General features: G+C 71.3%; 96 protein-coding genes and 2 pseudogenes (2 of these 98 cut by a window edge). 53 read left to right on the forward strand and 45 right to left on the reverse strand.

The features are described from left to right. On the forward strand, nucleotides 1-380 hold the final stretch of the coding sequence (locus O7605_RS25975) for a hypothetical protein (RefSeq protein ID WP_269741596.1). The gene continues 472 nt to the left of window position 1, outside the view; the window shows 380 of its 852 coding nt (coding positions 473-852); its start codon lies off the left edge, out of view; the stop codon is at nucleotides 378-380. Nucleotides 381-484: 104 nt separating this feature from the next. Here the strand turns inward: O7605_RS25975 and O7605_RS25980 are convergent, their stop codons facing one another. The 3 genes from O7605_RS25980 to O7605_RS25990 all read right to left on the reverse strand — a co-directional run bounded on the left by O7605_RS25980 (nucleotide 485) and on the right by O7605_RS25990 (nucleotide 3157). Continuing rightward, nucleotides 485-625, reverse strand: a complete 141-nt coding sequence (locus O7605_RS25980) for a hypothetical protein (RefSeq protein WP_269741597.1) — start codon at nucleotides 623-625, stop codon at nucleotides 485-487. A gap of 525 nt (nucleotides 626-1150) precedes the next feature. Further along, nucleotides 1151-2470: an IS701 family transposase gene (locus O7605_RS25985; protein WP_443083905.1), complete on the reverse strand. Its 1320-nt coding sequence runs from the start codon at nucleotides 2468-2470 to the stop codon at nucleotides 1151-1153. A 165-nt stretch (nucleotides 2471-2635) separates the two neighbouring features. Next, nucleotides 2636-3157 (reverse strand): NUDIX domain-containing protein, encoded by a 522-nt coding sequence (locus tag O7605_RS25990; RefSeq protein ID WP_269741598.1) that lies wholly within the window; start codon nucleotides 3155-3157, stop codon nucleotides 2636-2638. Nucleotides 3158-3468: 311 nt separating this feature from the next. Between O7605_RS25990 and O7605_RS25995 the strand changes: the two genes are divergently transcribed. After that, the gene (locus O7605_RS25995) at nucleotides 3469-4122 is read left to right on the forward strand and encodes a GTP cyclohydrolase I (RefSeq protein ID WP_269741599.1); all 654 of its coding nucleotides are present in this window, start codon (nucleotides 3469-3471) and stop codon (nucleotides 4120-4122) included. Between the two features lie 12 nt (nucleotides 4123-4134). Here O7605_RS25995 and O7605_RS26000 read toward each other — a convergent pair whose 3' ends face one another. Both O7605_RS26000 and O7605_RS26005 read right to left on the reverse strand, forming a co-directional pair. Next, a complete protein-coding gene (locus O7605_RS26000) occupies nucleotides 4135-7617 on the reverse strand; it encodes an NB-ARC domain-containing protein (RefSeq protein WP_269741600.1) in 3483 nt (1160 codons plus the stop codon). A gap of 58 nt (nucleotides 7618-7675) precedes the next feature. Beyond that, nucleotides 7676-8686 carry a PfkB family carbohydrate kinase gene (locus O7605_RS26005; protein WP_269741601.1) on the reverse strand — a complete coding sequence of 337 codons (1011 nt, stop codon included), beginning with the start codon at nucleotides 8684-8686 and terminating at the stop codon, nucleotides 7676-7678. A gap of 94 nt (nucleotides 8687-8780) precedes the next feature. On the opposite strand from O7605_RS26005, the gene O7605_RS26010 reads away from it, so the two are divergent. Both O7605_RS26010 and O7605_RS26015 read left to right on the forward strand, forming a co-directional pair. Then, a complete protein-coding gene (locus tag O7605_RS26010) occupies nucleotides 8781-8987 on the forward strand; it encodes a hypothetical protein (RefSeq protein WP_269741602.1) in 207 nt (68 codons plus the stop codon). After that, nucleotides 8984-9358, forward strand: a complete 375-nt coding sequence (locus O7605_RS26015; protein WP_269741603.1) for a hypothetical protein — start codon at nucleotides 8984-8986, stop codon at nucleotides 9356-9358. Before O7605_RS26010 ends, O7605_RS26015 begins: the two co-directional genes overlap by 4 nt. Nucleotides 9359-9380: 22 nt before the next feature. Here the strand turns inward: O7605_RS26015 and O7605_RS26020 are convergent, their stop codons facing one another. From O7605_RS26020 to O7605_RS26040, 5 genes are all read right to left on the reverse strand, one after another. Then, nucleotides 9381-9989 carry a G5 domain-containing protein gene (locus tag O7605_RS26020; protein WP_269741604.1) on the reverse strand — a complete coding sequence of 203 codons (609 nt, stop codon included), beginning with the start codon at nucleotides 9987-9989 and terminating at the stop codon, nucleotides 9381-9383. A 276-nt stretch (nucleotides 9990-10265) separates the two neighbouring features. Next, a complete protein-coding gene (locus tag O7605_RS26025) occupies nucleotides 10266-11678 on the reverse strand; it encodes a hypothetical protein (protein WP_269741605.1) in 1413 nt (470 codons plus the stop codon). 100 nt (nucleotides 11679-11778) lie between these two features. Then, on the reverse strand, nucleotides 11779-14202 hold the full coding sequence (locus tag O7605_RS26030; RefSeq protein ID WP_269741606.1) for an ATP-binding protein: 2424 nt from the start codon (nucleotides 14200-14202) through the stop codon (nucleotides 11779-11781). Between the two features lie 3 nt (nucleotides 14203-14205). Continuing rightward, entirely contained in the window at nucleotides 14206-14817 is a 612-nt protein-coding gene (locus O7605_RS26035) for a DUF6879 family protein (protein WP_269741607.1), read from the reverse strand. Continuing rightward, nucleotides 14810-15082 (reverse strand): hypothetical protein, encoded by a 273-nt coding sequence (locus tag O7605_RS26040; protein WP_269741608.1) that lies wholly within the window; start codon nucleotides 15080-15082, stop codon nucleotides 14810-14812. The genes O7605_RS26035 and O7605_RS26040 overlap by 8 nt, the downstream gene beginning before the upstream one ends. A gap of 113 nt (nucleotides 15083-15195) precedes the next feature. On the opposite strand from O7605_RS26040, the gene O7605_RS26045 reads away from it, so the two are divergent. Further along, entirely contained in the window at nucleotides 15196-15588 is a 393-nt protein-coding gene (locus O7605_RS26045) for a hypothetical protein (RefSeq protein ID WP_269741609.1), read from the forward strand. 24 nt (nucleotides 15589-15612) lie between these two features. Here the strand turns inward: O7605_RS26045 and O7605_RS26050 are convergent, their stop codons facing one another. Continuing rightward, nucleotides 15613-18144, reverse strand: a complete 2532-nt coding sequence (locus tag O7605_RS26050; protein ID WP_269741610.1) for a GmrSD restriction endonuclease domain-containing protein — start codon at nucleotides 18142-18144, stop codon at nucleotides 15613-15615. A 267-nt stretch (nucleotides 18145-18411) separates the two neighbouring features. Here O7605_RS26050 and O7605_RS26055 point away from each other — a divergent pair, with 267 nt between their 5' ends. Genes O7605_RS26055 through O7605_RS26065 form a run of 3 tightly spaced genes read left to right on the forward strand, consistent with a single transcriptional unit; the run spans nucleotide 18412 to nucleotide 27904 of the window. After that, complete coding sequence (locus O7605_RS26055) at nucleotides 18412-24837, forward strand: DEAD/DEAH box helicase (RefSeq protein WP_269741611.1); 6426 nt, start codon at nucleotides 18412-18414, stop codon at nucleotides 24835-24837. Beyond that, nucleotides 24837-27005, forward strand: coding sequence for a UvrD-helicase domain-containing protein (locus O7605_RS26060; RefSeq protein ID WP_269741612.1), 2169 nt, complete (start codon nucleotides 24837-24839; stop codon nucleotides 27003-27005). The genes O7605_RS26055 and O7605_RS26060 overlap by 1 nt, the downstream gene beginning before the upstream one ends. A gap of 50 nt (nucleotides 27006-27055) precedes the next feature. Further along, the gene (locus O7605_RS26065; RefSeq protein WP_269741613.1) at nucleotides 27056-27904 is read left to right on the forward strand and encodes a serine/threonine-protein kinase; all 849 of its coding nucleotides are present in this window, start codon (nucleotides 27056-27058) and stop codon (nucleotides 27902-27904) included. Between the two features lie 418 nt (nucleotides 27905-28322). Here the strand turns inward: O7605_RS26065 and O7605_RS26070 are convergent, their stop codons facing one another. Continuing rightward, a complete protein-coding gene (locus O7605_RS26070; RefSeq protein ID WP_443083905.1) occupies nucleotides 28323-29642 on the reverse strand; it encodes an IS701 family transposase in 1320 nt (439 codons plus the stop codon). A 192-nt stretch (nucleotides 29643-29834) separates the two neighbouring features. Between O7605_RS26070 and O7605_RS26075 the strand changes: the two genes are divergently transcribed. The 3 genes from O7605_RS26075 to O7605_RS26085 all read left to right on the forward strand — a co-directional run bounded on the left by O7605_RS26075 (nucleotide 29835) and on the right by O7605_RS26085 (nucleotide 33146). Then, complete coding sequence (locus O7605_RS26075) at nucleotides 29835-30953, forward strand: IS630 family transposase (RefSeq protein ID WP_269741614.1); 1119 nt, start codon at nucleotides 29835-29837, stop codon at nucleotides 30951-30953. A gap of 76 nt (nucleotides 30954-31029) precedes the next feature. Then, entirely contained in the window at nucleotides 31030-31686 is a 657-nt protein-coding gene (locus O7605_RS26080; RefSeq protein ID WP_269741615.1) for a hypothetical protein, read from the forward strand. 170 nt (nucleotides 31687-31856) lie between these two features. After that, nucleotides 31857-33146, forward strand: coding sequence for a serpin family protein (locus tag O7605_RS26085; protein WP_269741616.1), 1290 nt, complete (start codon nucleotides 31857-31859; stop codon nucleotides 33144-33146). Here the strand turns inward: O7605_RS26085 and O7605_RS26090 are convergent. After that, nucleotides 33136-33981 carry an EamA family transporter gene (locus O7605_RS26090; protein ID WP_269741617.1) on the reverse strand — a complete coding sequence of 282 codons (846 nt, stop codon included), beginning with the start codon at nucleotides 33979-33981 and terminating at the stop codon, nucleotides 33136-33138. The genes O7605_RS26085 and O7605_RS26090 overlap by 11 nt on opposite strands. Nucleotides 33982-34134: 153 nt before the next feature. On the opposite strand from O7605_RS26090, the gene O7605_RS26095 reads away from it, so the two are divergent. Continuing rightward, nucleotides 34135-35037 (forward strand): LysR family transcriptional regulator, encoded by a 903-nt coding sequence (locus O7605_RS26095; protein WP_269741618.1) that lies wholly within the window; start codon nucleotides 34135-34137, stop codon nucleotides 35035-35037. A gap of 39 nt (nucleotides 35038-35076) precedes the next feature. On the opposite strand, the gene O7605_RS26100 is transcribed toward O7605_RS26095, so the two are convergent. Then, nucleotides 35077-35691 (reverse strand): NADPH-dependent FMN reductase, encoded by a 615-nt coding sequence (locus O7605_RS26100; protein ID WP_269741619.1) that lies wholly within the window; start codon nucleotides 35689-35691, stop codon nucleotides 35077-35079. Between the two features lie 63 nt (nucleotides 35692-35754). On the opposite strand from O7605_RS26100, the gene O7605_RS26105 reads away from it, so the two are divergent. Together O7605_RS26105 and O7605_RS26110 are read left to right on the forward strand one after the other, a co-directional pair. Then, a complete protein-coding gene (locus tag O7605_RS26105) occupies nucleotides 35755-36144 on the forward strand; it encodes a MerR family DNA-binding transcriptional regulator (RefSeq protein WP_269741620.1) in 390 nt (129 codons plus the stop codon). 57 nt (nucleotides 36145-36201) lie between these two features. Then, nucleotides 36202-37317, forward strand: coding sequence for an erythromycin esterase family protein (locus tag O7605_RS26110; RefSeq protein WP_269741621.1), 1116 nt, complete (start codon nucleotides 36202-36204; stop codon nucleotides 37315-37317). Between the two features lie 61 nt (nucleotides 37318-37378). On the opposite strand, the gene O7605_RS26115 is transcribed toward O7605_RS26110, so the two are convergent. From O7605_RS26115 to O7605_RS26125, 3 genes are read right to left on the reverse strand one after another with little or no spacing between them, the layout of a single operon-like run. Beyond that, the gene (locus tag O7605_RS26115) at nucleotides 37379-38167 is read right to left on the reverse strand and encodes a hypothetical protein (protein ID WP_269741622.1); all 789 of its coding nucleotides are present in this window, start codon (nucleotides 38165-38167) and stop codon (nucleotides 37379-37381) included. A gap of 35 nt (nucleotides 38168-38202) precedes the next feature. Continuing rightward, nucleotides 38203-39498, reverse strand: a complete 1296-nt coding sequence (locus O7605_RS26120; RefSeq protein ID WP_269741623.1) for an HEXXH motif domain-containing protein — start codon at nucleotides 39496-39498, stop codon at nucleotides 38203-38205. Nucleotides 39499-39515: 17 nt separating this feature from the next. Then, nucleotides 39516-40715, reverse strand: a complete 1200-nt coding sequence (locus O7605_RS26125) for an FxsB family cyclophane-forming radical SAM/SPASM peptide maturase (RefSeq protein WP_269741624.1) — start codon at nucleotides 40713-40715, stop codon at nucleotides 39516-39518. 277 nt (nucleotides 40716-40992) lie between these two features. On the opposite strand from O7605_RS26125, the gene fxsA reads away from it, so the two are divergent. The 3 genes from fxsA to O7605_RS26140 are packed head-to-tail and all read left to right on the forward strand — an operon-like array spanning nucleotide 40993 to nucleotide 46080. Next, nucleotides 40993-41175 carry an FxSxx-COOH cyclophane-containing RiPP peptide gene (gene fxsA / locus O7605_RS26130; protein ID WP_269741625.1) on the forward strand — a complete coding sequence of 61 codons (183 nt, stop codon included), beginning with the start codon at nucleotides 40993-40995 and terminating at the stop codon, nucleotides 41173-41175. Beyond that, nucleotides 41162-45055, forward strand: a complete 3894-nt coding sequence (gene fxsT, locus O7605_RS26135; protein ID WP_269741626.1) for an FxSxx-COOH system tetratricopeptide repeat protein — start codon at nucleotides 41162-41164, stop codon at nucleotides 45053-45055. The genes fxsA and fxsT overlap by 14 nt, the downstream gene beginning before the upstream one ends. A gap of 11 nt (nucleotides 45056-45066) precedes the next feature. Beyond that, nucleotides 45067-46080: a hypothetical protein gene (locus O7605_RS26140; protein WP_269741627.1), complete on the forward strand. Its 1014-nt coding sequence runs from the start codon at nucleotides 45067-45069 to the stop codon at nucleotides 46078-46080. 31 nt (nucleotides 46081-46111) lie between these two features. On the opposite strand, the gene O7605_RS26145 is transcribed toward O7605_RS26140, so the two are convergent. Further along, nucleotides 46112-48286 (reverse strand): AAA family ATPase, encoded by a 2175-nt coding sequence (locus tag O7605_RS26145; protein ID WP_269741628.1) that lies wholly within the window; start codon nucleotides 48284-48286, stop codon nucleotides 46112-46114. 255 nt (nucleotides 48287-48541) lie between these two features. Between O7605_RS26145 and O7605_RS26150 the strand changes: the two genes are divergently transcribed. From O7605_RS26150 to O7605_RS26175, 6 genes are all read left to right on the forward strand, one after another. Continuing rightward, nucleotides 48542-49522 (forward strand): NAD(P)-dependent alcohol dehydrogenase, encoded by a 981-nt coding sequence (locus tag O7605_RS26150; protein WP_269741629.1) that lies wholly within the window; start codon nucleotides 48542-48544, stop codon nucleotides 49520-49522. A gap of 96 nt (nucleotides 49523-49618) precedes the next feature. Beyond that, on the forward strand, nucleotides 49619-51232 hold the full coding sequence (locus O7605_RS26155; protein ID WP_269741630.1) for a flavin monoamine oxidase family protein: 1614 nt from the start codon (nucleotides 49619-49621) through the stop codon (nucleotides 51230-51232). A gap of 133 nt (nucleotides 51233-51365) precedes the next feature. Further along, nucleotides 51366-53168, forward strand: a complete 1803-nt coding sequence (locus O7605_RS26160; protein WP_269741631.1) for a RyR domain-containing protein — start codon at nucleotides 51366-51368, stop codon at nucleotides 53166-53168. After that, nucleotides 53158-53664 carry a hypothetical protein gene (locus tag O7605_RS26165; protein WP_269741632.1) on the forward strand — a complete coding sequence of 169 codons (507 nt, stop codon included), beginning with the start codon at nucleotides 53158-53160 and terminating at the stop codon, nucleotides 53662-53664. Before O7605_RS26160 ends, O7605_RS26165 begins: the two co-directional genes overlap by 11 nt. Nucleotides 53665-53794: 130 nt before the next feature. Further along, nucleotides 53795-54910, forward strand: a complete 1116-nt coding sequence (locus O7605_RS26170; RefSeq protein ID WP_269741633.1) for a WD40/YVTN/BNR-like repeat-containing protein — start codon at nucleotides 53795-53797, stop codon at nucleotides 54908-54910. Further along, complete coding sequence (locus tag O7605_RS26175) at nucleotides 54907-55209, forward strand: MoaD/ThiS family protein (RefSeq protein WP_269741634.1); 303 nt, start codon at nucleotides 54907-54909, stop codon at nucleotides 55207-55209. The genes O7605_RS26170 and O7605_RS26175 overlap by 4 nt, the downstream gene beginning before the upstream one ends. A 6-nt stretch (nucleotides 55210-55215) precedes the next feature. Here the strand turns inward: O7605_RS26175 and O7605_RS26180 are convergent, their stop codons facing one another. The 4 genes from O7605_RS26180 to O7605_RS26195 are packed head-to-tail and all read right to left on the reverse strand — an operon-like array spanning nucleotide 55216 to nucleotide 58472. Further along, entirely contained in the window at nucleotides 55216-55842 is a 627-nt protein-coding gene (locus O7605_RS26180) for a response regulator transcription factor (RefSeq protein ID WP_269741635.1), read from the reverse strand. Further along, the gene (locus tag O7605_RS26185; RefSeq protein WP_269741636.1) at nucleotides 55839-57020 is read right to left on the reverse strand and encodes a sensor histidine kinase; all 1182 of its coding nucleotides are present in this window, start codon (nucleotides 57018-57020) and stop codon (nucleotides 55839-55841) included. The genes O7605_RS26180 and O7605_RS26185 overlap by 4 nt, the downstream gene beginning before the upstream one ends. Nucleotides 57021-57024: 4 nt before the next feature. Continuing rightward, nucleotides 57025-57480: an ABA4-like family protein gene (locus O7605_RS26190; RefSeq protein ID WP_269741637.1), complete on the reverse strand. Its 456-nt coding sequence runs from the start codon at nucleotides 57478-57480 to the stop codon at nucleotides 57025-57027. Continuing rightward, nucleotides 57477-58472 carry a hypothetical protein gene (locus O7605_RS26195; protein ID WP_269741638.1) on the reverse strand — a complete coding sequence of 332 codons (996 nt, stop codon included), beginning with the start codon at nucleotides 58470-58472 and terminating at the stop codon, nucleotides 57477-57479. Before O7605_RS26195 ends, O7605_RS26190 begins: the two co-directional genes overlap by 4 nt. Nucleotides 58473-58655: 183 nt before the next feature. Between O7605_RS26195 and O7605_RS26200 the strand changes: the two genes are divergently transcribed. Together O7605_RS26200 and O7605_RS26205 are read left to right on the forward strand one after the other, a co-directional pair. Beyond that, nucleotides 58656-59390 (forward strand): CBS domain-containing protein, encoded by a 735-nt coding sequence (locus tag O7605_RS26200; protein ID WP_269741639.1) that lies wholly within the window; start codon nucleotides 58656-58658, stop codon nucleotides 59388-59390. Continuing rightward, nucleotides 59383-60393, forward strand: coding sequence for a CehA/McbA family metallohydrolase (locus O7605_RS26205; RefSeq protein ID WP_269741640.1), 1011 nt, complete (start codon nucleotides 59383-59385; stop codon nucleotides 60391-60393). Before O7605_RS26200 ends, O7605_RS26205 begins: the two co-directional genes overlap by 8 nt. Nucleotides 60394-60477: 84 nt before the next feature. On the opposite strand, the gene O7605_RS26210 is transcribed toward O7605_RS26205, so the two are convergent. Beyond that, on the reverse strand, nucleotides 60478-61095 hold the full coding sequence (locus O7605_RS26210; RefSeq protein WP_269741641.1) for a CG0192-related protein: 618 nt from the start codon (nucleotides 61093-61095) through the stop codon (nucleotides 60478-60480). 88 nt (nucleotides 61096-61183) lie between these two features. Here O7605_RS26210 and O7605_RS26215 point away from each other — a divergent pair, with 88 nt between their 5' ends. The 3 genes from O7605_RS26215 to O7605_RS26225 all read left to right on the forward strand — a co-directional run bounded on the left by O7605_RS26215 (nucleotide 61184) and on the right by O7605_RS26225 (nucleotide 65363). Continuing rightward, nucleotides 61184-62062, forward strand: coding sequence for an aminoglycoside adenylyltransferase family protein (locus O7605_RS26215; protein WP_269741642.1), 879 nt, complete (start codon nucleotides 61184-61186; stop codon nucleotides 62060-62062). Nucleotides 62063-62086: 24 nt separating this feature from the next. Then, complete coding sequence (gene manD, locus O7605_RS26220) at nucleotides 62087-63316, forward strand: D-mannonate dehydratase ManD (RefSeq protein ID WP_269741643.1); 1230 nt, start codon at nucleotides 62087-62089, stop codon at nucleotides 63314-63316. Nucleotides 63317-63533: 217 nt separating this feature from the next. Further along, entirely contained in the window at nucleotides 63534-65363 is a 1830-nt protein-coding gene (locus tag O7605_RS26225) for an AMP-dependent synthetase/ligase (RefSeq protein WP_269741644.1), read from the forward strand. Here O7605_RS26225 and O7605_RS26230 read toward each other — a convergent pair. From O7605_RS26230 to O7605_RS26240, 3 genes are read right to left on the reverse strand one after another with little or no spacing between them, the layout of a single operon-like run. Then, the gene (locus O7605_RS26230; RefSeq protein WP_269741645.1) at nucleotides 65357-66028 is read right to left on the reverse strand and encodes a lysoplasmalogenase; all 672 of its coding nucleotides are present in this window, start codon (nucleotides 66026-66028) and stop codon (nucleotides 65357-65359) included. The genes O7605_RS26225 and O7605_RS26230 overlap by 7 nt on opposite strands. Further along, nucleotides 66025-66852 carry a sterol desaturase family protein gene (locus tag O7605_RS26235; protein ID WP_269741646.1) on the reverse strand — a complete coding sequence of 276 codons (828 nt, stop codon included), beginning with the start codon at nucleotides 66850-66852 and terminating at the stop codon, nucleotides 66025-66027. Before O7605_RS26235 ends, O7605_RS26230 begins: the two co-directional genes overlap by 4 nt. After that, nucleotides 66849-67565 carry a FadR/GntR family transcriptional regulator gene (locus tag O7605_RS26240; protein WP_269741647.1) on the reverse strand — a complete coding sequence of 239 codons (717 nt, stop codon included), beginning with the start codon at nucleotides 67563-67565 and terminating at the stop codon, nucleotides 66849-66851. Before O7605_RS26240 ends, O7605_RS26235 begins: the two co-directional genes overlap by 4 nt. Nucleotides 67566-67715: 150 nt before the next feature. Between O7605_RS26240 and O7605_RS26245 the strand changes: the two genes are divergently transcribed. After that, nucleotides 67716-69011 carry a hypothetical protein gene (locus O7605_RS26245; protein ID WP_269741648.1) on the forward strand — a complete coding sequence of 432 codons (1296 nt, stop codon included), beginning with the start codon at nucleotides 67716-67718 and terminating at the stop codon, nucleotides 69009-69011. 164 nt (nucleotides 69012-69175) lie between these two features. Continuing rightward, nucleotides 69176-69883, forward strand: coding sequence for a hypothetical protein (locus O7605_RS26250; protein ID WP_269741649.1), 708 nt, complete (start codon nucleotides 69176-69178; stop codon nucleotides 69881-69883). A gap of 119 nt (nucleotides 69884-70002) precedes the next feature. Here O7605_RS26250 and O7605_RS26255 read toward each other — a convergent pair whose 3' ends face one another. Then, nucleotides 70003-71577, reverse strand: coding sequence for an FMN-binding glutamate synthase family protein (locus tag O7605_RS26255; protein ID WP_269741650.1), 1575 nt, complete (start codon nucleotides 71575-71577; stop codon nucleotides 70003-70005). A 244-nt stretch (nucleotides 71578-71821) separates the two neighbouring features. Here O7605_RS26255 and O7605_RS26260 point away from each other — a divergent pair, with 244 nt between their 5' ends. From O7605_RS26260 to O7605_RS26275, 4 genes and pseudogenes are all read left to right on the forward strand, one after another. Next, nucleotides 71822-72181, forward strand: a complete 360-nt coding sequence (locus O7605_RS26260) for a YciI family protein (RefSeq protein WP_269741651.1) — start codon at nucleotides 71822-71824, stop codon at nucleotides 72179-72181. Between the two features lie 317 nt (nucleotides 72182-72498). Then, a complete protein-coding gene (locus O7605_RS26265; RefSeq protein WP_269741652.1) occupies nucleotides 72499-73176 on the forward strand; it encodes a lytic polysaccharide monooxygenase auxiliary activity family 9 protein in 678 nt (225 codons plus the stop codon). Nucleotides 73177-73439: 263 nt separating this feature from the next. After that, nucleotides 73440-74234: pseudogene (locus tag O7605_RS26270) on the forward strand (mechanosensitive ion channel family protein); the annotation flags it as partial. Nucleotides 74235-74770: 536 nt separating this feature from the next. Then, nucleotides 74771-76156: pseudogene (locus tag O7605_RS26275) on the forward strand (MFS transporter); the annotation flags it as partial. 7 nt (nucleotides 76157-76163) lie between these two features. Here O7605_RS26275 and O7605_RS26280 read toward each other — a convergent pair. The 4 genes from O7605_RS26280 to O7605_RS26295 all read right to left on the reverse strand — a co-directional run bounded on the left by O7605_RS26280 (nucleotide 76164) and on the right by O7605_RS26295 (nucleotide 78510). Continuing rightward, a complete protein-coding gene (locus O7605_RS26280; protein ID WP_269741654.1) occupies nucleotides 76164-76583 on the reverse strand; it encodes a YchJ family protein in 420 nt (139 codons plus the stop codon). Nucleotides 76584-76740: 157 nt separating this feature from the next. After that, nucleotides 76741-77211, reverse strand: coding sequence for a hypothetical protein (locus tag O7605_RS26285; RefSeq protein WP_269741655.1), 471 nt, complete (start codon nucleotides 77209-77211; stop codon nucleotides 76741-76743). 66 nt (nucleotides 77212-77277) lie between these two features. After that, entirely contained in the window at nucleotides 77278-77892 is a 615-nt protein-coding gene (locus tag O7605_RS26290; RefSeq protein WP_269741656.1) for a class F sortase, read from the reverse strand. Nucleotides 77893-78018: 126 nt separating this feature from the next. Further along, complete coding sequence (locus O7605_RS26295; protein ID WP_269741657.1) at nucleotides 78019-78510, reverse strand: hypothetical protein; 492 nt, start codon at nucleotides 78508-78510, stop codon at nucleotides 78019-78021. 632 nt (nucleotides 78511-79142) lie between these two features. Between O7605_RS26295 and O7605_RS26300 the strand changes: the two genes are divergently transcribed. Then, nucleotides 79143-79730 carry a hypothetical protein gene (locus O7605_RS26300; RefSeq protein WP_269741658.1) on the forward strand — a complete coding sequence of 196 codons (588 nt, stop codon included), beginning with the start codon at nucleotides 79143-79145 and terminating at the stop codon, nucleotides 79728-79730. 143 nt (nucleotides 79731-79873) lie between these two features. Next, nucleotides 79874-81154 carry a lycopene cyclase family protein gene (locus O7605_RS26305; RefSeq protein ID WP_269741659.1) on the forward strand — a complete coding sequence of 427 codons (1281 nt, stop codon included), beginning with the start codon at nucleotides 79874-79876 and terminating at the stop codon, nucleotides 81152-81154. Here the strand turns inward: O7605_RS26305 and O7605_RS26310 are convergent. Continuing rightward, nucleotides 81137-81694 (reverse strand): GNAT family N-acetyltransferase, encoded by a 558-nt coding sequence (locus O7605_RS26310; RefSeq protein WP_269741660.1) that lies wholly within the window; start codon nucleotides 81692-81694, stop codon nucleotides 81137-81139. The two genes, O7605_RS26305 and O7605_RS26310, sit on opposite strands and share 18 nt — an antisense overlap. 74 nt (nucleotides 81695-81768) lie before the next feature. Here O7605_RS26310 and rnhA point away from each other — a divergent pair, with 74 nt between their 5' ends. After that, nucleotides 81769-82248 (forward strand): ribonuclease HI, encoded by a 480-nt coding sequence (gene rnhA / locus O7605_RS26315; protein WP_269741661.1) that lies wholly within the window; start codon nucleotides 81769-81771, stop codon nucleotides 82246-82248. A 112-nt stretch (nucleotides 82249-82360) separates the two neighbouring features. Here the strand turns inward: rnhA and O7605_RS26320 are convergent, their stop codons facing one another. Continuing rightward, nucleotides 82361-83227 (reverse strand): pentapeptide repeat-containing protein, encoded by an 867-nt coding sequence (locus O7605_RS26320; protein WP_269741662.1) that lies wholly within the window; start codon nucleotides 83225-83227, stop codon nucleotides 82361-82363. Between the two features lie 154 nt (nucleotides 83228-83381). On the opposite strand from O7605_RS26320, the gene O7605_RS26325 reads away from it, so the two are divergent. The 5 genes from O7605_RS26325 to O7605_RS26345 all read left to right on the forward strand — a co-directional run bounded on the left by O7605_RS26325 (nucleotide 83382) and on the right by O7605_RS26345 (nucleotide 90348). Beyond that, the gene (locus O7605_RS26325) at nucleotides 83382-86171 is read left to right on the forward strand and encodes a WD40/YVTN/BNR-like repeat-containing protein (protein WP_269741663.1); all 2790 of its coding nucleotides are present in this window, start codon (nucleotides 83382-83384) and stop codon (nucleotides 86169-86171) included. Between the two features lie 25 nt (nucleotides 86172-86196). Beyond that, on the forward strand, nucleotides 86197-87048 hold the full coding sequence (locus tag O7605_RS26330; RefSeq protein ID WP_443083967.1) for a carbohydrate ABC transporter permease: 852 nt from the start codon (nucleotides 86197-86199) through the stop codon (nucleotides 87046-87048). Continuing rightward, on the forward strand, nucleotides 87045-88376 hold the full coding sequence (locus O7605_RS26335) for an ABC transporter substrate-binding protein (protein WP_443083968.1): 1332 nt from the start codon (nucleotides 87045-87047) through the stop codon (nucleotides 88374-88376). Before O7605_RS26330 ends, O7605_RS26335 begins: the two co-directional genes overlap by 4 nt. After that, nucleotides 88373-89407: an ABC transporter ATP-binding protein gene (locus O7605_RS26340; protein ID WP_269741664.1), complete on the forward strand. Its 1035-nt coding sequence runs from the start codon at nucleotides 88373-88375 to the stop codon at nucleotides 89405-89407. Before O7605_RS26335 ends, O7605_RS26340 begins: the two co-directional genes overlap by 4 nt. A gap of 71 nt (nucleotides 89408-89478) precedes the next feature. After that, nucleotides 89479-90348: a carbohydrate ABC transporter permease gene (locus tag O7605_RS26345; RefSeq protein ID WP_269742753.1), complete on the forward strand. Its 870-nt coding sequence runs from the start codon at nucleotides 89479-89481 to the stop codon at nucleotides 90346-90348. Here the strand turns inward: O7605_RS26345 and O7605_RS26350 are convergent. Next, nucleotides 90314-90865, reverse strand: coding sequence for a DUF1772 domain-containing protein (locus O7605_RS26350; RefSeq protein ID WP_269741665.1), 552 nt, complete (start codon nucleotides 90863-90865; stop codon nucleotides 90314-90316). The genes O7605_RS26345 and O7605_RS26350 overlap by 35 nt on opposite strands. A 349-nt stretch (nucleotides 90866-91214) precedes the next feature. Then, nucleotides 91215-92867: an LLM class flavin-dependent oxidoreductase gene (locus O7605_RS26355; protein ID WP_269741666.1), complete on the reverse strand. Its 1653-nt coding sequence runs from the start codon at nucleotides 92865-92867 to the stop codon at nucleotides 91215-91217. Between the two features lie 107 nt (nucleotides 92868-92974). On the opposite strand from O7605_RS26355, the gene O7605_RS26360 reads away from it, so the two are divergent. Both O7605_RS26360 and O7605_RS26365 read left to right on the forward strand, forming a co-directional pair. Beyond that, nucleotides 92975-93511: a MarR family winged helix-turn-helix transcriptional regulator gene (locus O7605_RS26360; protein WP_269741667.1), complete on the forward strand. Its 537-nt coding sequence runs from the start codon at nucleotides 92975-92977 to the stop codon at nucleotides 93509-93511. 94 nt (nucleotides 93512-93605) lie between these two features. Further along, entirely contained in the window at nucleotides 93606-94208 is a 603-nt protein-coding gene (locus O7605_RS26365) for an MBL fold metallo-hydrolase (protein ID WP_269741668.1), read from the forward strand. 112 nt (nucleotides 94209-94320) lie between these two features. On the opposite strand, the gene O7605_RS26370 is transcribed toward O7605_RS26365, so the two are convergent. After that, nucleotides 94321-95013 (reverse strand): B3/B4 domain-containing protein, encoded by a 693-nt coding sequence (locus tag O7605_RS26370; protein ID WP_269741669.1) that lies wholly within the window; start codon nucleotides 95011-95013, stop codon nucleotides 94321-94323. A gap of 18 nt (nucleotides 95014-95031) precedes the next feature. Beyond that, nucleotides 95032-95643 carry a LysE family translocator gene (locus O7605_RS26375; RefSeq protein WP_269741670.1) on the reverse strand — a complete coding sequence of 204 codons (612 nt, stop codon included), beginning with the start codon at nucleotides 95641-95643 and terminating at the stop codon, nucleotides 95032-95034. A 58-nt stretch (nucleotides 95644-95701) separates the two neighbouring features. Here O7605_RS26375 and pdxR point away from each other — a divergent pair, with 58 nt between their 5' ends. Continuing rightward, nucleotides 95702-97249: a MocR-like pyridoxine biosynthesis transcription factor PdxR gene (gene pdxR, locus O7605_RS26380; protein WP_269741671.1), complete on the forward strand. Its 1548-nt coding sequence runs from the start codon at nucleotides 95702-95704 to the stop codon at nucleotides 97247-97249. Between the two features lie 9 nt (nucleotides 97250-97258). Here the strand turns inward: pdxR and O7605_RS26385 are convergent, their stop codons facing one another. From O7605_RS26385 to O7605_RS26400, 4 genes are read right to left on the reverse strand one after another with little or no spacing between them, the layout of a single operon-like run. Beyond that, on the reverse strand, nucleotides 97259-99643 hold the full coding sequence (locus O7605_RS26385) for a tetratricopeptide repeat protein (protein ID WP_269741672.1): 2385 nt from the start codon (nucleotides 99641-99643) through the stop codon (nucleotides 97259-97261). Beyond that, nucleotides 99640-101403, reverse strand: a complete 1764-nt coding sequence (locus O7605_RS26390; protein WP_269741673.1) for an ABC transporter permease — start codon at nucleotides 101401-101403, stop codon at nucleotides 99640-99642. The genes O7605_RS26385 and O7605_RS26390 overlap by 4 nt, the downstream gene beginning before the upstream one ends. Then, a complete protein-coding gene (locus O7605_RS26395; protein WP_269741674.1) occupies nucleotides 101400-102677 on the reverse strand; it encodes an extracellular solute-binding protein in 1278 nt (425 codons plus the stop codon). The genes O7605_RS26390 and O7605_RS26395 overlap by 4 nt, the downstream gene beginning before the upstream one ends. Continuing rightward, nucleotides 102674-103336 (reverse strand): ATP-binding cassette domain-containing protein, encoded by a 663-nt coding sequence (locus O7605_RS26400; protein WP_269741675.1) that lies wholly within the window; start codon nucleotides 103334-103336, stop codon nucleotides 102674-102676. The genes O7605_RS26395 and O7605_RS26400 overlap by 4 nt, the downstream gene beginning before the upstream one ends. A gap of 90 nt (nucleotides 103337-103426) precedes the next feature. Between O7605_RS26400 and O7605_RS26405 the strand changes: the two genes are divergently transcribed. After that, entirely contained in the window at nucleotides 103427-104077 is a 651-nt protein-coding gene (locus tag O7605_RS26405; RefSeq protein WP_269741676.1) for a phosphotransferase, read from the forward strand. A 63-nt stretch (nucleotides 104078-104140) separates the two neighbouring features. Beyond that, nucleotides 104141-105622 carry a flavin-containing monooxygenase gene (locus O7605_RS26410; protein WP_269741677.1) on the forward strand — a complete coding sequence of 494 codons (1482 nt, stop codon included), beginning with the start codon at nucleotides 104141-104143 and terminating at the stop codon, nucleotides 105620-105622. 30 nt (nucleotides 105623-105652) lie between these two features. On the opposite strand, the gene O7605_RS26415 is transcribed toward O7605_RS26410, so the two are convergent. Next, complete coding sequence (locus tag O7605_RS26415) at nucleotides 105653-106813, reverse strand: low temperature requirement protein A (protein ID WP_269741678.1); 1161 nt, start codon at nucleotides 106811-106813, stop codon at nucleotides 105653-105655. A gap of 216 nt (nucleotides 106814-107029) precedes the next feature. Here O7605_RS26415 and O7605_RS26420 point away from each other — a divergent pair, with 216 nt between their 5' ends. The 4 genes from O7605_RS26420 (at nucleotide 107030) to O7605_RS26435 (ending at nucleotide 110847) form a co-directional block, all read left to right on the forward strand. After that, nucleotides 107030-108115 carry an S-(hydroxymethyl)mycothiol dehydrogenase gene (locus O7605_RS26420; RefSeq protein WP_269741679.1) on the forward strand — a complete coding sequence of 362 codons (1086 nt, stop codon included), beginning with the start codon at nucleotides 107030-107032 and terminating at the stop codon, nucleotides 108113-108115. Next, nucleotides 108115-108744 carry an MBL fold metallo-hydrolase gene (locus tag O7605_RS26425; protein WP_269741680.1) on the forward strand — a complete coding sequence of 210 codons (630 nt, stop codon included), beginning with the start codon at nucleotides 108115-108117 and terminating at the stop codon, nucleotides 108742-108744. The genes O7605_RS26420 and O7605_RS26425 overlap by 1 nt, the downstream gene beginning before the upstream one ends. Nucleotides 108745-108836: 92 nt before the next feature. Continuing rightward, a complete protein-coding gene (locus O7605_RS26430; protein ID WP_269741681.1) occupies nucleotides 108837-109940 on the forward strand; it encodes a DUF3626 domain-containing protein in 1104 nt (367 codons plus the stop codon). Nucleotides 109941-110148: 208 nt separating this feature from the next. Further along, nucleotides 110149-110847 carry a hypothetical protein gene (locus tag O7605_RS26435; RefSeq protein ID WP_269741682.1) on the forward strand — a complete coding sequence of 233 codons (699 nt, stop codon included), beginning with the start codon at nucleotides 110149-110151 and terminating at the stop codon, nucleotides 110845-110847. Nucleotides 110848-110856: 9 nt separating this feature from the next. On the opposite strand, the gene O7605_RS26440 is transcribed toward O7605_RS26435, so the two are convergent. Continuing rightward, nucleotides 110857-112332, reverse strand: coding sequence for an MFS transporter (locus O7605_RS26440; protein ID WP_269741683.1), 1476 nt, complete (start codon nucleotides 112330-112332; stop codon nucleotides 110857-110859). Between the two features lie 46 nt (nucleotides 112333-112378). Next, entirely contained in the window at nucleotides 112379-112615 is a 237-nt protein-coding gene (locus tag O7605_RS26445; protein ID WP_164446813.1) for a hypothetical protein, read from the reverse strand. Between the two features lie 105 nt (nucleotides 112616-112720). On the opposite strand from O7605_RS26445, the gene O7605_RS26450 reads away from it, so the two are divergent. Both O7605_RS26450 and O7605_RS26455 read left to right on the forward strand, forming a co-directional pair. Next, on the forward strand, nucleotides 112721-113881 hold the full coding sequence (locus tag O7605_RS26450; RefSeq protein ID WP_269741684.1) for a geranylgeranyl reductase family protein: 1161 nt from the start codon (nucleotides 112721-112723) through the stop codon (nucleotides 113879-113881). A gap of 182 nt (nucleotides 113882-114063) precedes the next feature. Further along, entirely contained in the window at nucleotides 114064-114966 is a 903-nt protein-coding gene (locus O7605_RS26455; RefSeq protein ID WP_269741685.1) for an SDR family oxidoreductase, read from the forward strand. A gap of 54 nt (nucleotides 114967-115020) precedes the next feature. Here the strand turns inward: O7605_RS26455 and O7605_RS26460 are convergent, their stop codons facing one another. Continuing rightward, nucleotides 115021-115343, reverse strand: partial view of a nucleotidyl transferase AbiEii/AbiGii toxin family protein gene (locus tag O7605_RS26460; RefSeq protein ID WP_269741686.1) — the final stretch only. 349 nt of this gene lie beyond the right edge of the window; only the last 323 of its 672 coding nucleotides appear in the window; the start codon falls outside the window, past its right edge; its stop codon occupies nucleotides 115021-115023.

Raw genomic sequence — 115343 nt, forward strand, 5'->3', positions numbered from 1 at the left:
TCGCTGCGGGCGAGATGACGCTCGAGGAGATGGCGGCGGTGACGACAGCCGTCGTGGCGGCACGAGATTGCGGCGATGTCGCCAGCGCCCTCAAGATCAAGGTTACGGACCTCAAGGTCGCACCGCCCCGTCCCCGCGACCTGTTGCTGCTCGCGATCGCGTTCATACTCATGGTCGTGGCGACCAGTTCCGCCAACGGCGCACGTTCCGTGCAGATAATGTTGCCCGGACTGCTGCTCATGGCTACGGCGGTATACCGCCTCAACCCGAGCTTGGGCCGTGGGCCGAGGATCCTCTTCGCCGTGACGACAGCCCTGGTGGCGATCTGTCCCGCTGGGGTCATCGGCGGCGCGATCCAGGTCGAACTCCTCAATCACTGACTGGGCAGGGGGCAGGGTCGGTCTCCGAGTGCACGGGTCTCTGGATCGCCTTGGTGGCAGTCGCATTTCACGCTGGGGGCGTCGGCGGCACCTGACACCCGTAGTCAGCTGTCGATGAGCCGGAGGTAGACCGTGCCGCTGGTGGTGTCGGGGTAGACAAGGCCGTTGTAGTGGGTGCTCCGTACGTCCTCGGCGTACTGCCCGCTGACCTGCCAGGTGCCGTCGGCGCGCAGGAACGGTGGCAACTCGGCGTCAGCGGTTCGTCCCAGCAGGCTGGTGCGGGCTCCAGTTGTACTGTTTGACGGTCGCTACCAGGGCGTCGGGCCGCAGCACGACAAGGGCCTCGATGCGGGTGTCGTCGGACCGGGCACCCGCGGTTGTCCATGCCGGCCGTTGACGCCTGCCAATGCGCCTCTGCGAAGTCGCCGAGGTGCGAGAACCGTTTGGCGGTCGGTTCCCGGTCGGTCCAAACCGGTGCTGGGCTCACGCTAGCGGCGCCTCCGGTCGGCTGCCTGTCGGCGGGAGTGTCGCTCACACAGCCGGCGGGGACCAGGACGATCGCTACCGCCAAGGAACCCGCCGCGACGGTCAGCCGAGCGGGTGCCTCACCATGGCATCCACCTTGATGGCAGTCCAATGGCGAGCGAGTTATCGGGGCGGCGGCGGAGATCGCCTGGGCGTGCGCTTCGGCGAGGCTCTGCACCCCGGCGAGCTTTGGTCTGAATGCGTGCGCCGCCTGCATTTGCTAGTACGGCAGCCGCCGTTCGGGATCATGGCTGGAGTTCGAGGTTGAGGCGTCGGGTGTAGTGGGCTTGGCGGGCTCGGGCTTGATGGCGGCGGCGCCAGTCTGACCAGCGCAGACGGTGGGCGAGGTCGCGGATCGGGCGGAGTACGAGGGTGTTGATCAGCCGGCGGGTCTCGTTGACGGTCAGCTTGATCAGACCGGTGTCGGTGGAATCATCGTCGGCTTCGGCGGCGCAGATCGCCAAGACGGCGAGGGCGGCCAGGGCGAGGGTGGTGAAGCGGTGCCAGGAGTCCCAGCGGCGGACTTGGTGTTGGTCGAGGCCGACCTGGCCCTTGGCGGCTTGGAAGCTTTCCTCGACCGTCCAGCGGATGCCGGCGACCCTCACGAGCTGGGCGAGGGTGGCCGGTCTGGGTGTCCAGCAGCGGTAGAAGGCCAGTTCACCGGTGGTGGTGTTGCGGCGGATCAGGAGGCTGTGGTGGCCGCCGTCGTCGGGGTCGGCGTCGGTGCAGACGTCGTCGAGCCAGGCCCAGTCGTAGAAACGCGGGCCCTTGGATCCGGCGCCAGCGCTGCGGCGCTGCCACGCCGAGGCCGGCAGGCCGGCGGCGACCCGGTCAGCCCGCACCCGAGTCTTCCCGCCGTCGAGAGGGACCAGGTGGCTGCGGGACACGGCCAGGACGTAGCCCAGGTGGTGTTCACGCAGGCGAGCACGGAAGACACTGCTGTTGCCGTAGGCCTCGTCCGCAGCCGCCCACCCAGCGGGGACGCCGGCGTCGAGGGCAGCGGTGATCATGTCGGCGGCCAGCTCGGACTTCGTGGCGAAGACGACCTCGTCGGGAACTCCGGCGGCCTGGCATCTGTCCCGGTCATCGGTCCACGACACCGGCAGGTAGACCCGGCGGTCGATCAGTGTGTGCCCATGCCGGCTGGCGTAGCCACAGAACACCCCTACCTGCGCGTTCTCGATCCGGCCGGCGGTGCCGGTGTACTGGCGTTGCACCCCAACCGTATGCGTGCCCTTCTTCAGATCCCCGGTCTCGTCAACGACCAGCACCGCGTCCGAGTCACCGAACCGGGCCACGACCACGTCACGCAGATCGTCGCGGACGGCGTCGGCATCCCACACCGCCCGATACAACAACCTCTGCATCGCGTCCGGCCGGGCATGCCCGGCCTGCTCCGCCAACTGCCAGCACGTCTTGACCTCGATATCCGCCAGCAGCCCGGTCACGAACGCCGCCGCAGCCCGCCGCGGCTCGACCCGCCCGAACCGACCCGCGAACGCATCACACACCCCGGCCAGAACCCGCCGCCACCGGGCAGGGTTTACGCTGTGGCACGCGGCCACCGCCAGATCTGAAGTTATGTCCACAGCAGACAGACGATCACGCGGTGGCCGCACCTCGTCTACCCGGCCCCACCAGCGACATCTCAAACGGCGGCTGCCGTACTAGCCCCTCCGGCTCGACGCGCACTTCCTCTCCGCTGCGGGCCCTTGCGCTGAAGAGGGGTATCAGTCTCCGTCGAGGGCAACCGGCCGTCCGTCGATTCGCATCTCCAGCAGGTTGAACCCGTCGAACCTGGCGGTGCCCGTGAAGATCGACTCACTCGCAAGGGAGTGTCGGAGAAGTGGTTTCAGGTCGGAGAAGGTGTGAAGTTTGTCCAAGTGGTCGATGTTCACCCAATCTAGTGCCCCCTCGTCGCATTCTGAAATGGGCTCATCGTGCGTCGAGGCGACCACCACGAAGTTCAGAATCTGTTTTCCAGCGAACCCGTCGATGTGCATGACGCCGGCAATCCGGGGTGCTTCCAGTTTGACGCCGGCCTCCTCCATCGCCTCTCGGGTCGCGCTCGCCAGGATGTCTTCGCCCGCTTCCACGTGGCCGCCGATTCCGTTGTGGATACCGACGCGCTCGCTCTTCTCGCCAGCCGTGTCGCCGTCGCCGCTCTGGTAGCGAATGAGTAACACCTCGTCGCCGCGCAGGACGAAGATGAGCGTCCGCAGGATCACCGTGTGTCTCGCCGTGTTCGCCATGCCCGACCTCTCCTCGCTGTCGCAATTCGGCATCACTATAGCGGGCAGAGGGATGGTGGTCGAGCTATGAATTAATCTCATTAACGGGTGCGGCGACAGGTTCATCGTGCTAACAAGATCGGCCGCCGGATGCGGCCCTCTTGTGTTGGCCGCCGGGCCGGATCAAGCCGCCCAGACAGCGTGGTTTTGATGGAATCGGTCGAAAGTTCCGGCTTCGCTGGTGGTTGAAAATGATGACTTATCGCAAACCGGCGGGCACACCACCCTGCTAAGGTCATCGACAGTTCTCGTCGGAGATCCAACATGTGGAATTGCTTGAGTCGAGCGACTTCTGTTCGGAGTACACAACCCAACTTGTCTTGGAGTTACTCATGGAACACTCGCGGACGGGCGTGGACAGGTCGAAACTCCTAGCGGCGCAGAAGCTGATCGCAGAAGCGTTTGGCGAGGATTCTCCGGAGGCCCTGGAGAGGTCGGCTGACCGATTCGCCCGCTGGCAGGAGGCGGCGCTTTCGACGCCACGCGAAGCGTATGACCCCGACGATGTCCGGCTGTATGAGAGGGCCCCCGGCAGCCACGTCGGTCTCATCACGATCAAGGTCACGGCGTACAGTTCCTGCGAGCATCACTATGCCCCGTCATGGCTGAAGGCCACTATCGGCTACGTGCCGGACCGCTCGATCATCGGATATTCAAAAATGGTCAAGATGTTCCGACACTTCGCATGCAGATACACGATGGACGAGCGACTGTGCGATGAGTTCGTCGAGGAGTTCCGCACCAAGGTGGCACCCAAAGGGGTGGGCGTCCTCCTGCGCGGCAAGCATTTCTGCGTTCTTTCACGCGGTGGATCGGAAACCGACTTCCCGACGGTCACGGCGTTGTGGGGCGTCCTCCGGAACGACGAATCCGTACGCCGCGAGTTCTATCAGCACGGGTTTGCGTCGTGGTCCGACGGAGCCTGACCTGGACGGGGCTCAGGGCCTCGACGGCTGACGCACATAGTCGAACAGGTAGGTGCCAGCACCGCCCACCGTACAGAGCTGGTCACCCTCTGGATGCCAGGAGACCCAGGCGAGTGGACCACCAACCCGTATCGCGCACTCACACGCACCGGAACTCACGTCCCAGATCCGCAGCGTCTGGTCGTTGCTGACCGTCGCGAGGAGCCTCCCGTTCGGCGCAAAGGCACACCGGTCGGCCCAACTGGTGTGCCCACTCAAAGACCGCATCTCGTTGCGGTCCGCCACCCGCCAAATCCGCACCGTTCGGTCTCCGCTCACCGTCACCAGCAGGTTTCCATCCGGCGAGAAGGCGCAGCTGTGCACACCTTCGGTATGCCTGCTCAAGGTCTCCGGCGCGAACCCCTCCCACACCCGCCAGAGCCTGACGGCGCCGCGCGCGGTACCGGCGACGAGCAACGAACCGTCAGGGGAGTATGCACAGCTGCGAAAGCCGCTGGCGTCACTGAAGGAGGCGTGCTCACTCCCGTCCGCGACGGCCCAGATCCGCACTGTTCGGTCTGCGCTGGCCGTGGCGAGCCAGATCCCGTCGGGGGAGAAGGCGCAACTGCGTACCCAGTCGGTATGCCCGCGGAGGACGGCGCGACGCCGGCCATCCTTCGCGTCCCATAGGATGGTTTCGGCCTTGCTGGTCGTCGCGAGGACCATGCCATCGGGCGAGAATGCGCAGCTGATGACCCGACTGGCATGGCCCATCAGGGCTCGGCCGGGCTCCCCGGTGACGGCGTCTCGGAGGACCACCGTGCCCCGGTAGTCGGTCGTCATGATGTGGCTACCGTCCGGGGAGAAGGCGCAACTGTTGACCTTGCTGGCGCCAGCGGCGATGACCTGTTTTGTGGCGGCTTCGCCCACGTGCCAGATGCGCGCGGTCTGGTCGTTGCTCGCTGTCGCCAGCAAGGTGCCGTCCGGAGAGAACGCACAGCCCCAGACGGCACCGGTGTGCTCCGCGAAGATTGTCGGCAGTCGGCCTTCGTCCAGTCGCCACAGTTGGACGATGCCATAGCTGGTCCCGGCGACATGCCGGCCGTCGGGAGAGAACGCACAGCTGTCAATTTCGTCGCCTTGGCCCTGAAGCGTGCCTGCCGGCGACCAGTCGGCGGTCCGCCAGAGTTTCACCAGTCCGGATGTGGCGGTAATCAAGAGATCGCCACCAGGCGAGAAAGCGCAGTCCCAGACGCTGCCCTCCTGGTGCGGTAGGACCACAATCGTTGTTCCGGACGACACCTGCCACACGCGGACCGTGCCGTCGTTGCTGGCGGTGGCGAGCAGTGTGCCGTCCACCGAAAAGGCGCAACTGCGCACCTCGGCGGTGTGCCCAGTGAACGTGGTGATCAGGCGGCGGTCGTCCTTGCGCCACAACCTGGCAGTCCCGTCCGCGCCCGCCGTGGCGAGCAACCTGCCGTCCGGCGAAAACGTGCAACTGCGTACCCAGTCAGTGTGGCCGTAGAGGATGTCGAGCAGCTCACCGGTCGTCGGATCCCAGAGCCGTACCGTCCGGTCGGTGCTTGAGGTTGCCAGAAGGGTCCCGTCGGGATGGAAGGAGCAGGCCCAAACTCCGCCGACGTGCCCCGACAGGACATGCGTCCCGCTTCCGTCGGAAACCCGCCATATCCGCACCGTCGAGTCATCGCTGCCGGTGGCGAGCAGGCCACCGTCCGGGGAGAAGGCGCATGAGGTCACACCGCCTGTGTGACCCGGCTGGCCAGCTAGCCACTCGGGTCGGTCGGGCAGGGGCCACGCCGGCACCAGCCGAGGGAGGTCCAACGTCGAGACGTACCGATCGAGCAGCGGCTGTAGTTCGGCGATCCCGTGCAACCGGCTGGCCAGGGTTGCTCCGAGAGCGGCCGGCGGATCGATCGGCCCGAGAAGGGCAGCGGCGTTGGCGAGCTGCTTTCGAAGCACGACGCTCACGTCGGTGTCCGCAAGGCCCAGGTCGGCTTCGGCCGGGATGACGGAAGAGAATCTCCGCGTCTTGTTCTCCACCCACCTGAGGTCGCACACCAGGGCCGCGAGCGCAGACGCTCGTCCTGCGTAATGCAGATGGTAGGGGAGGTACTGCCACAGATAGATGTCTGCATCCGGCAGCTTCCACCACTCGGGACCATGGTCGCCGGCCGGCAGCCTCGCCGCGACGGCGTCGACCAGCCGACCGTGCACACGCGACCAATCGTCCGTGCTCCGCTGGCTGCGAAGATAGGCCCGCATTACGTCGTGAAGCAGCACCCGTGGCCCGGGGGCGTCCAGCCGATAGTCGGCCAGCAGCCCCAGGCGGACCAGGCTCTCGCAGAGCCGCGCCACTCGTGTGCCCTGCCACAACTTCTCCAAAACCGATTGGGGAATGTCGACGTCCTCCGGGAAGACGCCCAGTTCGAGATATCGCTGCCGGTCGTTGGCGGCGAGCACCTTGAGGCTCGCACCCACCGTCGCCGCCACCGCCTGGTTCCGTTCCGACGGCTCGGTGGGATCGAAGGCGCCGGGTCCCTCCGCGACGAGTTCGGCGATGACCGTTCGCCCGGCATCCTCCGGCCGCTGGCCGTAGTTGACGCGTTGACGAAGCACGCCGTTGATGAGGTTGAGGAGAACCGGCCAGTATCCGGCGAGCCGCGCCAGTCGCTCGACCTGCGCCTTGGGTAGCTGCGGCAAGCCGTCCGCGACAAGTGCCTGCGCCTGCGCAGCGGACATCATGTCGACGATGAGACGCGGCGAATCGTCGGCGAGAAGGCTTGCCACTCGCGTGGTAACCAGGCGTGTCGCCGCCTGACCGCCGATGCGGAACGGGCGTAGCTGCGATTCTGTCCAGACGTCGTCGATGATCAGCAGTACCGGGGGAAGTCCATCGAGCACACGCCCCATCTCGGCTCCGGCGGCATCGGGGTCGCCGACGGCGGGTCGTTGTCCGGAAAGAACGAAGACTAGGTCGTTGATCCGAGCCGCCAGGTCTGCGCCGTGCACCTCCTGGCCGAGGGTCACCCAGAGCAGCCCTCCCGGGTAGCGGCCGGCGACTTCCGGCTGGTGGCTCGCCCAGGTGGCCATCTGCGTCTTGCCGAAACCTCCGGCACCCTGCATCTGGGTCGTCAGGCCGACCTCCGATGAAACCGGCGCCGTGAGCAAATCGAGCAGCACCCTACCGAGGTCCGGCCGATCGACCATCCGATCGAGCGGCGGCGCCATCCAGGGCCGGCGAACCGACGGGTCGACGCCCTTCTTGGATTTAGCCTTGGCGGCTCGGCGTTGATCTAGCATGACAAGAACCATGCCGAGGAAGGTGGCGGGGAAAGCCAGGATGTTCGCCCATCCGGCTACCGCGTTGAGGTCGCCGTCTTTCGTGAGAGCCCAGACGGGTAAGAAAAGGCAAATCGCGGTCAACGCGACTGTTGCCAATGTCGTCCCCAGGCGGGACATCCATGACGCTGCCCGACGCTTCTCGGCCCGCCTCATGTGACCATCCTGGCCCAACCTTGCGAGGGGCTCCCGGAAGCGCGCAGCGAATCGCGTGTCACAGGCGAAGAAGGGCCTGCGCTGCCGCCGAAGCGGCCCCTTTCAGAACCTCGGTCGGCTCCTGCCGTCGCAGGATCCCGGCGGCGAAAACTCCCGCAGCGGCGTCTCCGGCACCGGCCGTGCTGCGAATCGCGGCTCGATGCATCCAGGTGGCTGGCATCGCGATCCGCTGACCCTGCCACGACGCCATCATGCCGTCTCGTCCCTGGGTAAGCAACACGTACGGGACCGCTGTGCCGGCGCGCTCCACCAGGGCACTGACCGACTCCGACCCGCCTCCGAAACCGCCAAAAAGGCTCCGAAACTCGGACAGGTTCCCACACACAGCGGTCAAACAGCCGGCGTCCAAAAAGGAAAGAATGCGGCGGGCGAGGTGCCCGGTCAGAATGTTGTAGTTGCCGAGCGACAGCAAAATTTGGAAAGTCCTGGATGTGATGACCCTGTCGAGCCACCTGCCCAGTGGATGATCACCAAGGTTGTACGCGTCAACCATGACCAGATCGGGAGACAAGCTCGACAGATCGAATCCCTTTAGTTCGTCGGCGACGCCGGGGAACATCGCCAAGGTTCGCTCGGTGCGTTGTTGGCTACTTAGAACGAAGGCGACCGGATTGCGGCCAGCCACCGGAACGCCGTGGTGGGTGATGCCCGCCGCCTGGATGTCATCCGAGAAACGTCTGGCCATGGGGTCGATTCCTCCCGAGTCGAGAGCGATCGAAGTGATGAGCGCTCGCCTCAGAGAGTCGTCACCAGGCATGGCTAGCAATGCGTTGGCGATGGTCGAACCTGGCCGGATCACGACGTTCGCCGGCAACCCGGCCGCCGAAGCCAGCAGCGCGTCGGCTCCCAGGATGATCTCCAGAAGTGACTGGACTGCGTCGTAGTCGATTCGCCGCCACTGCCCCGGTTTCAGGGAGAGGGTTTCCAGACACTTTGACAGGTCAAGCTCGGGTAGTTGAGCCGCCACGTCGATGATGCTGGGGCCGATGCCGACAACCTGTTTCGTCAATTGCGCACCCTCCGAGCACGTTGATTACGGATGTCGATGTTAACTTGCCATCCACGTCCTGGGTGCCCGGGGCATCAGCAGCCATGCCGCCAGCGTGAACCGCACCAACACGTCTGGCCAACTCCTCGCCACCGCCGCCCAGCTCGAACAGGCGAACCGTTTGGCAGACCTGCACTGGCGCAGTCCCACCGAGGATCCGCGTACCCGCAGATGCCCGGAGTGCCGCGCGGACGGCAGCTGCCCTCGGGCGGCCTGGGCCGACGAGATCCTAATGCGCTGCCTGCGGTCGTACCTGCGATGAACGCCTTCGACCTGTCGCCCGCGCAGATCCGCAACCGGCTGATCCTGCAGGCCCAGCAGGCGGCACTTGCCGCCGGCCTCCGACCGCAGCCCGCGCGGTGCCCGCCCGGTCACGGTGAGGCGGCGGCCTGCGTGCCGGTCGTCCCGTGCGTGTCCGTCGCTGCGGGGGACGCGGTCCGGCTCGCTGAGTCCGACCATCGATACGCCACCGGACCGCTCCGGCTGCGGATCGTCCGGATCCGGGCGGACATCAACGAATGGTACGAGGGCGAGTGGGTGTGGCTCGAAGGTGTCGAGATCGGGCCGGACGACCAGGACGGCCCGCTCCGGCCGGTGTTGGCCAGGGTTGCCGCACTGCGCCCTGACAGATGACAGGTAGCCCGCCGCGACGGCATCAACGGTCGCAGCCGATGCCGTCTCCATCCCGATCAAGGTCGTAGATATCGGACCCGATCACCCTTACCGGCCCTTCGACGTAGGCGGGGCCGTTGCCGCTGCCACCGGCGCAGTCGACGTCACTTGAGATAGGTACGCAGGCACCGGCGTAGTTCGGGTCGCATCGAGGCTTCTCCTTCGTGCCGACCCGGACGACCTGGGTGACCGGCTGCGTCGTGATCTCCGACTTGATCAGCTTCTTGGCCGTCTGGATGCCGTCGACCACGGTGACCTGGTACGTCAGGGTCCGGACGCCCGGCACGCCGCGGGTGCGCACCTTCTTCGTGTCCTTGGCCAAGGACGAGTCGTTGACCGTCCTCGTCTTGTACGGGACCTTCTCCGTCGCGGTGATGGTGCGTGTCTGCGTCACCGGTGTCGGAGACTGCGTTGGTGTCGCCTGCTGTGTGGGCGCTGCCGTTGCGGCCGTGGTCGGGGATGAAGCGTCATCGGCCTGGGCGGACGGAACCGGCTCGGCGGCGAGATCCTGTTGTGCCGGAGATTCAGTCGGCGGCGCGACGATCGCGAAGATGGTTGCCACTCCGCAGCACAAGTACGAGAGCAACGGCACCGATCAGCACGGCCCGCACTGGCTTGTTGGTCACACTCCGAGTCTGTTGAGCAGGGCCGAATTCCTCACCGGCCGGTCGGGCACGTTGTCTATCTGTTTTTCGACGAGGCCACCGTACATTCGTCGATTCCTGTCCTCTGCTCTACATCGGACGTTGGACGGACGTCCGCCTTTGCCCGTCGAACGCCGGAGACATGAACCGGGTGGAGGAAAGGCCATCGGTCCGAGGGTGCCCGGCTCGGCCGCCGGTAGCTGGGTCGGACAGTGGGCACGGGGTCAAAGTCTCTGCCGGTCATCATCGAGGCGTATCACGAGGACGGTGCCATCGCGGCCGACGGACACCACCTCGTCGTTACTGCGCAGGCTCGACCACCGCTGAATGGTGCGTGGCGCTGCCCGCAGGTATGGCCCGACGCGGCCCTGCGCGAGAAGCCGGTACAGGTTGCTGTCCAGGCCCCGAAAGACCTCAAGGATCCTGCCGCTCGGCAGCGGTGCCCGGTACCGGGTGCCCTCGGCGCGCAGACCGTTGCGCATCCGCAGGGTTTGGGTGGTGCTCGACGTCCAGACTGACTCTGGATCGAATTGCTCCGGATCGAGCAGCTCCGGTGACGAGCGGGTCTGCTCCCCGCGTTGTCGACGAGTGGTGTATGCACCCGCCGTAGCGTTGTCGCCCGCGAAGAGCAGGGCGGTCGCCGCCGCCGCGCGGGTCAGGATCTGGGTGAACCAACCCCGCTGATCCGCCGGGACGTCGAAGACAACCGGCGCATCGGGCTCGTCCTCGGTAGGAGACAGGATTCTCTCGGTGGGGACAGCGGCGTCGGAGGGCTCGTCCGGGGGCCTGGCGGGGCCAGGCTGCCACTCGTGTTCCTCCGGGCTGGCGCGTAGCAGCTCGTCCAGGTCCTCGTCCGCGCCCGTCCACAGGTCGTCCTCACCCGGCGGGTCGAGCACGTACGACGTGATCCGGGACCGGGACAGGCATGAAGCCACCATGAGCGATGGCTGACCGCACCCACCCACGCGTAGGGCGTCCACCTGCTCCGTGGCGCGGGCGAGCTGCTCGTAGGCGAAGGTCGCCGACCCGTGGGTTCCCTTGCACTCCAAAACGAAGATCTTCATCCCACTGCGGCGCCCGGAGCTGTGGTGCCCCAGCAGGATGTAGTCCGGGCGCTTCTTGGTCGCGGACCTGGTTTTCACGGTGCCCGCACCGTCGAGGAAGCCGGCCTTCAATGCGACCTCCGCGTCGACGGCGTGGAACTCCCAGCCCGGGTGCTGCCGGCGCAGCAGTGTCTTGGCCACCACGAGTGCCAGCCCGATGCCGAGCTGCTCGGACTGGGTCACCTTGTGGTGGTACACGGTGTTGCCGGCGTATCGGGAGAGCGCGAGATGGCCTCGGCGCTCGGTCAGCGTCGCGCAGTAACGGACGTGCGCCCAGTGCCGGGCAACCTGCGCCAGCGGAGCCGCATCCAGGAACGTGGTGGCCACGCCCAGCTCGTGCAGCACCTCGGCTGCGCTGGTCCGGAACGGCTGGCCGAGCAGCACCGGGGTCAGAGACTTGCCGGGCAGGTACGTCCCGCGCCTTCGCCTTTCTTGTTCGACGCACTTGCGCACGTGGGCGACGAGCTGGTCAGAGGACTCGACCGTGAGTGTCGTTTCACGGCCGAGCGAACGTACGAGGGTCTCGACGTGCACGGCGACTCCCGGTGCTTACACAGCGCCTGGACGCGAACACCCAGCGTTATCGACGAACGTGGAGGTGTCAATGCGGCGAGGGGATGCGTACGCCTTGTCGTCAGTCTGCGGTGCTCTGAAGGTTCGATTCGATGCGCTGGCGGAGGCCCACCGCCCGGGGGTCAGGAAAACCGGCCAGTCGCTCGATCGCCTCGCCCCACCAACGGTGTGCCTCCTCGGAACGTCCGGCGTCGGTCAACGCCGTTGCGAGGTGATCCAGCGTCAGGGCGAGCTGCCAGTCGTCGCCGAGATTGCGGTGGACCGTCGCCGCCCGCAGGTGGAAGGCGATCGCCTGATCCGGCTGCCCCAGCTCCCGGTACGCCTCACCGGCACCGTCCAGCGCCATCGCCTCCCGGCTGCGGTCACCCAATTGACGCTGGATCGTCGCCGCGCGATGCACCGCCTCCAACGCCTCGGCTGGCCGGCCCAGGGCGCGCTGCACCCTTGCGTACTCGACCAGCCAGTGCGCCAGCCACAGCGGGCTGCCGCCTTCGGCGATGGCGATCGCCGCCTCGATCGCCGCACGGGCACCGTCGATGCGCCCCAGTTCCCGTAGGGCCATGCTGAGGAAGAAGAGCGAGTTGCCCTCCTGCCCTCGGTCGTCGATGTCCCGCTGCACCGCCAGTGCCCGCTCCAGCAGTGTCACGGCGTCGGTGAGGTCGCCCAGCTCGTACCGGGTCTCGGCGAGGTTGCTCAGGAGCAGGGCCTGCCATCGCCGGTCGCCGCGCTCGGTGAAGATGTCGAGGCTTTCAGTGAACCGGGCCAGGGCGTCGTCGAGCCGGCGGTGTCGCAACGCCAGTAGTCCGAGTGCGTTGATCGACACCGCTGTGCCGTGCTCGTCGCCGACCTCCTGCCGGATCGCCAGGGCGGCCCGGTGGTGCTCCTCAGCCTCGGCCAGCTGGCGGGCCTGGAAGTGGGCCTTGCCGAGGCTCTCCAGCGCCTCCGCCTCAGCACGACGGTCCTGCAACGACCGGGCGGCGGCGAGGCCGGTGCGCGCGGTGGCGAACCATGCGTCGAAGGCGTTGCGGTGCATGAAGACGCTGCGCAGCAGGACCGCCAGCTGCCAGGCGACCCTCGGCAGTTCGGCGTCCACAGCCGCGCGCGTGGCGGCGACGAGGTTGTCCTGCTCGGTGGTGAACCAGGCGTCAGCCTCCACCGCCGTGCCGAAGGTAAGCGGTGTGACGTCGGCCGGCGGGTCCAGCGGCACCACCCGATAGAACGGGAGGGTACGGTTCAGCGCCGCGTCCGTCGTGTGTAGGTACCAGGTGAGCACGCGTACCAGCGCGGCCCTGCGGCTCTGGTCGCTCTCCAACTGCTTGACCTGGTCCATCGCGTACGCGCGCAGCAGGTCGTGCAACTGGTAACGGCCGGGTGCGCTCTGCTCCAGCAGGTGTGCGCCCACCAGGGCGTCGAGCGGCTGCCGGACGCCCGACATCGGCAGACCGGCCAGCGCGGCTGCGGCCGGCGCGCTGATGTCCGGGCCAGGATGTAGACCGAGCAGCCGGAACAGCCGGGCGGCCGAGGCGTTCAAAGCCCGGTACGACCACGCGAAGACGGTGCGTACGGCGTCGGCCTCCTCGCCGTCGTCGGTGGTGAGGGCGTCCCACAGCGCCGACTCGTCGCGTAGGTCCTGGATCAACTCGGCCAGCGGCATGAAGGGTCGGCCTGCCGCCCGTTCCGCGGCGATCCGCAGTGCCAGCGGTAGCCTCGCGCACAGGCGGGCCAACTCGGCCAGCTCGCCCGGATCGTCGTCGGCGCGGTACCCGGTGGTCACCTCGTGCAGTAACGTCACCGCGTCGTCCTCCGACAGCATCCGCAACGTCAGGCGGCGGCCGCCGTCGCGGCTGACCAGACCGGACAGCATGGTCCGGCTGGTAACGATCACCAGGCAGCTACTCGTACCCGGCAACAGCGGGCGTACCTGGCGAACGGTGGCGGCGTTGTCGAGGACCACCAGGACGCGCCGGTCGGCGAGCCGGGAGCGGTACAGCGCCTCACGGTCCTCAAGGTCGGCCGGGATGGCGGACGGCGGGATGCCGAGTGCCCGCAGGAATCGGTCGAGTACCTGCTCCGGCCGGCTGGGTTGGCCCGGGTCGTAGCCATGGAGGTTCGCGTAGAGCTGGCCGTCCGGAAAGTGGTGGCGCACGGCGTGCGCCCAACGCAGCGCCAGCGCCGTCTTGCCCACGCCGGCGGTGCCACAGATGACGACGAGGGCGGCCCGGACGAGTTCGTCGGTGAGAAGGCGGTCCAGCGAACGCATTTCCTCGACCCGGTTGACGAAGCCGCGGACGTCACCGGGTAACTGGCGGGGCGGCGGGTGTGACGGCGAGGAGTCTGCGGAGTGGAAGTGCACCCCGCCGTACACGTCGCGGGCCTGCACGAGGTCGGCGGGGCCGGACAGCGCAGACCGGTTGACGTGCTCCGGTCTTCGGCCGTCCGGTCGCCGCTCGTCGGGTTGTTGTGCGTCCGCGCCCCGGTCGACCATCGCTCAGTCCAGGCGCGGCGGCTCCAGCGGCGCCACCGCTCGCGCGAAATACTCGTCCAGCGGCTCGCCGTCGTGGTAGAGGGACTCCATGAACTCCTGGCACCGCGTGACCACACGCGGGTTCCGCCACCGTCGCGCCGCTTCGAGCACCCCATCGGCGTCGTAGACCGCCTCGTACATCACGTCGGTGCCGAGGGTGTATATCTCCGGCAGCGGGTCTTCGGCCTCCACGTCGGCGACACGATCGGGCCCCACCACGCGGGTCAGGCCGCCGTACTCGTGGCGGAGCCGCAGCACATGCAGCTCCCATTGCAGGTACGGAGTCAGCGGCTCCCGCACCACCCGCACCCGCCGGGTGGCGAATCCGCTGTCGGCGATGCGTCGGTAGTAGCCCTCGAACTCGGGACGCCGCGCGTCGAGAATCCGCAGCGACTCATCCCACCGGCCTGCGGCGAACGCCTGCCAGCCCTCTTCATTGGGCTCCTTGAATGTTTGTTGCCGTTCGAGCTTCCAGAAGCCGGGCGGGCCGGTCTTCCAGAATCGCTTTTCGAAGTCGGCCCAGTAGTCGTCGAGGGTGAGCAGCTCGCCGGGGTCTCCGTCGAGGAGTTCATGCATCAGGGATGTCCACCTTCGCGGCGAGCATGGTCGATCGGGGGATGATGACAAGCCGCTCGCCCGGATCGACGGAGACCCCTTCCGGCAGCCGATCGCGGTAGCTGTCGGTGAGGTCCTGCCCGATCACCGCGACGTCGCCGTTGCTCAACTCCCAAATGTCGGGACAACTGCCGTCGCCGGACGTGTTGCCCAGCTCGTGCGACGACTTGCCCCAACGACGGCTGAGCTGGGCAGACGGATCCGCCTCCCACCGGCGCTCGTTCACGCTGCCCTCCTAGGTCATCGTAGCGATAAGAGCACTTAGAGTAACATTCAAGGTATTGAATTACATTCGGTCTTGTCCCACTTCGAGCATCGTGACGAACCTGGGAGTGCGGTATGGACGATCCGCTCATGCTCACGGCAGCGACCACACTGGTCGCCTGGACGACCACCAACCTTGCCGAGGGCGCCCGGTCCGCCGTGGCCGAGTTGACCGAGTTCCTTCGGCGTCGGTTTCGTCGGGATGCCGCATCGCGGGAGACCGTCGAGGTGGCTCTACGCCAGCCCACCGCCGATGCGCTCCACCGACTCGCGGCACTCCTGGAACAGGAGGCCCGCCGTGATGCCGCCTTCGGTGCCGAGTTCCGCGCCCGCGTCGCAGAGGTCCAGACCATCGTCGCGGACGGCCACGCAGACGTCACGAACACCGTGTCCGGTGATGTCAGCGGCCCGGTCGTGCAAGCACGCGACATCCACGGCGGCATCACCTTCGGCAGCAGCCACAGTTGAGGAACGGCACGAGCGCGGCGGCGCTCATTGCTGAATCGTGAGCGTCTCGTCTGCCTGGTCAAACCGATGCGCTTGCTCGTAGAACCACTGCAAGTGCTTCACGAGGGCCGCAGCAGCGGTGCTGTCGGCGAGGACGGTAATGGGAAAGCCGGGGCGTAGAGCAAGCTTTGCCGCAGCAATGTTCACGCCGGGGAGCTGGTTGAGCCGTTGCCGGAACTGCTCGCGCAGCGTGACATCCTCGAAGGGCGTGCGGTTGGCCAAGTGCTGAAACACCACCTCGACCTTCCCGCTCGGGTAGAGCGTCATCGGCCAGATGTCGCCGTCACGGTGGCCGCGCTCACGGGCCATGAGGAAGCACGACGTCTCCGCCGCGCCGCCGTAGAGCAGCGTGCCGCCCAACTCGATCCAACGGTCGAATAGCGTCAGCGTGGCCTCGACCACTGCCTTGTCCTGCAATACGCCGAGTTGCTCGACGAAGCGGTCGGCAAGTGACTGCCCTTCACCGGGCCGTGGCCGGGGCATCCGCCGCGGCAACTCGTCGGGTGCCAACCCGACCAGTTGCGCCAGCTCATCAAGGTCGATGCGCTGGGTTTGGTCGGCGCGACCGTGCTGGTCGAACACGACACCTTCAGCCTGCAAAATCGCGACCGGGTCGTCTGTGCGCCCGTCGGACCACCGGAAACCTGCAGCCATTGTTCCCTCCACCTGCAACACCCGGTGGGCGTTGGGTACTGGCATGCTGCGCAGCCGGTTGCCGACAGGCTGAGGTGCGGTGCCGACCAGGGCGGCAAGGTCCCCGTAGGTCGTCCAGGACCCGGCCGGTAGAGCGGAAAGCGCCTTCTCCATCAGATCCCAGCGCACCTCGGACTGATCGGTCGCCTGTCCGGTCGGACCCGGCCAGACGTCGATGATCCGTTCGGCAAGAGCGTCGGCGCGGGCATGGATCTGGGGCCGACCCCAGCGTTCGCAGGCGACGATGTCCCGGGTCAGGCGTACACCGCTCTTGGCAAGTTCGACCCGTTTGACCGCGAACGGACTGTTGCCCAGTTCCACGTTGTACCCGGTGAGGGTGAGATTGCCCAAGGTGTGCTTAAGGGCGTCGTGCACCTCGTTGACGTTCTCATGCGGTTCGAGGTCTGCGGCGAGCATGCGCTGCCACTCCGGCCCGATCTTCTGTGGCAGGACGTGCTCGATGGTCAACTTCTCGGGCAGGACCGGTTCCTTGCTGCCGTACGACTGCTCCAACCAGCGCAGCACCAGCGTGCGCTGCGACGCGCGGCCATTGGTGTAGAACGGCAGCGACCGCACCGCGTGACGTACGTCGGCGTCCGTCGCGTAGTACTTGCGCCCGGCCGACAGGTAGGCGTGCACCGCCTGGTCGACCGGCTGGCTCTTGTCCATCTCCGTGACGATGGAGAGCAGGTTGCGGTTGATGTTCGCGGTGGCCCGGCCAATCAGCAGCCGCCGGACGAGAAAACTTTCCACGTAGCGCATCGCCGATGCGACCTCTGCACTGGTCGCGGTGCCCAGGCTGCGGCGGTCCAGCAGGTGCAGCAGGATCGGGTAGACGGTAGTGGTTCCCCAGGCGTGCAGCCGTTGCAGTCGGAGTCTTACGTCCGAGTCCTGCTCCTTCTCGGGGTGCAGGATGAGTTCCAGCAGTGCGCCGAGGCGGGCGAACCTGCGCACCTCCGCCTCAATCTCGTCCTCCGTGCTGAGCCGGTCGAGCCGGGCCTGCTGTCGCGCGTACGTGTCGCCCTGAGTGATCCGTGGATCGGCGTGCACCAGATCCAGCCAGAACAGGATCTCCAACTCCGGCGAGCTGAGCCGCCGCTGCAACGGCAGCCAGTGCGCGTCGTAGACGGTCATGCTGCGATTGGGCAGGCGCATGAACAGGTAGTTGCGTAGCAGGTCGGCCTGCGTGAGTTTGAGGCCAGTATTGTTCAGCGACTCGAAGATCCGGTAGACGTTGTCGTCGGCGTGCGCGACAACCGAAACCACGGCCAACCCGAAGATCACCGCGTCCTCAAGGCGCTGCACCTGCGCCTGGTCGGCTGGCTTGAGCCGGTCGCGGAAGTATTGATAGGCGGCACCGACGGCACCCCCACCGACCTGCGCCGAAGAGTCCACACAGGCGAGGTAGGCGTCAAGGTCGGCCTGGGTGGGGACGAGCTTCAACCGGCGGTTCGGCGTCCATTTATTGATCAGATACTGGTCGTTGAGTCGATCGCGATGCTCGTCGCCCTCGGTAGCCACCCGATGATCGCGGATCGCGCATAGCAGGATGGACAGGGTCGTCAACCGCTGCTGGCCGTCGACCACGAGGAAGTCTCCGACGCCGGCCGGACCGTTGTTCGGGCTGGGCGCCAGCACCAGCGAGCCGATGAAGTGTGTCGTCTTCGGGTTCTCGGCTCGATCATCGGCGAGCCGGGCGATGTCCTCCCAGAGACGTTCGAGTTGATGCTCCTGCCAGGAATATGTGCGCTGGTAGAGAGGCACCTGGTACTGCTTCGCGCCTTCGAGCAGGCCCTGCAGGGTGGTCTCTGCCGCTGCGACCATCGGGAGCTGTCACCTCACCGTTCCGATGCGTGATCAAGACGAGTCGCAAAGGGTAATACAACCCTCACTGTCGCGCGAAGATGCGGCCGCTCCTGTTTGTCTGCCGGATCGGGCGAGGTCGTGCCGTTCTTATGGGCCGGGTCGTACCGTGCCTCTCGTGGCTGTCGCCCGCGAGGTGTCGTGAATCCGACTCGTGCCGTGATCGGGGCTTGTTGAGCAGGTCAGCGCAGGTCGGAGGTGAAGTAGCATGCGCCGGGTGATCCGCTCATGAGGCCGACCATCGCCGCCGACACCCTGCGCCGGACTCTCACGCAGTACCTGACGACCACCTTCGGCCTGACCGAGGAGGGCGTACGCCAGGGCCTGGAGGGCTTCCTCTCCCACTCGGAGCAGGGCATCTTCCGTGGCCCGTACCTGCGGATCCGCACCCCCTTCCGGCCGGCCGAGGGTGCCTGGCGGGCGTGCCTTGACTGGGCCCCGGCCGACTTCACGCCCTACCTGCACCAGGCGAAGGCGTTCGCCCGGCTGACGACCAAGGGCAAGGCCGCCGAGCCGACGCTGATCACCACCGGCACCGGCTCGGGTAAGACCGAGTCGTTCCTGATCCCGGTGCTCGACCACTGCCGGCGCCAGCGAGAGCAGGGACAGTCCGGGATCAAGGCGATCCTGTTGTACCCGATGAACGCTCTCGCCACCGACCAGACCCAGCGCATCAACGAGTTGCTGTCCGAGCCGGCACTGGCCGGGGTCACCGCCGGCCTGTACATCGGTGACGTCGCGGCGATCGAGTACCCGCACGTGTTCACCAAGCGGTCGGAGATGCGCCGCACCCCGCCGGACATCCTGATCACCAACTACAAGATGCTGGACCTGCTGCTCCAGCGCGCCGACGACCTGCCGCTGTGGGAGCACGCCGAGCCGGCGTACGTGGTGCTGGACGAGTTTCACACCTACGACGGCGCCCAGGGCACCGACGTGGCGATGCTGCTGCGACGCCTCGCCGCCGCCCTCGGCCTGGACCAGCCGGACCGCCCGCTCGGGCCGATCTGCCCGGTCGCCACCTCCGCCACCCTGGGAGAGGGCGGCGGCCGGGACGGCCGCACCGCGATCCGCGAGGTCGCCGAACAGGTCTTCGGCGTCACCTTCGACGCCGCGTCGCTGGTGGGGGAGGACCGCTACGAGCCGGGCGAGTTCATCACCAACCAGGACTTCAACCTGCCGCTGCCCAGCCCCGAGCAGCTCGCCGCCGTCGATGACCGCGACCCGGGGCGGATGATGGCCGAGGTCGCCGAGATGGTGCTCGGTGAACCCTGCCTCGGCAAACCCACCCGCCTCGGTGAGTTGCTGCGCCAGCACCCGCTGACCAAGGCGGTACTCGACTCGCTCCAGGACCGGCCAGGCACGCTGCACGAGATCATCGATGTGCTGCCACGTAAGAACGCCACCGGCTGGGGCAGCGCCATGAAGAGCCGACCCGAGGTCACCGTGAAGGCCCTCGCCCGGTTCATCGGGCTGCTGTCCATGGCGCAGAACCCGGAGGTGCCGGGCCGCCCCCTGCTCAACATCGAAACCCACCTGTGGGTACGCGCCGTCTCACGGCTGCTGCGCGGCACCTCCCACCAGCCTGCCTTCGGCTGGTACGGGGAAGCACCCCGCGAGCTGGACCCGTACGCACCCGACACCGACGTCGTGGTCGCCGACAACCGCTACCCTCGGCTGCCCGCCATCTACTGCCGGCACTGCGGCCGGTCGGGCTGGATGGCCCTGTCACCGGAGCGTGACCCGCAGGAGCTGGAAACCGACCCCGACAAGATCTACCGGGCCAGCGTCGGCCGGGACAAGCGCCGGGTCCGCGCGCTGATCGCCGCAACCGGCGACGAGATCGGGCAGCGGCCGGCCGGCCTGCTCGTGATGGAGTACGGCCGTCGGGTGCGCCCGTTCGATCCGAGCCGGGACCGGGGGCTCAGCGACGACGCGATCGTCGTCCTCGGCGACCTGTCCGCGATCGACGCGGCGGAGAAGGATCGCTGCCCGTCCTGCCAGATGGATCACGGCATCCGATTTCTCGGCGCCGGCCTGGCCACCCTCGCCTCGGTGGCGATCACCCAGCTCTTCACCGGCGGCGAACTGGACGAGCGCGAGAAGAAGACGCTGCTGTTCAACGACTCGGTCCAGGACGCCGCACACCGCGCCGGTTTCGTGGCCAACCGGTCGTACGCCTTCTCCCTGCGCTCGCTGCTCGCCAGCCGGCTGCGACCCGGGCAACCGGTCGGGCTCGACGACCTCTTCGCCGACATGATCGAGGAAGCGGTGAAGCCGGAGATCCTCTCCACAGTCGTACCACCCGACCTGCACGACCAGCCCGGCGTCGACAGCCTGCTCGCCGGTGAGCACACCGGCAGCCGGGAAACCTGGTCGCTGATCAGTGAGCGGCTCGTCTTCGCCACGGTCATGGAGACCGGTCTGCGCGCCCGGCAGGGCCGCACCCTGGAGCTGACCCGCAGCGTCGCCATCGAGGTCGCGCTCGACGACCCCGGAACCGCCGCCGCCATCTGCCGGGACGTACACCTCACCGGCCCCGGTCAGCTCGGTGCCGCACCGCCGGACGACGCGCGCTACCTCGCCTTCCTCCGCGGCCTGCTGGAACGGCTACGCACCCGAGGCGCGGTCTACCACGAGTGGCTGCTGCCGTACCTGCGGCGGGGCGGCACCCGGTGGCAGATCTGGGGTGGCCGCCCGGCCGGTATGCCCGCCTTCCCGAGGGGCGTGTCGGCACCGGCGTTCCTGCTGGCCACATCGAAGTCCCGCTCCGAGTTCGACGCGATCACCGCCCGGGGCAACTGGTACCAGGACTGGACCTCCCGCTGCCTTGGCCTCGACCCCGGCGACACGGCCGCTTACCTCACCCGCCTACTGCCAGCCCTCGCCGCTGCCGGCATCGTCGCCGCCGGCGACACCGAGGACGGCAACACCGTGTACGGGCTGATGCCCGGGCACCTGCGGGTCACCCGGCTCGACGACGCCCAGGCCGTACGCGCGGGAGTCGGCTGCGACACCTGCCACTGGCAGCAGACCGAGCATCCCGACCGGGTCGCCGACTGGATCGGGCAGCCGTGTCGACAGTACCGCTGCCGGGGCCGGCTCCAGGCCGCCCACGACGACACCGCACCCGACGACTACTACCGGCGGCTGTACCTGGAGAGCTCCGTGTTCCGGGTGGTCACCGGCGAGCACACCGGCATGCTCACCCGCGCCCAGCGGGAGACGGTGGAGAAGCAGTTCCGCGAGGGCCGGCGCTACACCGACCCGAACGTGCTCTCCTGCACGCCCACCCTGGAGATGGGTATCGACATCGGGGCGCTCTCGGCGGTCGTGCTGGCGTCCCTTCCCAACGGTCCGGCCAACTATGTGCAGCGGGCCGGTCGTGCCGGCCGCAAGAGCGGCAACGCCCTCGTACTCACCCTGGTCGGTCGCAGCGAGCGGGACCGCTACTACCTGACCGAGCCGAGAGACATGATCGCCGGGCAGATCGTGCCACCCGGCTGCTTCCTCTCTGCGGTGGAGATCCTGCGTCGGCAATACCTCGCCCATCTGATCGACCTGGCGGCTCGCGGTCGGCTGCCCGGGGTGTTGCCGATGCCCCGGCGTGCGCACCTGCTGTTCGGCCCGAGCGGTTGGCTCACCCACCTCGCGGACGCCGGACGCGGCGACGGCGCCCGGCTGGTCGAGGACTTCCTGACACTCTTCGGCGGCAAGGTCCTCCGGGCCGCGGCCGACCAGCTGCGCGAGTTCGCGATCGACGGAATCGTCCACCGAGTGAAGGAGGCCGACGGCGCCTGGGAGGAACGGCTAACCGACCTGCGACGCCGGCTCCAGGAGATCGGTACCGCCCGGGGCACGCTCGTGCCGAGCGACCCCGACCACGCCCGCGAGATCAGGATGCTCAAGGCGGAGGAAGGCGCGGTCCGTCGCCGCCTGCGGGAGGTGAGCGCGGCGGCCGCGCACGGCACTCTGGTCGAGTTCGGGCTGCTCCCGAACTACGCGCTCATCGACAGCCGCACCGACCTGGAAGCCACCCTGACCTGGGAAGAGCAGACCGACGGCGACCGGCGGTTCCACAGCGAACTGCGGGAGTACGCCCGGCCGGCCCGTCCGGCGTTGGTGGAGATCGCACCCGGCAACAGCTACTACGTCCGCGGGTACCGGCACGAGATCTCGGGACTCGACGTGGGACCGCCCGACCGGCCCGCGTACGAGCAGTGGCGGGTCTGCGCCCAGTGCGGCTACGTGCGCACCCACCTGGCCAAGGAGGACAGCAGCGCCTGCCCGCGCTGTGGAGACCGGGGCATCGCCGACCACGGCCGGCTCTTCCAGGTGCTCCAGCCGACCCGCGTCTACAGCCGCGACAAACGGGACGACGCGCGGATCCGCGACGACAGCGACGACCGTGACCGCCGCTTCTACGCCACCACGGTGGCGGTCGACATCGACCCGGCCAAGGTCGACTCGTCGTGGCGACACGCGCGCGACACCTTCGGCGTCGACTACAGCCGGCACGCCATGATCCGCCGCTTCAACCTGGGGGCCCAGCGCTACGACCGGCCCGCCGAGCTTTTCGCCGGGGACGAGGTGCGGATCAACCGCTTCCACACCTGCATCTCCTGCGGCGGTACCACAGTGGATGGCCTTCCGGCATCCAGCCAGCAGTTGGCCGCGCAGTCCTCCGGCGCGACCGTCGTGCCGGGCGCGGAGCATCACCTGCCCTGGTGCCCGTACCGGCGCGCGGCGGCGACGCCCGACATCCACATCGATCTGATCCTGGCTCACCAGTTGGAGACCGAGGCGCTGCGCATCCTCATCCCGGCGGCGACGGCGATGGTGCAGGAGCGACTACTGTCCTTCGCCGCCGCGATCCGCCTCGGCATCGCCGCCCAGTACGGCGGCGACCCGGCACACCTACAGGCCGTGCCGGCGACCATGCCGGACGGGCAGAGCGACGGCACCCGCAACTTCGTGGTCGTCTATGACACCCAGCCGCAGGGCACCGGATATCTTCACCGCCTCGCGAAGCCCGAGGAGTTCCGCGCCGTCCTGGAGCTGGCCCGGCAGCGCATCGCCGACTGCGAATGCCGGCAGGAGGCGAAGCCGGTGTGCCACCGGTGCCTGCTGCGCTATGCCCGCAACGAGCATTTCGCGCTGATGAGCCGCGACGAGTCGCTGGGCATGCTCGACAAACTCCTCGACACCTGGGAGGTCGAGGAAGGTACCCGCACCGACGAGATCTCGCTCATCCATCAGGTGGAAAGCGAGCTGGAGCTGCAGTTCCTGACCAAGCTGCTCAACCTCGGTGAGACGCCGGGCTCCGGGCTGCGCATCGAACGGCGCCGCGACCACGACGGCGCCCGCATCGCCGACCTGCGGTTCGCCAGCAACGGTGGGCACAGCGTCACCCACTGGCAGATGAAGCTGCAGAACACGGTCAAGGGCACCCGCCCTGACGTCCACTTCAAGCGCCTCGACGCCCCGTCCCCGGAGGTGGCGGTCTACCTCGACGGCTTCAAGTACCACGCGACACCGCAGTACAACCGGCTGGCCGATGACGCCCAGAAACGCGCCCGGCTACGCGCCCACGGCTACCTGGTCTTCGCCGCCACCTGGGAAGACGTCAGGACCTGGGGAAACCCGGACGGACCGGGACGGTGGACACCGTACGGCGGCGTCTGCAAGCAGGTCGCCCGGGAGCGGTATCGGCAGTTCCTGCCCGGCGCCGACCCGGACGAACTCGAAGCGACCATCTGGGCCAACCCAATCGAGCAGCTGATGCGCTTCCTCGCCGACCCCGACCCCACCCGATGGCAGCGCAGGGCCGAGGCGGCACTGGCGGGCCTGCTCAAGCAGGCTCGGGACAACAGCCACACCGACTCCGCTGGAGTCGGCGATCGGCTTCTCGCCGCACTGCGCGGTGAACCGCTGCCCGGACCCGCCGCGCAACGCCACATCATCGTGGCTCGCGCCCACGACAACGCCGGCTGCGCGGTGACCGTGATCGTCGACGGCCGCAACAAACCACTGCCGACGTGGTCGGCGCTGACCGTCGTCGACGACAATCCGGCCGCGGTCGTGGCAGAGGGACACAAGGAACGCTGGGCCGCCTGGCTCGCCTGGGGAAACGTCATCCAGTTCCTCGGCAACGGCGGTGGAGACGCCGGCCAGCTCGCGGTCTCCGACCTGGACGCCTTCGACCCGGCCTCCATGGCGGTCACCGAAGGGACCGGCCTGCGGCTCGTCCAGCGCGCCTTGCCGCTGAACGAGGAGACCGCCACCTGGCTCGGTGTCACGCCGCAACCGACGCCGACCGGACCGGCAGCGGTCCACGACGAGTCGCCGTGGCGGGACGTCCTGCGTTACGTGGATCCGGACGAAGGCACCCTGGAGGCGCTCGTACAGCAGCTCGCGCGGCAGAACCTGCCGACGCCGGTCGTCGGCTACGAGCTCGGCGACCAGGGTTGGCAGGCCGAATTGGCCTGGCCCGAGCAACGGATCGCAATCATGCTCACCGGCCCGGCCGGTGACCCGGAAATCGAAGACCGGGACCGCGCGTACGCCGAGGCGGGTTGGCATGTACGGACCGCTCGGGAATGGTCGGCCGAGGAACTGGCAGCACAGCTTGCCGCGAATGGGGGAGAAAGCTGATGAGCACCGGGGCGACGTTGCGGATGCTGGACCGGGCCGACAAGGAGGTCATGAGGCTCACCCGCGCGGACATCGGCGCGGTCTACGAGTTCATGCACAAGTTCCGGCACAACCCGGAGAACCCCGGGCTCAACCTCAAGACGCTCAGCGGCGACACCCGGCTGATGTCCGCCCGGGTCAACCGGGACTACCGGGCACTGCTCCTGCACATCGCCGATCGGGACTACCTGCTCGTCGCCGTCAAGCACCGCGGCGAGGTGTACGACGACCTGTCGCGCTACGCGTACCGGATCAACCGGATCACCGGCGGGATCGAGGTCGTCGACCTGGCACCGGTCGGCGACAGCATCGTCGGCCGGGTCGTACCACCGGAGACCGATCCGGAGCCCGCGCGGAAGCCGCTCTTCGACGCGTACACCGACGCGCAACTGCTGGAGCTGGGCGTCTCCGAGCCGCTGCTGCCGCAGATCCGCGAACTCGTCGGTGAGGCCGAACTACTGGAGTTGCTCGATCGGGCACCACAGCTCACCACGGACGTACTCTTCGCGCTCTTCGACGGCACCCCGTACGAAGAGGTGCTCAAGCAGGTCACCGACCCGGTACGCGCCGACGAGCCGGTCGACCCCGACGACTTCGAGGCCGCTGTCGAGCGCCCCGCCACCCAGGTCACCTCGGACGACGAAGCGCTACAGGCGATCATCGGCGAGGCATTCGAACGGTGGCAGATCTTCCTGCACCCGACCCAGCGCAAGCTCGTGGAGAAGAAATACAACGGCCCCGCTCGGGTCGGCGGCGGCCCAGGCACCGGCAAGACCATCGTCGCGCTGCACCGGGTCGCGCATCTCGCGCGGCAGCTTCCGCCGGGCACGGACAAACCCATCCTGCTGACCACCTTCAACCGCAACCTCGCTGCCGACCTGCGGACCCGGCTACTCGCCCTCGGCGGGCAGGAACTCGTGGCCCGGGTCGACATCGTCAACATTGACCGGCTGGCCAGCCGCGTGGTGACCGAAGCGAAAGCGGGCGGTGGCCGCCGCGTCGTCGACGACACCCGGGTCGCCGAGCTGTGGGCCGAGTTCCTGCTGGAAACCGGCGAATCCGGATGGGACGCGGAATTCCTGGCCGCCGAGTGGACCCAGGTGATCCTCGGCCAGGTACTCAACTCACGCAACGACTACTTCAAAGCACGTCGTCCCAACCGTGGCCGTAGCCTGACCCGGGTCGAGCGCGATCAGATCTGGCAGCTGACCGAGCGTTTCACCACCTGGCTCGAAACCCGAGGCGTCTGGACCTGGCGGCAGGTCGCGCAGCGGGCAGCGCGTCTCGAAATGGATCGCGCGGCCGACTGCGGGGAGTCGTCGAGTGCCTCCCACCGCCCGCGTTACCGGCATGTGGTGGTGGACGAGGCGCAGGACCTCAGCGCCGCCCACTGGAAGATGCTGCGGGCGATGGTCGCCCCCGGCCCGGACGACATGTTTCTCACCGGCGACACCCATCAGCGCATCTACGACAACCACGTGACGCTGAGCAGCCTCGGCGTCAACATCCGGGGGCGCTCGTCCCGGCTCACCCTCAGCTATCGCACCACCCGCCAGATCCTGGCCGACGCCCTGCAGATCATGACCGGCGAGGTGTACGACGACCTGGATGGTGGGGAGGAGGATCTGGCCGGCTACCGTTCCCTGCTACGGGGAGACCGGCCGGTGTTCCGATCTGCGCCGACCTGGTCGCAGGAGCGGGACCTGATTGCCGAGCAGTTGCGGGCCTGGGGCGGTCCGACCGACGGATCGGTGGCGATCTGCGTACCGACGAAACAGTTCGCCGCAGATGTCATCAGTCGGTTGGCGGCGGACGGTGTGCCGGCGGTGGAGATCGGTCCTGATGGCCCGAAGCAGCCCGACGGTGTTCATGTCGGCACCATGCACCGCTTCAAGGGCCTCGAATACCAGCGCATGATCATCGCCGGGATCAGTGACGGTCTCGTGCCACGCCAAATGATCAACCGGTACCGCGACACTGACCCGAAGCGCTACCAACGAGAGCGCCAGCGCGACAGGTCCCTGCTCTTCGTCGCCGCCACCCGCCCTCGGGACGAACTGGCCGTGTTCTGGCACGGGACGCCGAGCCCTTTCCTCACCAGCCGGCTCGTACAGCCGCAGCTACCGTGAGCGCCGGCTCCGCAGCAGCGGGTCGGCTCGGGGGTCTGAGGGAGGTGAGCGTGCAGGCGGGGGACCGCATCGGAGGGCGGTACGTACTGACCTACCCGATAGGCCGTGGTGGGATGGGCGAGGTGTGGGCCGGTGTCGACGAGCGGCTCGACCGGCCGGTAGCGATCAAGTTCCTCCGCCAACTGGAGGTGTCGGTGGAGGAGCGGGAGGTCGCGGTCAAGCGGTTCCGCCGGGAGGCGCGGACGACCGCCCGCCTCGACCATCCCGGCGTGCCCGCCATCCATGACCTCGGCGAACACGGTGAGGATCTCTACCTCGTCATGCAGCTCGTCCGGGGAGCCGTCCTCGCCGACCACATTGCCGAGCTGGAGCAGCTATCCGTGGGCGAGGCGGCTCGGATCGCCGCGCAGGCCTGCGCCGTACTCGCCGCTGCCCACGCCGCATCACTCGTACACCGCGACCTGAAGCCCCAGAACATCATGATCACTACTGCGGGCACGGTGAAGATCCTGGACTTCGGCGTCGCGGCGCTGATCGGCCCGGCCGAGGCATCGCGCCTCACCGCCACGGGCCGCATTCTCGGCACACCCGCCTACATCGCACCCGAACAGGCGGCAGGCGGTCCTGTCGGACCCGCCACCGACCTCTACGCGCTGGGCTGCATCCTCTTCGAGATGCTTGCCGGCAAGCCACCCTACGAGGCCGCGAACGCGCCCGACATGCTGCGTCGGCACATTCACTCGCCGATTCCCATCATCACCGAGTACCGGGCGGACGTGCCCGACGACCTGGCCCATCTCGTGTGCTGTCTCCTCACCAAGGAGCCTGTAGAGCGGCCGAAGTCAGCCATCGAAGTCGAGCAACTCCTGATGCCCTTCGTTGACGATGGCATCATATGAGCGGCCACGGCGTGAAATTGATCGTCCATCCCCGGTTACCGGGTCATTTCCGTGGCATCGTTGCGAAGCCTGCTGGTCGGTGCCGGCCAGCCTGGCGTCCGCGGTGACGCCGACTCGGTCGATTGAGGTGGTCGAGTGGGGAACACCAGGGAGACGGCAGAGCGCGCCTGCGCCAACTGCGGTCAAGCCGTTCACGGGCCGGCGAACTCCCGCGGTCGCGGCCCGGACATTGCCTGGTTCGTCCATTGCCATCCCTGCGCCGCCCTGATCGCAGATCAGATGAAACCGCTCAAGGTGCTGCCAACGGGTAGCGGCGTAGACATCCATCGGTGTCGGAACTGTGGCCTGCACCGGGTTTGTCGCACGGGTTGGCGGACCCGCTGTCATGTGTGTCTAGTACGGCAGCCGCCGTTCGGGATCATGGCTGGAGTTCGAGGTTGAGGCGTCGGGTGTAGTGGGCTTGGCGGGCTCGGGCTTGATGGCGGCGGCGCCAGTCTGACCAGCGCAGACGGTGGGCGAGGTCGCGGATCGGGCGGAGTACGAGGGTGTTGATCAGCCGGCGGGTCTCGTTGACGGTCAGCTTGATCAGACCGGTGTCGGTGGAATCATCGTCGGCTTCGGCGGCGCAGATCGCCAAGACGGCGAGGGCGGCCAGGGCGAGGGTGGTGAAGCGGTGCCAGGAGTCCCAGCGGCGGACTTGGTGTTGGTCGAGGCCGACCTGGCCCTTGGCGGCTTGGAAGCTTTCCTCGACCGTCCAGCGGATGCCGGCGACCCTCACGAGCTGGGCGAGGGTGGCCGGTCTGGGTGTCCAGCAGCGGTAGAAGGCCAGTTCACCGGTGGTGGTGTTGCGGCGGATCAGGAGGCTGTGGTGGCCGCCGTCGTCGGGGTCGGCGTCGGTGCAGACGTCGTCGAGCCAGGCCCAGTCGTAGAAACGCGGGCCCTTGGATCCGGCGCCAGCGCTGCGGCGCTGCCACGCCGAGGCCGGCAGGCCGGCGGCGACCCGGTCAGCCCGCACCCGAGTCTTCCCGCCGTCGAGAGGGACCAGGTGGCTGCGGGACACGGCCAGGACGTAGCCCAGGTGGTGTTCACGCAGGCGAGCACGGAAGACACTGCTGTTGCCGTAGGCCTCGTCCGCAGCCGCCCACCCAGCGGGGACGCCGGCGTCGAGGGCAGCGGTGATCATGTCGGCGGCCAGCTCGGACTTCGTGGCGAAGACGACCTCGTCGGGAACTCCGGCGGCCTGGCATCTGTCCCGGTCATCGGTCCACGACACCGGCAGGTAGACCCGGCGGTCGATCAGTGTGTGCCCATGCCGGCTGGCGTAGCCACAGAACACCCCTACCTGCGCGTTCTCGATCCGGCCGGCGGTGCCGGTGTACTGGCGTTGCACCCCAACCGTATGCGTGCCCTTCTTCAGATCCCCGGTCTCGTCAACGACCAGCACCGCGTCCGAGTCACCGAACCGGGCCACGACCACGTCACGCAGATCGTCGCGGACGGCGTCGGCATCCCACACCGCCCGATACAACAACCTCTGCATCGCATCCGGCCGCGCATGCCCGGCCTGCTCCGCCAACTGCCAGCACGTCTTGACCTCGATATCCGCCAGCAGCCCGGTCACGAACGCCGCCGCAGCCCGCCGCGGCTCGACCCGCCCGAACCGACCCGCGAACGCATCACACACCCCGGCCAGAACCCGCCGCCACCGGGCAGGGTTTACGCTGTGGCACGCGGCCACCGCCAGATCTGAAGTTATGTCCACAGCAGACAGACGATCACGCGGTGGCCGCACCTCGTCTACCCGGCCCCACCAGCGACATCTCAAACGGCGGCTGCCGTACTAGTGCCGTGACCACGAACGTTCACGGTGTTGGTTGACACGCCGCGCGGCCTGTCGGGCGGGCGGCGTTGTGCGGGTCAGGCTGTGGCGGTGGCAGATCTTGTACGCGTGCGGCGGCTGAGTGACCAGGAAGGTCAGCAGCTGCTCAGAATCACCCGCCGGGGAACCGGTTCTCCGATCCGACTACGGCGGGCGATGGTCGTGCTCGCCTCGGCCGGTGGGAACACGGTGCCGGCGATCGCCCGCTTGGTCCAAGCCGATGAGGACACGATCCGGCAGGTCATTCACCGGTTCAACGAGATGGGGATGGCCAGCCTGGACCCTCAGTGGGCGGGTGGCCGTCCCCGCCACATCAGTAGCGACGAAGAGCAGTTCATCGTCGAGACGGCCAACACCCGCCCCGAGAAGCTGGGGCGGCCGTTCACCCGGTGGAGCATCCGCAAGCTCGCCGACCACCTGCGCCTGCATGCCACCCGCCGGGTCCGGATCGGGCGGGAACGGTTGCGGCAGATCCTGCACCGGCACCGGATCACCTTCCAGCGGACCAAGACGTGGAAGGAGTCCACCGACCCGCAGCGCGATGCCAAACTCGCCCGGATCGAGTACGTCAGCACCCACTTCCCACAACGGGTGTTCGCCTTCGACGAGTTCGGACCCCTCGTGATCCGCCCCCAGCCCGGCGCCGGGTGGGCACCCGCAGGCCATCCGCACCGGCTGCCCGCGAACTACCACAAGCTGCACGGCGTCCGGCAGTTCCACGGCTGCTACTCCGTCGGCGACGACCAGCTCTGGGGTGTCGTCCGGCGCCGCAAGAGCGCCGCGAACACCCTGGCCGCACTCACGTCGATCCGCGCCGCCCGCCCGGACGGGGCACCGATCTACGTCATCCTGGACAACCTGTCCGCGCACAAAGGCCGCAAGATCCGGGCATGGGCGGCCCGCAACAAGGTCGAGCTCTGCTTCACCCCGACCTACGCCTCCTGGGCCAACCCGATCGAAGCCCAGTTCGGGCCGCTACGCACCTTCGTCATCGCCGGCTCCAACCACCCGAACCACCCGGCGCTGACTCGAAAGCTGCAGACCTACCTGCGCTGGCGCAACGCCAACGCCCGCCACCCCGACGTCCTGGCCGCCCAACGCCGCGAACGAGCCCGCATCCGCAGCGAACGCCAACAACGCTGGGGCCAACCCGCCGCCCTCGCAGCCTGACCCAACACCGCGAACCTTCGTGGTCAAGGCACTAGACGAGCGATCCTCCGGCCGGTCGCTGGTGGCCGGAGAGCGGATGCTGCCTCAGCTCCCGGACGACCCCGCCCTCGCGGACCAGCTACTCCGCTTCGCCGGTCTGGCTGACACCGACTCCATCCCGGTGCGCACCGCCGCAGAATTCAGGTCCGCTCTCGCGCTCGGTGTCGAACTCGACCGGCAACGCCGCGACGGCTGGACTGATGTGGCCGGGGACGTCCGAGGGCTTCCGTGGTTCGGCAAACGGCAGGGCACCGCGACGCACGGGACCTGGGGCGTCCATGTCTCGTGCGGGTCGTGGCAAAGGCTTCGCGACCGGGCCTGTCCGGAATGCCCGCCGGAGCCGGGGAGCCGGTCGTTCGCAGCGCTGCGGGATACGCCATATCTGCTCTATCTGGTTCGGCATCGGGGACTGCTCAAGTTCGGAGTCGGTGGCGCGCCCCGAGTTCGACTGCATCTGCGATCCGGCGCGGCGCTGGTGGAAGTCCTTGAGGGCCGGCATTGTGACGTCATCGCCGCCGAAGCCATCCTCAAGCGGCAGAAGCGGGAGTTGGCGATACCGCTCAGGGTGTGGCGGACCTGGCGGATGCCGGCATCCTTTGGGGCGGGCACGGAGGTTGTCCGTGCCACCGTCGAGATCCGGCTGGCGGATGCCCTGACCAACGGTCGAGACGTCAGCGATCGCTTTGTGGCGTAGGCCGTTCCTGTATTCGGTCAACGAGCCGGCTGTAGTGACGACCTGTCCACGACTGGCACGCGGCCGGAAGGTCAAGCGGGCCCGTACGCAACTAACGAACATTGGTTAACCTCGATGCATTCTGGACGTTCTCCCGTCACGTCCCGGTAACACTGCTCTACCGTCGGGACATGGTCTCGCGTCGATCGATTCTTGGGGCGGTGCCACTCGCCGCCGCCGCCCTGACCGCCGCTCCAGCTCACCCCCGCTGGCTCACCGGAGCGTCCGCGTCCACCGAACCGGTACGCGTACCTCCCGATCCGGCCACGATGCCGGCCGCCGCGACAGCGGTACGCGGCTTCACCGCCGACCTCTACCGCACGATCGCGGCGAGCCACACCGGTGGCAACGTGGTGTGCGCGCCGTACTCGGTCCAGATGGCCCTCGCCATGGCCAGGGCGGGTGCCGGTTCGACCACGGCGGACGAGATGGACGCCGTGCTGCACGCGCCGCATCCGCGACCCGGCGCGCTCGACAGCGGCCTGAACACCGTCGACCAGTCGCTCGCCGCGCGGTTCCAGGATGGCGACGGAGTGCGGCAGCCCCGGGTGACCACGGCCAACGCGGTGTGGACCCGCCTCGATCTGGGCCTGCGAACCGGGTTCCAGGACACCCTGGCCGGCTACTACGGCGCACTCCCGCACCCGGTGGACTTCCGTGGCGCGCCGGAAGCGGCCCGCCAGGAGATCAACACCTGGGTGTCCGATCGGACCAACGCGAAGATCCCGGAGTTGTTGGCCCCGGACTCGGTGCGCTCCGACACCAGCCTGATGCTGACCAACACGGCCTACCTGAAGGCGGCCTGGTACTACCCGTTCCGGGCGTCGGCCACGGTGGACGAGCCGTTCACCCGGGATGACGGCACCGTCGTCCAGGTGCCGATGATGCGCGGCCCGTTCGACCGGATGGGGCACCTGCTGGGCGACGGTTGGCGCGCGGTCGACGTGCCGCTCGCGGGCGACGGGCTGGCCATGGCCGTCGTCATGCCGACGAGGGACGACCTCGCCGCGGTCGAGGCGAACCTCGATGCGGCGTGGCTGAGCGCGTTGTTCGCCGGCTTCCAGTTCACCGACATCCAACTGCGGATGCCCCGGTGGACGTTCCGCCTGCCCGCCCAGCTGGGCGCCGCCCTGAGTGGCCTCGGCATGCCCACGGCCTTCACGCCGTACGCCGACTTCACCGGCATGAGCACCACCGACCCGGCGCTGTGCATCGACGACGTGGTGCACGAGACGTTCATCGGGGTGGACGAGAAGGGCGTCGAGGCGGCAGCCGCGTCGGCGGTCATCATCCGGCCACCGTCGATCCCGCAGGGGCCGCAGTTCTTCGTGAACCGGCCGTTCCTGTACGTCATCCACGACCGGGTCACCGGCGTACCGCTGTTCATCGGCCGGGTGCACGACCCGCTGGTCACCGGCTGACCCTGGTCGGCACGGTGGTGGCCGCGGCGCGCGTCGGGCTGACCTGGCCCGCGACGATCGCGGCGAGGCAGCACACGAAACCGGCCGACTGGACCGGGGTGAGTGATTCGTCGAGCAGCACCGCACCCAGCAGGGCCGCCACCACCGGCGAGAGCAGGGTGAGCAGCGCGACGGAGGTGACCGGCAGCGTGGCGATGCCCCGGAACCACAGGACGTAGGCGAGCAGGCCGCCGGGCAGGCCGAGCCAGAGGTACCCGAGCGCGGCGCTGGCGTCGACCGCGGGCGGTGCCCCCTCGACCAGCAGCGTCACCGGCAGCAGGAACAGGCCGCCGGCCGTGAGCTGCCAGCCGGCGTACGCCGTGGGGCCCACGCCCTCCGGGCGCCCCCATCGCTTGGTTAGCGTCACCCCGACCGCCATCGCCCCGGCGCCGCCGAGGCCGGCCAGTAGTCCGACCACGTCGACGTCCGCGTCGGGACCGATGACCAGCAGCCCGACCCCCGCGACGCCGACGACTCCCCAGGCGAAGCTCCAGGTCGACGGGGGCTGGTGCAGCACGGTCACCGCCAGGACCGCCACGGCCAGCGGCTGCACCGCGCCCAGCGTGGCGGCCACTCCGCCGGGCAACCGTTCGGCGGCGACGAACAGCAGCGGCAGGAACACGCCGATGTTGAGCACGCCCAGCACCGCCGCCTTGAGCCACCACCTGCCGTGCGGCAGCGCCCGGCCGATGGCGAGTGCGGCAAGGCCCGCCGGCAGTGCCCGGATCAGCCCGGCGAAGAGCGGATGGCCGGCCGGCAGCAGTTCGGTGGTGACCACGTACGTCGTGCCCCACACCGCCGGGGCGAAGGCGGTCGTGGCGGTGGCGGCCAGGCGACCCGTGGCCGGAGAGGGGGTACCGGATCTGTCACGTGAATCAGGATCGACGCGCCGAACCGATGAGTCCAACACATCCTTGTCAACCCAACCATCGTGATTCACGATTGATGGATGGAGCTTCAACAGCTGCGGTACGTGGTGGCCGTCGCCGAAACGCGGAACTTCACCCGTGCCGCCGAGCGGTGTCTGGTCGTGCAGTCCGCGCTCAGCCACCAGATCGCCCGCCTGGAACGGGAACTCGGCGCCCGCCTCTTCGACCGGACGAGCCGCCGGGTGCGGATGACCCCGGCCGGTGAGGCGTTCCTCCCGGCGGCCCGTCAGTGCCTGGCCGCCGCCGACCGGGCCGCCGCCGAGGTCGCCTCGGCGGTCGGGGAGATCCGGGGCCGACTCACCGTCGGCATGATCCCGACCGTCGCGGCGGTCGACATCCCGGCCGCGCTTGACGCCTTTCACCAGCGGTATCCGCAGGTCCGCATCCGGCTGCGGGTCGGTGGCAGCGAACAGCTCGTCGACCAGGTCAAGGAGGGCGCGATCGACATCGGATTTCTCGGACTTCCGGTGACCGCCCGGCCCGAAGGGGTGACCGCCCGACAGTTGGCGTACGACCGGTTGGTGGCCGTGGTCGCCCCCGAACATCCGCTTGCCGGGCAGGCCGAGGTCGACCTCGCCCGCCTGGCCACCGAGACGTTCGTGGACCTGCCGGCGGGTACTGCGGGACGGGCCCAGTCCGACCAGGCGTTCGCCGCCGCCGGACTGCACCGCGAGGTCGCCTTCGAGGTGAGCACCGTCGACTCGCTGATGACCCGGATCGTCCGTCGGCAGCTCGGCATCGCCCTGCTGCCGTCGAACTACGCGCCGCACCTGCCGGGTGTGGTCACCATCCCGGTGCGGGACGCCCCGGCCCGGATCGAACACCTCATCTGGAACCGGACCACGCTGACCCCAGCGGCAACGGCGTTCCTCACCGAGCTGGACATCTCGGTCGACGACGGCCGGAGTGACGGTGACCGCTGAGTCGGCTCGCGCCGCCGTGACCCGCGCCCGGCTCGGCGTTCAGTTCGTCAGGGGACGGTCCCGGCGCGCGTCGGCCAGCACCTCAGCCCACCAGCGCAGTTCGGCCAGGCTCGCGGTCAGGCCCCGGGTGACCTCCGTGTCCGGTGTGTAGCGGCCCTGGTCGTCCAGTGATGTCCAGGGTGCCCGTAGGCCCAGGGCCCGACGGGTGGTCACCACGCTGAGTTCGGCGAGCACCCCGCGCAGGTGCTCGATCGCCGCGTATCCGCCGTGGACGCCGTAGGCCACGATCGTCGCCGGCTTGACCCGCCACTCGCCGTAGTGCCAGTCGATCAGACGTTTCAGCGAGGCGGGGTAGCTGTGGTTGCACTCCGGCGTGACGAACACGAACGCGTCGGCGGCGGCGATCCGGTCGGCGACCTCGCTCTTCGGCCCGCCGCCAGGGTAGAGGAGGCTGTCGTCGGGCAGCTCGACGTGGGCAACGTCGATCAGGTCGAGCTGCGCGGGGCCGACCGCGCCGGCAGGGTCGAGTGCGGCGGCCACCCACTGGGCGATCGTCGGGCCCATCCGGTCCTTACGGACGCTGCCCGAGATCACGGCCACCCGTAGGCCGGCGGCGGGGGACAAGCTGCTGTTCTGGTCGGTCGAAACACTCATGTCCGAGACCGTGCAGGTTCAACATATGTTGAAGTCAAGTCCCGGTGTGCCTACCCTGCGGTCATGACAGTAGCCACGGGTACCGCTCGGACGTTCGGCGTCGGCGAGGTCGCCGCCGACAGCGGCGTCGCGCCGTCGGCCGTGCGGTTCTACGAGAACCACGGGGTCATCAACGCGGTACGCACCGCCGGCAACCAGCGCCGCTTCGACGGATCCGCCGCGTGCCGGATCCAGGTCGCCAAGCTCGCCCAGCGGGCCGGGCTGAGTGTTCGCGAGATCGCCGCGCTCTTCGCCGACCTGTCGGCCGATCCGACGCCCGACGAGTGGGCGGGCGTCGCCAATCGGCTGGTGACCGAGGTGGAGGAGCGGGTACGGAATCTCAAGGCGCAGCTCGCGGCGATGGAATCGGGCACCCGGCTGTGCGAGATCGGGCGCGACGGTCCGGCACGCTGACGTGCCCGACGTCGCGGGACTTGACTTCAACATATGGTGAACCCTGATCGTCGGGGCATGAGCGATCTGCCAACCTCCGTCCCGTCTCCCGCAACGCTTGCCGCCCTCGTCGGGAGGGCCACAATCGTCGGCCTCGGCACCAGCACCCGGGAGGCCACCGAGACCTTCCGACTGGTCGAGGAGACCACCCACGAGTTGATCCGGCGCGGCTTCCGGGTCGTCGCGCTGCTGGACAACCAGCGGGTCGGTGACCGCTACGACCGGTACGTCCGGGGCGAGGACGTCGACCTGGACGTGGCGCTCCGCCAGGCGTGGGGTCCGTGGCGGACGGTCGAGATGCGCGACGCGCTCGTCCGGCTGCGCCGGCACAACAAGCGTCACCCGGACGATCCGGTACGCGTCATCGCCGTCAACGGGCGACGTGCGCTGCCCGCCGACTACGACCGGGTGGTGGCGCTGCTCGCCCCGGCCGATCCGGCGACCGTGGCGCGGATCGGCGAGGTCTTCGACGTCATCCGTACCGCGCACGACAACGGCGAGCACGTCCAGCGCCTGCACGGCACCCATCCCGGCGTACCCTTCGTCGACCTCGCCCGCACCGCCCGCGATCTGGTCGCCAAGCTGCCTGACAGCCGGGAACGCGACGAAGCGCTGCCGTTGATCGACGCGATCGTCGACTTCCACGCGCACGCCCTCGGTGCCGGGTACGACGCGGCAGCGCAGGAGCGCGCCGCCGCCGAGCGACTCCTCGATCATCAGCGGGTCAGCGGCGACCGGGTGGTGTTCTGGGAGGGCAGTGCCCACGTCGCGGCGCACGGCGCGACCATGCTGGGTGCCCATCTGCGGGCGGCCCTGGGCAGCGATTACGCGGCCGTCCACGTCACCTTCGGCCACGGCGGCATTCCCGGTCGGGACATTCCGCGCCCCGTCGGATCGTCACTGGACGCGTCGCTGCTCCAGGGCGGTGGTGCGCGGATCGTCGACCTGCGTGCCGCCGTACCTGCGGACCTCGCGGACCGGCCCGGACGACCGTGGCGGACCCGACTGATCTCCGGTCTCTACCGGGCGGACCACGACGAGCAGCACTACTACGAGCTGCCCTCGCTGGCCGGCAGCTTCGACGCGATCGCCTTCATTCCGACGGTCACCCCGATCCACCCCCTGCCGGGCTGAACCGACCCGCCGGACCCGGCCGGCTCCGTCGCCGAGCGATGCGCCGGGTGGTGAGTCCCGCTCAGACGGGCCGATGGTTGTTCGAGCTGCGGGCCCGCTGGATCAGGTTCTCGACCCACCGTTCGAACTTGCTGCTGCCGCCACCCAGCAGCCCGGTGAGTTCGTCCTCGGTGACCCCGCCACGGGCGGCCAGCGACTCGACCATCGTCCGCAGCCGCCGGTGGTCGTCGTCCTCCGCCGCCGTCACCCCGACCGCGCCGGCCCCGAGGTGACGTTGCAGGTCCTGAAGGATGTCCATCATCTGCGGCAGCGTCTCGATGACCTGGGACAGACCGGCCTCGTGCGGGCTGGACGAGCCGCGCAGTTCCTGCAGGGTGAGGGCGACCGACATCGGGGTGACGATGTCCGCCTCGCTGCCGATGGCGTCGATGGCCCGGCCGAGCTGCTCCTTGGCGGCGTGCACGCTGTCCAGGTCGGTGTGGTCGACCAGGATCGTCCGCATGCCGTGCACGTCGAAGGGCAGTTGCTGGTCCTTCGCCATCAACTGGACGAACGGTTTGCGCAGCGCGTGCCGGACCGCCAACTCGTAGAAGACGTTGGCGTTCTGGTCGGTCAGGTCGGCGATCACCAGGTCGTTGCGGATGATGCGGTCCAGCACCTGGGAGGTGATCAGACCGGCCCGTTCGATCTCGTCGCCACGTATCGCGACGAAGCCACGCGCCTCCACCACCGGGCGGATCACGTGCTTGAGGATCTGGTCGCTGCGTCTGCGGATCTCCGAGTCCTCCGGACCGATCGGGGCGATCACGAAACACTCACGACGCGTAGGCTGCTCGCTGTCCTCCCCCATGAACCCAGCGTAGTTGAGGCCGGCGAGACGGGTGTTCAGCCGGTCGGTGCCCGGTACCGGTCCCACCGGTTGCGGTGTGCGGCCAGCAGTCGGTCGGCCTCGGCGGCCGCCCGCGCGGCGACCGGCTCCGCCAACCACCGGCCGAGCACGCCGGCCATGCCGTCCACCAGGTGTCGACCAACCGGGGTGAGTCGCCGCTGCGCGGCCAGCACCGCGACGGTGTCGGCGGCGGCCCTGCTCCACCGGACGAACTGGACCTCCGCGTGGTGCCGCGCCGCACCCGGGTCCGTCACCCGCGCCTGGCGACGCCAGAACCCCGCCACCCCCAGGTGGGCGTACGCCCCGTGCAGCAGGCCGTCCAGCGGCCGCGGGTCGGTCCGCCACGGTGCGTAGAACAGCTCGGTGGGGCCCGGTTCCAGTGTGGCGAACATGTCGGTCAACGCGGCCAGCTTGGCGTGCTGGATCTCGTGCGCGAGCGCCACGGCCGTCGACCGGGCATCCGGTGGCAGCGACATGGCCACCGATCCGAAGGCGTGGTGGAAGGTGCCGCTGCGGGTGCTGGTCCGGGGCGCGGCGATCGGCACCAGCGCGCGGAGCAGCGCGGAGATCTCCTCGGCCACCGGCCGGTGGTGGTCGACGAGGATTCGCCACGCACCGTCGAGGCGTGCCTGCCAAGCCCCGGTCGACGCACCACTGAAGCGGCGGTCCCCGCCCAAGCCTGGCACGTACCGCCAGGTCCGGGTGTCCACCAGCAGCGACAACGGCAGCCCATCATGTGCGACGTCCAGTCGGGACAGTGGCCGCCACCGGCGGTCCGCCGACCGGCCGGCGTCGATGTCGACCCGCTTTCCGGCGGCGTTCACCCACGCCTGCCCGCCGCAGGTGCGGATCCGGGCCCGGGTCGCGGTGACCGGGAGGGTCAACGTGCCGAGGCCCGGCAGATCCAGCCGGCCGCCGGCGCCGGGAGCCAGCGGGACGTCGAGTTCGACAGCGGCGCCGGCACGGACGGCGGCGGTGACCGCCACGGCGGCCAGCAGCCCGGGGTACGCCGCCGACCCGTTGCCCGTCTCCAGCAGCGACACGGTGCCGAACGCCCACGCGGCGACGGGCGGATGGGAGAGCGCGGCCACCCGGTCCGGCGTCGGGACCTCGGCCAGCACCCGGTACGCCGTCTCGACCACCGCCCGATCCGGGTGCGCCGTCTGGCGTACCAGCAGCAGCAGGGCGCGTACCAGTAGGAGGATCTTGCTGTGCTGGGCGGCCCGCAGCCGCGTCACCGCCGCCACACCGCCCCGGCCGGCGGCGAGTTCGTCCAGGACCGCCCTCGGCATCCGGTGTACCGACGGAATCAACGGGTCGCCCGGGGCAGCGTCGCCACGTCCCGGCGGACCGTCTGACGAATGTGGTCGATCAGGGCGTACAGGTCGGGGCAGTAGACCGAGGGGTTGTCGAAGCCGTTGTCGGCCCGCCAGCGGTGGGTACGCAGCCCGCCGCCACAGACCCGCCGCAGGTCACACGTGCCGCAGATGGCACAGAGCGCCGCCGCCCCGCGCTGCTGGGACCGCACCGCCGGCAGGTCGAGGGCGACGTCGAACGGATCCCGTCGCACGTGCAGCCCGGTACCTGCCGCTCCGGCGTAGGCGGCGGCGAGCGTGTCGTCCATCTCTATCTGCCCATCGGTCTGCACCACTGCCACCACCACCGGGCTCAGGCCGACACCGGCCAGGTGGGAGGCACCGCCGAGCAGCAGTTGGATGATCTCGTCGAAGAGGCGGATCCGGACCGGCGGGCCCGGCGCGTGGTACCACCTGTCGAACACCGAGATCAGCCAGGCCGCGTACGGGGTTCGTCGAGGATCGGCCGGGCGTCCGGGCGGGGGAGTGTGCCAGGTGCCGTGCGGTAGCAGGAAGTCGATCGTCGGCGGCCGGTGTTCGAGCAGGCTGAGATAGGTGGCGACCGGGTCGTTGCGGAGGTCGACCGTGCACAGCAGCCCGTTGAACAGGTGCGGGTAGCCCGTGGTGAGGCGGCGCAGCGCGGCCTCGACGCGGGCGTGGCTGCCCTGTCCGTCGGGCCCGCGCCGACGCCGGTCGTGCGCGGCCCGGTCGCCGTCGAGGCTGACGCTGAGCCGCACGTCGAGCCGGTCGAACAGGCTGAGGTACCGCTGGTCCAGCCGGGTGGCGTTCGTCTGCACGGTCATCCGTACCGGCACCGGTGCCACGCCCTGTCGGATGACCGACACGGCCGCCTCGACGCGTTCCGGTCCGGCCAGCAGCGGCTCGCCGCCGTGCAGGATCACCGACACCCGGTCGAGCCGGTGTGCCCGGGCATGTTCGCCGATGCGCCGGGCGGTCGCGTCGAGCACCTCGGGTGGCATGATCCGGGGCAGATCCCGCCACCGCTGGTCGGTCATCGTGTAGACGTAGCAGTGGTCGCAGGCCAGGTCGCAGCGGCTGTGCAGCTTGAGCACGAACTGGCGGAAGGCGACGGGTGGCGCGGGGTGGGTGGCGGTGCCGCCGGCTGGCCGGTGGCCGTCGTCGGATCCGGGCATCAGGCGCTTCACCGTCCTGGCTGCGGCCGGTCGGCCGGGGTCGACGGGTCCACAGCATACATCGACGCATGACGCTCTGTTCGCCGCGTTTGACCTGATCCGGGGGCGCCGTCCTCGGCCGGACCGTCACGGAGGGAGAGTGGCCCGGCCCGCGTACGGCCGCTTGGCGACCACGTCATACCGTTATCATGGGCGTACGCAGCGGATCTGGCCAACGTCGACGTCCGCACCTGCGACGCGATCATTGTGCGATAGGCAGACAGGCGGTGATCGGGCTATGGACACCGGGGAGGACTCGTTGCGCTCCGATCTGATCGATCTGACCGACGTCGACCTGGCCGCGCTCGACGCCGTGCCGAGCGAGGTGCTCCTGGCCGCGCTGCACCGGTTGCGGCGCCGCAGCGGCGCCGCCGGTGACCAGTACGCGGGCTGGCAGAGCGCCATCGATGGCGACGACTGACCGCGAGGACGCCCCGGTCGTCCCGGGTGACGTCCCGCAGCAGCGACCGGCCAGTGGCCAGACCGGTCAGCCGGGCCGGGAGGAGACGGTCGGCACCTGCACCATCGTCTCGTTCGTCTCGCCAACCAGCGGCACCGGTCGTAGCAGCGCGGTCGCCAACATCGCCTGGATCCTCGCCTCCAACGGCAAGCGGGTTCTCGCCGTGGACTGGTGCACCAAGACACCCAGGGTCTACGACTATCTGCGTTCGTTCCGGGTGGACGCGGTGCCGGCCGCCGGGGTGCTCGGCCCCGAACTCGCCACGCTGATCAGCCCGCATCCGGACACGCACCCGCACCGGGCGGCGACGACCGCGCCTCCCGGGCCGGAACAGGGCATGCTCTACCGGTACGCGATCTCCGGGTCGAGTTTCGGCTTCGAGATGATCGGCATCAGCCTCGACGTCAACGCCCTACCCGAGGTCGATCCGGTCCGCGCCCGGCAACTGCTGCAACACGGCGGCTACGACTACGTCCTGATCGACACCCCGGTCGACCTCACCCTGCCCGGCATCACCTACACCGCGATGCTCAGCGACGTGGCGGTGGTGTCGATACCGCCTCGTCGGCAGGCGATGCAGCAGGCGGCGGACCTGGCCGCCCAGCTCCAGCGGGAGGCCACCGGCGGCATCCGGGTGCTCGCCGCGCCGACGCTTCGCGATGTCAGCCAACCGTGGTACGGACCCGCCCGTGACTCGGCCCGCAAGGCGTTCACCAACCTGCTCGACGAGTCGATGACCGGGCTGTCCGGCGTCTCCACGGTGGAGATCGTGGAGGTGCCCGAGCCGGCGTACGACACCTACGACGACGTGCTGGCGGTGCTGGCCGACACGCCGGGCAGCGAGAACACCCTCCTGGCGGCCTACGAACAGATGGCCTCCTGGATCAGCGGGGGCGCGGTGGCCCGGGTGGCTGACGTGCCCGAGCGGATCCGTCGGCGCTATCGCCGGGGTGTGCTGCTCGACCCGGCTGACCGCGCCGACGAGATCCAGGTGCTCTACGAGCCCGTCGACCGGCCGTTCGCCGACTGGATCGCCGGTCAGTTGCGCCGGGCCAACACCCAGGTGCAGCGGCACGTCGTGCGGTCCGGCCTGGCGCCGGCCCACGGCCCGGACGCCACGGTGCTGGCGATCCTCTCGCCGGGCGTGATCCAGGCCCTCGGCGCCGTGGCGTCGGCCACCGACGTCGAGGTGTTCGGCGTGCTGACCCGGGGGGACGCGCCCGAACAGCTGGATCCGAGCCGGGTCATCGACCTCCGGGCGGTCGACGGGGCGCGGGCCCAGCCGCTGCTGCTCAGCCGGCTCGGCCTCATCGCACCCGGGCAGCCCACCGGCGACCTGCGGAGCGCGCCGCGTTATCCGTCCGAGACGGACCGTCGGTTGCGGACCAACCTGCCACCGCGTAACGAGTCGTTCGTGGGCCGCGGCGAATACCTCGAACGGCTGCGCGACCAGCTCACCGACGGTGGCGGCCCGGTGACCCTGACCGGTGGCGCCGGAGTCGGCAAGAGCGAGATCGCCCGCGAGTTCGCCCACCGCTTCGCCTACGACTACGACGTGGTCTGGTGGATCCCGGCGCAGGACCGGGAGACCGTCCAGGCGGCGCTCGGCGAACTGGCCCAGGAGATCAACGTGGCCGACAGCGTCGGGGCGGCCGAGGCGGCGGTGGCCGCCCTGTCGACTCCGCGCAGTGCCTTCGCCCGCTGGCTGTTGATCTACGACAACGCCGACGACGCGGAGGTGCTGGCCGGACTGCTGCCCAGACCGGGCATCGGGCACGTGCTGTTCACCTCACGGGACGACGGCTCCTCGAACCTGCCGGCACCGCTCGAGGTGGCGGCCTTCACCGGCGACGAGAGCACCGCGATGCTGCGGCGGACCCTCGGCATCAGCGCCGACGACGCCCGTGCCATCGCGGCCGCGGTGGAGCACCTGCCGCTGGCGCTGCGGCTGGCCACCGCGTGGATCCGCGAGCGGACCCGGGCCCTGGAACGTACGGGTACGCCCAACCTGGAGGCCGTCAGCCGGTGCGTCGCCGAGTTGCTGGACGGGCTGCGGCGGCCCTCGACCGACGAGGAACCGACCGAGCGGATTCCCGGCTCCCGCACCTCGACCGTGGCCCGGATGCTGGACATCACCCTGGCTACCCTGCGGGAGACCGAGTTCGGGTCGCTGGCCATCCGGGTCGCCGAACTCGGCTCGTTCCTCTCGCCCGAGGGCATCGGCTTTCCGCTGCTGCGGTCGGTGCCGATGCTGACCCAACTCGCCGCCGCCGCCGACCTCGACGCGGAGGAGTTGCTGCTCGACGCCGGAGAGGTCGACCTGGTCCTGACCGTCGGCGCGCGGTTCGCCCTCTTCGACATCGACTGGGGGCGCGGCGCCGCCCTGCGGATGCACCGGGCCATCCAGGTCCTGCTGCGCGAGGCGATGCCCGAGCCACAGCGCCGCGAGCGTCATCGCCAGGTCCTGCTCGGGCTCGCCGGCTACGCCCCGACGGACCCGGAGGCCGACGACCGCCGCTACCTGCCGCTCTTCGACGAGTTGCAACGCCACCTGGTGCCCTCCGGCGCGCTGACGGCCGACGAGGCGCCCGTGCGGCACTGGGTCGTGAAGCAGGTCCGCTACCTGTTCTTCTTCGGCGACAGCGACGCCTGGCAGTCCGCGGTGCGATTGGCTCAGCAGGTCTGCGACCGGTGGACGGCCGACGGCGAGTTCGACCAGTTGACCATGCGGCTGTTCGTCCAGACCGCCAACCTGCACCGGGTGCTGGGCAAGCACCAGGAGGCGCTGCGCCTGGACGAGCGGGTACTCAGCGAGCAACGTCGCCGGCACGGGCTACGACACTTCCGGACCCTCATCGTGGGCCGTGGCCGCGGTGGTGACCTGCGCGGTCTCGGCAGATTCGAAGACGCGCTGGTGGAGGACCAGGCGACCCTCATCGGCTACCAGGAGGTGCTCGGCGACGACCATCCGAACACCCTGATGGCGATCAACAACCTCGCCATCGCCTTCCAGCTGACCGGCGACGCGCGGGAGGCACTGCGGCTCGCCCACCAGCTCCTCGACCGGTGGATGTCGCTGTTCGGGCCGGAGATGCCGGCGACCTGGCAGGCGTCGTGCCTGGTGGGGACGCTTGAGCGGGAGGCCGGCGAGTACGACCTGTCGCTGGCCACCCTGCGCGAGACCCTGGAACGGGTGCACGAGCTGCGCTCCGCCAGCCACCTCGACGAGTTGCGCGTCAACCGGAGTCTCGCGGTCACCGAACGCCGGCTCGGGCTCGCCATCGCCGCGAAGAAGCGCAGCATCGAGACCTTCCGGGGCTACCGCGACCGGTTCGGCGAGGACCATCCGACCACCCGGTCCAGCCTGCTCAGCATGGCCGTGGACTACTACCGGGCCGGGGACGCCGGCATCGCCGTCGAACACGCCATCCGCTGCCTGCGGGGTTACGAGCGGCAGTTGGAGGCCGGTCACCCGTTCACCGCCGTCTGCTCGGTCAACCTCGGGTTGTTCCAGCGTGGGGCCGGGGAGTACGACCAGGCCGTACGGGACGGCGAACGGGGCCTGCGCACCCTCCGCGCCCGGCTCGGCGACACCCATCCGTGGACGCTCACCGCCGCCACCGCCCAGGCCGGTCACCTGGCGGTCCGGGGCGACTTCGCCGACGCCGTCCGGATCCAGGAGGACACGCAGCACACCTGCCTGCGCTACCTGGGTCGACGCCATCCGTGCACGGTCGACGCGGTCGCCAACCTCGCGGCGATCCGGGCGCTCCGCGACGGTGCCCCCGACGCGGGCGCCACCGCGCTGACCGACACCGACATCGACGTGCCAAGAAGCTGAGGAGTGGACAGGTGACGGATCCGCAGCTGGTCGACGCGCTGGTGGAGGAGTCGGCCGAGCAGGATGTGCCCGGGTTCCGCAAGAAGCGCAACCTGTGCCGGGAACTGCTGCTCGGCGACACCGGCATCTACCACATCGCGCACTACACCGGCGGGGTGCTCGACTTCTCGCTGGACATCCTGGACCATGCGTCGACGCCGGCCGCACTCGACGGTGCCGAGCCCGCGCAACGCCGCGAAGCACACCGACGGGCGGGTGCCCAACTCGTCTACCGGGCAGCCGACCTCAGCCGGCGGGTGTGGGAGCTGCAGTGCGGCGGGCTGGTTCGGCTGGCCGTCCAGACCCGGGCTGATCTTGTCTTCTGCAACACGGTGACCGGGGGCGAACACGTGGTGGGATTCGGGTCCCTGCCGCCGGCCGGCACCGAGGCGGTCGCCGACCCGTCTCGGGCGAGCGGCATCGACCGGGCGGCGGCCCAACTCGCCACCGCGCTGCGTCAACTGGTACGGCTGCCGTCGCAGAACCCGGGCGGCTGGCTCACCGCCGATAACGCCCAAGTGCCCGTCACGGCGTCGACCGCCGACGTCATGGCGTACGTGGTCGGGTCTCCGGAGTCCGGCGGTCTGCTCAGCACCACGTTGCGGCCGGCCGGGCTGCACTATCTCAGCCACCACCGGGCGGGGGAGCAGACCGCCGCGGCCGACATCCTGCGGCATCCGGAACTGGAGTCCTTCTTCAGTCGCGGGGTCACCGTGGCCGGTCGGCGGGCCCGCTACGAACGTCTGGCCGGGGACCTGTCCCTGCTGGCGTTGCAGGTCAGCCGGGACCTGCGCCGCACCGTGGCCGGTGAGGCCGAGCGTCTGGTGCTCGACCTGGAGATCGGTGCGGTCTTCTACTACCTGCTCGCGCCGGAGGAGTACCTGTTCGGGGTCGCGCTCGACCAGGACTGGGTCACCCAGGCGGATCTCGACATGTCGGCGGTGGGCCGGCAGCTGGCCCGGTTGGATGTGCCGACCGGCACGTGAGCCGGGGGCTCGGGGTGCGCGAAGGGTGCGCTCAGGCGTTCACCAGCAGCCGCCGCACCCGAGCGCTCAGGCCGTCGAACACCGACCGTGCCTCCGTCCAGCTGCGCGAGCGCTCCGGCTGCTCCGTCGGGCCACCGTCACCCGGTACGGCCAGGTCACCGAGCATGTCCAGTTGAAACAGCGGCAGATACTCGACGATGCCGTCGTAGGTCTCGCAGAGCCGGTCCAGCCGGTCCAGGTCCCCCGGACGCGGAGCCCGACGGTGCCCCTCGTACCACCGTTCCACGCCGTGGTGGAACGCCTCGATCAGCCGTCGCAACACCATCGAGGTGCCCAGCGCCCGCTGCACGTCCCGGGAGCGCAGGCCCGAGCGCAGCAGGGCGGCGTTCTCGACCGTCTGCCGGATCTCGGTACCCGTCGGGGCGAACGCCTCGCGTAGGTGGCGGTCGAAGCCGGTGAGCTGGTCGAGCGCCTGGATGGCGTCGCCGAAGAGCCGGGCGACCGGGCCGGGCAGCGGAGTGGACGCGACCTCCGGTCGCCTCGGGGAATGCTCCCGTTGCACCGGATGCCGCAGATCATGGCGCAGGTCGTCCCGGATCTCGTCCAACTGGTACGCCAACCGCTCGATGGAGCGTTGGGCGTTCGTCTGCTGGCGCTGGATGCGTTCGACGCGCGTCCGCACCGAGGTCAGCGCGTCCGCGCCGAGCGCCTGCTCGAGCCGGCGCAGGGAAGCCTTCACGCTGCCCGACAGATCCTCCGGAAACGACTGCGGCTCGTAGACGATCGGCTCCACGCTGAACGTCTCGGCGAGGTCGGCGGCGAACTCCGCCGGCAGGTGCCCGACGACGACCAGGATGACCTCGCTGTCCGGCACCGCTGCCCGGATCGCCACCACCCGGCGGTTGAGGGCGTCGACCTCCTCGGACTTGAGCACCGACTCGGTGAGCAGCACGCAGCAGCCGGCGTTCTGTTCCTCCAGCGGCACCCAGAAGTCGACCGGCAGGTCCCGCAGCGAACCCACCAGATGGTCCCGCTGGTACGACCAGCCGTCCTGGGTGAGCACCCGCCGCACGTCGGCGGCCACATCCTGCCGGCTGGCCAGGTCGAACTGGACCCGTACCGCCTCGCGGACCATGAGGTGGGTGACCGGCGTGTCGGCCTGCGCCGCCCGCTGGTACAGGTGGTAGCACAGTCGGATCAACCGGCGGGGCACGCCGTCGGTCAGGTTGGTGAGGTACTCGGTGGTCTCCACGGTGAAGGGTGCGAGCCGTGCCTGGCCGAACGTGCGCAACTGGCTGCGCCGGATGAAGTCCCGCACGTCCCGCGCGCTCAGCGCGGACATCCGCACGATCGGCCCGATCCGCTGCCGCACGTCCGGGCTGAACAGGTGCAACATGTCCGGCAGCCCGGCGATCACCAGGAAGGCGCCGACGGAGGCGAACAGCTCGATCAGGCGGGAGAACCGGGCCATCGTGTCGTCACCCGGGCCGCCTGCCGCCGACAGGAACTTGTCCACCTCGTCGAGTACCACCACGAAGCGTCCGTGGCGCTGCCCGCACAGCAGGGCGAGCGCACCCATCACCGCCACCGCGTCGGACTCCACGTCGACGCGGGCGGGGACGCCGGCCGCCGCCAGCGCCGGCCCGGGCGGATGACCGGTCAGCCAGTCCCACGCGGTCGCCTCGGTGGCGGGATCGATCAGCATCGCCAGCACCGTGCCGACCGAGGGGTCGGTGGTGACCGGGGCCAACTCCGCCCGGAGCCGCTCACCGAGCCGCCCGGCCGTGGGCGACCCGTCCGGGATGTCGTCCGGCGCGGTCACGGCGGGTGACGCCGCCCGGTGTCCTTCGACCAGGGCCCGCACCGTGTCGCGGGACAACCGACCGAGCAGTTGGCGGCTCAGTGACAGGAACGTGTCGGCGGGGGCGTCGAGGTAGATCGCTCGGATCGCACCCCCGGTGCTCTCCCGAGCCTGGGCCAGCAGTTCGGCGGCCAGGTGGGTCTTGCCGGTGCCGTAGTCACCCACCACCGCGACCGTGCCGCCGTCGCCGCTGCGCAGGTAGTGGTCCAGATGGGCGAGGGCGTCGCGGATGGCGGCGGTGGTGACCGTGGTCGCCTGCGCCCGGCCCTCGGCCACCCTGGCGACCGCGGTCGGAGAGAACGGGTTGACCGGGACGACCGCCGGTGGATCTCCAGTTGCATCCATCTTTCTGATCCTCCGGTAGCTCTGGTCCGGGCACCAGGAACTCCCACGGCCCGGGCAGACACTGCTCCTCCGCGCCTCCAGGGCGTCTTCAAATCGTAGCTGTCAGTGGCCATTCCGGCGGACCTCCGAAGGCGACAGATCGGTCTCACCTGCGAAAAAGGCCCGATCGGTGGGCTGCCGGTCGGTGCGACGGCGGGCCACAGCCGCGGGTCCGGTGCGCCGGCCAGGTGGCGGGGACACCGCAGAATGGTCCCCATGCGAGCCGTGATGTTCGACGAGTACGGGCCGCCGGAGGTGCTCACCCAGGTCGAGCTGCCGACCCCCGAGCCCCGGGCCGATCAGGTGCTGATCCGGGTGCAGGCCACCACGGTGACCACCGCCGAGTGCGGGATGCGCCGGGGCGAGCCCCGCTGGGGGCGGGTCATCATCGGTCTGCGCCGGCCACGGCGGAGCGTCCGGGTGCTCGGGTTGGAGTTCGCCGGTGAGGTGACGGCGCTCGGGCCGAGGGTTCGCCGACTGCGCGTCGGCGACCGCGTCTTCGGCTTCACCAGCTTCGGCGCCGGCGCCAACGCCGAGTACAAATGCCTGTCCGAGCGGGCCTCGATCAGCACGATCCCGCCGAACGTGAGCTACACGCAGGCCGCGGCCACCGTCGACGGTTTCACCACCGCCTGGCACTTCCTGCGCGACCTGGCCGACCTCCAACCTGGTCAGAAGGTACTCGTCATCGGCGCCTCGGGCAGCGTCGGCACGTACGCCGTTCAGCTCGCGGGCCATCTCGGGGCGACCGTGCACGGGGTGTGCAGCGGGCGTAACGCCGCGCTGGTCGGGTCGCTCGGCGCCAGCCGGGTCTTCGACTACACGGTGGAGGACTTCACCAGCAGCGGCGAGCGCTACGACATCGTCTTCGACACGGTCGGTCGCAGCTCGTTCGCCCGGTCTCGGGCGGTGCTGGCGCCGCGTGGCCGTTACCTGCCCACGACCGGCCTGGTGACGAACGGCCTGCTCGCGCTCGGCACCAGCCTCACCCGCGGTCGACGGGTCCGGACCGCGATGTCGGTACGCAAGCACGCGGCCCTCGCCGCCCTGCGGGACCTGCTCGCCGAGGAGCGGCTTCAGGTGGTCATCGACCGCAGCTACCCGATGACCGAGATCGTCGAGGCGCACCGGCACGTCGACACCGGACACAAGGTCGGCAACGTCGTGATCGAAGTCCCGCCGGCCCGCGACCGGTAGTCCGGGCCGGCCGGAGACCGCCGCGAAACAAGAGAGAAGCATCGATGTAACTGCCGCCTGGGATCGTCGGGTTTCGATCTTGCGCGGGAGGTGGCGGTGACGATACCGACGACGCGACGACAATTCCTCCAGGCCGTCGGGGTGTCCGGCGGGGCGGGCGTGCTCTACGGCACCATGGGTGCGCTCGGCCTGGCGCCCGCCGCCCAGGCGGCACCACCGTTTCGGGCCCCGAACCGGTCCGACTTCACGCTGACCGGCCGGTCGGCGAAGTCCGTGCTGGTGCTCGGGGCCGGCATCGCCGGCCTGGCCACCGCGTACGAGCTGGGCAAGGCGGGCTACCGGGTACGCATCCTGGAGGCGCGTGACCGGCCCGGTGGGCGCAACTGGACGGTGCGGGGCGGCACCACCGAGACCGACCTCGACGGACGCACCCAGCGGGCCCGCTTCGCCGACGGGCAGTACCTCAACGCCGGTCCGGCCCGCATCGCCCAGCACATGGTGACCCTCGACTACTGCCGGGAACTCGGCGTGCCGATCGAGATCTTCGGCAACCAGAACGCCGACGCCTACTACGTCAACGAGAACGCCGGGGCGCTGTCCGGGCGGCCGATCCGGCACCGCGAGGCCAAGGCGGACGTCTACGGGTACGTCTCCGAACTGCTCGCCAAGGCCACCGACCAGGGCGCGCTCGACACCTACCTGACCGGTGAGGACAAGGAACGGCTCTTGGAGTTCCTGCGCGGGTTCGGCGCGATCGGCGGTCGGGTCGCCGACGACCCGGCGGCCAGCTGGCGGTACGCGGGCACCAACCGGCGCGGCTACCTGGTGGAGCCGGGCGCCGGCTTCGAGGCGGGCACCCCCAAACTCACCCCGTACCCGCTGACCGACGTGCTGGCCAGCGGCGTCGGCCGGTACTTCTCCTTCGAGTTCGGCTACGACCAGGCGATGCTGATGTTCCAGCCGGTCGGCGGGATGGACCGCATCGCGTACGCCCTCGAAGCCGCCGTGGGTCGTCGCCTCGTCACCTACGGCGCACAGGTGCGCTCCATCTCCAACACCGGCTCCGGGGTCAGCGTGGTCTACGACGGGCCGGGCGGCCGGCCGCGTTCCGCCACCGCCGACTTCTGCGTCTGCACCATCCCACCGCAGGTGTTGGCGAAGATCCCGTCGAATCTCACCCAGCCGGTCCGGGACGCGTTGGCCTACCCGGTCCCGAACGCCACCGGCAAGATCGGCTTGCAGTACCGGCGGCGGTGGTGGGAGCAGGACGAGAACATCTACTCCGGCATCACCAACACCAACCTGGACCTCGCCACGATCTGGTACCCCTCCTACGGCTACCACGGGGCGAAGGGCGTGGTGGTCGGCTACTACAACTTCGGTGCCAACGCCCAGGCGTACGCGGCGCTCACGCCCGCCGAGCGGGAGGCCCGCGCCGTCGCCCAGGGCGTGCGGATCCACGGCGAGGCGTACCGGACGGAGTTGGAGACGTCGTTCTCGGTGGCCTGGGACCGCACCCGTTACTCCGAGGGCGGCTGGGTGTCGTGGCCGTCGCGCACCAGCGGGCAGTACGGCCGGCTGCTGGAGCCGGACGGCCGGGTCTACTTCGCCGGTGACCACCTCAGTCACTACATCGCCTGGCAAGCCGGTGCGTTCGAGTCCGCCCGCAAGGTGGTCACCGACCTGCACGCCCGGGTCATGTCGAGCTGAACCCCGACAGCTCGGCCCCGGGGAAACGGCGTCACCTGCGAAAAGTGTCCGGCCGGCGTGCACGTCGCCGGCCCTGGTGATCGACTTTGTCCAATAGCATGACGCGCATGGTCGTAATCCGGTGGCTGGTGCGATGACCCAGCCGGTCCCCGGTGCGGCCCGTCCCGCCGCGTGGTGGCTTCGGGTCGTCTTCGGGGTGATCGGGCTGGTCGCCTCGGTGCTCGGTTACGTCGGCCTGGAACGCCTGTCGCAGGCACGCCCCGAGACCATCGCCGACCGGTACGACATCCTCTACTACGACCTGCAGCTGTTCTTCCTCAGTGCCGAACTCTTCGAGCAACCCGGCCCGTACCCGTGGCAGTTGCAGGTCGCCCGGTTCATGGCACCGCTGTTCACCCTGCTGGCGGTGGCCGAGGCCGGTCGGCTGCTGCTGGCCACGGAGATCCGGCGGCGGCGGGCCCGGCGGGCCAGTGGCCACGCGGTCGTCTGCGGCGACTCGCAGTTCGCGCACATGCTCGCCGACCGGCTGTACGCCGACGGCGACCGGGTGGTGGTCGTTCGGTCCGAACCGTTCGGGCCGCTGGAGTACCGCCGGCGCCGCTACCTCGGTGTCGTCGGAGATCCGACGAACGTGGAGGTGTTGCGGGGCGCCGGCCTGCCCCGGGCACACACCGTCTACGCCTGCACCGACGACGACGACCGCAACCACGCCATCGCCAACACCGCCAACCGGCTGATCCAGGACCGTCGCCACCCACCCCGGGTGTACGTCCAGGTCCACGACCCGGAGATGTGCCTGTCGTTGCAGGCCCGGCGGCTCGGCGCCGCCGGGTCCAGTCGGCTGCGCCTGGACTACTTCCACGTCGACGACATCGCCGCCCGGGCACTGCACCGGCACCATCCGCTGCCGTCGGCACCGGACCGGCCGACGACGGTCCTCATCGCCGGCGACGGCAGCTTCCGCCGGGCCCTGCTGGTGGAGACGGCCCGGCACTGGCGGGCGCACCAGGCCGACCAGGGCGGGCCCGACCGCCGGCTGCGGGTGGACCTGGTGGCACCGGACGCCCGCGCCGAACTCGCCCTGGCCACCTCCCGCTATCCGTTCCTCACCGAGGTCTGTCGGCTGGCCGGGTACGACCGGGACATCGCCGGCCTGGTCGGCCTGGACCATGTCGCCGCCGAGAGCTACGACCGCATCTACCTGTGCGCCCCCGACGAGATCGGCGGCCTGCGCTTCGCGCTGGACACCCCCGCGCTCTGGCGCGGGACGCGCAGCATCGTCTTCGTGCCGGTCTACCGGCAGGCGGCGCTCGCCGCCGCCTTTCACGGCGACGCCCGCCACGACCTGCTCGACGAGGTGCACGGGAAGCTGCGGCTGTACCCGGTGCTCACCCACGCCTGCGACGCCGGGCTGATCGCCGAGGACCTCACCGAGCGGCTCGCCCAGCAGATCCACCTGCGGTACCTGTACGCCCAGCAGCGAGCCGGGCTACGCCTCGGCGACGCGCCCGCCATGGTGCCCTGGTCCCGGCTGCCGGAGTCGCTGCGCCGCGCCAACCGCAGCCACGTCCAGGACATCGCGGCCAAACTGCTGGACCTGGGCTGCGTGGTGGCCCCCCGGCACGGTGGCGCCGGTGACGCCTCGGCCGCCGGGCGGGCCATCGACGACCGGATCGAGCAACTGGCCCGGCTGGAACACGAACGGTGGTGCCGGGAACGGCGCTCCGAGGGCTGGACCTTCGGCGAGCCGCGCGACGACGCCCGGCGCCGACACCACCTGCTGCGGCCGTGGGACGAACTGTCGTCGGCCGCGAAGGAGCAGAACCGGGAGGAGATCCGGGCGTTGCCCGACGTGTTGTCCGACAGCGGATTCGAGTTGATCCGGCTGGGCCCCAGCGTGCCCGTCCAGCGGGGAGGCTCGGCCGATGCCGCCTGAACGTGAACCGGTCCGCGTCGGGGTCACCGGCCACATCAACCTGACCCCGGCCACCGAGCGCCTGGTCGCCGAGGCGATCCGCCTCGAACTGCGCAGGATCAGCGACCGACCGGTGCACGGCGTCACCTGCCTGGCGGCGGGCACCGACCAGATCTTCGCCCGCGCGGTCCTCGACGGCGGCGGCACGTACGAGGTGGTGCTGCCGGCTCCCGACTACCGGGACACCATCGCCCCGGCGGCCCGGGGCACCTTCGACGAGCTGCTCGCCCGCGCCACCCGGGTGCTGCACACCGGTTACCGCACCTCCGGCACCGCCGCGTACGTGGCCGCCAACCGGGAGCTGCTGCTGCGGGTGCAGCGGCTGCTGGCGGTCTGGGACGGCGATCCGGGCTGTCACGCCGCGTCGACGGACCGGACCGTCGGCTGGGCCCGCGAGCGGGGCATCCCCACCACCGTCATCTGGCCCGCCGACGCCCGGCGGACCCGCTCGGGATGAACCCCCGGTGACCGGTGCTGTCCGTTCCGCTGATGCCAATTCGTCGTACCCGGGGAGTAGACCGACCAGGACCGGTGTATGTCCGGTGCGGCGACCGCCCGCCGGCGCGACGAAACGAGAGGATGCTCGGATGAGTGGTGTACGTGTGCTGGTGGGGACGCGCAAGGGTGCGTTCGTCCTGACCGCCGACGGTAGACGCGACAACTGGACGGTCGACGGGCCGCACTTCGGGGGCTGGGAGATCTACCACCTCACCGGGTCGCCGGCCGACCCGGACCGGCTCTACGCCTCACAGTCCGGCGGCTGGTTCGGGCAACTGATCCAGCGCTCCGACGACGGCGGCCGGACCTGGACCACTGTCGACAACGACTTCGCCTACGCCGGTGACGTCGGCGACCACCTCTGGTATGACGGGACGCCGCGTCCGTGGGAGTTCAAGCGCATCTGGCACCTCGAACCGTCCCGCGACGACCCGGACACCGTCTACGCCGGCGCGGAGGACGCCGCGCTCTACGTGTCCACCGACGGCGGCGGCAAGTGGACGGAGCTGACCGCGCTGCGCACCCACCCGAGCGGGCCGTCCTGGCAGCCCGGCGCGGGCGGCCTGTGTCTGCACACGATCATTCTGGACCCGGCCCACCCGGGCCGGATCTACACCGCCATCTCGGCGGCCGGCGCGTTCCGCAGCGACGACGGCGGCACCAGCTGGCTGCCGATCAACAAGGGGCTGCGGTCGGGGGAGATCCCCGACCAGGACTCCGAGGTCGGCCACTGCGTGCACCACATCACCCAGCACCCGTCGCGGCCCGACACCCTGTACATGCAGAAGCACTGGGACGTGATGCGCAGCGACGACGCCGGCGCGAACTGGCGCGAGGTCAGCGGCAACCTGCCGTCGGACTTCGGCTTTCCGATCGCGGTGCACGCCCACGAACCGGAGACCATCTACGTGGTGCCGATCAAGAGCGACTCCGAGCACTACCCGCCGGAGGGCCGGCTGCGCGTCTACCGCAGCCGCACCGGCGGCGACGAGTGGCAGCCGCTGACCGACGGGCTGCCGCAGTCCGACTGCTACGTCAACATCCTGCGCGACGCGATGGCCGTCGACACGCTCGACCCCTGTGGCATCTACTTCGGCACCACCGGTGGCCAGGTCTACCGCTCGGCCGACGGCGGCGACAGCTGGGCGCCGATCGTCCGGGACCTGCCGCCCGTGCTCTCCGTGGAAGTCCAGGTGCTGCCGTGATCCGGGTCGTCCTCCCGGCTCACCTGAAGACCCTCGCCGGGGTGACCGGCGAGGTGCGGATCGAGGTGGCCGGCCCCGGGCCGGCCACCCAGCGCCAGGTGCTCGACGCCATCGAGGCGCGGTACCCGATGCTGCTCGGCACCATCCGCGACCGGCACAGCGGTAAGCGCCGCGCCTTCGTCCGCTTCTACGCCTGCGAGGAGGACCTGTCCAACTGTCCCCCCGACACGCCCCTGCCCGAGCGGGTGGTCGTCGGCGAGGAACCGTTCATCGTCCTCGGCGCGATGGCCGGCGGATGACCCGGTTCACAGGCCGCGGGCGAACAGTGCCAGGCGTACCCGGTTGGGGCTGCCCGTCTTGGTCATCAGGCTGGTGATGTGGGACTTGACCGTGGTGACGCCGATGTGCAGCCGCTCGGCGATCTCGCCGTTGGACAGCCCGTCGGCGACCAGGTCCAGCACCTGCCGCTCCCGGCCGGTCAGTCCGGTGACCGGCGTCGGCGTCCCGGTGCGGGCGTGCACCGCGCGCTGCACCAGTCGGCGCAGCACCTCCGGGCTGAACGGGCTGTCGCCGGTCGCGGCCCGGCGCACACCGTCGAGCAGCTCGGTCGGCGGCGCGTCCTTGAGCAGGAAGCCGCAGGCGCCGGCCGTCAGCGCCGGATAGAGGTGGTCGTCGTCGCCGAACGTGGTCAGCACCAGCACGCGGGCGGCGGGACGGTCGGCGAGGATCCGGCTGGTCGCGGAGATCCCGTCGACGCCGGGCATCCGCAGGTCCATCACCACGACGTCCGGCACCAGCCGGGCGGCGAGGACGATCGCGTCGCGGCCGTTGTCGGCCTCGCCGACGACCTCGATGTCGGGCTGCGCCTCGCAGAGCATGCGCAGGCCGGCGCGGATGAGATGTTGGTCGTCGACAAGCAGTACCCGGATCATGTGCGCTCCGTCGCCGGCGGGCCGCCGGGCAGCACGGTGGCGACCCGCCACCCCGGTCCGGTCGGTCCGGCCGTCAACTGTCCGCCGAGGACCTCGACGCGTTCGCGCATACCGGTGATGCCGTGGCCGCCGCCGGCCGGCACCGGGGCGGGCACCCTGCCGCGACCGTCGTCGACCACCTCCCAGTGCACGGCGCCGCCGACCACGGTCACCGACAGCCGCGCCACCGCGTCGGTACCGGCGTGCTTGGCCACGTTCGTCAACGCCTCCTGGCTGAGCCGCAGCACCGCGAGGCCGCGTACCGCGTCGAGGGTACCGATCGCCGGGTCGATGTCGGCGATCACGGTGATCCCGGCCTGCCGGGCCCGGTCCACCGCGGCGCCGAGCGCGGCCGGCAGCGCCGACGGTTCGATCGCGGTCAGCGCGGCGTCGCCGCGGACGCCGTCGGGGTCACGCAGCACCGCGACCAGCCGACGCAGGTCGGCGAGGGCCGCGGTGCCGGTGCCGTGCACGTCGTCGAAGACCGCGCCGACCCGGGGGTCCAGGTCGGTGAGCACGTGCCGGGCCACCCCGACCCGCAGCACCATCGACGCCACGTGGTGCGCGACCACGTCGTGCAACTCCCGGGCGATGGCGCCGCGTTCGTCGGCGCGGGCCGCGCGGTTCTCCGACTCGCGCCGCCGCTGCTCCTCCTCCGCCCGGCGGCGCGACTGCTGCCCGAGCTCCCGGGTGGTCCGGATGACCAGCCCGAGCAGCACCGGCACGCCGACCTCCGGCAGCAGTCCGAACACGCCGGAGAGCAGGCGCGGCAGCGGGTCACCGATCGAGTCGGTCAGGTCGACCACGGCCAGCAACCCGGCCGCCAGCCAGATGGTCCGGCTCCGGCGGGCGGCCATGGTCAGTTCGAGCAACGCCCAACTGGCCCCCACCTGGTTGATCGTGAAGTCGTCGATCAGCCAGATCGCGACCGCCAGCAGCGCGGTCTGGGTGAGCGTGTTGGCCGGCGGCCGGTGGTGCAGCGAGAGTCCGACCGCGAACGCCAGCACCGCGAGCACCCACTGGACGGAGGTCGGTGTGGACATGGTGCCGAAGAACAGGTAGCCCAGGCCGGAGAGGATGAGCAGCACCATCCGCACGAGGCTGTCCCGCGCGTCGAACAGCCGTCCCACCCAGCCCACGGCCTCAGCCTAGGTGTTGCGGTTCGTGGCCGGCAGTCGCCGTCGGCGGTGCCCATCTGGCGCGGACGAGCAGATAGGCGGCCAGGCCGAGCGGTCCCAGCAGGATCGTCAGCACCAGCACCGGCGCCATCACCAGTGGCGGGACTTTCCGTTCCCGGCTGTCGAGCCAGGCCCACCGGCCGACGAACAGGTCGAAGGCGATCATGTGTGCCCAGGCCGCCGCCGTGCCGTCGGCAGTGCCCAGCAGTTCCCGTACGCCGTCGAGGGTGGGCGACAGCACGGCCGGCAGGACCTCGCCGAACGCCGGGACCACCAGGACCGCGTAGATCACCACGGCTGGGAGCACGATCAGCGGCGACCGGATGATCCGTTGGGTCACCCGCCAGGCCGGCAGCAGGATCATCAGCGCCCAGAAGGGCGCCGCCACCGCGAAGGTCAGCGTGAACAACGTGGCACTCACGCCGTCACCTCCGTCCGCTCGTCACCCGCGACCCGCTCGCTGTGCGGTCCCGCTGGGCCCGCTGGCTGGTGCTCGCCGCCGGCCGGAAGCCCGCTGCGGGCCAGCACCGCGCCGGCAGCGGCGACCGTCACCACCGCCAGCGTCGCGACGGCGGTCAGGGTGAGCGTGTCCGGTCGCAGCAGCGGCTGCCCGCGTAGCGCCTGCCAGGTCAGCAGCACGGTCGCCGCACCATAGCCGACGCCCAGCACGAGCAGCAGCCGCGCCCGGGCACGCTCGTCCAGCCGACCACCGGCGATCCGGCTCAGCAGCAGCGCCAGGATCGGCAGCACCTGCATCCCGTGCAGCCCCACGAAGTGCCCGATCCGCAGATCCCCACCGGTGGTGCTCCAGCCGACCACCGGCAGCCCCGGCCCCCCGTCGGGCACGCCGACACTGTGTGCCCCGGCGATGCCTTCGATCACGGGAGCCTGTGCCGGCAGGGTCATCGGTACCGCCACCAGCATGCCGAGCGCCGCCAGCCCGAGCCCCAGCCCGATCGCGTACCGGCCGGCGCGGCCGGCGACCGGCTGCCGCAGCACCGCGACCCCGATGACGCCGTGCGCGACGAACAGCACCATGATCGCCGCGCCCATCAGCTGCCACAGCACGGCGTTCAACGGAGTGGTCTCGTTGTAGTGGCTGGTGGTGCCGCGGATCACCTGCCCGACGATGATGCACATCTCCACCACACCCATGGCGACCACCACGGTGACCGCCCACTCCGCGATCCGGCTGCGCCGACGCAGCAGCGAGAGCAGCCAGGCCAGGGTGCCGCCGTACAGCACGAAGGACACCGCGAACTTGAACGGCTTGAGCCAGATCGGCGCGCCGGTAAGGACCCGCTGGTCGGCCACGATGCCGACCGCGCAGACGACGGCGAGCACCGCCATCGCCGAGACGAAGACCATCAGGGGGCGGTGCCGGCTCACCCGCCGCGACAGGTTGTCAGTCATGCCTGTAGATGCTCGCCGGCGTACGGGCCGACGTCGCCCGACCACTGGCCCCGACCACGGCCGATGGTTGGATGGCCGTCCCCTACCCGGGTAGGAGAGAGAAACCCCGTCCTGCGGCAGGGCCCAACGCCTCTGTCGACAGCGCGGGGGCGGTGCAAGGCTGGAAGGGCAGGGAGGCGAACGATGACCACCAATTCTTTGAAGCGGAAGTCACAGTGGACGGTCGGCGACGTGATGACAGGTGACGTCGTGTCGGTGCGGCCTGACACCTCGTACCGCGAGGTGGTCGACACGCTGTTGGGCAGGGGGGTGAGCGCCGCGCCCGTGGTGGACCCGGACGGGCACGTGCTCGGCGTGGTGTCCGAAGCCGATCTGCTGCACAAGATCGAGGCTGCGGGGGACGAGCGGCACCGCCGGATCATCGGCGTTCGCCGGGTGGCGGCGAAGGCACAGGCCACCGTCGCCGCCGACCTGATGACCGTGCCGGCGGTGGTGGTCGAGCCGACGGCATCGGTCGCCGCGGCCGCTCGGCGGATGGAGACGGCACGGGTCAAGCGGATGCCGGTCGTGGACACCGACCGGCGGCTCGTCGGGATCGTGTCCCGGCGGGACCTGCTGCGGATCCACACCCGGCCGGACGAGGAGATCAGCGCCGACGTCGTCGACATCGTCCTGCGCGGCCTGTGGATCGACCCGAACACCGTGACGGTGGGTGTGGTGGACGGTGTGGTGACGTTGTCCGGCAGCGTCGAGAGTCGCAGCCTCGCCGGTATGGTGGCCGATCACACGGCCAGGCTCGCCGGTGTCGTCGAGGTGGTCGAAGAACTGACCTGGGAACGCGACGACTCGGAGTTGATCGAGTCGCGGGGCTACGCGTTCGGCTCCGCCGAGCGCCTCATGCGACCCTCGCGTGACTGACGACCGGCGACCCGCCGGGGCGCAGTACCCGGCCCGGCGGGTGGCGGGTCGGGGGACCGGCTGGTACCGGGGCGACGTCCACCTGCACACGGTGCGTTCGACCGGCGGCGAACTCACCCCGAGGCAACTCGCCGCCGCCGCTCGCGAGGTCGGGCTGGACTTCGTCGCCGCCACCGAGCACAACACCTCGGCCGGGCACGGCGACTGGGGCCGGTACGCGGGCGACGACCTGCTGGTCATTCTCGGTCAGGAGGTCACCACCCACACCGGCCACTGGCTCGCCCTCGGCCTCGATCCCGGGCACCAGATCGAGTGGCGCTACGGCGTGCGCGACGACGCCATCGACGAGCAGTTGGCGCAGGTCCGCCGGTCCGGAGGACTTTGCGTGGCCGCCCACCCGTACGCGCCGTACGAGTCCGGAACCCTGGCCTACCCGTACCGGTGCTTCGACGCGGTGGAGGTGTGGAACGGGCAGTGGCGTTCTGACCTGCCGTGGAACGCCGACAACGAGGCGGCGTTGGCCGAGTGGGGACGCAACCTCGGTCATGACATCCATCGGGGACGGTGGTGGCCGGCGGTCGGCAACAGCGACACCCACCTTGCCGGTCAGCTCGGCACCCCGCACACCGTGGTCCTCGCCGCGGAGTTGAGCGTCCAGGCGGTCCTCGCCGGCCTGCGGGCCGGCCGGAGCTGGATCGCCGGCTCCGCCACCGTCGACCTGGCGCTCGCCGCCACGGCAGGTGACCGCGACGTCAGCGTCGGCGAGCGCCTCGACTCCGGCGGCGCACCGATCGACGTGCGGCTACGGGTGTCCGGGGTACCGGCCGGCACCGTCAGTCTCCACACCGAACGCGGCACCGTGCTCCGTGAGCGACTGCCCGCGGATGGCTCGGGCACGGTCCGCTGGCGCACCACCGCGCGGGACAGCGGCTTCGTCCGAGCCGAGGTGCGCCACCCGGACCGGCGGATGGCGGCCCTGACCAACCCCGTCGTCCTGGCCTGACCGGCGCCGCCCGCCGCCGCGGTGCCGGTCGACGTGCCGCCCGGCGAGTCGGCGCGGGGCCGGCCGCGCGGTGTGCGTGGTGGCTCAGCGCGGCGCGGCGTACGCCAGCGGGGCCCGCACGTCGTCCCAGATGCCGGTCAACGTGGCACCGACCGGGGCGGCGGCGGATCCGGGGCGGCGGATCACGGCCAGCTCGACGGTGTCGGTGACGATGAGCGTCGGGTCGCCGTCGACCACCCGGCGCACCGCGCCGACCGGGGGCACGTCGACCGCGGGCGTGTCGCTGGTGATGCCCATGCTGGGTGGGCGCACCTCGCGCCGGCCGTCGACCTCGAAGTACTCCTCGGCCTGCCCGGTGCCGGCCAGGATGGCCTCGGCCAGGGCGGCCGCGTACACCGGGTCGCCGACCGCGTCGTAGACCCAGCGTCGGCCGAGCACCGAGTGCTCGGTGGTGCCGACCAGCCACTCGTCGGCTCCGTCCAGCGGCGCGCCACGGTAGGTCAACGGCACCTGGTGCACCGGCCCGTCGCCGCCGCGTACCAGCAGGGTCTCGATGCCCACCTGCCCGGCCGGGTCGTCGAACCGGTACGCGGCCACGCGTGCCACCTCGGCGCCGCCGACGTACCAGCCGCGGCCCGGTAGCCAGGTGGCCAACAGTTCCAGTTTGGTGGGACGGATGTCCGCTCGGTGCAACAACGCCATGGGCCGCATCGTACGCACCACCGGTACCGGCCGCCGCGCGCCGGCTAAAGCGGTGGCCCGCCCGCGCGGCCGGAACGACACTCGAACCGTGACCGACCAGATCCGTCCGCTCGTCGGACTCCTCGATCAGGTGCTCGGCGACCGGCTCCTCGGCGCCTACCTGCACGGCTCGGCGGTGCTCGGCGGGTTGCGTCCCGCCAGCGACATCGACGTCCTCGCGGTCGCCGCCCGCACCCTGACCGACCGGGAGCGGCGGTCGCTGCTCGACGGGCTGCTGGCCATCTCCGGTCCGGCGCACCGGGCCCGCCCGATCGAGTTGACCGTGGTCGTCGCCGCCGAGGTGCGACCGTGGCGCTACCCGCCGACCGCGGACTTCCAGTACGGCGAGTGGCGGCGCGAGGCGTACCTGGCCGGCGTCGTGCCGCGGCCGGAGACGATGGTGGACCTGGCGCTGGTGGTCGCGGCCGTCCGCGCCGGCGACCACCCGCTGGCCGGACCGCCCCCGGCACGACTGCTCGGGGCGGTGCCCCGGGCCGACGTGGTCCGGGCGAGCGTGGCCGGCGTACCGGGTCTGCTCGACGACCTCGACGGCGACACCCGCAACGTGCTGCTCACCCTCGCCCGCGTCTGGTTCACCGTGGCCACCGGCGAGGTACGCGCCAAGGACGTCGCCGCCGACTGGGCGCTGGCCCGCCTGCCGCCGGAACACCGGCCGGTCCTGGCCCACGCCCGCCGGCTGTACCTGCATGACCGCTACGAGCAGGAGCGCTGGAGCGCCACGTTGCGCGCCCAGGTCCGTCCGCACGTCCACCAGGTGCTGCACCACATCGGGCGGGCCGCCGGCCACGGCGGGTTCCCGGCCGCGGATGGCGGCGCGGCGGCGTTGTGGCCTAGCATCTCGGGCCAGTACAACGTCGAGCCCAACGCGGGTTCCCCCGACCCGCCGCCGGTGCCGCCGCCGGGTTGACGGCCCGCGGGAAAGGCACCCCTCGTGAAGATCGTGGCCGCCGACGTCATCGTCACCAGCCCGGACCGCAACTTCGTCACCCTGAAGATCACCACTGAGGACGGGCACACCGGCCTCGGCGACGGGACGCTGAACGGGCGCGAACTCTCCGTCGCCTCGTACCTGCGCGACCACGTGGTGCCGTTGCTGCTCGGGCGCGACGCCCACCGCATCGAGGACGCCTGGCAGTTCCTGTACCGTTCGGCGTACTGGCGGCGCGGGCCGGTCACCATGGCGGCCATCGCGGCGGTCGACGTCGCGCTCTGGGACATCAAGGCAAAGGCCGCCGGGATGCCGCTCTACCAGCTGCTCGGCGGCGCGTCCCGCACCGGCATCATGGCGTACGGTCACGCCTCCGGGCGGGATCTGCCGGAGCTGTTCGACTCCATCCGGGCCCACCTCGATCTCGGCTTCCGGTCGATCCGGGTGCAGACCTCCGTGCCGGGCATCAACGCCGTGTACGGGGTGGCCACCCAGCCCAGCGCCGACGGCAAGCGTTACGACTACGAGCCGGCGCAGCGCACCCCGTTGCCGGCCGAGGAGGACTGGGACACCCGGGCGTACCTGCGGCACCTGCCCGGCGTCTTCGAGGCGGTGCGCAGCGAGTTCGGCCCCGAGCTGCCGTTGCTGCACGACGGGCATCACCGGATGACCCCGATCCAGGCCGCGAAGCTGGGCAAGGCCCTCGAACCGTACGACCTGTTCTGGCTGGAGGACTGCACCCCGGCGGAGAACCAGGAGGCGCTGCGGCTGGTCCGGCAGCACACGACCACGCCGCTGGCGATCGGCGAGGTGTTCAACACCGTCTGGGATTACCAGACCCTGATCCGGGAACAGTTGATCGACTACGTGCGTTCCGCGGTCACCCACACCGGGGGGATCACCGCCATGCGCAAGCTGCTCGACTTCGCCGCCCAGTACCAGATCAAGTCCGGCATCCACGGGCCGACCGACATCTCGCCGGTCGGCATGGCCGCCGCACTGCACCTCGACCTGGCCATCCACAACTTCGGCATCCAGGAGTACATGCGGCACGGCGCGCTCACCAACGAGGTGTTCCGCCAGTCGTTCACCTTCACCGACGGCTACCTGCACCCGGGCGAGCAGCCCGGTCTCGGCGTCGAACTGGACGAGAAGGCGGCCGGCCGGTTTCCGTACCAACCGGCGTACCTGCCGTTCAACCGGCTCCAGGACGGCACCGTCCACGACTGGTGACCGCCCCACCCCGGCACTCGTCGATCTTGCACTTTCTGTCCACGAAAGGGTTGTTTCGGCGACCGGAACTGCAAGATCGACGAAGTGGGATGGGGGTGGTAGCACGGGGTGGGAGGGCGCGGGGTGAATTCGGAGGTTCTGGGGGTGCGGTGTGTGGGAGGAGTTCAGCATCTGTTCGGGGGCCTTGGCTGGGTGACGTGACGGCAGGTGGACGGGCGTGCGGGAGACAGCGGTCGAGCCGGTCGTCGGTGGCGACGACGCCGGTCTGGCGGAGCAGGTGTGGCGCAACGCGGCCGAGGACCCGGACGCGGTGCAGTTCGTCCGGCCCGACCCGGACCCGAGGTCGTGGCCGGTGCGTCGCTCGGGGCGCGGCGGCGCGCTGCCGGTGACCTGCCGGCAGTTCCGCGACGACGTGGCGGCGGTCGCCCGCGGTCTCGTCGCCGCCGGCATCGCGCACGGCGACCGGATCGGGTTGCTCAGCCGCACCCGGTACGAGTGGACGCTCGCCGACTACGCCCTCTGGTCGATCGGCGCGGTGACCGTGCCGATCTACGACACCTCCAGCCCCGAACAGATCCGCTGGATACTCGGCGACTCCGCTGCGGTCGGCTGCGTGCTGGAGACCGCCGAGCACGCCTTCACCGTGGCCGATCTACGCTCGGAACTGCCCGGGCTGCGGCAGACCTGGCGCATCGACGCCGGTGAGCTCATCGAGTTGGTGGTGCGGGGCCGCGCCGTCGACGCCGTCGAGGTGGAGGCCCGCCGCGCCGCCGTCACCGGCGACGATGTCGCCACCATCGTGTACACCAGCGGGACCACCGGCCCACCGAAGGGCTGCGTGCTGGCCCACCGCAACCTGTCCGCCGACGTCGGCAACGCCACCGCGGTGCTGCCCGAGCTGCTGCATCCGGGTGCGTCGACGGTGCTGTTCCTGCCGCTGGCGCACGCCTTCGCCCGGCTGATCCAGATCGGCATGGTGCACAACCGCGCGACCATGGTGCACAGTGCCGACATCTCCGGGGTCCTCGACCAGCTACGCCGGTTCCGGCCCACCTTCATCCTGGCCGTGCCCCGGATGTTCGAGAAGATGCACGACCAGGCCCGCCGTACCGCCGAGGACACGCACCGGGGATGGCTCTTCGACCTCGGCGAGCGGGCGGCCGTGCGGTACAGCCGGGCGCTGGACACCCCGGGCGGGCCCGGGCGGCTGCTCCGTCTGGCGCACCTGGTGTTCGACCTCGCCGCGTACCGCCGGTTGCGGGCCGCCCTCGGCGGGCGGTGCCGGCTGGCCATCGTGGGCGGCGCGCCGCTGGGGGAGCGGCTGGGGCACTTCTTCCGGGGCGCGGGCATCACGGTGCTGGAGGGGTACGGGTTGACCGAGACCTCCCCGGCGCTGACCGCGAACCTGCCGACGGCGATGCGAATCGGCACGGTCGGGCGGCCGCTGCCGGGAGTGGAGATCCGCATCGCCGACGACGGCGAGATCCATGCTCGGGGCGAGGTGGTGTTCGGCGGGTACTGGAACAATCCGGAGGCCACCCGGGCGGCGTTGACCGACGACGGCTGGCTGCGTACCGGTGACCTGGGCACGATCGACGACGACGGTTTTCTGCGGATCACCGGGCGGACGAAGGACATCATGGTCACGGCCGCCGGCAAGAATCTGGCGCCCGCGCCGATCGAGGAGCGCATCCGGGCTCATCCGCTGGTCAGTCAGGTGATGCTGGTGGCCGACGGTCGGCCGTACCCCGCCGCCCTGGTGACGGTGGACCCGCAGGCCTGGACGCGCTGGCGGGAGCGGCACGGGCACCCCGGTGCATCGGTGTCCGCGTTGCGGGACGACCCGCAGCTACGTGACGAGATCCAGGTCGCGATCGACCGGGCCAACCGCAGCGTCTCCCGGGCCGAGCAGGTCAAGACCTTCCGGATCCTGCACCGGGATCTCACCGAGGCGGACGGGGAACTCACCCCCACCCTCAAGATCAAGCGGGAGGCCGTGCAGGACCACTTCGCCGACGACGTCGCCGCCCTGTACCACGGTCACTGAGGTCGGTGCCGCACCGCCGCCCAGCCGGTGCTGATCAGGAACAGCGCGGCGCTGTAGGTCGCCATCACCAGCACGCCGTGTCCGGGCACCGTCGTACCGGCCGCGCCGAGGCCGATCAGCAGGTCCGAGAAGAGGAACAGCGCGCCGCCGAGCGCGACCCGCCGGCCGAGGGCGGTGGCGGCCGCCGCCATCAGGCACAGCGCCAGGCTGTACCCGAGCACCGGCAGTCGCAGGTCGCCCAGCCGTGGCCACAGCACCGCGTTCGCCACCGCCCACAGCGCCAGGTACCCGGTCACCGCCGCCGGTCGGGGCCGGCGGTGACCCACGAAGGCGCTGACGAAGGCCAGTTGCGTACCGAGGAAGCAGCCCATGCCGACCAGGAACGCGATGTCCGACGGCACCAGCAGCGCGACGTCCCCGGCGGTGGCGAGGGCCAGTCCGACCGCGATCGGGACGTCCGCCGCGCGGACCCGCCACAGCCAGGCCAGCAGCAGCGGCGCCAGCAGCGGCTTGGCCAACCACTGCACGGCCGGTACGTCGGTGGCGACGGCGACCAGTTCGACGCCCGCCACGACGGCGAACGCCCAGAGCAGCGCCGTGTCCCGGTGCGGCCGCCGCGGCCGTCCGCCCACCAGCCTCGCACCGGTGTCGGCTGCGGTGCTCATCGGGCCGGCTGCCAGCCCGGACGGCGCAGCAGGTAGCCGACCCGCTCCCGCCACGAGCCGGCGGTGCGCAGGTCCCGCCAGATCGCCGCGTACTCGTGGGTCGCCACCCGCAGCGGGTTGTAGGTGCCGATGTTCTTGGTCAGGCCGTACCGGACCGCGTCCCCCTCGGCCTGGAAGGTGCCGAAGAGCCGATCCCAGACGATCAGAATGCCGCCGTAGTTGCGGTCCAGGTACTCGGCGTTCGAGCCGTGGTGCACCCGGTGGTGGGAGGGGGTGTTGAACAGCAACTCGATCGGCCGGGGTAGCAGGTTGATCCGTTCGGTGTGCAGGAAGAACTGGTAGAGCAGGCTGATCGACTGCTGTAGGAAGATCATCCACGGCGGGATGCCGAGCAGGGCCAGGCCGAGCCAGAAGGGCAGCGAGGTCATCGGCGTCCAGCTCTGCCGCAGCGCCGTGGAGAAGTTGAAGAACACGCTGGAGTGGTGCACCACGTGTCCCGCCCACAGTAGGCGGACCTCGTGGTGCGCCCGGTGGAACCAGTAGTAGGCGAAGTCGTCGGCGAAGAACAACAGCACCCAGACCCACCAGTCACCGGGGGAGAGGCGCAACGGAGAGATCGTGTACGCCGCGGCGTACAGGCCGATCGTGAGCAGCTTCCACGGCACCCCGATGACCTGGCTGCCGGCGCCCATGGTCAGGCTGGTGGCGGTGTCCCGGGCCTCGTAGCCGCGTTCGGCTTCGTCGGGTGCGAACCGGTACGACAGCGCCTCGACGGTGATGAGCAGGAGGAACGCGGGGATGGCGTAGAGCACGGCGGGGATCATGCCCGGCTGTCCTTTCTGGTCGGAGCGGTCAACGCGGCGGTGAGCAGGGACCGGGCCTGTTCGGCGGCCTCGACGTCGCGGCCGTCGGCGATGGCCGAGGCCAACCGGCGGTGCCCGGCGACGTCGAGCAGTTCGGTGGCGCGCCGCTGCGGCGGCACCTCGGCCACCGCCAGGGCACCGGCCACCAGACTGTTGAAGGCCAGCAGGTACGCGGTGTTGCCGCAGCCGTCGAGGATGAGTCGCCACACGGCGATGTTGGCCTCACCCATCGCGGTCAGGTCGGGCGCGAGGTCGGCGAACTCCTCGACCGCCCGTACGATCCGTCGTCGCGCCACGTCGTCGGCGCGCCGGGCGCAGAGGCGGGCGGCGTCCACGCCGATACAGGCCCGCATGTCCATCATGTCGCGTACCAGGGTGGCGACCGGCAGGACGTCGCCGGAGCGGACGAGTGACAGCGCCAGGTCCAAGCCGGCGTGCACCCGCCAGTCCAGCACCCGGGTGGCTCCGCCCTGACTGATCCGGACCAGACCGAGCTGCTGCAACCGCCGTAGCGCTTCCCGTACCGCGTGCCGGTTCACCTCGAAGGCCGCGGCCAACTCCCGTTCGCCGGGCAGGGCGTCGTCGGTGCGGTACGTGCCGCTGACGATGGCGTCGCGCAACTGTCCGAAGACCAGGTCGGAGACGGAGGCCCGGGTGACGGGGACGAATGTCATGCCGGCGAGTGTGGCTCAGCGCACATCAACCCGTCAACTGGTTGGACCAGTTGTGGCCCGTGTCGACACGCCCGTGGCTCGTGACCATGCTGTCGCGGTGAGTTAGGGTGCGTTCGCGATGGGTGGCGGTCGGGGTACGGGGAGGCGCCGGTGCGGAGACGACGGCCCGGCCTCGTCCGGGCGGTCCTGCGACTCGGGTTCCTGACCGTGGTCGCCGGGGCGGCGTGGTACGCCTACGACGTCGCCGCGACCGATGTCGCCCAGGCCGGTGGGGAACCGCCGCCCGCCGTTCGCGACGAGGTTGCTCCCCGCGCCGCCGACCTCGTTCGCGGCCTGCTCGCTCCGGTCCTCCGGTCGGATCCGCCCGTCCTGGCCCGCCCGCCCCGGGACCGCCCGCCGCCGGCCCCACCCGCGCCGCCGGCCCATCCACCCAGGGCCGATCCGCTCCGACCGCCGCCATCCGACGAGTCGGCACCACCCGTCGACGCCGCGCCGGCGGGACGGCCGGCACCCGCGGGTGGGCGACCACCGCAGGACGCCGCGCCACCGGCCGACGCGAAGAGGCCGGCTGGGCAGGCACCGCCGTCGACCGGCCGGAGCGCGTCGACACCGAAGCCGACCTCGCCGCCGGTCGCGACCGGGACGGCGCACGCGGCACCGGCGGCAGAGCGCGCCGCCACGCCGCCCGCCGCGAGCGGACCCGACAACCGGTCGGCAGAGCGCGCCGCCACGCCGCCCGCCGCGAGCGGACCCGACAACCGGTCGGCGGAGCCGTCGGCGCAACCGCCCGCGCTGCCCGGGGCCGAAGCCGGGCCACTCACCGCCGTGCTCGGCGAGCTGCTGGGTCCCGCGTCGTCGCTGCTCGACTCCGTCATGGCGGGGATGGACCCGGTCCTTCGGGAGCTGACGCCGGTCCTCGACCTGGTGGAGCCGGTGCGCGACGTGCTGGAGCCGGTCGTGGAGCTGCCCCAGCCCGCCCCGACACCGGTGGACCCGACTCCGCAACCCGACCCGGCCCCCGCCATGCCGCCGGCACCGGCAGGTGACCCCACGCCACCGGCACCGGGGATCGAGCCCGCGCGACCGGGCAGCCCCGACCGGGTCGGCCTCGGCCCGGACAGCGCCCGACAACGCGGTGCCGCCGACCAGCTCACCCGTCGCCTGTCCGGCTCACCGGCCGCGTCGCTGTCGACCCCGGACCAGGGGGTTGTCGACGGTGGACAGCGCGACCGGGACCGGCGGGCCGACCCCACGCCGGACCCGCCGCCCTCGTCGCCGGCTCCCGGCACCAGCGGCACCGAGCCGGCGCCGAACTCGCACAGCGGTACGGCCGACCTGGCTGGGGCCGGCTGGTCGCCCCCGCCGGTCAGCGGTCGGGTGACCCGATCGACGAGTGACCGGCGGCAGCCCTCCCGCTCGCCACGCCCGCGCAGCCGGCCCGCCTGACCTGAGCGCAGGCCCCGCCCACACCGCCCCGCCGGTCGTGGTCGCGCACCGCGACATCCGACGACGGTCGCACCCCGCCGACCGTCCCCGGCCCCGCGCGTCTGTCCGAGTGGCGCGGCGGCCCGTCACCGTCCTTCCGACCTCATGCCCCACCAGGAGTAGTCATGCACGTCAACCTGCCGGTCAACCGTGCCCGATGGTGCGATCTCGACTGGATCGTCGACCTGCTCACCGCCACCCTCGTCCCGACCCACCTCGGCGCGTGGCTCGTGCCCGACGAGCGGCGGCGCCCCGCCGTGATCGCCGCCGTCGCCCGCATCTGGACCGAGCACGCCCTGCTGTTCGGTGACGCGTTCCTGCTCAGGGACGGGACCGCCGCCACCGTCTGGTTCCACCGCTACCGCCCGATCCCGCCGCCACCCCGCTACGACGAGCGACTCGACGACGCCAGCGGAGAACACGCCGTGCGCTTCCGGCGGGTCGATCGCCTCCTTGCCGCCCGGCGTCCCGCCGAGGCGCACAACCATCTCGCGTTCCTGGCCGCGCCGCCGGATCCCGACCGGGCCGGTCAGGCCGCCGCCGTCCTCGCCGGCAGCCACCGCCACATGGACAACGTCGGCCTGCCGACGTACGCGGAGGCGCACGGCGACGACGACCTCCGGCTCTATCGCCGGCTGGGCTACCGCGACCGGCAACGCCTGTCGTGTCCCGGCGGGGCCACGGTCAACCTGCTCTGGCGGCCGGTTCGACCGGTACCGATCATCCCGTCCACCCTCGCGGGCCGACCGGTACGACCCGCGGGGACGACGACACCGAACCGACCCGTCGTGGTGGCCGTCGACGTCGCCGGAGGAGTCGGGGCCCGCCGCTGACCCGCGATACGACGGGAGCCACCGTGCGGGCCGGCCTCGACCGGCCCGCACATGGCTTCCGTCGGAGCGGTCCAGGCAGAGCCGGGCGCCGGAACTGATGGCCGGTGTGACCGCCGGCGTCAGCCCTGGGCGGTCGGTGACGGCGGAGCGCTGCCGCCCTGGGGCGCCTCGGTGGACATCAGCTCCACCACCGCCTTGCGGTCGGCCGCCGACGGCAGGCCCCAGCCGGGCCGGTATCCGTACACCTCGCGCAGCGGGGTGGCGCTGGTCCGCCCGCCGAGAATCTCCACGGCGTCGGCGTCGATCAGCCCGGGATGCTCCACCCCGCACGCCTCGGCGACCTTCATCAGGTCCCGGCGCAGCGTCTTGATGTAGTGCGCCGCCCGGACCGACTTCGACGCCGGGTCCAGTCCCCGGGTCAGCCAGGCGTTCTGGGTGGCCACACCGGTGGGGCAGGTGTCGGTGTGGCACTTCTGCGCCTGGATGCAGCCGATCGCCAGCATCGCCTCCCGCCCCACGGCCAGCATGTCGCAGCCGAGCGCGAACGCGACCACCGCGTTGTCGGGCAGGCCGAGCTTGCCGGATCCGATGAAGACGACCTGCTCGTGCAGGTCACGTTCGGCGAAGATGGGGTAGACGCGGGCGAAGCCCTGCTGGAACGGCAGCGACACCGAGTCGGTGAAGATCAGCGGCGCGGCACCGGTGCCGCCCTCACCGCCGTCGATGGTGACGAAGTCGACGCCCCGGCCGGTGTCGCGCATCAGGTCGGCCAGCTCGGTCCAGAAATCGAGGTCACCCACGGCGGACTTGATACCGACCGGCAGACCCGTCTCGGCGGCCAGGAGCTCCACCCAGTCGAGCAGGCTGTCGCAGTCGGAGAACTCGGCGTGCCGCGACGGACTGACGCAGTCCCGCCCGATCGGGATCCCCCGGGTGGCGGCGATCTCCGCCGACACCTTCGCCGCCGGCAGCAGACCACCCAGGCTGGGTTTGGCGCCCTGACTCAGTTTGATCTCCAGCGCCCGCACCGGCGCGCCGGCCACGACATCCTTGAGCCGGGCCAGGTCGAAGCGGCCCTGGTCGTCACGGCAGCCGAAGTACGCGGTACCCAGCTGCAGGATCAGGTCCCCGCCGTGGCGGTGGTACGCCGACAGCCCGCCCTCGCCGGTGTTGTGCAGGCAGCCGGCGATCGCCGCGCCCCGGTTCAACGCCTCGACGGCGGGACCGGACAGCGATCCGAAGCTCATCCCCGAGATGGTCACCACCGACTCGGGGCGGAACGCGTGGGTACGCCGACGGGCCCCGCCCAGCACCTTCGCCGCCGGCAGCCGTACCTCGTGCCCGATCGTCGGCGTCGACGCCGGGACCGCCCGCCCGAAGGTGCGGTGCTTGATGACCGGGTATCCCGGGGTGTACTCGATGTCGTTGTCGGTGCCGAACCCGAAGTAGTTGTTCTGCCGCTTCGCCGAGGCGTACACCCAGCGGCGCTGGTCCCGGGTGAACGGACGCTCCTCGTTGTTGCCCGCCACGATGTACTGGCGCAGCTCCGGCCCGATCGATTCGAGCAGGTACCGGGCACGACCCAGCAGCGGGAAGTTGCGTCTCAACGCGTGCTCGCGTTGCAGCAGGTCACGGGCGGCGAGCGCGGCGAGCGCGGTGACGGCGGCGGGTACGGCGTGACGGGCCCATCTCATCCCGCCACACTTTCCGCGGCCGCCCTCGGTCAAACGTCCTGACCGCGCAGCTCAGCCCCGGTCCGGACCGGCGGCACGCCGGGTTCTCGACGGCTCCGCCCGCCCGGCGCAGCTGCTCGCGGAAGGCCAGGGACGGCCCGTCGGCCGCCGATTGCCGGAACGACAATCGGCCGCGCCGTGTCGAGGACGCGGGGGCGGCCGTTCGTCAGATGGACGACGACCCTTCCGATCACGAGGAGTGACGATGAGGTACGCGATGTTGATCTTTGGCGACGACCGGGAGTGGACCGCCCTGCCCCCGGCCGACGAGCAGGATCTGATGAACCAGGTCTACGCGTGGTACGAGCGGTGGCAGCCGACCGGCAAGATCGCCGATGGGGGTGCCGAGTTGCAGCCGCGGACCACGGCGAGGACGGTACGCGCCGACGATAGCGGTCGACCAATCGTCACCGACGGGCCCTACCTGGAACTCAGGGAGATCATCGGCGGGATCGTCATTTTGGAGTGCGACGACCTCGACGAGGCCACCCGCATCGCGGGCACCTGGCCACTCGGCGCCGGAATGAGCGCCGTGGAGGTTCGTCCGGTGTTGAGCCGCGAGTAGCGGTGCGGTGCCGCCACGTCCGCCACCGCACCAGCCTGCCGCACCACCGCCCCGAGGAGCTGGCGCGAGTCCTGAGTCGCGTGCCGTCAACATCCGAAAGTTTCGATCCGAGGCGTCGATCGGCCGAATGCCCGGCCGGCTCCACCGGCTCGTCGTCCCAGCTAGATGCCGCATTGCCGCCCGTTCATGACGACTCGGACCAACTCGCCACACACCAATACCAAATAAGATCAATGTTGACATCTACGTAACTCGATGCTTGTCTGTCGTTGGAAGCGCTCCCACACCGATGCCACCGCAGAAACGGAGGAGGCACCATGCCTTCACGCAGGCCCGACCACTCCGGACGAACCCGGTCCGGTGTCCGTCAGCCCCTTCGGGTGCTCGCCGTGCTGCTCGCGATGATGGTCGGCGTGCTGCCCTGGAGCAGCCCGGTCCAGGCCCACGGCACCATCATCAACCCGGCCTCCCGCGCCTACCAGTGTTGGCAGAGCTGGGGCAGTCAGCACACGAACCCGGCCATGCAGCAGCAGGACCCCATGTGTTGGCAGGCGTTCCAGGCCAACCCCGACACCATGTGGAACTGGATGAGCGCGCTGCGGGACGGTCTGGGCGGCAACTTCCAGGGCCGTACCCCGGACGGGCAGCTGTGCAGCAACGGGCTGTCCAGGAACAACAGCCTGAACCAGCCGGGCGCCTGGCGGACGACGAACGTGAGCCGCAACTTCACGGTCCAGCTGTACGACCAGGCCAGCCACGGCGCCGACTTCTTCCGCGTCTACGTCAGCAAGCAGGGGTTCGACCCCACCACCCAACGACTCGGCTGGGGCAACCTCGACCTCATCACGCAGACCGGCAGGTACGCGCCCGCGCAGAACATCTCGTTCAACGTCTCGACCTCCGGGTACACCGGCCGCCACATCGTCTTCGTCATCTGGCAGGCTTCGCACCTCGACCAGGCGTACATGTGGTGCAGTGACGTGAACTTCGTCTGATCGACCAGCTCCACCATCCGTCCCACGGGTGCGGCCCAGGACCTCGGTCCTGGGCCGCACCCGTCGTGCGATGCCCGGTCGATAGCCGATCCCGATCCGTGGCAGCCCTGGCGCTCGACACGCCGGCCACAGACCACCGTCGCTGCCACAGATCCGGGCGGGCGGCGGTTCCGCTCCCGGCGTACCCGGGGTGGTGTTTCTGTGCCGGAGCGGCGGGGTAGGTCGGGCCGGACGAAACACCCGCCCCTGTGGAGGACCATCCGATGCGAGACGACTTCGGTGACGCGGTGGGGGACACCCTCCGCTCAGTACTTCTCTTCCTGCCCAAGGCGCTCGCCTTCGTGGCGATCCTGGTTGTCGGCTGGCTGCTCGCCAAGGCCGCACTGAAGATCGTCAACCGGCTGCTCGAACGGGTCGGCTTCGACCGTGCGGTCGAACGCGGCGGTATCCGCCGGGCCCTGGCCCGATCCCGCTACGACGCCAGCGACATCGTCGCCCGGCTGGCCTACTACGGGATCCTGCTGCTCACCCTCTACCTGGCCTTCGGGGTCTGGGGGCCGAACCCGATCTCCGACCTGATCGGTGGGGTCATCGCCTGGCTGCCCCGCGCCTTCGTGGCGATCGTCATCGTGGTCGTGGCCGCCGCAATCGCGAGTGCGGTGAAGGACATCATCTCCGGCGCGCTCGGCGGGCTGTCCTACGGTGGGCTGCTGGCCACCGTCGCCTCGGCGTTCATTCTCGGTCTCGGCATCATCGCCGCGCTCAACCAGATCGGTGTCGCCACCGCGGTGACCACGCCGGTGCTGATCGCGGTGCTGGCCACCATCGGCGGGATCCTCGTGGTCGGGGTCGGCGGAGGTCTGATCCGTCCGATGCAGACCCGGTGGGAGTCCTGGCTCGACCGGGCCGAACGGGAGTCACGGACCATCGCCGAGCACGCCCGGGCGTACTCCGCCGGCCGCCGCGACACCGACGAGCATCGCGGCGACCCCGCACCGGCCACCGGCGCCCCGGACGCCGCCCCCCACACCTCCCACCCGGTGACCGGCGAGGTGGCTGACCCCGCAGCGCCGTCCGCCGCCGCGCCGTCCGTCGACGACCCGGAGGCGACGCAGGTCGTCACCGGACGTCCGCTCGATGCCGACGCGACCCAGGTCGTCACCGGGCCCGCCGACGATCCCGACGCGACCACGCCGCTGCCGCGCCAGAGCCCCGCCCCGACACCCGGGCCGGAGTCAACGACGTCGGCGGAGAGCGACCCGGACGCCACCCAGGTGGTCGCCCCGAACCCGCCGCAGGTGCCGGCACCGCGCGACTCCGCCGACAGCGACTCGACGATCGTGCTGCCGAAGACCGGCGAGCAGCGCTGACTGACGGGCGGGAACGGGGCCGGCACCGGCCCCGTTCCGCCCGTACATCGTTGACCGCTTCGGATCGGCCGTGCGGAACCGCCGCGTGCGGCGTTACCATCAGCGCCATGACCTGGCGACATTGATCCGTCACCGGAGGCCGTGGGCCGCCACGGACACCGCGACACAGGTGTCCGTGACCCGTCCCACCTCGGAAGGCCCCGATGATCCCGAGCACACCGAGTGCCCGCCGCCTGGCCGGCACGCTCTACGCGTACGCGTTCCTCACCGACCTGGTGCTGCTCTACCCGGTGTACGCGCTGCTCTTCGCCGACACCGGCTTGTCGGTCGGGCAGATCTCCTCGCTGTTCGTCATCTGGTCGCTGGCCAGCATCGCGCTTGAGGTGCCGTCCGGCGCCTGGGCCGACGCGACCTCGAGGCGGCGAATGCTCTGCCTCGCCCCGCTGTGCACCGCCGCCGGCTTCACCCTGTGGACCGTCGTCCCGTCCTATCCGGCGTTCGCCGCCGGTTTCGTCCTCTGGGGAGCGGGCGGCGCGCTCGCCTCCGGCGCGACGGAGGCGCTGGTCTTCGACGAACTCGACCGGCTCGGTGCCGCCGACCGGTACGCCCGGGTCATCGGCCGGGCACGGACCGCCGGCACCGTCGGCGTGCTGGGGTCGATCGTGCTGGCCGCACCCGTGCTCGCGCTCGGCGGCTACCCGGCGGTCGGCGCGGCCAGCGTGGTGGCCTGCCTGCTCGCCGCGGCCGTCGCGGTCCGCTTCCCCGACGACCGCCGAGTTGCCGGCCCGGATCTCGACCGGGCCGGCGACGGCACCTGCCTGTCGGGTGGCCCCGACACCGTCCACACCGTGCCGGGTGCCCACGACACCGTCCACACCGTGCCGCGCGGCCTCGACGTCGATTCCGCCGTGCCTGCCGGGGGTAGGGCGGCGTCGACCGTGGTCAGCGCGGCAGACGCCGCGACGGCGGGACCTGACCCGGATGAGGACGAGCTCGGCTGGTGGCAGGGGCTGCGCGCGGGGGTAGCCGAGGCCCGCGGCAGCCGGCCGGTGCGCCGGGCGGTGCTGCTCGTCGCCGGGGTCGGTGCCGTCTGGGGTGCCCTGGACGAGTACACACCGCTGCTGGCCCGCGACACCGGAGTCGCGCTGACGACCGTGCCGCTGCTGCTCCTGATCGTCACGGTCGGGCAGATCGTCGGCGGTCTGCTCGCTCCGGTCGGTCAGCGTTTCGGCGGTCGCGGCTACGCGGTGCTGCTGGCCGGCTCGGCGCTGGCCCTGGCCTCGGGTGCGCTGGTGGGTCACCCGGCCGGGTTCGGACTGGTGGCGGTGGCGTTCGGTGGCCTGCAACTGGCCTCGGTGCTGGCCGACGCACGACTACAGGCCCGGATCACCGGGCCGCGGGCCACCGTCACCTCGCTCGCCGGCATGGGCACCGACCTGACGATCATCGTGGTGTACGCCGGGTACGGTCTGGTCGCCACCATGGCCGGTAACCCGGTGGCGTTCGCGGTCGCCGCCGTGCCGTACCTGTTGATCGCGGCCGCGCTGGCGATCCGGCCGGGCCGACGACCGGAGACCGCTCGTGCCGGTGGGGGCGGCCCCGGGCGGTGATCCAGGTTCAGCCGAGGTCGTCGTCCAGGTAGACCCAGCGACCGTCCTCGCGGGCGAAGCGGCTGCGTTCGGTCACCCTGCCCGGCTCGCGTCCGTTCCGGTAGTGGGCCCGGAACCGCACGGTGCCGGTGCTGTCGAACAGGCCGCCCCGGTCGGTGTCGAGCACCTCCAACCGCGTCCAGCGCTGGGCGGGGTCGAGGTGCAGCCGAGGGGGCCGGGTCCGGGAGTGCCAGCTGCGCAGCAGGTAGTCCGGGTCGCCGACGGCGAAGGCCGCGTACCGGGATCGCATCAGCGCTTCGGCCGTGGGCGCTTCGGCCTCGCCCCGGTGCAGCCGTCCGCAGCAGTCCGCGTAGGGCAGGCCCTGACCGCACGGGCACGCCGCATTCACCTCGGACCCGCCGGCCGGTCGTCTGTCTCGGTTGGCCACGTCGCCATCCTTCCGGTAGCGGCGTCGGCCACCGCCACCGGGGCGTGTCACCGCAACGGCCGACCGGCCGCGTCGTCAGGGGGCGCCTACGGTGTCGGTGGCCGGGACTTCGCGTCGCTCGGGCGGCGAGTGACCGACGTTCTCGCTGGCGTGCCGGTCAACGCGACCCGGTTCGGGCACCCCGACGATTGCCGAACGACTCCATCGTGCTGCCCCGCTTCGCCGGTGCCGGGCTGGCGGAGCGGGACCGGGACGCGGCGGCCTGGGAGGCCGAGGTCTTCCTCGTCGGTGCCCGCTTCGTACCCGTGGCCTTGCCGGCCGGTGCGGTCGCGCCGGATGACTTCGCCGCTGTCGCCTTCTTCGCGGGTGCCGTCCTGACCGAGGCGGTCTTCTTCGCCGCTGTCGCCTTGGCGGTCGGGCGGCGGGCCGGGCTGGCGGTGGCGGAGACGGCCTTCTTGCGGGCGACGCGGGAACTCGTCGGGGTGGGCTTCGTATCGGGCGTCTTCGCGGCGGTTGCCCCGGTGGCCCGCTTGGTCGCGGTGGCCGCCTTCTTCGCCGCCACCTTTCGCGGCGGTGGGCCGCCTTTGTCCGCGCCGGTCCGCTTGCTGGCCCGTGCTGCCTGCGCCATCGTCGCTCCTTGCGAATCTGCCGTTGGCGACGGGTCTTCCCGGCGTCCCGACGGTCAAACGCGGGTTCACGCTGTCCTGCTGGCGAACACGACGAGGTTGTCCACGTATTCGCCGCTGTCCCCGTCGAACCGGCCGCCGCAGGTGATCAGGCGGAGCCCGGCCGCGTCGCCCGGTCCGTAGACCAGGTCGGTGGGGAACCGGTCCTTCGGAAACGCCTCGACCCCGAGCACGGCGAAGCGCACCAGCCGGGCGTCGGTCCGGACGATCTCGATGGTGTCCCCGGGACGCAGCCGTCCGAGATCGAAGAAGACAGCCGGTCCGTCGGGGGAGTCCACGTGACCCACCAGCACCGCGTTGCCGGTCTCTCCCGGACTGACGCCGAGCCGGTACCAGCCCGCCACGGCCGGGCGGTCCAGCGGCGGCACCTCCAGCGCCCCGGCGGCATCGGCGGCGACGGACACCAGCGGTGCGCGGACGTCGATGGCGGGGATGCGTACCTCGACGGGGACGGCCCGGGGCAGTGGCGGCAGGCGCGGCACCGGCACTGTCCGGTGCGGCGCGGCGGTACCGTCCGGTTGCGGTGGTCGCACCGGCAGCCGCGTCGCACCCGCGCCCACCAGCGCGAGGCCGGTCACCGCGAGCGCCGCGACCAGGAGACGGCCCAACTGGTACGCCCGCACGGGCACCTCCGTTCGCCGGTGCCCGCGAGGGGCGCGGGAACCACCTCTGCCGTGTCACCTCGGGTGCCCGTACCGTCGAGCACGGTACGGGCACCCGTCGCAGGTTGGGATGGGGTGAGTCGTGGGTCAGTGTGTCGCGGCGGTGACGGCGTGACGGCGTCGCCGGGCCAGGATGACGGCGCCGCCGAGCGCGGTGGCCAGCAGGGTGGCGCCGGTGGCCATCGTCCCGACACCGTCGTCGCCGGCCCGGCCCCCGGCCGCGGCGCCGCCGATCGGGGTGACCGTCAGGGTCGCGCTGCCGTCGGGCGTACCGTCGCCGCAGGTGGCGGCCACCGTGTACGTGCCCAGGGTGAAACCGGCCGTGAACAGCTCCGCGCTCAACCCGCCACCGGCGGCGGCGGTGGTGGAGCGGACGTTCTGGTCGCGGTCCGGCCCGGTGACCCGGAAGATCGCGTCACCTGACTTCGGGTTGCAGCCCGTCGCGGTCAGTACGACGGTTCCACCGACCGGTGTGGTGGACGGCGACACGGTCGTGTCGGCCAGCGCGGTGCCGGGCAGCAGCAGTGCGCCGAGAGCGACTCCGCCTGCCGCCGGTACGAGAAATCTTGTTGCCTTCATACGCGTCTTCCCTCACTTTTCGTCCGCTGACTGCGTGGGACGTCGTTCGGGTGGCCAACTCCGTGACTAGCACCGGTGTGCCCAACACTAGGTGGGCTTGAGACCCGATCCGGTGAAAATGAGAAATCCTCGTTGCCGTCCCGTGTTACCCCGGACGCCGCAGGCGTTGTGAAAGGGGCGGTCGGGGTCCGTTGTGGGCGGGGTTGGGGGTGTGGTGCGGGGTTGGGGGTGTGGCCCGCCGTGCCCGGCTCCGGGCGGTCAGGCTTGATCCCTGCGCCGGGCACGGCGGGCCACACCCTCGTCGTGGGCGGACACTGCCCGGATGTGCCGGGTGTCCGGTTTCCGGGTTCCGTCGGCCGGTTGAGGGCGGAATCGCGCGGGAGGCGGGGGCGTTGTAGACGGGTGAACGGCCGAGGAAGACGCCGCCCGCCGAGGGTGGGTGCGGGCCCCCGGGAATGATGGCGGGCCGGCGGTCGTTGGACATGGTCCCGGCGACGCGAAGCGGCCCTGAGGCCCCGCGCCCCGGAGGATCGAGAACCTTCCCCCTTTTCTGGCGCCTTTCTGGTGCTTGCGTACGCCTGACCGATCCCCCTTGGTGTGGGTGTGCGTCGACCCCCGAATGGAGCTTTGTGATGAACACGATGCTGCGTAAGAGCGTGCTGGGTGTCGCGGGTCTGGCCTTCACCGGTGGTCTGTTCGCCGGTCCGGTGGCCGCCCACGCCGACACCACCCCGGTCACCAGCAACCCGGTCGCGGCGGTGCAGGCCGACAAGCCGGACACCAGCAAGCTGCTGCCGCACGGCGTGCCGAGCAACCAGTCGCACGTCGACCTGAACGACGAGCAGATCGACAACGTCAAGGCGATCATCGCGGCGACGAAGAAGGCTGGCATGGACGAGCGTGCCGCGGTGGTGTCGATCGCGACCGCGTTGCAGGAGTCGAAGCTGGAGAACCTGGGTCACCTGGGTGACCGCAACGACCACGACTCGCAGGGCCTGTTCCAGCAGCGCCCGTCGAGCGGCTGGGGCACGGTGGAGCAGATCACCGACCCCGAGTACTCGACCCTGGCGTTCCTGAAGGGTTTGAAGCAGGTCGACGGCTGGCAGGACATGCCGCTGACCCAGGCCGCGCAGACCGTGCAGGTCTCGGCCTACCCCGACCACTACGCCCAGTGGGAACAGCAGGCCGCCGACCTCGTCGCCCAGCACTGGACCAGCTGACAACCACCAGCTGACCACCACGAACATTCCTCCACAGGGGGGAGCAGAAAGCCGCCGGCCGGCACCCGAACCCGGGTGCCGGCCAGCGGGCTTTCGGCGTCCGGAGGGCGGGGAACGGCCCTGCGCCTTCGGCAAGCCTGACGATGTGGCAGCGTGATCGGATGGACTCCTGGCCCGTCGACGTCGATCTCGCCCTGGTCGGTGGGGGTGGTGCGGCGTCGCTGGTGCTGGCCGCGTTGGCCCGCCACCGGGTACGCGACGTGCGGATCGCGGTCGTCGATCCGGTGCACCGACGTGGGCAGGACCGCACCTGGGCGTTCTGGGGCCGGTCCGGCAACGACCTGGACGAGCTGCTCAGCGCCAGTTGGTCACGGGTCGAGGTGGTCACGCCGGACGCGCATCGCGCACTGGACCTGACCCCCCTGCGGTACGCGATGCTGCGTTCCGGCCCGATCTACGCCCGGGCCGCCGAGGCGGAGCGGCAGCTGGGCGTGACCCGCATCGCCGCCGCCGCCGGTCGGGTCGACGACGACGGTGACCGGGTGCTGGTGCGTGCCGTCGACGGTAGACCGCTGCTGCGGGCCCGCTGGCTGCTGGACTCCCGACCACGGCCACCTCGGCGACCCGGGCGCACCAACTGGTTGCAGCACTTCCGGGGTTGGTGGTTGACGGCGGACCGGCCGGTCTTCGACCCGGCGCGGGCCGTGCTCATGGACTTCCGTACCCCGCAGCCGGCCCGGGGTGTCTCCTTCGGCTACGTGCTGCCCGTCGACAGCCGGTACGCGCTCGTCGAGTACACCGAGTTCTCGCCCGACCTGCTGACCGCAGCGGCGTACGACACGGCCCTGGCCGGCTACCGCGACCTGCTCGGCCTCGATGCGGCCCGGCTCACCGTGACCGAGGTCGAGAACGGTGTCATCCCGATGACCGACGGTCCGTTCGTGGCCCGACCCTCGCCCCGGGTGGTGCGGCTCGGCACGGGCGGTGGTGCCACCCGACCCTCGACCGGCTTCACCTTCTCGGCGATGCACCGTCAGGCCGAACAGGTGGCCCGGGCGGTCGCCGCCGGCCGGCCGCCGGTGCCGGCACCCGCGTACCCCGGCCGGCACCGGTGGATGGACGCGGTGGCCTTGCGCGCGCTCGACGGTGGTCTGGTGAACGGGCCGGAGTTCTTCGGCCGCCTCTTCGACCGCAACCCGGCCAGTCGGGTGCTGCGCTTCCTCGACGGTGACACCAGCCTCGCCGAGGACTTGGCGGTGATGCGCTCCACCCGCCTGCGACCGATGGTCACCGCCACCGTCGCCGACGCCGCAGCTCGGGTCCGTGATCGGAGCGCGCCGTCGCGCCGACCGGCCTGGACCGTGCCGCCGCCGGTCGTCGGCTCCGCGCCGCCGGGCGTCGAGCGGTCAGGCTCGGATCGGTAGCGGCCGGGTCAGGATCGGCAGCCGGTCGGACCCGGCCCGCGACCCGGCAGCGAGGGCGTGCAGGTGCTCGCCGTCGAGCCGCAGCACGTCCAACTCGTCAAGGGTGCGGGCGTGCAGTTTCCGGTAGAAGCGCAGAGCAGGGTCGTTGGTGCGCAACACCCACCACTCCAGGCGGCCGCAGCCGCGCTCCACGGCCAGCCGCGCCAGGTGCGTCAGCAACGCCTGGCCGACGCCGCCGCCCCGATGCTCCGGCCGGACGTACAGATCGTCCAGGTGGATGCCGGGCCGACCGACGACGGTGCTGTAGGTCGAGTAGTAGAGCGCGAAGCCGACCGGCTCACCGTCGACCGAAGCCACCACCGCCTCGGCGACCGGCCGTGGCCCGAACAGCGCTCGCAGCACGTCCGCCGGCTCGGCGGTGACCTCTTCGGCATAGCCTTCGGCCACGGTCAGCTCGACGATGAAGCGGTGCAGCAACTCGGCGTCGTCCGGCTCCGCCGGGCGGATCGCCAGACGCGTGTCAGTAACGAGTTCGCTCACTGGCCAGACCTTACTGGAACCGGCACCTGCGCGGTGCCCGCCGGCAGCCAGCGTGGCCTCGGTAGATTCTCCCCATGGTGGACGAGGCGGCCGGCCGGGTGGTGCGGATCTGGACCGACGGGGCGTGCAGCGGCAACCCCGGCCCGGGTGGCTGGGGTGCGGTGCTGCGCTACGGCTCCCACGAGCGTGAGCTGCGCGGCGGGGAGGCGAGCCCCACCACGAACAACCGGATGGAGCTGACCGCCGCCATCGAGGCGCTGGAGAGCCTGACCCGCCCGGCCACCGTCGAGCTGCACACCGACAGCACGTACGTGCGCAACGGCATCACCAGCTGGCTGGCGTCCTGGAAACGCAACGGTTGGCTGACCGCCGCCAGGCAGCCCGTGAAGAACGCCGACCTGTGGCAGCGGCTGGAGGCGGCCTGCGCCCGGCACCAGATCACCTGGCTGTGGGTGAAGGGGCACAACGGGCACCCGGAGAACGAGCGGGCCGACGCCCTGGCCAACCAGGGCATGACCGAGGCCCGGACCGCTGCCGCCTCCGGTGGTCGCTGACCGGCCAGGCAGCGGATCGCTTCCCGGGCAGGTGCCGGGCGTGACCGGACCGGACACGTGGTGGTCGCCGTTGGCGGGGTCGAGCGGGCCGGGGAAGCGACCCGGCACCGGGTCAGCGGCGCCGGCCGCGCCGCACCGTTCTCGTCGGGGCGAGCGGCAGGTGCGACCAGTGGGCCGGGCGGCTGATCCGCTCCGGCAAGCGGGTCCGCGGGTCGCCCCGGGCGGCGTCGACCTGCGACCGGTGCAGGAAGAGGGCTTCGGACAGGTCGGCTGCGCGCACGTCCGCCCCGCGCAGGTCCGCGCCGGTCAGGTCGGCCCGGGTCAGGTCCACCCCGCGCAGGTCGGCGCCGACCAGCACCGCACCACGCAGGTTCGCGCCACGCAGGGTGGTGCGGCGCAGGTCGCGGCCGACCAGCGTGGCACCGCGCAGGTCGGCGCCGGCTCCGCCCCGGGCGCGGGCCAACTCGGCGGTACGCGAGAGCAGCGGGTTGACCGCAGCCCGATGCGTGTCGACGTCGGTGGCGAGCAGCGTTTCCGGGTCGCCGCCGGTCAACCGCTCAGTCTCGGCGAGCGCGGCTGCCAGCCCCGCCCGCAGGTCGGCTGGGGGACTCAGCCGCAGCGCTTCGGTGAGCAACCACAGCAGCTCGTGCAGCGGGCGCATGACCGCGAACACGTCGAACATCTGCCCGGCTCGTCGCGGCTCGTCGCGCCAGTTCAGCCCGCCGAAGGTGACCTGGGCGACCCGCTGACCCGCACCGAAGCAGTCGAAGACGGCGCAGCCGGGGAAACCCCGTTCCCGTAGCCCGGCGTGGATGGTGCAGCCGAAGTCCGTCCCCAGGTTGCGGCACGGCTGGCCGGCGGGCTTGTCGAGGGCGAAGTCCGCCGACGCGGCGAAGGCGGGGGCGACACAGCACAGGCCGAAGCAGCGGGCACAGTCGGCCCGCAACTCGGCGCCCGTCGGCCCACCCTCCTCCGACATCCGATCCGTTCCTCCGCGCGGCGGTTGGATAACGTCTAACAGCTCTATTGCCTGTGGTGGATCCCTCTGACATATTCCTGCGTGGACGCTGCCAGCGACGGTCGCCAATCCGGATGCCGAGCTGCGGTGACGCCGTCATGCCGGAGGAACCCTCGTGAAGCGTAGACGTCGCCATCTTCTTGTCGGCCTGGCGGTCGGTGCCCTCGTGGCGTCGACCGGCCTGGTCGGAATCCACTACGCCGGCGCCGAGGTGCCGACACCCGTCGCGGTCGGCGGGGAGATGCCCAACGCCCTCGGTGCCCACCTGGAGCGGCTGCGCCGCGCCGTTCCGGGCGACAGCGGCATGTCTCCGGACGGACCCGGTGGGGCCGCCCAGCAGGCGTTCCTGGAGCGGGCCTACCCCGCGGACGCGATCACCATCGCCCAGCTGGACCGGTCGAAGGCGGCCTTCACGGCGGCCGACAAGCGGTTCAGGGGCAGCCGGCAGTGGACGAACGTCGGCCCGAGCGAGGCGCTCTACCCGTTCACCGAGTACCGCAACGCCTTCAACTACGTACCCAACGAGTACGTCGCCGGTGGCCGGGTCACCTCGATTGACATCAGCCCGGACTGCTCGAAGCTGCTCTGCCGGGCGTACGTGACCCCGGCCGGTGGCGGTGTCTGGGGCACCCTGAACATCCTCGCCGCCGAACCGAAGTGGTTCTACCTGGGTGGCCCGCTGGGCATCAACGCGGCCGGCGCGGTGACCATCGACCGCAACGACCGCACCGGCCTGACCATCTACGTCGGCACCGGCGAGGCCAACACCTGCGGCTCCGGCTGCGTCGCCGGCGTGGGCCTGTACCGGTCGACCAACGGTGGCCTGACCTGGTCCGGCCCGCTCGGCAAGGACGCGCTCGGCGGCAAGGGCATCGGTGAGATCACCATCAAGCCCGGCGACCCCAAGACGCTCTACGTGGCGACCACCACGGCGCTGCGCGGCATGTCCAGCTCCTGCTGCACCGGGGTCACCCGGCCGGTGCCGGACGCCGAGAAGTGGGGCCTGTACAAGTCCACCAACGGCGGCAAGAGCTGGAAGTTCATCCACAACGGCTCGGCCGACGCCACGGCCTGCACCGGCAGCGCCGCCGAGTACAACAACACGGCCACCTGCTCGCCGCGCGGCGTACGCCAGGTCAAGCTCGACCCGCGCGACGCCGACATCGTCTACGCCTCCTCCTACGGGCGGGGGGTGTGGCGCTCGTCCGACGCCGGAGCGACCTGGACGCAGATCAAGCCGTCGCTCAACCCGGCGATGTTCCAGACCCGCCCGGCGATCGACGTGACCGCCCTGCCCGGCGGCAAGACCCGGATGTACGTCTACGAGGGCAACACCGGCACCCCGTACTCACGGCTGTTCCGCAGCGACGACGTGGCCGCCGGCACTCCGACGTTCACCGACCTGACCAGCTCCAACCCGGCCGACCCGGGCTTCGCCACCTACAACCAGTGCACCGGACAGTGCTGGTACGACGTGTTCGTGCACACCCCGGCGGGACACCCCGACATCGTCTACACCGGCGGCTCCTACCTGTACGGCGAGACGGTGGCCAACAAGCGGGCCGTGATCATGTCCACCGACGCCGGGGTCAGCGGCACCGACATGACCTACGACGGCACCGACGAGCTGCACCCCAACGGTCTGCACCCCGACCAGCACGACCTGGTCACCAACCCGCGTAACCCGTACCAGTTCTTCGAGGCCAACGACGGCGGCGTGATGCGCTCCAGCGGTGAGTTCGTGGACCGCTCGTCCTGGTGCGACAACCCGGACCGGAACCTGACCACGCAGGCCCAGCGGGACCGCTGCCGGCAGATGCTGTCGAAGATCCCGTCGAAGCTGGACGGCGTCAACAAGGGGATGAACACCCTCCAGTTCATCAGCCTCTCGGCCAGCCCGCACGACGTCAACCTGTTGCAGGGCGGCACCCAGGACAACGGCACCTGGGAGAACAAGGGCCAGCGGCAACGCTGGGTCAACACGATGATCGGTGACGGCGGAGCCTCCGGCTGGGACGTCGCCCGCCCCGAGTTCCGGTTCCACACCTACTACGACGTCTCTCCCGAGGTGAGCTTCGCCAACGGTGACATCGCGAGCTGGATCTGGACCGCCGACCCCATCTACGGCCAGCCGGGCAGCCTGTTCTACGCCCCGGTGATCAGCGACCCGAAGGTCAGCGGCACCATGTTCGCCGGCACCGGCCGGACGGCGTACCGCACCAAGACCTTCGGTCTGGGCGACCGCACACTGGCCGAGGCCGACCGGATCTGCAACTCCTGGACCGGCACCTACGAGGAGGACTGCGGTGACTGGGAGCCGCTGGGCACCACCAACCTGACCGATGCCGGCTGGGGCGACCGGGCCGGCGGCGCGGTGTCGGTGATCCAGCGGGTCGACTCGGACAGCTCCACCGCCTGGGCGGCCACCAGCACCGGCCGGGTCTTCGTCAGCCGCAACGTCGACGCCGAGCCGGCCGCCGCGGTGACCTGGACCCGGGTGGACAGCGCCACCAGCCCGAACCGCTTCGTCACCAGCATCCACATCGACCCGGCGAACCCGGACCGGGCGTGGATTTCCTACAGCGGGTACGGCTCGAACACGCCGACCACCCCCGGTCACGCCTTCGAGGTGACGGCCACGGCCGACGGGGCGACCTGGAGCGACCGGTCGTACGACTTCGGCGACCAGCCGATCACCGACCTGGTCCGCGACGACGTCACCGGCGACCTGTACGCCTCCACCGACTTCGGGGTGCTGCTGCTGCCCAAGGGCAAGAAATCCTGGACCAAGGCGGCCCGTGGCATGCCGAACGTCGAGGTGGCCGGGCTGACCATCGTGCCCGGCGAGCGGATCCTCTACGCTGCCTCGCACGGCCTCGGAGCCTGGAAGATGACGTTGAGGTAGGGACACGATCATCGGCACAACACTGGTGAGGGGCCGCGCTCGCGGCCCCTCACCGCTGCCCGAGCGGGCCGCCCGGCTGGGGCGTACCCTCGGCGCGGCCTTCGTCCTGCTGGTCTTCGTCCCGCCGCTGCTGCTGCTGGTCTCCGGCTCCCTCACCGAGCCCGGGCTACCGCCGTCGCCGACGCCGCAGTTGGTGCCCGACCCGCTCTCCACCACCGGCTACGAGCGCGCCGTCGACCTCGGCGGTCTGCTGCGCGCCTCGCTCAACTCGGTGCTCGTCGCGGTGCTGGCGGTGCCGCTGAGCGTGCTGGTCGCCGCACTGGCCGGCTTCGCGTTGGCCCGGATCGCCCCACGCGCCACCACCGTCGTGGTGGCCGCCTCGCTCGTCGCGCTGATGGTGCCGGCGACCGCCCTGCTGGTGCCCCGCTTCGCGATCTTCCGGCTGCTCGGGCTGACCGACACCCTCGTACCCCTGATCGCCCCGGCGCTGCTGGGCACCTCGCCGCTCTACGTCCTGGTCTACTACCTGGCCTTCCGCGCGCTACCGGCCGACCTGTACGACGCCTGCCTGGTGGAGGACCTGTCGCCGCTGCGGACCTGGTGGCGGGTTGCGCTGCCGCTGGTGCGGCCGGTGACCGCCGGGCTCACCGCGTTGACCTTCGTGCTGACCTGGTCGAACTTCCTCGATCCGCTGATCTACGTCTACGACCGCGAGCTGTTCACCCTGCCGCTGGCGTTGCGGTCCTTGTCCCTGCTGGACCCGACCAACTTTCCCGTCTTCCTGGCCGGGGCGGTGATCGCCACGGTGCCCGCGCTCGTGGTCTTCGCGCTGGCACAGCGGCGCTTCCTGCGCCACGACGACCGAGCCGAGGGATGACCATCGTGCGAATCAGATCCCTGTCCGCTCTCGCGGTGAGCGCCCTGCTCGCCCTCACCGGCTGCGGTTCCGGCGGCGGGTCGTCGGCCGGCGACCCGGTCAGGCTGCTGGTGTTCGGCGCTCCGGAGGAGTTGGGCGCGTACCGCACCCTCGCCGAGGCGTACCAGCGGGCCCGCACCGGTGAGCGGATCCAGCTGATCGAGGCCAGTGACCGCAAGGACCTGCTGGCCCGGCTCGCCACCTCGGTGGCCGGCGGCGCGCCGCCGGATCTGTTCCTGATGAACTACCGCTTCTACGGCCAGTTCGCCGCCAAGGGGGTGGTGGAGCCGCTCGACGAGCGGATCGCCGCCTCGTCGGTGCTCGACCCGGCCGACTATTACCCGGTGGCGATGGAGGCGTTCCGGTGGGGCGGTGCCCAGCTGTGCCTGCCGCAGAACGTCTCCAGCCTCGCCGTCTACTACAACCGCACCCTGTTCAACAGGTACGCGGTGCCCGAGCCGACGGCCGGTTGGACCTGGAACGACCTCGTCTCCACCGCCACCCTGATGACCCGCGACGACCGAGGGCTGGTGATCAAGGGTACCGAGGCCGAGGGCGCCGCTCGGCTGCCGGCCGTGCACGGCCTCGGCGTGGAGCCGTCGATCATCCGGCTGGCCCCGCTGGTCTGGTCCAACGGCGGTGAGATCGTCGACAACCCCGACCGGCCGACCCGGCTCACCCTGGACAGCCCGGCCGCCCGGGAGGCGCTGCGGAACCTGATCGACCTGCGGCAGGCGTACGGGGTGGTGCCCAGCGACGCCGAGGTGGAGGGGGAGGACGACGAGTCGCGTTTCCTCAACGGCCGGCTCGCCATGCTGATGACCTCCCGCCGGGCCACCACCAACTTCCGCACCATCACCGGCTTCGAGTGGGACGTCGCACCACTGCCGGTCTACCGGCAGCCGGTCGGGGTGCTGCACTCCGACGCGTACTGCATGACCCGGGGGTCGCGGAACAAGGACGCCGCGTGGCGGTTCATGGAGTACGCGATGGGGGAGGAGGGACAGCGGATCATCGCCGCGACCGGGCGTACCGTGCCGTCGCACATGGGGGTCTCCCGCTCTCCGGCGTTCCTGGACCCGGATCAGCCGCCCCGCAACTCGCAGGTCTTCCTCGACGCCATCCCCACCGTCCGGGCGCTGCCGACCGTCTCCACCTGGCCGGAGATCGAGGACCTCAGCTACGGCATCCTGGAGAACGCCGTGCACCGTGGCGACAAGATCGACGACGTGATCCGGGAGCTGGACACCAAGAGCCGGCCGATGTTCGCCCGAGGGGAGAATGGGTGAGCGGCGGGCTCGTGCTCGACGGGGTCAGCGCCGCCTATCGCGACACCACCGTGCTGCACGAGGTGGACCTCACCGTCGCCCGGGGTGAGCTGCTGGTGGTGCTCGGCCCCTCCGGCGCCGGCAAGTCGACGGTGCTGCGGGTGGTCGCCGGGCTGGAACCGGTCACCGCGGGTCGGGTCCGCATCGCCGATCGCGACGTCACCGACGAGCGGCCCGGCCGGCGCAACGTGTCGATGGTCTTCCAGTCGTACGCCCTGTTCCCGCACCTGACCGTGGTCGAGAACATCGCCTTCGGGCTGGAGGTCCGCGACACCCCGCGCCGGCTGGCCCGCGACCGCGCCCGGGCGGCGGCCGAGACGGTGGGCTGCGCCGGGCTGCTCGACCGCCGGCCCGGGCAGCTCTCCGGCGGGGAACGCCAACGGGTCGCCCTGGCCCGGGCACTGGTCCGCGAACCGGACGTGTTCCTGCTCGACGAGCCGCTGTCCAACCTGGACCTGGCGTTGCGCGCCGAGATGCGGACCGAGCTGCGGGCCCTGCACGACCGGCTCGGGGCGACCATGGTGCACGTCACCCACGACCAGACCGAGGCGCTGGTGCTCGCCGACCGGATCGCGGTGCTGCGGGACGGGCGGGTCGAGCAGGTGGGCACCCCGGACGAGATCTGGCGCACCCCGGCGAGTAGCTTCGTGGCCCGGTTCGTCGGCTCACCGGCGATGAACCTGCTGCCGGCCGACGGCCCGCTGCGACCGCGCGGCGACGCGCCGACGCTGGGGGAGGAGCCGTTGGAGATCGGGTTCCGACCCGAGGCGGTCACTCTCGACGCGGCCGAGGGCACCCCGGCCACCGTCGACCGGGTCGAGGTGATCGGCGAGGACGCCTTCGCGTACCTGCGCCTCACCGCCGGGCACCAGGTGGTCGCCCGGATGCCGGCCGCCCGCCGGCCCGAGCGGGGCGCGACCGTACGCCTCGACGTGCGATGGGCCGACACGCACCTGTTCCACGCCAGCACCGGCCGTCGGTACCAGCCGTGAGCGCCGGCGACGCGGCGCCGGGGCGGCGAGCGGCCCGGCCGGACACCCGGGCGCGGCGGCAGTTGGCGTTGATGCTGACGCCCTACCTGATCGGGCTGGTCGGGCTGGTCCTGGTGCCCGCCCTGGTCACGCTCGGCATGTCGGTCACCGACTACGACCTGCTGCGCCCGCCGACCTGGGCCGGACTGGACAACTTCGCCGCCCTGCTGGACGACCCGATCTTCCGCGTGGCGCTGCTCAACTCGGTGGTCTTCGCCCTCGTCGCGGTGCCGCTGCGGGTGCTGCTGGCGTTGGGCCTGGCGTTGCTGCTGCACCGCCGGGCGGCCGGAGTCGGCACCGCCCGCACCGCCGCGCTGCTGCCCACCGCCGTGCCCGAGATCGCGTACGGCCTGCTCTGGCTGTGGCTGTTCAACCCGTTGTACGGGCCGATCAACCAACTGCTGCGGGTCGGCGGGGAGAACGGGCTGACCGTGCTGGGGCGTACCCCGCCGCAGTGGTTGACCGACCCGACGAGTGCCCGCGCCGGGATCATCCTGATGAGCCTGTTCACCATGGGGGAGACCTTCGTGGTGCTGCTGGCCGCCCGGCGGGCGCTGCCCCGCGACGTGTACGAGATGGCTGCCATCGAGGACGCCACCGGCTGGGACGTCTTCCGCCGGATCACCCTGCCGCTGCTGGCGCCGGTGCTCGCCCTGCTGGCCGTCCGCGACGCGGTGGCCAGCCTGCACTTCACCTTCGTGCCGGCGTTCGTGGTGACCGACGGCGGCCCCCCGCCGTACGCCACCACCTACCTGTCGCTGTTCGTCTACCAGACCGGGTTCGAGTACCTGCGGTACGGCTACGCGGCGGCGGCGACCCTGGTGATGATGTTGCTGACCGTCGCCGCGGTGCTGGTCCAGTGGCGGCTCATCCGCCGCTACCGTCGCTTCTACCAGGTGTGACGGTGCTGCCGGTCGACCGCGGCCCCGAGGAGGTACGGGCCCACCGCAGCAGCGCGGTGAAGGCCAGCGCGGCGGTCACCGCGCCACCGGCGAGCCGCACCCGGTGCCCGGCGACGAACTCCTCCGCCACCTGGCGCAGGTACTGCGGTGAGTGGGTGCCCACCGGGTCGACGAACATGATCTCGTTGCGCGGCCAGAAGAAGACGACCGAGAACAGGAACTCACACGCGACGAAGACCATCGTCGCGGCGGCCACCCACCACCGCAGCCGGTGATCACGCCAGGTGAGCACCGTGGTGGCGACGCCGAGCAGCACCACCGAGGCCCCCAGCGGCGGGAAGTAGTCGCTCGGGCCGCTGACCGTCAGGAAGTCTCGGGCGCGCTCCAGCGACGCCGGGGCGTCGTGGAAGATGTTCGGGTAGAGCATCACGGTCTCGGCCGCCACGCCGCCGAACGACATCATCGCCGCCCAGGTCAGCGCGACCAGCCCGAGCCAGGTCAATCTGCTGCGGGACACCGCTTCTCCCACCGTTTCGGCGCCCGTGCGGGCGCGCTCGGTCCGTTGCGGTGTGAACGGTAGGTCGGTGACGGTGAGCCATCTGCCGTCTGACGGCGCGGATGAGGATCGCCTCTCGACGTACGCCAGCCGCCGTCCGACCCGTCGGTGGGCGATGCCGCTGTCGCGTGACGGCCCCCGCCGGTTCCTCGGGTTCACCCATACCCCGCGGGGCGTCCTTCCCGGCGGATCCCCATGTATGCCCGCTGTCGACCTGACCCGTCCGTGCTATCGCCACCGATCCGGATGTGCCGTCAGCTCGACAGGTTCGCCGGACCCACCACCCGCCCCAGCCGCGCCGAGCGCGACGTCAGTGCGCGCCGAGGCGGGCGATCGGCTCGACCAGTTCGCGTTCCTCGTAGGACAGGTGGGACAGCAGCGTGTCGCTGAGCAGGTCCACCGCCGCCCGCAGGTCGGCCATCCCGTCCGGGGTGGCCACGAAGGCGACGAGCGCCCGGTCGACGCCCTCCAGCACGTCGTGGATGGCGTGGTGTTCCTCCTCGAGCCGGTCGATGACCGGTGCAAGTCGCGGGTCGGCCCGTCGCAGGTGCGGGAAGAGCGACCGGTCCTCGATCGTGTGGTGGGTGGTCACCACCCGGCAGTACGACTCGCAGTAGGTGCCCAACGTCCACTTGTTCTGCCGCATGGTCATCGTGTTGATGTGCGACCGGGCCGTGCCCACGTCGATCAGACCGGCCGCGACTTGCTCGATCAGGTCGTGGATCTGGGCCAACTCGGCCCGCAGACCGTCGTGCACGTCGATCAGGTGCTGTGCGCCGGCCTGGTCGTGCGCTGTGTAGGTGCGCTGCGGGTCCGGGGCCGGTCCGGCCGGTCGGGCCGCTTCGTCCCACACCCGCACCTCGCTGCGGCGTACGCCGTCGTCCGGCGTCGGCACCACGGCGAACGGAGCCGCGCCGACAGTGGTCGGACGTGCGGTCGGGCCGGCCGACGTGCTGCTGCGTGTGCCGCTGGTGGTGACGGCCCGGTCGGTCGCGGTGCGGGTCCGGTCGGCCGGGGCGCCGGTCGGGTCGGTCGCGGTGTGGCCCTGCCCGGCCGGGACACCGGTCGGCGGGGCGGCGCGCTCGGCGGCGACAAGTTCCCGGGTGGCCGGTGCCACCTCGGCGGCGAACCGCCGTAGGTCGTCCGGATCGTCGCTGGCCAGGATGAACGTGCTGATTCCCTCGGTCAGCGCAAGGCCGGCGAGTTCCTCGGCCCACTGCTCGGCCGGACCGTTGAGCGGGCCGCTCCCGGTGGCCGCGAACCGTCCGTTGACGTTGAGCAGCCGGCGCACGTCGGTCGGGGAGCGCCCGGCGTCGGTGGCGGCCTCGTCGATGATGGCGTTGCCCCGGGCCAGGTCGCCGGGTTGCAGGTAGGCCAGGGAGGGCAGCCAGCCGTCGGCCCGCCGCCCGGTCAACGCCAGCATGCGCGGCTTGTACGCGCCGAGCCAGATGCCGATGTCGTGGGCGGGGGCGGGCCCGCGCTTGGCGCCCATCGCCCGGTGGAACTCGCCGTCGACGCGAACTCCGCCGCGGGCGTCGACATCCCAGATCTGGCGGATGATCTCGATCGCCTCCTCGAGGGCGCGCACCCCCTGCCCGGGGGAGAGGCGTCGGCCACCCATCGCCTCGATCGCGTCCCAGAACGCGCCGGCACCGAGCCCGAGTTCTATCCGGCCGGCGGCGAGCAGGTCGAGGCTGGCCACGCTCCGGGCGAGCACGGCGGGCGGGCGCAGCGGCAGGTTCGTGACGTTGGCGGACAGCCGTACCCGTTCGGTGCGGGCGGCGACGAAACTGAGCAGTGTCCAGGTGTCCAGGAACGCCGGCTGGTAGGGATGGTCCTGGAACGTCACCAGGTCGAGCCCGACCTGCTCGGAGAGCATGGCCAGGCCGACCGGCCGCATCGGGTCGGCGTTGCCGGGCGTGAGAAACGACCCGAAGGTCAGTGGGTGCCCGTAGTCGCTCATCTCGGCCGTCCTCCCGATCCCGCGGCGCCGCTCGCCGCAGGAAAAATGTTATGTCGTACAGAACATCATCGCACAAGAAAATATGTGACCTACGCTATCGTGGAGTGATGAGCGGTGCCCGGGGCAGCGACCCGATCAACGACGACTTCGGTTGGATGCTCGGCGTCGTCTTCCGCGCCTACGTCCGCGCCGCCGACCACGCGGTCGGTGACCTACCCGGCGGACCGCGCGGATACCAGGTGCTCACCTCGGCCGACCGGGAACCGGCCCGCAACCAGGGCGCGATCGCCGAGGAGCTGGGCATCGACCGCACCGTCCTGACGTACCTGATCGACGACCTGGAGCAGGGCGGGCTGGTGGTCCGCCGACCCGACCCGGCGGACCGGCGCAGCCGCCTGGTCACCCTCACCGAGACCGGCCGGGCGGCCGCGCGGCACCGGCGCGAAGCCCTCGACGCGGTCGAGTCGCGGCTGCTGCGGGAGCTGTCGCCGGAACAGGCCGGCACCCTGCGGGCTCTGCTGCGCCGGGTGGCCTGCGCGGCGCAGGCGGTCGACCCGCTCACCGACCTGTGCCAGGCGGTCGAGGCGGCGGCGGAGCGGCCGCCCACCGGACGCGCCGCACGGCGGCGTCCGACCCCGACCTGACGCAGCACGTCACCGGCGCGTCGGCCGGCGACAGCACGACCCGCGCCGAGCGGGCGGCACCCGGCGGCGGGCTCCGCGGCGTACCGTCCCGAAAATGCGGATCACGAAGTACACGCACTCCTGCGTCCGGCTCGAACACGACGGCGTCGTGCTGGTCATCGACCCGGGCACCTGGAGCGAACCGCGGGCACTGGTCGGCGCGGACGCCGTTCTGGTCAGCCACGAGCACACCGACCACATCGACGTGCTCCGGCTCGCCGGCCTCGGCGTACCGGTCTTCGCGCCGGAGGGCGCCGCCCTGCCGGACCTGGCGCCGCTACCGGTGACCCGGGTGCGGGCGGGGCAGCGGTTCACCGCCGCCGGCCTCGAGGTCACCGCGGTCGGTGGGCGGCACGCCACCATCCACGCAGGGCAGCCCGACTGCCCGAACCTCGGCTACCTCGTGGCCGACGCGGTCTACCACCCGGGCGACTCGCTGGCCCCACCGGACCGGCCGGTGCGGACCCTGCTGGTGCCGGCGCAGGCGTCCTGGCTGAAGCTGACCGAGGCGATCGACTTCGCGGTCGAGGTCGGTGCGGCCGAGGTCCTGCCGATCCACGACGCCCAGCTCAACGAGCGTGGCCTGGCCAGCGTCAACGGCTGGTTCGGCGAGACCGTGCCGGGCTACCGCTATCTCGCGCCGGGCGAGAGCCGCTGATCCGTGCGGACCGAGGTCCGCAGACGGCCGCCCCGTACCGGCCGTCTGCGGACCTACCCGCGGCGCCGGCCGCTGCCTGAACTCGGCTCGACCGCGAGCCTCGACACCGGCCCTACGCCTCGAACCGAGGCTCGGACGGGGTCAGCACGCTGGTGTGTGCCGAGACGCCCCAGCCGTGCCGCAACCCGGCGGCGAGCGCGTCGAGCATCGCCGGCACGTCGCGGTCCGCCGCCTGGTGCATCGCCTCGACCACCACCAGCACGGTGCGGGTGTCGTCACGTACCGCCGACCACCCGCTCTGCCGACTGGTCCACCGTCGCGCGTGTGCCCGGCCGGCCGAATCCGCGAAGATCACTTCACCGGGCTCGGGGTGCTCCTCGACCCCGCCGAAGGTCAGGTAGCGTTCGTCGCCCCGGGCCTGCCGTACCTCGATGCCGTCGCCACACCGGTCGACGTCGAAGATCCCCACCGGCACGGCGTACGCGGCCGAGACGGCGTTGCCGAGATCCACGAGCGGGTGCACCCTCGGCAGGTCACCTGAGGTGCGCAGCCGCCGCAGCAGCGACTCCGCCGCGCACCGGTACCTCGTCGGAGCCAGACCCATCCGCGCGAACGTCCGTCGCCACGCCTGGATCTCCGGCAACGCCGCCTCGGTGGTCCCGTCGAGCCTGCGGCGGGCCATACCGACCAACTCGGCCAGCGGCAGGTCGGCACCGGGGTTCCCGGCGACGCCCTCGGCGTACAGCACACCGGCGACGAGCGTGGGGTGCTGCGCCCACAGCTGTGGTGAGTGCTGGAAGAACATCTCCGGCTCCTCGTCCGCTCACGCCTCGGCGCGGGCCAGCAGCAGCCCGAGCCCCAGGAACGATCCGGCGAAGCACCGGCGCAGCCAGTCGGCCACCCGGGGGCGGTCGAGCACCCGCCGGCGTACCGCGGCGGCGCAGAGTCCGTAGCCGACGAAGACCACAAGCGTCGTGGCCGTGAAGACCGCCCCCAGGCCGAGCATCCGGGCCAGCGCACCCGGACTGCCGGGCTGGACGAACTGGGGCAGGAACGCCACGAAGAAGATCGTCAGCTTCGGGTTGAGCAGGTTCATCGCCACCGCCGAGCCGATGATCCGGCTGGCCGGCCGGGCGGGGCCGCTGCCGTCGACGGTGAAGGCGCCCCGTTCGCGTACCGTCGCCACCGCCAGCCAGAGCAGGTAGCCCACGCCCAGGTACTTGACCAGGTCGAAGGCGAGCGCACTGGAGTGCAGCAACGCGGCGAGCCCGGTCACCGCCGCCACCAGGTGCGGCAGGGTGGCCAACGTGCCGCTCAGGGCGGCGAGCAGGGCGGCCCGGTGCCCACCGGTCAAGCCGGCGGAGAGGGTGAACAGCACCCCGGCTCCCGGGGTCGCGACCACCATGAGCGTGGTCAGCAGGAATGCGACGGTCACGTGAACTGCTCCTTGGTCGGCTATGGTTCACCACCACCCTGCCGCCGACAATGGTCCGATGAGCAGTGCCAAAACCGTGCCCGCCGACAGGTCCATAACGGCCGGCGGTGACCCTGGCCGGACGTCGCCTCCGGTGCCGGAACCGAGCTTGAACGCCGGGGCGGACTTTCTGCACCTGGACGTCGGCCAGGCACCGCCGGGTGGCCGGGCCACCTGGCTGGCCGACCGGCTACGCCGGGCGATCGCCGACGGAGTGGTTCCCATCGGATCCCGACTGCCGGCCAGCCGGACCCTCGCGGCGGACCTGGGGGTGTCCCGGGGCGTGGTGGTCGAGGCGTACCAGCGTCTGATGGAGGACGGGCATGTCGCCGGCCGGGGCCGGGCCGGCACGGTGGTCGTGGCCAGCGCCCTCACGGTGACGACCTCGGCAGCCGCGCCGCCGAATGCCGCGCCGCCGGCCCGGGAGGCCGATCCGGCAGCCGTGTTCCGGTCCGCACCGGCCACCGACGTCTTCGACACGGTACGCACCATCCCGGCCCGCATCGACCTCACGCCCGGCGTACCCGACCTGGCGGCGTTTCCCCGGGCGGCGTGGATGCGTGCCGAGAAGGCGGTACTCGGCCGGCTGGTCGCCGCCGACCTCGGCTACGGTGACCCGTGCGGGACGCCGACCCTGCGCCGGGCCGTCGCCGGATGGCTCGCCCGCAGCCGGGGCATCGGCGTCGACCCGGCCGAGGTCATCATCACCACCGGCGTCTCACAGGCGCTCGGCCTGCTGGCCCAGGCGCTGCGCGCCGACGGCGTGAGCACCGTCGGCGTGGAGGACCCCGGCTCGCTCGGCGTCCGTCAGCATCTCGACAACTGGCTGACCACCGTGCCGATCCCGGTGGACGCCGCCGGGGTGCGGGTGGACGAGTTGGCAGCCAGTGGCGTGCCGGCGGTGATGCTCACCCCGGCGCACCAGTTTCCGACCGGCGCGGTGCTCGACGGCGAACGGCGCCGCCAGCTCGCCGCCTGGACCCGGACGGGCGGCCTGGTCATCGAGGACGACTACGACGCCGAGCATCGCTACGACCGTCCGCCGGTGCCCGCGCTGCGGGCCACCCTGCCCGAGCGGGTGTGCTACGCCGGCAGCGTGTCGAAGCTGCTCGCCCCGGCGTTGCGGATCGGCTGGCTGCTGGTGCCCCGTCGATACCGGGAGGCGGTGGTGGCGGCCAAACGCAACGCCGACCTGGGAAACGCCGTCCTGCCCCAACTCGTGCTCGCCGAGCTGATCACCTCCGGAGCGTTCGAACGGCAACTGCGGCTGCTGCGCCAACGCCACGTACGCCGCCGGGACGCGATGACCGCCGCCCTGGCCCGTCACCTGCCGGAGGCCACCGTGCACGGCGCGGCGGCCGGGCTGCACCTGATGGTCACCCTCGACGGCGATGTGGTCGACACGGAACTCGCCGCCGCGGCGCTGGCGCGTGGGGTGAAGGTGCAGCCGCTGTCCTGGCACTGCCTGCGGCCCTATCGCCCCGGCCTGGTGCTCGGCTACGCGGCCAACACCGCGTCGGCCATCGACGCGGGGATCGCGACCGTCGCCGCCGTGCGGCGGGGGTAGCCGCCGTCGTCACCCCGGGCGCGACTCGGCCGAGCGCTCACCGCCCAGCCGGGCGTCGGCCGCCCGCTGACCATCCTCGTCCCCGGCCACCTCGCAGATCGCCGCCGCGTCCGCCCAGCGCCCACGGGCCTCCTCGTCGTCGCCGAGCGTCGCCGCCGCGTCGCCCAGATGCAACAGCGTCCGGCCCAACCCGGCGTCCGGGCGGCCACCCTCGCGCAACCGCCGGCTCTCGGCCAACAGCTCGTACGCCTGACCGGCCTGCCCCGGTGTCACGCCGAGCAGTGCCACGCCCGCGTTGAGCAGCGCCACCGCCCGGTTGGTCGGGTCACCGAGCGACTCGTACTCGCGCAGCGCGGCCCGCCACGCCTGCGCCGCGTCGAGGTGCTCGCCCATCGCCGAGTGGACCAGCACCAGGTTCGTCAACGCCGCCGCGTAGCCACGGGCGTCGCCGAGCGAACGGAACGAGTTCGCGGCCCGGACCAGCAGGTCGTGCGCGGTGTCCAGCTCGTACCGCGCCAGCCTCGCCGCACCCAGGCCGAGATCGCTGAGCGCCTGGCCGGCGCGGTCGGCGCCGGACCGGTGCCGCCGCGACAGCTCCAGGTGCTCCACCGCCTCGTCGGTGCGACCCAGGTCGAGCAGGGCCAGCCCGAGATTCATCCGCGCCTGGGCGGTGCCCCGGCGGCCCTGCCCGGCGACCGCCAGGCTGAGCGCGGCCACCGCGCCGTACGGGTCGTGCCGGCGACGACGCAGCACGCCCAGCTCGTTGTGGGCCCAGCCGGCGATCTCCGGCCGGTCCTGGGCGGTGGGGTTGGCCAGCACCGTGCGGCAGACGTCCTCCCATTCGTCGAGCCGCTCGGTGTGGGCGAGCCAGCCGCACAGCGCCACGGCCAGCCGGAACCACCAGTTCCGCACCCGGCGCGGCAGCGTCTCCACCGCGCCGGCCGGCACCTTCACCACCGCCAGCAGCAGCTCCTGGTGCAGGTCCAGCCAGCCGTACGGATCATCGTCGGGCAGTCGCTGGTCACGGTCCAGCGCGCCGGCCGCCAGGGCGGCCACCTGCTGTTCGGCCCGGCGGGCCAGATGCCGGGTCAGCCGCGCCTGCACGGTGACCCGCCGGCGCACCGGCTCGGTGTCCCGCAGGTGCATCCGGGCGTACCCGGCGAGCAACGGACGGACCTCGTACCGGTCTCCCGGCGCGCCGACGACGAAGGCGCCGTCGGCCAGCTCGTCCAGCAGGGTGGCGACCCGGGAGGGCCGGCGTCCGGCGAGCGCGGCGATGGTCGCCCGGTCCAGCGGCACCCGGCTCAGCGACAGCAACCGCCACAGCCGGCGCGCCTCGTCGGTGAGCGCGTGGTACGCGGTGTCGCGGGCGGTGACCAGCCCCGTCACCGGTGACACGCCCACCCGCTGGTGCGGAGGTGTGTCGGCGGCACGGCGCAGCGCGTGCAGCACGTCGGCGGGCCGCCACCCGTGCTGCGCGCTGCGCCGTCCCAGCTCGGTCACCACGCGCGGCTGCCGTCCGGACAACTCGACGATGGCCCGTACCGCCGGGTCGGTGCGCGGGTCCGGGCGGTGCGGACGCGCCGACGCGGTGGCCGTCCCCGCGTCGGCGAACATCTCCACCGCGTCGTCGAGATCCGGCTCGGCCAGCCAGTACGCCACCACGCCGTCGACCGCAGCGAGCCGACCGGTGCCGGCCAGCAGCAACCGGCAGTCCCGGGCGGTGGGTGGCAGCAGCGGCCGGACCTGCGCCGGTTCGTCCACGTTGTCGAGCACCAGCAGCACCTTGCGACCGTCCAACTGGCCGCGCAGTTCGTCGGCGGCGTCGGCGAGGTCGTCCGGTCGGCCGGACCGCGGTGCCCGGGTGCCGACGATGCGGGCCAGGGCGGCGAGCACCTCCCGGGGTGAGCGGGCCCGGCCGCCCCGGCGCACGTCGAGGTAGTACTGCCCGTCGGGGAAGTCCGCCCGGCTCAGGTTCGCCGCCTGGATCGCGCACCAGGACGTACCGACGGCACGCCGGCCCACCACCGCCACCGCGTGTTCCGGGGCGAGCAGGGCCACCACCGCCTCCGCCTGCCCCCGCCGACCGGTGTACCCGGCCGGCCAGGGCAACGTCGGTGCGCCGCTACCCGACCGGGCCTCGGCCTCCGCACCGGCCAGCAGGTGCTCGCGTTGCCGCCGCCGCCACTCCACCAGAAACGACGCGGCCACCCCGAGCGCGGCCAGGCCCAGGCTCGCCGAGCCGAGGACGGTCAACGACAACGCGGAGACCAGGTTGCCGGTGACGTTGCCGAGGACCGCACTGATCCCGGCACCGACCACCCCACCGGCGGCCAGCAGCGCGCTGAACAGGCGTGACCGCCGGTCGGCCCGCCGTGGTGGCGGCCCGCTCACCGCACACCCCCGGCGACCAGGCCGGCGACGACCTGCCGGCGTGCCAGCACGAACACCAGCACCGGCAGGATCGAGGCGAGCACGCAGCCGGCGGCGAGCGGCCCGCTGCCGGCCACGAAACCACGGGTCTGCCAGGCGAGAAACAACCCCAGGGGCGCGGCGTCCGGCCCGCTGAACAGCAGACCCACCACCAGGTCGTTCCACACCTGGACGAACTCCAGCACGGCCACCGCCACCAGGGCGGTGCGGTTGTGCCGGGCCAGTCGGCGCAACGTGCCCCACCAGTGCCACCCGCCGATCCGGGCGCCACGGAGCTGATCGGCGGGCAGGTCGGCGAAGGCGTTGCGCAGCACCAGCACGGCGAACGGGACCCCCAGGGCGATGTGCACCAGGGCCACCCCCCGAGCCGTGCCGGAGGACAGCGCCAGTCCGAGCACCTCGTTGAGCGGCCCGGCGATCACCTGCACGGGGACCACCACCGCGGCCATCAGCACCAGGCCGGTGACCTGGGCGGCCGGCCCGGTCAGCCAGGCCAGCGGGTACGCGGCGAGCAGCGCGACCCCCAGCACCGCGGCGGTGACGACGGTGGCCAGGACCAGCGTGAAACCGAGACTGCGCCACAGCTCGGCACCGCCGAGCACGGCCCGGTAGGAGTCCAGCCCCGGCGGGCCGGACCACCAGCCGCCGGTGGCCGCCCCGACCGGATTCTGCGACGAGGTGGCCGCCAGCACCCCCAGCGGCAGCAGCCACGCGATCGCCGCACCGGCGGCGAGCAACCGGACCAGTCGGCGCGGTGGCGGCACGGTCACGGCGCTGCCCGCCGGCTGCTGCGGCGGCGGCCACGCCTGCCGGACGAACAGGGCCACCACCAGCATGCCGGCGGTCACCGCGACCAGCCAGACGACTCCCAGGGCGGCACCCTCGCCGGTGGTCGTCGCACCGGAGGTCTGCCAGATCCGCACCGACAGCACCGCCGCCTCGTCGCGCACCGAACCCGGCGTCATCACCAGGATCAGGTCGAACGTCCGGCTGGTGCCGACGGCGACCAGGGCGAAGACCACCGCGACGGTACGCAGCAGCAGCGGTCGCCACTGCGCGTCCCAGAGCACGTCGCGGCGGCTGCCCCCGAAGGCGCGGACCGCGTCCACCAGCCCGGTCGGCACCGCGTCGAGCGCGGCCCGGAACACCAGCATCGCCAGCCCGACCCAGGCCCACACGAACGCCGACATCACCGCCACCGTGACCAGGTCCGGTCCGAGCAGTTGCGGCAGCTGCTCCGGGCTCCGTCCGGTCGCCCAGGTCAGCAACCGGGTGGCCAGCCCGCGTCCGGGGTCGGGGTCGTACAGCAGCCGGAAGGTCACCCCGGTGACCACGAGCGGCAGCGCGGTCGGCACCACCAGGATGAGCCGGACCAGCCAACCCTCCTGGGAACGCCGGGAGGCCGCGGCGAGCAGATAGCCCAGGAGCGTGACCACTGTCGGCACCAGCAGCGCCCACAGCAGGGTCCGCCCGATCACGGCCGCGGTGCCGGGAGCGGCGAGGGCGGCCCGGTAGTGGTCGACACCCACCCAGCGGCCCTCGGTGGTGACGCTGGCGTGCATGGTGCGCAGCACCGGCCAGGCCAGCAGGCCGCCGAGCAGCAGCACCGCCGGTGTCAGCAGCGCCCAACCGACGCCCGCCGCCGGGTAGGCGCGGCCACGTCGGGGTGGCCCGACGTCGTCGAGCACCGCCAGTCCACCCAGCAGCGGGCCCCGGCTCACCTGCCGCCCCCCGCCACCCGGGCCGCCTCGGCGAGCTGCCCGGTGGCCCGGCGGACCGCCTCCCGGGCAGGCACCCCGTCGGTCACGTCCATGAAGAAGTCCTGCATGATCCGCCAGATGCCCACCCCGTCGGTGCCGGTGAAGGTGCCGGGCAGCTGGTCGGAGAGGTCGAACCGCACGACGTTGGCGGCACGCAGCTCACCGGCGAGGCGTCGACGCAACGGGTCGCGGTAACTGTCCACCGGCACGGCGAGGTTGGGGGAGAGATAACCTCCCGCGTCCAGCCACGGCAGGAAGGCCACCGCGTCGCTGAGCCAGCGCACCAGCTCCGCACCGCCGTCGGAGCCGGCGAACGCCACCGCCGCGTCACCGCCGACGATCAGCGGTTGATCGGCCAGCCGGGCACCGGGGAAGCGGAAGGTGGCCGGCGGTTCGGTGCCACGGCGGAACCGGGCGACCACCGCGTCGACGAAGTCGGCCCCGAACACCATGATCGCCTCACGGTGGTGCACCACCTGGATGACCGACTCCTCGAACTGGGTGAGCAGGGCCCGCCGTCCGCCGCCCGGGAAGGCCCCCGCCACACTCCACAACTCGGCGAGCCGGTCCAGCGCGTACGCCACCGGTCGGCCGCGCCAGTCGGCCTCACCACGGGCCAACGCCTCGTACTGGTCCACGCCGCCGACGGCGGCGAGCACGTTCTCGAACCAGTCGGTGAGCACCCAGCCGTCGGCGGCACCGATCGCCAGCGGGGCCGGCCCCGCACCCGCCCGGTGCCGTTGCCCGAGCTGACGGGTCACGGTGACCAGCGCGTCCCAGGACCTCGGCGGTTCGGCCAGCATCGACGGAAAGTGCCAGCACAGCGATTTGTGCGCCGCCTTGACCCAGACGCCGTAGCGGCGCCCGCCGACGCTGAGCAGGTCACCCATGCCGGCCGGGGCGGTGTAGCTGACCGCCGGGCTCACCTCGTCCAGCCAGCCCCGCCGGGCGTACTCGACCACCAGACCTGGGCGGGGCAGGATCGCCACGTCGGGACTGGTGCCCGCGGCGCGGCGCGCGGTCAGGAACGCGTCGATGTCGTTGCCCACGCCGACCACCTGCACGGTCGCCGGATAGCCGACGACCACCTCGCGGAACCGGGCCAGTTCACCGCCGGCCCAGACCACCGCCACCTGCACCGATCGGCGGCCCTGCCCGCAACCTCCGGTCACGGCGGCCGTGGCCGCGGCGGCGGCGCCGAGCAGCGTACGGCGGCGCAACCCGAGCCCGGTCATGCCCGCACCGCCGGACGGGCCGGACCGGGCGGGCGGTCGTGACCGACCGGCACCCGGGTGCTCACGCCGGCCAGCACCTCCTCGTCGGCCGAGCAGAGCAGCACCGTCACGCCCGGGTCGTCCGGTGGGGCCGCCCGGTCGAGCAGCTCCGGCAGACGCACCCCGTCGATCGGGGTCGGCAGGTCGACCACCAGCACCTCGGGCAGACAGGCCATGGCCCGGGCGAGCGCGACCCGGAACCGTTGCGCCTCGGACAGCAGGTGCGGGCGAAGTCCCAGGGTCGGGGTGAGTTCGAGCCGGTCGACCAGGAGGGCCGCCCAGCTCTCGGCGACGTCGCGCACCCACCGGCGACGGCGCTGACCGTAGGAGATGTTGCGCCCGACCGTGAGGTGGGGCAGCAGGGCCCCGCCGGCCGGCACGTACCCGATGCGGCGGCGCAACGGAGGCAGGTCGGTGACGTCGCGACCGCCGACCAGGACCTGCCCGGTGACCGGTGCGGCCAGCCCGGCCACCACCCGCGCCACGGCGGTGGCCGGCCGGGGTGGGGCGACCACGGCAGCCGTCGCGCCGACGGCCACCTCGACGTCGAGCGGCGACATGTCCGGCACGGCAACCAGGTTGAGCGTGCGTAACGTGACCATCACCTCCGGCGGTCTCACCCTCACCCCAGCCTGTCACAGGGGAACCACGCTCAGTGCTCGGCCCGCCGTCCATCATGGCCCTGGACACCGCCGGTTACCCTGCCGCCCATGGCAGCGTCGACTCCCTTCGCCGCCGGTCGCGACGCCGACGTCTACGCCCTGGACGACCGCCGGGTGCTGCGCCGCTACCGCGACGGCACCGCCGTGGCCGGCGAGGCCCGGTTCATGTCGCACCTGCACGCCGCCGCGTTCCCGGTGCCCCGGGTGTACCTGGCCGCCGGTGCGGACCTGGTCCTGCAGCGGGTGACCGGACCGACGATGCTCCAGGCGCTGACGGCGGGCACGATCGAGGTGGCTGCGGGCGCCGGCATCCTCGCCGAACTGCACCGTCGACTGCACGCCATCGCGCCGCTGCCCGGCGCCCCGGACGGCGAGCGCATCCTGCACCTGGACCTGCACCCGGACAACGTCATCCTCGGCCCGGCCGGCCCGGTGCTGCTCGACTGGCGCAACGTCCGGCACGGTCCACCCGGACTGGACGTGGCGATGACCGCCCTGATCCTCGCCCAGGTCGCCGTCGACCCGGATCAGCCGATGGCGGCGGGCGCCGACGAGATGCAGCGTGCCTACCGGTACGCGCTGCGCGACCACGCCGCTCCGCTGGTCGCCGAGGCCGTGGCCATCCGGCGGGCCAACCCCACCCAGACCTCGACCGAACTCGCGCTGCTCGACGCGGCGGCGTCCCTGCTCACCGCGTGACCCGGGAACCCGCCAGCCGCAGGCGATAGGGTTTCGATCAGCACTGGGCGGGCGGGAGACGAGATGACCCCTGAGCATGTCGACGTGCTCATCGTCGGCGCTGGTCTGTCCGGCATCGGAGCCGCCTGCCACCTCCGGCGTCGTCACCCGGGCCGAACCTTCGCGCTGGTCGAGGCGCGTGACGCGATCGGCGGCACCTGGGACCTGTTCCGCTACCCGGGCGTGCGGTCGGACTCGGACATGTTCACCCTCGGCTACTCGTTCGCGCCGTGGACGGCCCCGAAGAGCCTGGCCGACGGCGACACCATCCGGGACTACCTGCGTCGGACCGCCGACGAGCACGGCGTCACCCGGCACATCCGGCTCCGGCACCGGGTGCGGTGGGCCGAATGGGACAGCCACCAGGCCCGCTGGACGGTGCACGTCCACCGCGAGGACACCACCGAGACCGTGGTGATGACCTGCTCGTTCCTGTACGCCTGCACCGGCTACTACCGGTACGAGGCCGGCCACACGCCGCACTTCACCGGGCAGGACCGGTTCACCGGCCGGATCGTGCACCCGCAGCACTGGCCCGCCGACCTCGACCTCACCGGTTGCCGGGTGGTGGTGATCGGCAGCGGCGCCACCGCCGTGACGCTGGTGCCGGCGCTGGCCCGACAGGCGGCCCGGGTGACCATGCTGCAACGCTCGCCGACGTACCTGCTGGCGCTGTCGTCCCGCGACCGGATCGCCGACGCGCTGCGGCGGCTGCTGCCGGCGCGCCTGGCGCACCAGACCGTGCGCTGGAAGAACATCCTGCTCGCCACGGCCAACTATCAGCTCAGCCGGCGCGCCCCCGGCCTGGTACGCGGGCTGCTGCGCCGCGCGGCCGCCCGCCGGCTGCCCGCCGGCTTCGACGTCGAACGCCACCTGACCCCCCGCTACGACCCGTGGGACCAGCGGCTGTGCGTGGTTCCGGACGGCGACCTGTTCACCGTGCTCTCCGACGGGCGGGCCGAGATCGTCACCGACACCGTGGCGACCTTCACCGCTCAGGGCATCCGGCTCGCCTCCGGTCGGGAACTGCCCGCCGACGTGGTGGTCACCGCCACCGGGCTGGACCTGCTCGCCCTCGGCGGGATGACGCTGCGGGTGGACGGGACGGACGTGGATCTGCCGGAGACCGTCGCGTACCAGGGCATGATGCTCTCCGGGGTGCCGAACTTCGCCATGACGATCGGCTACACCAACGCCTCCTGGACCCTCAAGGCCGACCTGGTGGCCGGCTACGTGTGCCGGCTGTTGCGTCACCTGGACCGCACCGGAACCCAGATCGTCACCCCGCTCGCCCCGCCACCGGGGCCGCGTACCCCGTTGATCGGCCTCACCTCCGGGTACGTGCGGCGCGGCGCCGGGAAACTGCCCCGCCAGGGCACCCGGGCACCCTGGCGGCTGCACCAGAACTACCTGCGCGACCTGCTGCCCATGCGGTACGGACGGCTGACCGACGCCACCATCCGGTTCGACCGGGCCGGCACCCCGCGAAGTTCCGTCGACGCGTAGCCACGTCGTCAGCCACCCTCATGGCAGGAGTCAGCGGGACGCGGCCGGCCCGGTCGCCGGCCACCTGAGGGCCGCCGCCAGCCCGACCAGCACCACCGCCACCAGATACACCGGCACCGGGGTCAGCGGGGTCAGCAGGACGGCCACCGCGGCGAGCGGCACCGCCGCGGGCCGCGCCCGCTGCCGGACCGAGAGCATGCGCAAACCCCACAGCACCAGCAGTACGACCGCCACCGGCACCGCCACCGCATAGCCCGCGACAAGCGGGTCGACCTCGGCGGGGTGCTGCTGGCGCTCGACCGCGACGCCCAGTCCCGCGCCGACCGCACCGAGTCCGGCGAACACGGCGTAGTGCCCGTACCCCCAGGTCAGGGCACCGTTCAGCGACGCCGGCACGCGCACCGGACGGTCGAAGTAGAGCCACCACAGCGCGAAGACGATCGCGGTCCCCGCGCCGGCCAGCGGCCACAGCCACTCGTCCCCACTGCTGATGCCGGTCTGCACCGCCACCGTGATCGCCAGCACCACCTCGCCGAGCACGATGAGGGCGAACAGCCCGTACCGCTCGGCGATGTGTCGCGGATGCCACGAGGTCATCGCGCGCCGCTCGGCGAGCACCGGCACCAGCAGGTCGGCCAGGGCCAGCACCAGGAACGAGACGGCGCCCAGGCCGGGCGGCACCAGCAGCCGGAGCAGCCAGCCGAGCTGTACTCCGGTCACACCGGCGGCGAACCGCAGGGCGGTGCGTCGATGCGCCGGGTCACCGGCGGCGGCGCGCAGCCAGTTGCCCACGGTGGCCAACCGCATGACCACGTACCCGAGGGTCGCCAACGCGTAGTCGGCGCCCTCGAACGCCTGCGGCACTCCGGCGGCCAGGATCAGTGCCCCGGCGACCTGCACGAGGGTGCTGAGCCGGTACAGATCGTCGTCGGTGTCGTACGCGGAGGCGAACCAGGTGACGTTCATCCAGGCCCACCAGATCCCGAAGAACACCATCAGGTAGCTGACGACGGCGTGCCCGATCCGACCGGCCACCAACGCGTCGTGCAGGCCGCCCGCGGCCTGGGTGACAGCGACCACGAAGGACAGGTCGAAGAAGAGTTCCAGTGGGGTCGCCGCCCGGTGCGGCTCGTCCCGGCGGCGGGGCCGCATCGGTCGACGCCACGGCCGGGGAGCGTCACTGGTGTCCACCGACCCTCCTCGCGGCGTGTTCAGCCACACCATAGGCGCGGCGGCGGCCGTGTCGGGCAGGTTCGCCGGGGCCGCCACGACCCCGCACCCCCCCCCACCGCCGCGCCGTCGGTGCGACGGTGCCGAAACGCCGTCGCGGCGGTAGGTTCGCCTGCGGAGGCGAATGCGGCACGCCGCGCGACGACGGGCCGCGCGGGCGCGGAGCAGGAGGACAGCGTGAGCCAGCAGGTACGGGGAGTCATCTCCCGCAGCAAGGGCGCGCCCGTCGAGGTCACCGAGATCGTGGTGCCCGACCCCGGGCCGGGGGAGGCGGTGGTCCGGGTGCAGTCGTGCGGCGTCTGCCACACCGACCTGCACTACCGCGAGGGCGGCATCAACGACGACTACCCGTTCCTGCTCGGCCACGAGGCCGCCGGCATCGTCGAGCAGGTCGGCGCGGGTGTGGACGACGTCGCACCCGGTGACTTCGTGGTGCTCAACTGGCGGGCCGTCTGCGGGGTGTGCCGGGCCTGCCGGCGCGGCCGTCCGTGGTACTGCTTCGCCACCCACAACGCCGCCCGGAAGATGACGCTGACCGACGGCACCGAACTCGCTCCGGCACTGGGCATCGGCGCCTTCGCCGAGAAGACCCTGGTCCACGCCGGCCAGTGCACAAAGGTGGACCCGGCGGCCCGGCCGGCCGCCGTCGGACTGCTCGGCTGCGGGGTGATGGCGGGCCTGGGCGCGGCGATGAACACCGGCGGGGTGACCCGCGGCGACTCGGTGGCGGTGATCGGCTGCGGTGGCGTCGGCGACGCGGCGGTGGCCGGCGCGGCCCTGGCCGGCGCGACCACGATCATCGCGGTCGACACCGACTCCCGCAAACTCGACTGGGCCCGCCGGTTCGGTGCCACCCACACCGTCAACGCCTCCGAGGCCGACCCGGTTGCGGAGATCCAGGCCGCCACCGGCGGCTTCGGCGCCGACGTGGTGATCGACGCGGTCGGCCGGCCGGAGACCTGGAAACAGGCCTTCTACGCCCGCGACCTGGCCGGCACCGTCGTGCTGGTCGGCGTGCCCACGCCCGAGATGCGCGTCGAGTTGCCGCTGCTCGACGTCTTCGGCCGCGGTGGCGCCCTCAAGTCCAGCTGGTACGGCGACTGCCTGCCCAGCCGGGACTTCCCGATGCTCACCGAGCTGTACCTGCAGGGCCGCCTCGACCTGGACGCCTTCGTCACCGAGGAGATCGGCCTGGACGGGGTGGAGGAGGCGTTCGCCCGGATGCACCGGGGCGACGTGCTCCGCTCGGTGGTGGTCTTCTGATGACCGCCCGCATCGACCACGCGGTCACCTCCGGCACCTTCTCCCTCGACGGTCAGACCTTCGACGTGGACAACAACGTGTGGGTGGTCGGCGACGACACCGAGTGCGTCGTGATCGACGCCCCGCACGACGTCGACGCCATCGTCGAGGTGGTGGCCGGGCGGCGGGTCACCGCGATCGTCGCCACGCACGCCCACGACGACCACGTCCGGGTGGCGCCGCGGCTGTCCCGGGTCACCGGCGCCCCGGTGCTGCTGCACCCCGCCGACCGGGTGCTGTGGGACCTGGTGCATCCCGACGACCCACCGGGCGGCACCCTCGACGACGGCCAGATCATCGAGGTGGGTGGCACCGCGCTGACCGTGTTGCACACCCCCGGGCACAGTCCCGGCGCGTGCTGCCTGCACGCCCCCGAGCTGAACGTCGTCTTCACCGGCGACACCCTGTTCGCCGGCGGGCCGGGCGCCACCGGTCGCTCCTACAGCGACTTCGGCACCATCGTCGACTCGATCCGCGACCGGCTGCTCACCCTCGCGCCGGACACCATCGTGCACACCGGGCACGGCGACAGCACCACCATCGGGGCCGAGGCTCCGCGGCTACCGCAGTGGCTGGCCCGGGGGCATTGAGCTCGGTCCCTCCGGGCCGTCCGGACCGCTGTCGCCCGGCGGCGGCGGAAACGGGGCTGCGCGCCGGGGCCGGTTGGGACGAGACTGCCGGCATGTCCGGTGATCCGACGCTGACCGCCGCCCAACGGGCGGCGCTGCGCCACGTACGCGCGGTGGCGCTGCGAGACCGCCCCGCCGCGCTGGCCGTCATCGGACGGGCGCTGGCCGGCACCGGCGTACGCCACGAACCGGAGCGGCTGGTCGCGGCGATCGGCCGGCAGGGGAGGGTCACCCTCAACTTCCACCCGGACCGGCTGCTGGCCGACGGCCGCACGGTCGCCGAGGCGCTCGCCACCGAGGGGGTCTACCGCAGCCAGTTCGAGACGCGGATCTCCAACGGCGGCCTCACCGCGTATCCCGGCGGTGACCGTGACCGCTGGGAGGAGCGCCTGTTCGGCGGCGCCTACCAGCGACCGGGTGTCGACCCGGCGGAGCGGCCGAAGTACGGCGGCCTGAACCTGCTCGACCATCCCGACGGCGCCTGCCCCCGGTTCGGCTCCTGCCACCTGCGGCTGCGCCCCGAGGTGCTGGCCCGCACCACCTTCTGCTTCGGCGACAGCCACCTCGGACCGCGCGACGTCGGCACCGTCGACGTGGTCGAGCCGGTGCTGGCCGCCCTGATCGCCGCCACCGTTGACACCGGCGTGTGCCTGGGTCGGGCAGGTATGGATCTGGTGACCCTCACCGGTGAGCTGCTGCGCCGTCGGGAGGCGTTGGCCGCGATGCCCCGGGCCGCCGGTCGCGCCCTCGACGACTACGTCGAGGCGCAGGTGCACGGCGCGGTCCGGTTGGATCGGGACGTGCTGGACCTGGTCGTCGACCCCTCGTTCCGGCGCACCGACACCGAGGCTGTGCTGATCGCCGCCGCCGACCGGTACGGCTTTCCGATCCGTTGGCACGCCGGCTTCGCGCTGCCGGTGGACCGGGTGGATGCCGAGTTCCGCGGGCCGGCGATCCCACCGCTGGCGGCCCGGGTGCACGCCGAGTTCGCCGGCGCGGGCGAGCCACTGCACGCCGCACTGATCGGGCGGGCCGCCGCGTCGGTGGTGACCGACCCGGGGCGCTGGGCCGATCGTGGCCCCGCCACCGACACCCTGCAGCATCTCAAGCAGCTCTGGCACGTCCTGGTGCGCTTCGGAGCCCCGTACGAGGTGTGAGGCGGGCCGTCCGTTTCGTGCCCGGCCGGGCGGGCCCCCGTCGTGACCTGGGTCGCAGCCCACCACGATCACAGCATTTCCGGAATGGCGGACATGCCAGTCGAGTTGTGTCCCCCATAGTGCCGGTCGGCAAACCTCGCCGGCCCGGTCCGTCCCCGAGAGCGGCTCAACCCCGAGCGGCTCGTACCCGATCGAAAGGGCAACCATCGTGAAGCTGGACTTCACTCGATGGCTCCCGGCCATCGCGACGATCCCGAACCGGAAGACCGCGCTCAGCGTGGTGGGCGCCACCGCCCTCGCCGGACTCGCCTTCGGCCCCACCGCCGTCGCCGCATCGATCACCGCCGGCCCGCACTCCGGCGCGGTCGCGGCGATCGACCGGGCCACCGGTCGCACCAGCACCGGTGTGCCGGTGGAATCCGGGCTGACCACCGCCGGCAGCACCGACCAGCCGGCAGCCGGGAAGCCGACCCGCGACGAGCTGATCCCGCACGGTGTGCAGGGCGCTCAGTCGCGCATCCCGCTCGACGACGCGCAGCGGGACAACGCCAAGACCATCATCGAGATGGCCAAGCGCACCGGTGTCGGTGAGCGTGGTGCCGTGATCGGCATCGCCACCGCCCTGCAGGAGTCGAAGCTCTACAACCTCGGACACCTCGGCGCGTGGAACGACCACGACTCCCAGGGCCTGTTCCAGCAGCGTCCGTCCACCGGCTGGGGCAGCGTGGACCAGATCCGGGATCCCGAGTACTCCTCGACCGTCTTCTTCGAGGCGCTGAAGAACGTCGGCGGCTGGCGCGATCTGCCACTGACCGCCGCCGCGCAGACGGTGCAGGTGTCGGCGTACCCGTTCCACTACGCGCAGTGGGAGGAGCAGGCGGCGGACATCGTCTCCCAGCTCTGGTGACCTCGCCAATCACCGACCAACCGGCCGGCCCCGCTCGCGGGGCCGGCCACGGTGGTTGCCGACGATGTCGACGGTGGCCGCCACCAGGGCCAGCGCGATGATCGCGGCAGAGGTGAGCAGCGACCGTTCGAACGCCCTCGACCAGGCGTCCGCGCCGTCGGCGAGTGCGGAGAAGAAGACCGCGCCGACCACCGCGATCCCGGCGGCCGAACCGATCCGCTGCCCGGTCTGCAACATCCCGGCACCACTGCCGGCCTGTGGCACCGGCACCTCCGTCAGGGTGAGCGTCTGGTTGGGCGCGATCACCAGGCCACTGCCGATGCCGGCGACCAGCAGCGGCAGTGCGGTCACCCAGGGCACCGGCGCTTTTGGTGCCAGCTCGATGGCCAGCGCGGCGAGACCGAGACCGGTCACCACGCCGACCAGCCCGACGGCGACCAGCGGGCGGCCGTACCGGTTGACCAGCCGCCCGCCGACGGCGGACGCGACGGCCGAGCCGAGCGCGAACGGGGTGATCGCCGCACCGGCGACCAGGGCGCTGTAGCCCCGCCCGTTCTGCAGGTACAGGGTGAAGATGAAGAAGATCGCGGTGAATCCGCCGAAGTAGAGCAGCGCGATCGTCGAGCCGAGGGTGTAGGACCGGTGCCTGAACAGGCGGACGTCGAACAGCGGCGGGCCGTGCCGAGCGTAGCGGCGCTCCCAGGCGACGAAGCCGGTGAGGACGGCCAGCCCGACGGGTAGCAGCAACCACTTCGTCGCGCCGGGCCACTGTTCGCGCTGCACCAGCGGCAGCAGCACGAGGGTCACGCCGACGCCGAGCAGCAGCACGCCGACCGGGTCGAACCGGCGTTGCGCACCGCGTGGGGTGACCCGGCCGGGCAGCAACCGCCAGCCGAGCACCACCGCGACGATGCCCACCGGCACGTTGACGAAGAAGACCCACCGCCAGCCGTGTTCCGGGCCGCCGGCGGCGATCAGCAGGCCACCGAGCAACGGACCGATCGCGGTGGAGATTCCGATGGTGGCACCGAGCCAGCCGAAGGGTCGGCCCCGCTCGGAGGCGGCGAACAACTGCTGGATCAGGCCGGTCACCTGCGGGTTCACCACGCCGGCGGCGGCACCCTGGAGGAGCCGGGCGGCGACCAGCCAGCCGGGCGACTGGGCCAGCCCGGCCAGCGCGCTGGTCAGCGTGAACAGGGCGATGCCGAAGACGAACGCGTTGCGTCGCCCCCGGACGTCACCGAAGCGTCCCGCCGGTACCAGGACCAGGCCGAAGCTCAGCGCGTATCCGGACAGCACCCATTGCAGGTCGCTCGGATCGGCCCGTAGGGCACGTTCCAGGGATGGTAGGGCGACGTTGACGATGCTGATGTCGAGCAGCGTCATGAACGCCGCGACCAGTCCCACCCCGAGCGCCTGCCAGCGACGCCGCTCGTACGAGGCCGCCTCGGATCCCGTCGGACCGCCGGACGTCGCGGGGTTCAACCGGCGGTCCGACGCCGTGGCGCCGGCGGACGCGTGCGGGTACCGGTCATGCCAACTGCTGCGCGCAGAATCGAGGGCCGAAGTCCAGCCCGGCCATCGGCGAGTCCTCCCGGTGCAGCAGGTTCTTCTCGGTCAGCAGGTGCAGCGGGGTCTGCAACTGCTCCTCGGTCAGGCCGCACTCCTGGGCGATCATGTCGGGGTACGGTACCTGGCCGCGCGCCTCCAGGGCCGCCACCGCGTCGTACACCCGCGCCTCGTCCTCCGACAGCCGCACCTCTTGCATGGTGTCCTCCTCGCGCCTGGTCCGCCTGCGGCAGGCGGTCTGCGGCCGGCGGTTACCCGGTGCGGCGGGGAAGATGCCCGCGCCCGGCTGATCTACCCTGCACCGGTGAGCGTCTGGGAACTCGTGGTGATCGGTGGTGGCCCCGCCGGGCTCTCCGCCGCGTACGCCGCCGCCCGTCGCGGGGTGCGCACGCTTGTCGTCGAGCGCGCCGCGCATCCGCGCTACAAAACCTGCGGCGGCGGTCTGATCGGCACCTCGCTGGCCGCGGTGGCCGGACGGATCGAGGTGCCCGCCCACGACACGGTGGACCGGGTCACCTTCACCCTCGACGGGCGAGCCGGGTTCACCCGCCGGCACGCTGCCGGACCGCTGGTGAGCATGGTGCGCCGGGAGGAGTTCGACGACCGGCTGCGGGCCGCCGCGGTGGCCGCCGGGGCCGAGGTCCGCGAGCGGGCGACGGTCCGGTCGGTGGAGCAGGACCCCGATGTCGTACGACTGCGACTTGCCGGCGGCGAGGTGCTGCTGGCCCGTACGGTCGTCGGTGCCGACGGCTCGTCCGGGGTGACCGCCCGTCACGTCGGGGTGCGCCACCGTCAGGTGGACCTGGGGCTGGAGCTGGAGCTGCCGGTACCGCCGCCCGAGCAGGCGCGCTGGCGGAACCGGGTGCTGCTCGACTGGGGACCGCTGCCCGGCTCGTACGCCTGGGTGTTCCCGAAGGGGGACCGGCTCACCGTCGGGGTCATCGCGGGTCGAGGAGAGGGGGAGCGGACCCGGCAGTACCTGCGGCGGTTCGTCGACCGCCTCGGGCTGGCCCACGTGTCGCCGGTGCACGACTCGGGTCATCTGACGCGCTGCCGGTCCGACGACTCGCCGCTGCGGCGGGGGCGGGTGCTGGTGGCCGGTGACGCGGCCGGCCTGCTGGAGCCCTGGACCCGGGAGGGGATCAGCTATGCGCTGCGCTCCGGCGAGCTGGCCGGGGCGGCGGTGGCCGGCGCCGATCTCGCCGGCTACGAACGGTCGGTGACCGAGCGTCTCGTCCCGGCCATGCGGGCCGGGCAGCGGCTGCTCGACGTCTTCGCCCAACGCCCGGCGCTCTGCCACCGGGCGCTCGCCACCCCGCCGGGCTGGCGCGCGTTCACCCGGTTCTGCCTGGGCCGCGCCGACTTCGACGAGGTGGTCGGCCGGATGTCGGTGCGGGCCGCACTGGCGCTGGCGGATCGCCTGCCCGGTCCGAGGCGCCGCCGCGTCGCCCGGGTGTCGGACTGACCCTGGCTGGCTGGTCCAGCGCCCGACGGCAGCCATCCAGGATCCTAGGATGCTGTACGCGTAGTGACGCACGCTGCCCAAGCCCGCGAGTCTCGTCCGGCTCGCTGGTCGGTTTCCGCCGACTTCGCCCGGGTAGGTGCTTGCGGGTCGGCAACCCCACGATCCCGGGCGAGGAGACCTCCGTGAGCGAGACGCAGTACACCCAGCAGGACCCGACCGACCAGTACGGCCAGCAGTCGGGGCAGCCGAACCAGCAGCAGAGCCCACCGGGTCGTACCGACGAGATGAACCCGAAGCCGGACCACGGAGAGGACTCCTACCGGGGCACCGGCAAGCTCGACGGCAAGAAGGCGGTGATCACCGGCGGTGACTCTGGTATCGGTCGGGCGATCGCCATCGCGTACGCCCGGGAGGGCGCCGACGTGCTGATCTCCTACCTCGGTGCGGAGGAGGACGCGGACGCCCGGGAGACGGTACGTCTCATCGAGGCGGCCGGCCGCAAGGGCGTCGCGATCCGGGGTGACATCGCCGACGAGGGCAACTGCGCGGCGTTGATCGAGCGGGCGGTGACCGACCTGGGTGGCATCGACATCCTGGTGAACAACGCGGCCTACCAGATGGCGCAGGACAAGGGCATCGCCGGGATCAGCACCGAGCAGTTCGACCGGGTGTTCAAGACCAACCTGTACGCGATGTTCTGGCTGTGCAAGGCGGCGTTGCCGCATCTGGGCGAGGGCTCCACGATCATCAACACGTCCTCGATCCAGGCCTTCGACCCGTCGCCGCAGTTGCTCGACTACGCCACCACCAAGGCGGGGATCGCGAACTTCACCAAGGCCCTCGCCGCCGACCTGGTCGATCGGGGCATCCGGGTCAACGCGGTGGCGCCCGGTCCGATCTGGACCCCGCTGATCCCGGCGACCATGCCGGAGGGGAAGGTCGAGCAGTTCGGCACCGACACCCCGGTCGGTCGGCCCGGTCAACCCGCGGAGCTGGCACCCGCGTACGTCTTCTTCGCCTCGCAGGAGTCGAGCTTCATCACCGGTGAGATCCTCGGCGTCACCGGCGGCCGCTTCACCAAGTGACATCACCGTCGACCCGGTGCTCCCGCCGACCCGGTGCCGGTCGGCGGGGCCCGGTCAGCGGGGCCAGGCCGCCAGCTGTCGCCGGACCTGGGCGATGTCGGCCGGGCCGAGGCCGTAGCGGGTGAACCGGGTGTCCGGGATCCGGTCGAGATACCGGCCGGCCGCCCGTACGTCGTCGTCATCGAGGGCGGGGTCGAGCTGCCGGGCGAGTTCCAGCAACTCCGCCACCGACCGGTGCGCCAGGGCGGATGCCACGTCGATGTAGTCGCGTACCTCGCGGCGGTTGACCAGGGCGGCGGTCTTGTTGGCGATGAGGTCCCGGACGTCCATGACCGGCCCGAGGTCCATCACCACCGGGCTGCGGTGCCGGTCGAGAC

The organism is Verrucosispora sp. WMMA2121, from assembly GCF_027460185.1.
Lineage (GTDB): Bacteria > Actinomycetota > Actinomycetes > Mycobacteriales > Micromonosporaceae > Micromonospora > Micromonospora palythoicola.

Bases quoted from the DNA above. Each gene is read 5' to 3' on its own strand.
- O7605_RS25990 (WP_269741598.1), bottom strand. From the start codon at position 3,157: ATGGCGAACACGGCGAGACACACGGTGATCCTGCGGACGCTCATCTTC.
- O7605_RS26110 (WP_269741621.1), top strand. From the start codon at position 36,202: ATGAGCGATCTGCCAACCTCCGTCCCGTCTCCCGCAACGCTTGCCGCC.
- O7605_RS26370 (WP_269741669.1), bottom strand. From the start codon at position 95,013: ATGTTCTTCCAGCACTCACCACAGCTGTGGGCGCAGCACCCCACGCTC.
- O7605_RS26430 (WP_269741681.1), top strand. From the start codon at position 108,837: ATGTCCGGTGATCCGACGCTGACCGCCGCCCAACGGGCGGCGCTGCGC.
- O7605_RS26150 (WP_269741629.1), top strand. From the start codon at position 48,542: ATGCGAGCCGTGATGTTCGACGAGTACGGGCCGCCGGAGGTGCTCACC.
- O7605_RS26250 (WP_269741649.1), top strand. From the start codon at position 69,176: ATGCACGTCAACCTGCCGGTCAACCGTGCCCGATGGTGCGATCTCGAC.
- fxsT (WP_269741626.1), top strand. From the start codon at position 41,162: ATGGCGACGACTGACCGCGAGGACGCCCCGGTCGTCCCGGGTGACGTC.
- O7605_RS26365 (WP_269741668.1), top strand. From the start codon at position 93,606: ATGCGGATCACGAAGTACACGCACTCCTGCGTCCGGCTCGAACACGAC.
- O7605_RS26145 (WP_269741628.1), bottom strand. From the start codon at position 48,286: ATGGATGCAACTGGAGATCCACCGGCGGTCGTCCCGGTCAACCCGTTC.
- O7605_RS26050 (WP_269741610.1), bottom strand. From the start codon at position 18,144: ATGGTCGCAGCGGCAGAGACCACCCTGCAGGGCCTGCTCGAAGGCGCG.
- O7605_RS26285 (WP_269741655.1), bottom strand. From the start codon at position 77,211: ATGGCGCAGGCAGCACGGGCCAGCAAGCGGACCGGCGCGGACAAAGGC.
- fxsA (WP_269741625.1), top strand. From the start codon at position 40,993: ATGGACACCGGGGAGGACTCGTTGCGCTCCGATCTGATCGATCTGACC.
- O7605_RS26425 (WP_269741680.1), top strand. From the start codon at position 108,115: ATGACCGCCCGCATCGACCACGCGGTCACCTCCGGCACCTTCTCCCTC.
- O7605_RS26230 (WP_269741645.1), bottom strand. From the start codon at position 66,028: ATGAGCACCGCAGCCGACACCGGTGCGAGGCTGGTGGGCGGACGGCCG.
- O7605_RS26100 (WP_269741619.1), bottom strand. From the start codon at position 35,691: ATGAGTGTTTCGACCGACCAGAACAGCAGCTTGTCCCCCGCCGCCGGC.
- O7605_RS26095 (WP_269741618.1), top strand. From the start codon at position 34,135: ATGGAGCTTCAACAGCTGCGGTACGTGGTGGCCGTCGCCGAAACGCGG.
- O7605_RS26000 (WP_269741600.1), bottom strand. From the start codon at position 7,617: ATGAGGCGGGCCGAGAAGCGTCGGGCAGCGTCATGGATGTCCCGCCTG.
- O7605_RS26360 (WP_269741667.1), top strand. From the start codon at position 92,975: ATGAGCGGTGCCCGGGGCAGCGACCCGATCAACGACGACTTCGGTTGG.
- O7605_RS26045 (WP_269741609.1), top strand. From the start codon at position 15,196: ATGGACGATCCGCTCATGCTCACGGCAGCGACCACACTGGTCGCCTGG.
- O7605_RS26395 (WP_269741674.1), bottom strand. From the start codon at position 102,677: ATGACCGGGCTCGGGTTGCGCCGCCGTACGCTGCTCGGCGCCGCCGCC.
- O7605_RS26035 (WP_269741607.1), bottom strand. From the start codon at position 14,817: ATGCATGAACTCCTCGACGGAGACCCCGGCGAGCTGCTCACCCTCGAC.
- O7605_RS26320 (WP_269741662.1), bottom strand. From the start codon at position 83,227: ATGTCGGAGGAGGGTGGGCCGACGGGCGCCGAGTTGCGGGCCGACTGT.
- O7605_RS26240 (WP_269741647.1), bottom strand. From the start codon at position 67,565: ATGACATTCGTCCCCGTCACCCGGGCCTCCGTCTCCGACCTGGTCTTC.
- pdxR (WP_269741671.1), top strand. From the start codon at position 95,702: ATGAGCAGTGCCAAAACCGTGCCCGCCGACAGGTCCATAACGGCCGGC.
- O7605_RS26335 (WP_443083968.1), top strand. From the start codon at position 87,045: ATGACCATCGTGCGAATCAGATCCCTGTCCGCTCTCGCGGTGAGCGCC.
- O7605_RS26410 (WP_269741677.1), top strand. From the start codon at position 104,141: ATGACCCCTGAGCATGTCGACGTGCTCATCGTCGGCGCTGGTCTGTCC.
- O7605_RS26200 (WP_269741639.1), top strand. From the start codon at position 58,656: ATGACCACCAATTCTTTGAAGCGGAAGTCACAGTGGACGGTCGGCGAC.
- O7605_RS26170 (WP_269741633.1), top strand. From the start codon at position 53,795: ATGAGTGGTGTACGTGTGCTGGTGGGGACGCGCAAGGGTGCGTTCGTC.
- O7605_RS26030 (WP_269741606.1), bottom strand. From the start codon at position 14,202: ATGGTCGACCGGGGCGCGGACGCACAACAACCCGACGAGCGGCGACCG.
- O7605_RS26125 (WP_269741624.1), bottom strand. From the start codon at position 40,715: ATGCCCGGATCCGACGACGGCCACCGGCCAGCCGGCGGCACCGCCACC.
- rnhA (WP_269741661.1), top strand. From the start codon at position 81,769: ATGGTGGACGAGGCGGCCGGCCGGGTGGTGCGGATCTGGACCGACGGG.
- O7605_RS26355 (WP_269741666.1), bottom strand. From the start codon at position 92,867: ATGAGCGACTACGGGCACCCACTGACCTTCGGGTCGTTTCTCACGCCC.
- O7605_RS26300 (WP_269741658.1), top strand. From the start codon at position 79,143: ATGAACACGATGCTGCGTAAGAGCGTGCTGGGTGTCGCGGGTCTGGCC.
- O7605_RS26080 (WP_269741615.1), top strand. From the start codon at position 31,030: ATGCTGCCTCAGCTCCCGGACGACCCCGCCCTCGCGGACCAGCTACTC.
- O7605_RS26160 (WP_269741631.1), top strand. From the start codon at position 51,366: ATGACCCAGCCGGTCCCCGGTGCGGCCCGTCCCGCCGCGTGGTGGCTT.
- O7605_RS26120 (WP_269741623.1), bottom strand. From the start codon at position 39,498: ATGCCGAGGGCGGTCCTGGACGAACTCGCCGCCGGCCGGGGCGGTGTG.
- O7605_RS26255 (WP_269741650.1), bottom strand. From the start codon at position 71,577: ATGAGATGGGCCCGTCACGCCGTACCCGCCGCCGTCACCGCGCTCGCC.
- O7605_RS26105 (WP_269741620.1), top strand. From the start codon at position 35,755: ATGACAGTAGCCACGGGTACCGCTCGGACGTTCGGCGTCGGCGAGGTC.
- O7605_RS26345 (WP_269742753.1), top strand. From the start codon at position 89,479: ATGCTGACGCCCTACCTGATCGGGCTGGTCGGGCTGGTCCTGGTGCCC.
- O7605_RS26015 (WP_269741603.1), top strand. From the start codon at position 8,984: ATGAACGCCTTCGACCTGTCGCCCGCGCAGATCCGCAACCGGCTGATC.
- O7605_RS26265 (WP_269741652.1), top strand. From the start codon at position 72,499: ATGCCTTCACGCAGGCCCGACCACTCCGGACGAACCCGGTCCGGTGTC.
- O7605_RS26060 (WP_269741612.1), top strand. From the start codon at position 24,837: ATGAGCACCGGGGCGACGTTGCGGATGCTGGACCGGGCCGACAAGGAG.
- O7605_RS26405 (WP_269741676.1), top strand. From the start codon at position 103,427: ATGGCAGCGTCGACTCCCTTCGCCGCCGGTCGCGACGCCGACGTCTAC.
- O7605_RS26295 (WP_269741657.1), bottom strand. From the start codon at position 78,510: ATGAAGGCAACAAGATTTCTCGTACCGGCGGCAGGCGGAGTCGCTCTC.
- O7605_RS26235 (WP_269741646.1), bottom strand. From the start codon at position 66,852: ATGATCCCCGCCGTGCTCTACGCCATCCCCGCGTTCCTCCTGCTCATC.
- O7605_RS26180 (WP_269741635.1), bottom strand. From the start codon at position 55,842: ATGATCCGGGTACTGCTTGTCGACGACCAACATCTCATCCGCGCCGGC.
- O7605_RS26210 (WP_269741641.1), bottom strand. From the start codon at position 61,095: ATGGCGTTGTTGCACCGAGCGGACATCCGTCCCACCAAACTGGAACTG.
- O7605_RS26305 (WP_269741659.1), top strand. From the start codon at position 79,874: ATGTGGCAGCGTGATCGGATGGACTCCTGGCCCGTCGACGTCGATCTC.
- O7605_RS26165 (WP_269741632.1), top strand. From the start codon at position 53,158: ATGCCGCCTGAACGTGAACCGGTCCGCGTCGGGGTCACCGGCCACATC.
- O7605_RS26195 (WP_269741638.1), bottom strand. From the start codon at position 58,472: ATGACTGACAACCTGTCGCGGCGGGTGAGCCGGCACCGCCCCCTGATG.
- O7605_RS26115 (WP_269741622.1), bottom strand. From the start codon at position 38,167: ATGGGGGAGGACAGCGAGCAGCCTACGCGTCGTGAGTGTTTCGTGATC.
- O7605_RS26055 (WP_269741611.1), top strand. From the start codon at position 18,412: ATGAGGCCGACCATCGCCGCCGACACCCTGCGCCGGACTCTCACGCAG.
- O7605_RS26260 (WP_269741651.1), top strand. From the start codon at position 71,822: ATGAGGTACGCGATGTTGATCTTTGGCGACGACCGGGAGTGGACCGCC.
- O7605_RS26085 (WP_269741616.1), top strand. From the start codon at position 31,857: ATGGTCTCGCGTCGATCGATTCTTGGGGCGGTGCCACTCGCCGCCGCC.
- O7605_RS26445 (WP_164446813.1), bottom strand. From the start codon at position 112,615: ATGCAAGAGGTGCGGCTGTCGGAGGACGAGGCGCGGGTGTACGACGCG.